Source organism: Nocardia vermiculata NBRC 100427 (assembly GCF_001613265.1).
GTDB lineage: Bacteria > Actinomycetota > Actinomycetes > Mycobacteriales > Mycobacteriaceae > Nocardia > Nocardia vermiculata.
The window spans coordinates 1-115,343 of the sequence record NZ_BDCA01000021.1; the positions used below are offsets into that span (position 1 = coordinate 1).

At 66.6% G+C, this 115,343-nt stretch carries 103 protein-coding genes, 1 tRNA gene, 2 pseudogenes and 1 riboswitch (1 of these 107 running past the window's edge); of the genes and pseudogenes, 57 read left to right on the forward strand and 49 right to left on the reverse strand.

What is annotated here, in order from left to right; translation table 11 throughout:
• Positions 1-904: 904 nt before the first annotated feature.
• Both NV2_RS21115 and NV2_RS30985 read left to right on the forward strand, forming a co-directional pair.
• Positions 905-975 (forward strand) — tRNA-Gly (locus NV2_RS21115).
• 306 nt (positions 976-1,281) lie between these two features.
• On the forward strand, positions 1,282-1,437 hold the full coding sequence (locus NV2_RS30985) for a hypothetical protein (RefSeq protein WP_210749712.1): 156 nt from the start codon (positions 1,282-1,284) through the stop codon (positions 1,435-1,437).
• A gap of 6 nt (positions 1,438-1,443) precedes the next feature.
• On the opposite strand, the gene NV2_RS21125 is transcribed toward NV2_RS30985, so the two are convergent.
• The 5 genes from NV2_RS21125 to NV2_RS21145 form a co-directional block, all read right to left on the reverse strand.
• The gene (locus tag NV2_RS21125) at positions 1,444-2,922 is read right to left on the reverse strand and encodes an FAD-dependent oxidoreductase (RefSeq protein WP_067877188.1); all 1,479 of its coding nucleotides are present in this window, start codon (positions 2,920-2,922) and stop codon (positions 1,444-1,446) included.
• Positions 2,923-3,201: 279 nt separating this feature from the next.
• Complete coding sequence (locus NV2_RS21130) at positions 3,202-4,419, reverse strand: Dyp-type peroxidase (protein ID WP_067877191.1); 1,218 nt, start codon at positions 4,417-4,419, stop codon at positions 3,202-3,204.
• Positions 4,412-4,939 (reverse strand): copper chaperone PCu(A)C, encoded by a 528-nt coding sequence (locus NV2_RS21135; protein WP_084475202.1) that lies wholly within the window; start codon positions 4,937-4,939, stop codon positions 4,412-4,414. Before NV2_RS21135 ends, NV2_RS21130 begins: the two co-directional genes overlap by 8 nt.
• A 285-nt stretch (positions 4,940-5,224) precedes the next feature.
• Positions 5,225-5,743, reverse strand: coding sequence for a hypothetical protein (locus NV2_RS21140; protein ID WP_157103006.1), 519 nt, complete (start codon positions 5,741-5,743; stop codon positions 5,225-5,227).
• A gap of 113 nt (positions 5,744-5,856) precedes the next feature.
• Positions 5,857-6,501: a hypothetical protein gene (locus NV2_RS21145; protein ID WP_067877201.1), complete on the reverse strand. Its 645-nt coding sequence runs from the start codon at positions 6,499-6,501 to the stop codon at positions 5,857-5,859.
• Positions 6,502-6,621: 120 nt separating this feature from the next.
• Between NV2_RS21145 and NV2_RS21150 the strand changes: the two genes are divergently transcribed.
• The gene (locus NV2_RS21150) at positions 6,622-7,239 is read left to right on the forward strand and encodes a TetR/AcrR family transcriptional regulator (RefSeq protein WP_067877203.1); all 618 of its coding nucleotides are present in this window, start codon (positions 6,622-6,624) and stop codon (positions 7,237-7,239) included.
• Between the two features lie 102 nt (positions 7,240-7,341).
• On the forward strand, positions 7,342-7,638 hold the full coding sequence (locus NV2_RS21155) for a hypothetical protein (protein WP_067877206.1): 297 nt from the start codon (positions 7,342-7,344) through the stop codon (positions 7,636-7,638).
• Positions 7,639-7,693: 55 nt separating this feature from the next.
• On the opposite strand, the gene NV2_RS21160 is transcribed toward NV2_RS21155, so the two are convergent.
• The 3 genes from NV2_RS21160 to NV2_RS21170 all read right to left on the reverse strand — a co-directional run bounded on the left by NV2_RS21160 (position 7,694) and on the right by NV2_RS21170 (position 8,878).
• On the reverse strand, positions 7,694-7,990 hold the full coding sequence (locus NV2_RS21160) for a transcriptional regulator (RefSeq protein WP_067877209.1): 297 nt from the start codon (positions 7,988-7,990) through the stop codon (positions 7,694-7,696).
• Positions 7,987-8,451 (reverse strand): hypothetical protein, encoded by a 465-nt coding sequence (locus NV2_RS21165; protein ID WP_067877212.1) that lies wholly within the window; start codon positions 8,449-8,451, stop codon positions 7,987-7,989. The genes NV2_RS21160 and NV2_RS21165 overlap by 4 nt, the downstream gene beginning before the upstream one ends.
• 79 nt (positions 8,452-8,530) lie before the next feature.
• Positions 8,531-8,878, reverse strand: a complete 348-nt coding sequence (locus tag NV2_RS21170; protein WP_245662714.1) for a hypothetical protein — start codon at positions 8,876-8,878, stop codon at positions 8,531-8,533.
• 185 nt (positions 8,879-9,063) lie between these two features.
• Here NV2_RS21170 and NV2_RS21175 point away from each other — a divergent pair, with 185 nt between their 5' ends.
• From NV2_RS21175 to NV2_RS21190, 4 genes are all read left to right on the forward strand, one after another.
• Complete coding sequence (locus NV2_RS21175) at positions 9,064-9,849, forward strand: alpha/beta fold hydrolase (RefSeq protein WP_067877215.1); 786 nt, start codon at positions 9,064-9,066, stop codon at positions 9,847-9,849.
• Positions 9,850-9,884: 35 nt separating this feature from the next.
• Positions 9,885-10,628, forward strand: coding sequence for a crotonase/enoyl-CoA hydratase family protein (locus NV2_RS21180; protein ID WP_067877218.1), 744 nt, complete (start codon positions 9,885-9,887; stop codon positions 10,626-10,628).
• Between the two features lie 187 nt (positions 10,629-10,815).
• Positions 10,816-11,889, forward strand: a complete 1,074-nt coding sequence (locus NV2_RS21185; protein ID WP_373863604.1) for a glycoside hydrolase family 183 protein — start codon at positions 10,816-10,818, stop codon at positions 11,887-11,889.
• A 50-nt stretch (positions 11,890-11,939) separates the two neighbouring features.
• On the forward strand, positions 11,940-12,641 hold the full coding sequence (locus NV2_RS21190; protein ID WP_067877225.1) for an SAM-dependent methyltransferase: 702 nt from the start codon (positions 11,940-11,942) through the stop codon (positions 12,639-12,641).
• Between the two features lie 18 nt (positions 12,642-12,659).
• Here NV2_RS21190 and NV2_RS21195 read toward each other — a convergent pair whose 3' ends face one another.
• The 5 genes from NV2_RS21195 to NV2_RS21215 all read right to left on the reverse strand — a co-directional run bounded on the left by NV2_RS21195 (position 12,660) and on the right by NV2_RS21215 (position 17,464).
• Entirely contained in the window at positions 12,660-13,190 is a 531-nt protein-coding gene (locus tag NV2_RS21195) for a hypothetical protein (protein ID WP_157103008.1), read from the reverse strand.
• A 111-nt stretch (positions 13,191-13,301) separates the two neighbouring features.
• Positions 13,302-13,907, reverse strand: a complete 606-nt coding sequence (locus tag NV2_RS21200) for an alpha/beta hydrolase family protein (protein ID WP_067877231.1) — start codon at positions 13,905-13,907, stop codon at positions 13,302-13,304.
• Between the two features lie 128 nt (positions 13,908-14,035).
• Positions 14,036-14,965 carry a formylglycine-generating enzyme family protein gene (locus NV2_RS21205; RefSeq protein ID WP_281198552.1) on the reverse strand — a complete coding sequence of 310 codons (930 nt, stop codon included), beginning with the start codon at positions 14,963-14,965 and terminating at the stop codon, positions 14,036-14,038.
• 31 nt (positions 14,966-14,996) lie between these two features.
• Positions 14,997-15,926 carry an HAD family hydrolase gene (locus NV2_RS21210; RefSeq protein ID WP_067877234.1) on the reverse strand — a complete coding sequence of 310 codons (930 nt, stop codon included), beginning with the start codon at positions 15,924-15,926 and terminating at the stop codon, positions 14,997-14,999.
• Positions 15,927-15,928: 2 nt separating this feature from the next.
• On the reverse strand, positions 15,929-17,464 hold the full coding sequence (locus NV2_RS21215) for an arylsulfatase (protein ID WP_067877237.1): 1,536 nt from the start codon (positions 17,462-17,464) through the stop codon (positions 15,929-15,931).
• Positions 17,465-17,855: 391 nt separating this feature from the next.
• On the opposite strand from NV2_RS21215, the gene NV2_RS21220 reads away from it, so the two are divergent.
• The 3 genes from NV2_RS21220 (at position 17,856) to gnd (ending at position 22,386) form a co-directional block, all read left to right on the forward strand.
• Positions 17,856-19,691 (forward strand): acyl-CoA dehydrogenase, encoded by a 1,836-nt coding sequence (locus NV2_RS21220; RefSeq protein WP_067877239.1) that lies wholly within the window; start codon positions 17,856-17,858, stop codon positions 19,689-19,691.
• Positions 19,692-19,995: 304 nt separating this feature from the next.
• Positions 19,996-21,078: a glycoside hydrolase family 183 protein gene (locus tag NV2_RS21225; protein WP_067877242.1), complete on the forward strand. Its 1,083-nt coding sequence runs from the start codon at positions 19,996-19,998 to the stop codon at positions 21,076-21,078.
• A gap of 279 nt (positions 21,079-21,357) precedes the next feature.
• Positions 21,358-22,386 carry a phosphogluconate dehydrogenase (NAD(+)-dependent, decarboxylating) gene (gnd, locus tag NV2_RS21230; RefSeq protein WP_067877245.1) on the forward strand — a complete coding sequence of 343 codons (1,029 nt, stop codon included), beginning with the start codon at positions 21,358-21,360 and terminating at the stop codon, positions 22,384-22,386.
• A gap of 175 nt (positions 22,387-22,561) precedes the next feature.
• On the opposite strand, the gene NV2_RS21235 is transcribed toward gnd, so the two are convergent.
• Both NV2_RS21235 and NV2_RS21240 read right to left on the reverse strand, forming a co-directional pair.
• On the reverse strand, positions 22,562-23,890 hold the full coding sequence (locus NV2_RS21235; protein ID WP_067877248.1) for a lipase family protein: 1,329 nt from the start codon (positions 23,888-23,890) through the stop codon (positions 22,562-22,564).
• Between the two features lie 20 nt (positions 23,891-23,910).
• Positions 23,911-25,185, reverse strand: coding sequence for a hypothetical protein (locus NV2_RS21240; protein ID WP_067877250.1), 1,275 nt, complete (start codon positions 25,183-25,185; stop codon positions 23,911-23,913).
• A gap of 328 nt (positions 25,186-25,513) precedes the next feature.
• On the opposite strand from NV2_RS21240, the gene NV2_RS21245 reads away from it, so the two are divergent.
• From NV2_RS21245 to NV2_RS21260, 4 genes are all read left to right on the forward strand, one after another.
• Positions 25,514-25,861 carry a hypothetical protein gene (locus NV2_RS21245; protein WP_067877253.1) on the forward strand — a complete coding sequence of 116 codons (348 nt, stop codon included), beginning with the start codon at positions 25,514-25,516 and terminating at the stop codon, positions 25,859-25,861.
• A gap of 69 nt (positions 25,862-25,930) precedes the next feature.
• Positions 25,931-27,094, forward strand: a complete 1,164-nt coding sequence (locus tag NV2_RS21250; RefSeq protein WP_067877256.1) for a glycoside hydrolase family 3 N-terminal domain-containing protein — start codon at positions 25,931-25,933, stop codon at positions 27,092-27,094.
• A 92-nt stretch (positions 27,095-27,186) separates the two neighbouring features.
• Positions 27,187-27,786, forward strand: coding sequence for a TetR/AcrR family transcriptional regulator (locus NV2_RS21255; protein WP_067877259.1), 600 nt, complete (start codon positions 27,187-27,189; stop codon positions 27,784-27,786).
• Between the two features lie 21 nt (positions 27,787-27,807).
• Positions 27,808-29,055, forward strand: a complete 1,248-nt coding sequence (locus NV2_RS21260) for a DUF5685 family protein (protein WP_067877262.1) — start codon at positions 27,808-27,810, stop codon at positions 29,053-29,055.
• Between the two features lie 226 nt (positions 29,056-29,281).
• On the opposite strand, the gene NV2_RS21265 is transcribed toward NV2_RS21260, so the two are convergent.
• Both NV2_RS21265 and NV2_RS21270 read right to left on the reverse strand, forming a co-directional pair.
• Positions 29,282-30,151: a MaoC family dehydratase gene (locus NV2_RS21265; RefSeq protein ID WP_067877265.1), complete on the reverse strand. Its 870-nt coding sequence runs from the start codon at positions 30,149-30,151 to the stop codon at positions 29,282-29,284.
• A gap of 1 nt (position 30,152) precedes the next feature.
• Positions 30,153-31,523 (reverse strand): 3-oxoacyl-ACP reductase, encoded by a 1,371-nt coding sequence (locus tag NV2_RS21270; RefSeq protein ID WP_067877266.1) that lies wholly within the window; start codon positions 31,521-31,523, stop codon positions 30,153-30,155.
• A 278-nt stretch (positions 31,524-31,801) separates the two neighbouring features.
• Between NV2_RS21270 and NV2_RS21275 the strand changes: the two genes are divergently transcribed.
• The 5 genes and pseudogenes from NV2_RS21275 to NV2_RS21290 all read left to right on the forward strand — a co-directional run.
• Positions 31,802-33,151, forward strand: a complete 1,350-nt coding sequence (locus NV2_RS21275; protein ID WP_067877267.1) for an acetyl-CoA C-acetyltransferase — start codon at positions 31,802-31,804, stop codon at positions 33,149-33,151.
• A 216-nt stretch (positions 33,152-33,367) separates the two neighbouring features.
• Complete coding sequence (locus NV2_RS21280) at positions 33,368-33,865, forward strand: universal stress protein (RefSeq protein ID WP_067877269.1); 498 nt, start codon at positions 33,368-33,370, stop codon at positions 33,863-33,865.
• A gap of 218 nt (positions 33,866-34,083) precedes the next feature.
• Positions 34,084-35,184 carry an isochorismate synthase gene (locus tag NV2_RS21285; RefSeq protein ID WP_067877272.1) on the forward strand — a complete coding sequence of 367 codons (1,101 nt, stop codon included), beginning with the start codon at positions 34,084-34,086 and terminating at the stop codon, positions 35,182-35,184.
• A gap of 94 nt (positions 35,185-35,278) precedes the next feature.
• Positions 35,279-35,449 (forward strand): DUF2613 domain-containing protein, encoded by a 171-nt coding sequence (locus tag NV2_RS30990; RefSeq protein WP_084475206.1) that lies wholly within the window; start codon positions 35,279-35,281, stop codon positions 35,447-35,449.
• Positions 35,450-35,531: 82 nt separating this feature from the next.
• Positions 35,532-39,392: pseudogene (locus NV2_RS21290) on the forward strand (alpha-(1->3)-arabinofuranosyltransferase domain-containing protein); the annotation flags it as partial.
• Positions 39,393-40,194: 802 nt separating this feature from the next.
• On the opposite strand, the gene NV2_RS21295 reads toward NV2_RS21290, so the two are convergent.
• Positions 40,195-41,382, reverse strand: a complete 1,188-nt coding sequence (locus NV2_RS21295; RefSeq protein WP_067877279.1) for an acyltransferase family protein — start codon at positions 41,380-41,382, stop codon at positions 40,195-40,197.
• A 178-nt stretch (positions 41,383-41,560) separates the two neighbouring features.
• Between NV2_RS21295 and pgfA the strand changes: the two genes are divergently transcribed.
• Entirely contained in the window at positions 41,561-42,697 is a 1,137-nt protein-coding gene (pgfA, locus tag NV2_RS21300) for a cell envelope lipid trafficking protein PgfA (protein ID WP_067877282.1), read from the forward strand.
• 108 nt (positions 42,698-42,805) lie between these two features.
• Here pgfA and NV2_RS31885 read toward each other — a convergent pair whose 3' ends face one another.
• Positions 42,806-44,308 carry a hypothetical protein gene (locus tag NV2_RS31885; RefSeq protein ID WP_067877285.1) on the reverse strand — a complete coding sequence of 501 codons (1,503 nt, stop codon included), beginning with the start codon at positions 44,306-44,308 and terminating at the stop codon, positions 42,806-42,808.
• A 62-nt stretch (positions 44,309-44,370) separates the two neighbouring features.
• Between NV2_RS31885 and NV2_RS21310 the strand changes: the two genes are divergently transcribed.
• The 6 genes and pseudogenes from NV2_RS21310 (at position 44,371) to NV2_RS21335 (ending at position 52,199) form a co-directional block, all read left to right on the forward strand.
• Entirely contained in the window at positions 44,371-46,797 is a 2,427-nt protein-coding gene (locus NV2_RS21310; protein WP_084475208.1) for an MmpA family trehalose lipid delivery protein, read from the forward strand.
• 92 nt (positions 46,798-46,889) lie between these two features.
• A riboswitch (cobalamin riboswitch) is annotated at positions 46,890-47,029 on the forward strand.
• A gap of 35 nt (positions 47,030-47,064) precedes the next feature.
• On the forward strand, positions 47,065-47,955 hold the full coding sequence (locus NV2_RS21315) for an ABC transporter substrate-binding protein (protein WP_174550617.1): 891 nt from the start codon (positions 47,065-47,067) through the stop codon (positions 47,953-47,955).
• 23 nt (positions 47,956-47,978) lie between these two features.
• Positions 47,979-48,980 (forward strand): FecCD family ABC transporter permease, encoded by a 1,002-nt coding sequence (locus NV2_RS21320; protein ID WP_373863605.1) that lies wholly within the window; start codon positions 47,979-47,981, stop codon positions 48,978-48,980.
• Complete coding sequence (locus NV2_RS21325) at positions 48,977-49,813, forward strand: ABC transporter ATP-binding protein (protein WP_067877290.1); 837 nt, start codon at positions 48,977-48,979, stop codon at positions 49,811-49,813. The genes NV2_RS21320 and NV2_RS21325 overlap by 4 nt, the downstream gene beginning before the upstream one ends.
• Positions 49,813-50,610, forward strand: a pseudogene (locus NV2_RS21330) (MBL fold metallo-hydrolase); the annotation flags it as partial. The gene NV2_RS21325 and the pseudogene NV2_RS21330, both read left to right, overlap by 1 nt.
• A 140-nt stretch (positions 50,611-50,750) precedes the next feature.
• Positions 50,751-52,199, forward strand: coding sequence for an MFS transporter (locus NV2_RS21335; protein WP_067877293.1), 1,449 nt, complete (start codon positions 50,751-50,753; stop codon positions 52,197-52,199).
• 154 nt (positions 52,200-52,353) lie between these two features.
• On the opposite strand, the gene NV2_RS21340 is transcribed toward NV2_RS21335, so the two are convergent.
• A complete protein-coding gene (locus NV2_RS21340; RefSeq protein ID WP_067877296.1) occupies positions 52,354-52,842 on the reverse strand; it encodes a DUF420 domain-containing protein in 489 nt (162 codons plus the stop codon).
• 178 nt (positions 52,843-53,020) lie between these two features.
• The gene (locus tag NV2_RS21345) at positions 53,021-54,259 is read right to left on the reverse strand and encodes a PucR family transcriptional regulator (RefSeq protein WP_067877299.1); all 1,239 of its coding nucleotides are present in this window, start codon (positions 54,257-54,259) and stop codon (positions 53,021-53,023) included.
• 242 nt (positions 54,260-54,501) lie between these two features.
• Here NV2_RS21345 and NV2_RS21350 point away from each other — a divergent pair, with 242 nt between their 5' ends.
• From NV2_RS21350 to NV2_RS21360, 3 genes are all read left to right on the forward strand, one after another.
• Positions 54,502-54,714, forward strand: coding sequence for a hypothetical protein (locus tag NV2_RS21350; protein WP_067877302.1), 213 nt, complete (start codon positions 54,502-54,504; stop codon positions 54,712-54,714).
• The gene (locus tag NV2_RS21355) at positions 54,711-55,856 is read left to right on the forward strand and encodes a PucR family transcriptional regulator (protein ID WP_067877306.1); all 1,146 of its coding nucleotides are present in this window, start codon (positions 54,711-54,713) and stop codon (positions 55,854-55,856) included. Before NV2_RS21350 ends, NV2_RS21355 begins: the two co-directional genes overlap by 4 nt.
• A 179-nt stretch (positions 55,857-56,035) precedes the next feature.
• Entirely contained in the window at positions 56,036-57,355 is a 1,320-nt protein-coding gene (locus NV2_RS21360; protein WP_067877309.1) for a lipase family protein, read from the forward strand.
• A 74-nt stretch (positions 57,356-57,429) separates the two neighbouring features.
• On the opposite strand, the gene NV2_RS21365 is transcribed toward NV2_RS21360, so the two are convergent.
• The 6 genes from NV2_RS21365 to NV2_RS21385 all read right to left on the reverse strand — a co-directional run bounded on the left by NV2_RS21365 (position 57,430) and on the right by NV2_RS21385 (position 65,830).
• Entirely contained in the window at positions 57,430-60,360 is a 2,931-nt protein-coding gene (locus tag NV2_RS21365) for a type I restriction endonuclease subunit R (protein ID WP_067877312.1), read from the reverse strand.
• Position 60,361: 1 nt separating this feature from the next.
• Positions 60,362-61,483, reverse strand: a complete 1,122-nt coding sequence (locus NV2_RS31000; RefSeq protein WP_084475212.1) for a restriction endonuclease subunit S — start codon at positions 61,481-61,483, stop codon at positions 60,362-60,364.
• A gap of 46 nt (positions 61,484-61,529) precedes the next feature.
• Positions 61,530-63,026, reverse strand: coding sequence for a type I restriction-modification system subunit M (locus tag NV2_RS21370; RefSeq protein WP_067877314.1), 1,497 nt, complete (start codon positions 63,024-63,026; stop codon positions 61,530-61,532).
• The gene (locus tag NV2_RS21375) at positions 63,023-64,531 is read right to left on the reverse strand and encodes a type I restriction-modification system subunit M (RefSeq protein ID WP_067877317.1); all 1,509 of its coding nucleotides are present in this window, start codon (positions 64,529-64,531) and stop codon (positions 63,023-63,025) included. Before NV2_RS21375 ends, NV2_RS21370 begins: the two co-directional genes overlap by 4 nt.
• A gap of 211 nt (positions 64,532-64,742) precedes the next feature.
• On the reverse strand, positions 64,743-64,949 hold the full coding sequence (locus tag NV2_RS21380; protein ID WP_067877487.1) for a DUF397 domain-containing protein: 207 nt from the start codon (positions 64,947-64,949) through the stop codon (positions 64,743-64,745).
• 14 nt (positions 64,950-64,963) lie between these two features.
• A complete protein-coding gene (locus NV2_RS21385; protein WP_067877321.1) occupies positions 64,964-65,830 on the reverse strand; it encodes a helix-turn-helix domain-containing protein in 867 nt (288 codons plus the stop codon).
• Positions 65,831-66,052: 222 nt separating this feature from the next.
• Between NV2_RS21385 and NV2_RS21390 the strand changes: the two genes are divergently transcribed.
• From NV2_RS21390 to NV2_RS21400, 3 genes are read left to right on the forward strand one after another with little or no spacing between them, the layout of a single operon-like run.
• Complete coding sequence (locus NV2_RS21390; protein ID WP_067877323.1) at positions 66,053-66,403, forward strand: hypothetical protein; 351 nt, start codon at positions 66,053-66,055, stop codon at positions 66,401-66,403.
• A gap of 3 nt (positions 66,404-66,406) precedes the next feature.
• On the forward strand, positions 66,407-66,619 hold the full coding sequence (locus tag NV2_RS21395; RefSeq protein WP_067877326.1) for a hypothetical protein: 213 nt from the start codon (positions 66,407-66,409) through the stop codon (positions 66,617-66,619).
• Positions 66,612-66,824: a hypothetical protein gene (locus tag NV2_RS21400; protein ID WP_067877328.1), complete on the forward strand. Its 213-nt coding sequence runs from the start codon at positions 66,612-66,614 to the stop codon at positions 66,822-66,824. The genes NV2_RS21395 and NV2_RS21400 overlap by 8 nt, the downstream gene beginning before the upstream one ends.
• On the opposite strand, the gene NV2_RS21405 is transcribed toward NV2_RS21400, so the two are convergent.
• Positions 66,819-67,220: a hypothetical protein gene (locus NV2_RS21405; protein ID WP_067877330.1), complete on the reverse strand. Its 402-nt coding sequence runs from the start codon at positions 67,218-67,220 to the stop codon at positions 66,819-66,821. The two genes, NV2_RS21400 and NV2_RS21405, sit on opposite strands and share 6 nt — an antisense overlap.
• A gap of 132 nt (positions 67,221-67,352) precedes the next feature.
• On the opposite strand from NV2_RS21405, the gene NV2_RS21410 reads away from it, so the two are divergent.
• The 4 genes from NV2_RS21410 to NV2_RS21425 are packed head-to-tail and all read left to right on the forward strand — an operon-like array spanning position 67,353 to position 70,448.
• Positions 67,353-67,730, forward strand: coding sequence for a hypothetical protein (locus tag NV2_RS21410; protein ID WP_067877333.1), 378 nt, complete (start codon positions 67,353-67,355; stop codon positions 67,728-67,730).
• On the forward strand, positions 67,717-68,361 hold the full coding sequence (locus NV2_RS21415; RefSeq protein WP_168436187.1) for a DUF3558 domain-containing protein: 645 nt from the start codon (positions 67,717-67,719) through the stop codon (positions 68,359-68,361). Before NV2_RS21410 ends, NV2_RS21415 begins: the two co-directional genes overlap by 14 nt.
• Positions 68,361-69,740, forward strand: a complete 1,380-nt coding sequence (locus NV2_RS21420; protein WP_067877338.1) for a hypothetical protein — start codon at positions 68,361-68,363, stop codon at positions 69,738-69,740. Before NV2_RS21415 ends, NV2_RS21420 begins: the two co-directional genes overlap by 1 nt.
• A 3-nt stretch (positions 69,741-69,743) precedes the next feature.
• A complete protein-coding gene (locus tag NV2_RS21425) occupies positions 69,744-70,448 on the forward strand; it encodes an ESX secretion-associated protein EspG (protein ID WP_067877341.1) in 705 nt (234 codons plus the stop codon).
• An 817-nt stretch (positions 70,449-71,265) separates the two neighbouring features.
• Here the strand turns inward: NV2_RS21425 and NV2_RS21430 are convergent.
• Both NV2_RS21430 and NV2_RS21435 read right to left on the reverse strand, forming a co-directional pair.
• The gene (locus tag NV2_RS21430; RefSeq protein WP_157103009.1) at positions 71,266-73,539 is read right to left on the reverse strand and encodes a TPR repeat domain-containing protein; all 2,274 of its coding nucleotides are present in this window, start codon (positions 73,537-73,539) and stop codon (positions 71,266-71,268) included.
• A gap of 3 nt (positions 73,540-73,542) precedes the next feature.
• Positions 73,543-73,860, reverse strand: a complete 318-nt coding sequence (locus NV2_RS21435; RefSeq protein ID WP_067877347.1) for a hypothetical protein — start codon at positions 73,858-73,860, stop codon at positions 73,543-73,545.
• A 193-nt stretch (positions 73,861-74,053) separates the two neighbouring features.
• On the opposite strand from NV2_RS21435, the gene NV2_RS32335 reads away from it, so the two are divergent.
• Positions 74,054-74,539 carry an alpha/beta fold hydrolase gene (locus NV2_RS32335; RefSeq protein ID WP_245662715.1) on the forward strand — a complete coding sequence of 162 codons (486 nt, stop codon included), beginning with the start codon at positions 74,054-74,056 and terminating at the stop codon, positions 74,537-74,539.
• Positions 74,518-74,853: a hypothetical protein gene (locus NV2_RS32340; RefSeq protein WP_245662716.1), complete on the forward strand. Its 336-nt coding sequence runs from the start codon at positions 74,518-74,520 to the stop codon at positions 74,851-74,853. The genes NV2_RS32335 and NV2_RS32340 overlap by 22 nt, the downstream gene beginning before the upstream one ends.
• A gap of 55 nt (positions 74,854-74,908) precedes the next feature.
• On the opposite strand, the gene NV2_RS21445 is transcribed toward NV2_RS32340, so the two are convergent.
• Positions 74,909-75,193: a helix-turn-helix domain-containing protein gene (locus NV2_RS21445; RefSeq protein WP_245662717.1), complete on the reverse strand. Its 285-nt coding sequence runs from the start codon at positions 75,191-75,193 to the stop codon at positions 74,909-74,911.
• A gap of 73 nt (positions 75,194-75,266) precedes the next feature.
• The gene (locus NV2_RS21450; RefSeq protein WP_067877493.1) at positions 75,267-76,454 is read right to left on the reverse strand and encodes a glycosyltransferase family 4 protein; all 1,188 of its coding nucleotides are present in this window, start codon (positions 76,452-76,454) and stop codon (positions 75,267-75,269) included.
• Between the two features lie 336 nt (positions 76,455-76,790).
• On the opposite strand from NV2_RS21450, the gene NV2_RS21455 reads away from it, so the two are divergent.
• On the forward strand, positions 76,791-77,741 hold the full coding sequence (locus NV2_RS21455) for a class I SAM-dependent methyltransferase (RefSeq protein ID WP_084475215.1): 951 nt from the start codon (positions 76,791-76,793) through the stop codon (positions 77,739-77,741).
• A 49-nt stretch (positions 77,742-77,790) separates the two neighbouring features.
• Here the strand turns inward: NV2_RS21455 and NV2_RS21460 are convergent, their stop codons facing one another.
• From NV2_RS21460 to NV2_RS21480, 5 genes are all read right to left on the reverse strand, one after another.
• Positions 77,791-78,075, reverse strand: a complete 285-nt coding sequence (locus tag NV2_RS21460; protein ID WP_067877349.1) for a hypothetical protein — start codon at positions 78,073-78,075, stop codon at positions 77,791-77,793.
• A gap of 185 nt (positions 78,076-78,260) precedes the next feature.
• A complete protein-coding gene (locus NV2_RS21465; protein ID WP_067877352.1) occupies positions 78,261-78,491 on the reverse strand; it encodes a hypothetical protein in 231 nt (76 codons plus the stop codon).
• A 270-nt stretch (positions 78,492-78,761) separates the two neighbouring features.
• Positions 78,762-80,588 (reverse strand): phosphoenolpyruvate carboxykinase (GTP), encoded by a 1,827-nt coding sequence (locus NV2_RS21470; RefSeq protein WP_067877355.1) that lies wholly within the window; start codon positions 80,586-80,588, stop codon positions 78,762-78,764.
• A gap of 287 nt (positions 80,589-80,875) precedes the next feature.
• A complete protein-coding gene (locus tag NV2_RS21475) occupies positions 80,876-82,531 on the reverse strand; it encodes a hypothetical protein (protein ID WP_245662718.1) in 1,656 nt (551 codons plus the stop codon).
• A 187-nt stretch (positions 82,532-82,718) separates the two neighbouring features.
• Positions 82,719-83,855: a hypothetical protein gene (locus tag NV2_RS21480; protein WP_210749715.1), complete on the reverse strand. Its 1,137-nt coding sequence runs from the start codon at positions 83,853-83,855 to the stop codon at positions 82,719-82,721.
• Between the two features lie 173 nt (positions 83,856-84,028).
• On the opposite strand from NV2_RS21480, the gene trmB reads away from it, so the two are divergent.
• Genes trmB through NV2_RS21495 form a run of 3 tightly spaced genes read left to right on the forward strand, consistent with a single transcriptional unit; the run spans position 84,029 to position 89,579 of the window.
• Positions 84,029-84,844, forward strand: a complete 816-nt coding sequence (gene trmB, locus NV2_RS21485; RefSeq protein ID WP_067877503.1) for a tRNA (guanosine(46)-N7)-methyltransferase TrmB — start codon at positions 84,029-84,031, stop codon at positions 84,842-84,844.
• Positions 84,841-85,545, forward strand: a complete 705-nt coding sequence (locus NV2_RS21490) for an NYN domain-containing protein (RefSeq protein WP_157103010.1) — start codon at positions 84,841-84,843, stop codon at positions 85,543-85,545. The genes trmB and NV2_RS21490 overlap by 4 nt, the downstream gene beginning before the upstream one ends.
• Positions 85,545-89,579: an MMPL family transporter gene (locus NV2_RS21495; protein ID WP_157103011.1), complete on the forward strand. Its 4,035-nt coding sequence runs from the start codon at positions 85,545-85,547 to the stop codon at positions 89,577-89,579. Before NV2_RS21490 ends, NV2_RS21495 begins: the two co-directional genes overlap by 1 nt.
• A gap of 86 nt (positions 89,580-89,665) precedes the next feature.
• Here NV2_RS21495 and NV2_RS21500 read toward each other — a convergent pair whose 3' ends face one another.
• The 4 genes from NV2_RS21500 to NV2_RS21515 are packed head-to-tail and all read right to left on the reverse strand — an operon-like array spanning position 89,666 to position 93,461.
• Positions 89,666-90,394, reverse strand: a complete 729-nt coding sequence (locus tag NV2_RS21500; RefSeq protein ID WP_084475235.1) for a DUF1707 SHOCT-like domain-containing protein — start codon at positions 90,392-90,394, stop codon at positions 89,666-89,668.
• Between the two features lie 52 nt (positions 90,395-90,446).
• Positions 90,447-91,115, reverse strand: coding sequence for a response regulator (locus NV2_RS21505; RefSeq protein ID WP_067877361.1), 669 nt, complete (start codon positions 91,113-91,115; stop codon positions 90,447-90,449).
• Entirely contained in the window at positions 91,115-92,287 is a 1,173-nt protein-coding gene (macS, locus tag NV2_RS21510; protein WP_067877364.1) for a MacS family sensor histidine kinase, read from the reverse strand. The genes NV2_RS21505 and macS overlap by 1 nt, the downstream gene beginning before the upstream one ends.
• Before the next feature lies 1 nt (position 92,288).
• The gene (locus NV2_RS21515) at positions 92,289-93,461 is read right to left on the reverse strand and encodes an AI-2E family transporter (RefSeq protein ID WP_067877367.1); all 1,173 of its coding nucleotides are present in this window, start codon (positions 93,459-93,461) and stop codon (positions 92,289-92,291) included.
• A gap of 219 nt (positions 93,462-93,680) precedes the next feature.
• Between NV2_RS21515 and NV2_RS21520 the strand changes: the two genes are divergently transcribed.
• The 3 genes from NV2_RS21520 to NV2_RS21530 all read left to right on the forward strand — a co-directional run bounded on the left by NV2_RS21520 (position 93,681) and on the right by NV2_RS21530 (position 96,825).
• The gene (locus tag NV2_RS21520; protein ID WP_174550618.1) at positions 93,681-95,177 is read left to right on the forward strand and encodes an adenylate/guanylate cyclase domain-containing protein; all 1,497 of its coding nucleotides are present in this window, start codon (positions 93,681-93,683) and stop codon (positions 95,175-95,177) included.
• 5 nt (positions 95,178-95,182) lie between these two features.
• Entirely contained in the window at positions 95,183-96,337 is a 1,155-nt protein-coding gene (locus NV2_RS21525; protein ID WP_084475219.1) for a lysylphosphatidylglycerol synthase transmembrane domain-containing protein, read from the forward strand.
• A gap of 77 nt (positions 96,338-96,414) precedes the next feature.
• Positions 96,415-96,825, forward strand: a complete 411-nt coding sequence (locus NV2_RS21530) for a DUF3054 domain-containing protein (RefSeq protein WP_067877369.1) — start codon at positions 96,415-96,417, stop codon at positions 96,823-96,825.
• A 25-nt stretch (positions 96,826-96,850) separates the two neighbouring features.
• Here NV2_RS21530 and NV2_RS21535 read toward each other — a convergent pair whose 3' ends face one another.
• On the reverse strand, positions 96,851-98,491 hold the full coding sequence (locus NV2_RS21535) for an NTF2-like N-terminal transpeptidase domain-containing protein (protein ID WP_245662719.1): 1,641 nt from the start codon (positions 98,489-98,491) through the stop codon (positions 96,851-96,853).
• 298 nt (positions 98,492-98,789) lie between these two features.
• Between NV2_RS21535 and abmR the strand changes: the two genes are divergently transcribed.
• Together abmR and aroQ are read left to right on the forward strand one after the other, a co-directional pair.
• The gene (gene abmR, locus NV2_RS21540) at positions 98,790-99,371 is read left to right on the forward strand and encodes an ATP-binding transcription factor AbmR (RefSeq protein WP_067877372.1); all 582 of its coding nucleotides are present in this window, start codon (positions 98,790-98,792) and stop codon (positions 99,369-99,371) included.
• A 97-nt stretch (positions 99,372-99,468) separates the two neighbouring features.
• Positions 99,469-99,897, forward strand: a complete 429-nt coding sequence (gene aroQ, locus NV2_RS21545; RefSeq protein WP_067877375.1) for a type II 3-dehydroquinate dehydratase — start codon at positions 99,469-99,471, stop codon at positions 99,895-99,897.
• A 4-nt stretch (positions 99,898-99,901) separates the two neighbouring features.
• On the opposite strand, the gene NV2_RS21550 is transcribed toward aroQ, so the two are convergent.
• Together NV2_RS21550 and NV2_RS21555 are read right to left on the reverse strand one after the other, a co-directional pair.
• The gene (locus NV2_RS21550) at positions 99,902-101,059 is read right to left on the reverse strand and encodes a glycerate kinase (RefSeq protein WP_245662720.1); all 1,158 of its coding nucleotides are present in this window, start codon (positions 101,057-101,059) and stop codon (positions 99,902-99,904) included.
• Positions 101,060-101,129: 70 nt separating this feature from the next.
• Positions 101,130-102,674, reverse strand: a complete 1,545-nt coding sequence (locus NV2_RS21555; RefSeq protein ID WP_245662721.1) for an alpha/beta fold hydrolase — start codon at positions 102,672-102,674, stop codon at positions 101,130-101,132.
• A gap of 161 nt (positions 102,675-102,835) precedes the next feature.
• Between NV2_RS21555 and NV2_RS21560 the strand changes: the two genes are divergently transcribed.
• A complete protein-coding gene (locus NV2_RS21560) occupies positions 102,836-103,165 on the forward strand; it encodes a GNAT family N-acetyltransferase (RefSeq protein ID WP_245662722.1) in 330 nt (109 codons plus the stop codon).
• Positions 103,166-103,294: 129 nt separating this feature from the next.
• Complete coding sequence (locus NV2_RS21565) at positions 103,295-103,909, forward strand: YqgE/AlgH family protein (RefSeq protein WP_373863602.1); 615 nt, start codon at positions 103,295-103,297, stop codon at positions 103,907-103,909.
• A 7-nt stretch (positions 103,910-103,916) separates the two neighbouring features.
• Here NV2_RS21565 and NV2_RS21570 read toward each other — a convergent pair whose 3' ends face one another.
• Positions 103,917-104,393: a hypothetical protein gene (locus tag NV2_RS21570; RefSeq protein ID WP_067877381.1), complete on the reverse strand. Its 477-nt coding sequence runs from the start codon at positions 104,391-104,393 to the stop codon at positions 103,917-103,919.
• A 225-nt stretch (positions 104,394-104,618) separates the two neighbouring features.
• Here NV2_RS21570 and gdhA point away from each other — a divergent pair, with 225 nt between their 5' ends.
• The 5 genes from gdhA (at position 104,619) to NV2_RS21595 (ending at position 108,525) form a co-directional block, all read left to right on the forward strand.
• Positions 104,619-105,968 (forward strand): NADP-specific glutamate dehydrogenase, encoded by a 1,350-nt coding sequence (gene gdhA / locus NV2_RS21575; protein WP_067877384.1) that lies wholly within the window; start codon positions 104,619-104,621, stop codon positions 105,966-105,968.
• A gap of 53 nt (positions 105,969-106,021) precedes the next feature.
• Positions 106,022-106,432: a cupin domain-containing protein gene (locus NV2_RS21580; protein ID WP_067877530.1), complete on the forward strand. Its 411-nt coding sequence runs from the start codon at positions 106,022-106,024 to the stop codon at positions 106,430-106,432.
• 10 nt (positions 106,433-106,442) lie between these two features.
• Positions 106,443-106,778: a YnfA family protein gene (locus NV2_RS21585; protein ID WP_067877387.1), complete on the forward strand. Its 336-nt coding sequence runs from the start codon at positions 106,443-106,445 to the stop codon at positions 106,776-106,778.
• Positions 106,779-106,795: 17 nt separating this feature from the next.
• A complete protein-coding gene (locus tag NV2_RS21590) occupies positions 106,796-107,629 on the forward strand; it encodes an AraC family transcriptional regulator (protein ID WP_067877390.1) in 834 nt (277 codons plus the stop codon).
• 143 nt (positions 107,630-107,772) lie between these two features.
• Positions 107,773-108,525 (forward strand): class I SAM-dependent methyltransferase, encoded by a 753-nt coding sequence (locus NV2_RS21595; RefSeq protein ID WP_067877533.1) that lies wholly within the window; start codon positions 107,773-107,775, stop codon positions 108,523-108,525.
• 15 nt (positions 108,526-108,540) lie between these two features.
• On the opposite strand, the gene NV2_RS21600 is transcribed toward NV2_RS21595, so the two are convergent.
• Genes NV2_RS21600 through NV2_RS31005 form a run of 4 tightly spaced genes read right to left on the reverse strand, consistent with a single transcriptional unit; the run spans position 108,541 to position 111,004 of the window.
• A complete protein-coding gene (locus NV2_RS21600) occupies positions 108,541-109,152 on the reverse strand; it encodes an HAD family hydrolase (RefSeq protein ID WP_067877393.1) in 612 nt (203 codons plus the stop codon).
• 11 nt (positions 109,153-109,163) lie between these two features.
• A complete protein-coding gene (locus tag NV2_RS21605) occupies positions 109,164-109,568 on the reverse strand; it encodes an SdpI family protein (RefSeq protein WP_067877536.1) in 405 nt (134 codons plus the stop codon).
• Positions 109,569-109,619: 51 nt separating this feature from the next.
• Positions 109,620-110,807 (reverse strand): type II toxin-antitoxin system HipA family toxin, encoded by a 1,188-nt coding sequence (locus tag NV2_RS21610; protein ID WP_067877396.1) that lies wholly within the window; start codon positions 110,805-110,807, stop codon positions 109,620-109,622.
• Positions 110,804-111,004 carry a helix-turn-helix domain-containing protein gene (locus NV2_RS31005; RefSeq protein ID WP_084475221.1) on the reverse strand — a complete coding sequence of 67 codons (201 nt, stop codon included), beginning with the start codon at positions 111,002-111,004 and terminating at the stop codon, positions 110,804-110,806. The genes NV2_RS21610 and NV2_RS31005 overlap by 4 nt, the downstream gene beginning before the upstream one ends.
• Before the next feature lie 257 nt (positions 111,005-111,261).
• Here NV2_RS31005 and dprE1 point away from each other — a divergent pair, with 257 nt between their 5' ends.
• Positions 111,262-112,650, forward strand: a complete 1,389-nt coding sequence (gene dprE1, locus NV2_RS21615) for a decaprenylphosphoryl-beta-D-ribose oxidase (protein ID WP_067877399.1) — start codon at positions 111,262-111,264, stop codon at positions 112,648-112,650.
• A gap of 177 nt (positions 112,651-112,827) precedes the next feature.
• On the forward strand, positions 112,828-115,343 hold the 5' portion of the coding sequence (gene leuS / locus NV2_RS21620) for a leucine--tRNA ligase (RefSeq protein ID WP_067877401.1). The gene runs 319 nt beyond the window's last position; the window shows 2,516 of its 2,835 coding nt (coding positions 1-2,516); the start codon lies at positions 112,828-112,830; its stop codon lies off the right edge, out of view.

Consider the following 115,343-nt stretch of genomic DNA (forward strand, 5'->3'; position numbering starts at 1 on the left):
CAGTTTTCTTCGTCCGACCGCGTTGCTTACCGAATACGCTCCACCAGCCGACCTGTGAACAGATTCGGCATGCGGTCCGCTCGGCCATCGACTCCCAGGGCGCGGGCCTCGCCGACCAGGAACCGGTAGCCAAATTCGGGGTCGTCGCGGTGCGCGTCGAACAACGCGTTGGACCGATACGCCTGTGCGAGTTCGGCATCGGTGACCGGGGAGGCGAGCCACCGGTAATAGGGCTGGCGCTGCCGGCCCCAGCACCCGGCACGTCACCGCGACGGGGATTCCGTCAGCGACCAGCTCGCGGACGAGCGGGTAGATCATTCTCCCGGCAGGTTTGGCCTGCGACAGATACGCCACGGCCCGTTTGATTACCTCGTTCTCCTGCTCGAGCAACTTGACCCGGCGCCGCAACGCCCGCACCTCGGCCGACTCATTCGTAGTCATCCCGGGTTTCATTCCGCCGTCGACGTCGGCGTTGCGCATCCACTTCGACACCGTCATCGGGTGCCCCCCCGAAATCGGCCACGATCTCGTCGATCGTCACCCCGGCGTCAAGATTACGGGCGACCCCGCACGACACTGCAGCCGTCCCCTTCGCACAAACACACGCAGTTTCGGTCGCTCCCTCGAGCTCTTTCAGCCCCAGAACCGGCGCTTTCTCGGCGGTCCCACACGCCCTAGACCGTCTGCCGGTTGGGCAAATTTCGGCAAAATCGCACCATCGAACGCCGCCGAAAACCATCGAATGCGACCCAATGCCGTTGAGTGGAACGGAGCCCAACCGGTGGCGGGACTGAGTACAAGGACCTCGATGCCCAGTCATCTCTGCAGGTCAACGCGCGCAACCAGGGAAGTTGTGACCTGCGACCTGTACTCTGCTATCTTCTGTGCAGTGCCTTTGGCATCTGCCGGTGTAGTTTAGTGGTAGAACATCAGCTTCCCAAGCTGAGAGTGCGGGTTCGATTCCCGTCACCGGCTCTCTCCATTGAGACCGTCTGACCAGCAATTCCGTTGGTGGGCGGTCTTCGTCGTTGAGGCCGAGCCCGGAAATCCCCTCAACAGCCCACGCTGCAGCACGAAGTGCAAGCGGTACAGGAACTTTCGGCGTGGCGGCTGGTGCGTCAAGTCATCGACCCCGGCGAAGTCTTCGAGATCCTTTGGTGCGGGTCGTCCGCCCGATTGTCGTGCGCTGTGCCGGTGGACTCGGAGTGTGAGAGTGCGGCGAGAAGCGTCGGCGTCGGCGAGCTTGTCCCCCCGGCCGTCGCCGCAGCGGGTCGGGAAAAGGTGAACCCGCACGCACTGCCGCTCGACGACTTCGCCACCGAGGTCATGCAGCTGCTGTCGGAGAACTCCACCCCACACGAAGTCCTCGTGCAGGGCACCAGTTCGGATCCCACGCCTTTGCGCCGAGTCGGTCACGGAACCGTGACCGACCGGTGAGTCGGGTCAGCTCCTCGCGGCGCTCGCCCCGGCACGGCGTCCGTAGAAGCTGCCGTCGCCGAGGGAGATACCGCTGGCGTAGCCCCAAGCACTCAGACCGGAGGTGCAACGCCCGGCCGCGAACAGGCCGTCGATCGCGGAGCCGTCGACGTGGAGCACCCGCGACTGCAGGTCGGTGCGCAGTCCGCCCAGGGTGAACCCGCCCATCAGGCCGCGCAGGTCGATGCCGGCCACGGGGCTGCCGATCGGCCGAACCCATTCCGACTTCTTGTGCAACAGCGGGTCCTTACCCTCGGCGGCGTGCCTGTTGTACAGGTCGACCGTCGTGGTCAGTGCTCCTTCTGGCAGGCCGATTTCGGCTTCCAGTTCGGCGACGGTCTCGCAGACCCATGTCGGCTGATGCTTGAGGTCGGGTGTCGCGGTGGTCCCGGCCATTCCTTCCTCGTAGGCCTGTTCGTCGATGATCAACAGCACCTGACCGTCGTTGTGCAACAGGCCCAACTGTCCGACGCGCCCGGAGTAGGTGTCCTCGGGGACGAAGCGCTGGCCGCGCTCGTTGACGAGGATGCCCCGGTAGAACAGGTGCGGATCACAGAAGAAGGCGACTTCGGTGGCGTCCATGTGCGCAAGATCGGCGCCGAGTGCCTGAGCCATACGGATCGCCCGCCCGTCGTGCTCTTCGACCGAGGCGGCGGGGCGCCCCAGCAGGCGTGGGGCGAAACGCGCCATCATGTCGTCGTTGTAGGCGAAGCTGCCGGTGGCCAGGACCACGCCGCGGTGTGCGCGCACGGCGACCTGCGTGCCGTAACGGGTAGCGACCAACCCGACGACCCGGCCGTCGTCGTCGATCACCAGACGCTGGGCGCGGATGTCGTACTCGGAGCGCACGCCGAGCGCGGCGGCCGTTTCCGCGAGCGGTTTCATCAACATGTAGCCACCGCCTTGTTCGCCGCTGCGCTTGTTGGACATTTGCGGCACGTGCCCACGCGGGGCCGGTGTGGCGATCTCGTTGAACGGGGCGGCGTTCTCCCCGCCGGAATACATCAGCCCGTCGTCGAAGGGAGGCTCGTAGCCGGGTTCGCCCCAGAACGTCGGCTTGAACGGGACCCCCGCCTCGACAAGCCAGTTGTAGTGGTCGACACTGCCATCGCAGTAGTCGGCGATCTTCTCCTCGTCGGCGCCCGGGCCGAGAGCGGCGACGAGGAAGGCCCGCATATTCTCGGCAGTGTCGTCGAAGCCGCAGGCTTTTTGCAGCGCCGTGCCACCGCCCAGATAGATGAATCCGCCCGCCAGTGCCGCCGCACCTCCCCACCCACCGGCGCGTTCGAGCACAAGCACGTCGGCGCCGGCGCGGGCCGCCTCGATCGATGCAGTCGCTCCGGCCACACCGAATCCGGCGATCACCACATCGGCCTGCAGGTCCCAAGTGTGCACGTCGGTGGCACGCAGCGGGCGAATCGAGTCTCCGGCATCAGCCTTGGTCATGGGAATCCTTTCGACACGGAGCAAATGGCGCCAGGGCGCGTCATTCGCACGACTATTGCCCGGGCGCTGCGCACCGGGCAGCGGGTGTCCCGCAGGACGGGAAAGAAACTCGGGCCGCAGACCTCACTCCGACCCGGCGGTCGGCTGATGACCGGGTGTCGCACCCCTATGTGTCAGCCTGAGCGGATGAGACCCGCAATCCGGTCACGATTCCCGAACCCGGACAGACCCGCTGGGGCCGCGCCCCGGATTTCACCCCGAGGTCGCGGCCCATCTCCCTCAGCTCTCCAATAGTCCGGCACCGATGTAGCCGCCCGACCCCACCCCCGGTGGAACCGCGAAGACCGCGGAGCCTACCGGGGTGGTCCATTCGTTGAGTGCGTCGAAGGTGTCGAGGCGTTGCTGGATGGGCAGGAACTGCTGGTCGATATCGCGTTGGAACGAGACGAACAGCAGGCCCGAATTCGATACCTGGCCGGCTGTCGGCGGGTCGTCGTAGTTGTAGACCCGGCGGAAGATCCGCTCGCCGTCGTGGGTGTGGTGGGCGCGCGCGATATGTGCGCTGGGCGCGATGACCGGGATTCCGTTGCGGTCGGTTGCCGCGAAATCGGGTTCGTCGGTTTCGCGGGTGCCGGTGAGCGGAGCTCCGGTGGCCAGGTTGCGTCCGATCGTGATCTCGCGACCCGGGCGGTCCAGTTCGTCCCAGGTATCCAGTTCAATCTTGATCCGCCGCAGCACCATCGACGTCCCACCCGCCATCCAGCTCTGCTCCGCGCCGTCGTCCCACACCAGGGTGTCGAAGTCCGCGGTGCCGGGGGCCGGGTTCTTCGTGCCGTCGACCTGACCCATCAGGTTGCGCATCGTGGTGCCCGGCTTCTCGGTGCCGCGGGAGCGACGGAAGCCGTGCTGTGTCCAGCGCACCGAAACCAGCGATCGGACGTTCTTCAGCAGGACGCGGACCGCGTGGGCCACCGTGACCGGATCGTCGGCACACACCTGCAAGGCCAGATCGGCTCCGGTCCAGGCCGGCTCGAGGCGGTCGATTCCGAACGCGGGCAACGGTTTCAGCCAGCGCGGAGCCGCCTCGGGGCGGCCGATCGCGCGGAACACGTTCGGTCCGTACCCGATGGTGACACTGAGCCGGGACGGCGACCCGGCGAGCTCGGGTTCGGTATCGGCCAGTGCGGGCCGGCCATCGGTGAGCCTGGCGATATCGGCGGACCAGACCTTCATGATGCCGGTGAACTCGGCCCGTCCCACCTGTGGCAGCAGATCGAGGCCGACGAACACCGCATGCGCCTGCGGCGGCGCGGTCGCGATACCGGCTTGATGCGGCCCATCCCAGGGGACCGTCTCGGCGCCGGTGTGCGGCTCGGTGTCGCCGGCGGAGTAGACGGTGGCGCCGACCCCGGCCACCCCGGCGGCACCGACTGCGACGGCGCCCGAACCGAGCAGCCGCCGCCGGCTGATCGAACCTCGCCGTACCCGCTCAGCCATGATGGGCGGGGGCCGCAGGGCCGGACGGTTCGTAGTTTTCCTGCCCGCCGGCGAAGTCCCGGACCTGAGCGGTGAATGTGGTGGTCGACCCGTCCTCGCATCGGAGTGTGATCTCGGTTTCCGCGCCGGGAGTCAGTGGTGCGGTGAGATCCATGAGCATCAGATGGTCACCACCCGGGGTGAGCTCGTAGCTGCTCCCGGCCGGTATCGCGAAACCGCCCGCCTTCGGCCGCATCACGGTCGAGCCGGTCGACCCCGGCGCCATTTCGTGGAGTTCTGCGCGGCCCGCAGCGGGCGAGGACGCCGCCACCACCCGCGCATCGGTATCGGCGGAGTTCCGGAATTCGGCGAATACGGCCGTCATTCCCGAGTCCGCGGCCTTGACCCATTGTTCGTGCACGACGATCGAATCGGCTTGGCGGCCGGTGGATTCACTGTCGCTCTGTGAGCACGCCCCGGTGCTCAGGGCGGCGAAGGTCAGCGCGGCGGCCAGCGCGCCGCGTCGCATGGAGTTTTTCATGGGGTCGCTTTCGAATGAGATGCCGGAGCGCGACCTGCCGTCGCAGCTTCGGCACTGTGATGGCGAACGCACGGGCCGGACCCGCACGTGGGCATGGATCTGCGCATCGCCGCTCGGTCGGCCGAGGGCGCGCAGCGTTCGACAGGTCGGCGCCGGGTGGGCGACTCGGCCTGGCTTACAGATATCCGCGCACTACCGCAGCCCCGCTCGGCGGCGAGGGCATGCTTCGCTGTCCTCGCCGAGGGCAGAGATGTTCTGCTCGTCGAGGATTGGCGGTGCGGCGGTTCAGGCGATGTTCGGCGGTCCGCGAGTGCCGGTCCCGGAGAGGTCGACCAGTCGAGGTTCGAAGGGGTCTCGCGCCGAGACGGCAGGTGCGTACAGCAGTCGATCCACCGGCAGCTGCACCGGTGGTGGCACCATGCGCCGCAGCGCGGATATCGCTCGGCGCGCGCCGTACTCGGCGCTGCGGATGAGCTGCGCACCGATCACGGTCGCCAGCAGATGCGCGACCAGCATGCTGGTCCCCACCGGCGCAGCATGATGGTGGCTTTCGGCGGCCGCGATCACGAAGTGGCCGAACAGTTGCGCCACCCCGAGTACCGCCATGAGCCACGTCCGCGACAGTGCCCGCGGCTGCACCGCGGCAGCGGTGTAACCGAGTGCCGCGCAGATCACCACCAGCAGCAGGGCACCGGCTTCGGACGGAACCCCGCCCCCGCCGGAGCTGTGCGCCGATGCCGTCACCAGCGCGGACAGGGCGCCCACGGATACGCCACGCAGCACGCGAGTCGTATCCGATGTCATGGGCCGAGCCTAACGTCTACTACATCCGGTAGTTCTCAGTATCATCCCACATGCCGGCAATCACAACAGCCGGATACACCGGCCACTCGACGTTCACATCCCGGCAGGTGCGCTTACCGGCGTATCAGCTCGACACTGCAGGCGACAATCCAGGTGGCCCAGCCGAGCCAGCCGATCAGCCCGACCGGCGCGAGGCGGCTCTTGCCATCCGCGTTGTAAGGAGCAGCCAGCGCTGAAATGAACAGCAGTGCGGCACTGCCGTATCCGAGCCAGACGTGCCAGGTGCTCATGAATGCGTCGCCGGCGACGGTGAAGCCCAGCACCGCAATGGCCAGAAAGGCCTGGTTGAACCCGAACAGCACATTGCTGAAACCCCACAGACCCGCGGTCGACCCCCGGTCGTGCGCGGCAGCGGCCGCCATACCGAAGCGCAACGCCTCCACACACATGAAGGCGACGTTCTGCATGAGAACACCGGCGAACCCCACCAGCGCCCAGGCGGAACTCTCGGATCCGCCGCGCCACAGCGCCGAGAGCAGCCCGGCGGCGAACATTGTCAGGCACAACCATCCGATCGGTGCCGGCACCGAAGGCAGTCGCAACCGTGCGCCGATCGTCGCGAACGAATCGGTCACCGCATCCAGGTCTGCGGCCGCGGCCGGCATCGGCAGCCGCGCCCGCAAATAGATGCCGTTGACGGCGATCGCGGTCAGTACGAACCCGATGCCGGCCACACCGGCCGCGGTGAGCAGGTCCACAGACACACCTTCTTTCCGTGCGTCAAACGGTGCGCTGACGCAGCCTCGGCCGGCGCGATCGCAACATTTTGGTTTTACACTGACTATATTCAATATAGAGACCAGAAAGGCGGCGCGGAAGTGGCGGATCGAGAAGGGCGGCGGCGCTACGACTCGCTGCGACGGGAAACGCAGGCACGGGAAACCCGAGCCGAGATCGCCGACGCCGCTCGCCGGCTTTTCATCACCCGAGGCTGGGCCACCACAACCATGCGTGAGGTGGCCGAGCTGGCCGGAGTATCGACACCCACCGTCTATGCCGCCTACACGAACAAAGCAGGTCTTGCCTGGGCTCTGGTACACGCCGCGGATCTGTCCGCCGACCCACGGCGGATGCTGACCGAGCTGGAGGCATCCCCGCCCGCCGGGCAGCTTGCCGCGATGGCCGGATACGACCGTCGACTGTTCGAACACGCCGGGGACCTGATCACGATCGTCCGTGAGGCCGGCCGGACCGAAGCCGATTTCGCCGACCTTTACCAGCGAGGCCGACAGCTGGCCGACCGCACTCGGATCGAGGTGTTCTCCTCCTGGCCCGCGGGCACCCTGCGCCCGGATGTCCCCACCGCCGTCGATATCTATGCCGCGCTGTGCAACATCGACGTCTACCACACCTTGACCGTGGAGCGTGGCTGGCTGCCCGACCGCGTCGAACGCTGGTGGAGCGCCTCGCTCGCCCGGGAACTACTCGACCACTGAGTGGCGGTGAATCGGCACTCGACCTCCGCATGGTTAGCGCTCTTCGTTCGTGGGCACCCACCCCGGAGCCCATGACCGACTGAAGGCGGAAGGAACGAATACATGCTGATGCTCACCCCCACCGCGCTCGAGGCCGTGCGTACGATCACCGACGCGGACGGGATGCCCGATGGCGCCGGATTGCGGATCACCACTACCGATGGGGCGGAGACGTTGCAGCTCGCCGTGGCCGAGAGCCCGGCGGAGCAGGATCAGATCGTGAATCCGGACGGACCTCGGGTCTTCCTGGACGAGCAGGTCGTCGGATTTCTGGACGACAAGATTCTGGATACGGGACTGGACCCGCAGGGGCAGGGCACCTTCGTCCTGGCGATGCAGGACCCGAACGCCGCACCGTAGGTGAGTCGCCAATTCGGCTCCACCGCAGCCGGATTGGCGACCCCACCGGCGTTCGTCAGCCACCACCCGTGGTGATGATCGCATGCAATGCCGCAACATGGCCGTTGAACGCCTCACGTCCGGCATCGGTGAGCCGGGCCCGCACCTTGCGCCGACTCCCGTCGAGGCGGCGCTCGGTGGTGATGTAAGCGGCGTCCTCCAGCGACGCGAGTTGCTTGGACAGCGCCGAATCGGAGAGACCGAGCTTTTCCTTGAGAAAGGCGAACTCCACCCAGTCGGCCGCGGCCAGTGTCGCCACCAGCGAGAGCCGGGTACTGGGGTGAATGAGTTCGTCGAACCGTGGTGCCGTCATGCGTGGGCCCAGCCCCGCAGCACGCGCAGGATCTCCGGCCCGCCGAATCCCACGATGGCCGCGACGAATACCGCAGCCCAGATGCCGGGATGGTCGGCCCCGTCGGCGCCGAGCGCGAATGCGGCCCCGACGGTGACGGCAACCAGCACGACCAGAATGCCGACCACGAGCGCCGGGATGCGACGGCTCGCGACCGCACCGCTGACCTGCAGCTGGTCAGTGCGCATTCGCCCGCTGAGCAGGCGTCGCGCGAGTGCGGCATGCCCTGCACCGAAGAGCAGGGTCGCAATCGAGATCAGCCACCACGGCCCGTAGGCACCGATGACGCCGAGCACGATCCAGCCGGCTGCCATGGCCCACCAGTAACCGCGCGGCAGACCGACCTCGGCCGCCACCTGCCGTTGGGCACGATCGGCCGCGTCGAGCGCGGCACGAGCCTCGTCCGGAGCAATGTTTTCCATAACGCACCTCCACTTTCCTACCTGGAAAGTAACGGTCCCACTTTCCAGGCAGGAAAGTCAAGAGCTGGGTGCGTCATCCTCACTTCGGAGCGGCCACGCACTCCTTGGCGATCTTCTGGGTCGCGGCACTGACCTTCGCGGTGTCGTCCTTGTTCAACCCGCCCATGGTGCCATCCTCCTTCGGCGTGGAACCGCCCGGCTTGATCATCTTCTGCAGACCGTCCTGGGAAACCCCTTCGTCCACATACAGTTTGGCGGCGCAGTCGGCGAGCTTCGCATCCTTCAGGCCGCTGTCCTGCAGAGCCTTCGACAGGTCGGCCTGGCTCACGGTCGACTGCGAATCCTCGGAGCTGCATGCGCCCAGCAGCGGCAGCGCGATACAGGCAGCGGCGATCAGCGAAATCCTCAACGGTTCCTCAATTCTCATGCGTTTCAGCTACAACAGCTCGCCCGCCGGAGAGACAGGCCGCGAGCCGCGGTGGTGATACTGCCGCATAGTGCGGCGTCGCGACAGTCGGAGGGCAGGAAAGACGCCCTGTTGGCATGATGCCAATGATTGCTAGGGTGTCCCCGTTCTCGTCGGTATCCGACTCGCGGCGCGGGAGTAGCCATATGCTGTTGAACCACCACCGGGCCGGCACCGGTACACCCCTGGTCCTCATTCACGGCGTCGGGAGCCGCTGGCAGGTATGGGAACCGACCTTCGAGGCCCTGACCCCGCACTTCGACGTGATCGCGATCGACCTACCCGGCTTCGGGGAATCCGAGCCGCTGCCGCACACCACGGTCGACACAATCACCGACGCGGTACACGCATTCCTCATCGAACAGGGCATCGACCGCCCCCACCTGGCCGGAAACTCGATGGGCGGGCTGATCGCGCTGAACCTGGCCGCCCGTGGCATCGCTGCATCGGTGACGGCGTTCTCTCCGATCGGCTTCTGGTCCGAGGCCGGACGCATCTGGTGTCAGCAGGCGCTGAGCGGCGGGGCTGCACTGGGAAGGCTGCTACGCCCGCAGCTGCCCGCGATTCTCGGTAGCCCGGCCGGGCGCACCACATTCCTGAGCATCGTGTTCGGCCGACCGTGGGCCGTGAACACCCGGACCGCGCTCGACACCGTCGACGGCGTCCTGAACTCGCCCGGGTTCCGCCCGGCACTGGCCGCCTTCGACCAGGCGCGGCTGCGTGACGGCGGCCGCCTCGGCCGCATCCCGGTCACGATCGCCTGGGGCGACCGCGACATTCTGCTCACCTACCGCAGCCAGAGCCGGCGCGCCCGGCAGTGGCTACCCGCGGCCCGGCACGTCACGCTGCGCGGCAGTGGCCACACCCCCTTCTACGACGACCCGCACGGCTGCGCGAAAACTATCCTCGATCAGGGACCCACCGAACAGTAGATCGACCGCCCGAATCGACCGGCACGGAGTGAGTGATGAGCAACGTATCCCTGACCCTCGACGGTAACCGCGCCTACGTCGAGCTCGACCGGCCCGACAAACACAACGGGCTCACCGTCGAGATGTTGAACGATCTCGTCCGAGTGGCGCGGACCATCGATCGGCGCAGCGAAATTCGCACGGTGATCCTGTCCGGGAACGGCCCCAGTTTCTCGAGCGGCCTGGATATCGCCGCAACCGTGGGCGACCCGCTCACCATTGTGCGCAATTTCCTGCCGCTGCCCTGGCTGGGCACCAATGCGTTCCAGGAGGCGTGCTGGGCCTGGCGGCGACTTCCGCAACCGGTGATCGCAGCGGTGCACGGCCATTGTTTCGGTGGCGGCCTGCAATTGGCGTTGTCCGCCGATTTTCGTTTCGCCACACCGGATGCCGATTTCTCGGTGATGGAGGTGGCACACGGATTGATTCCCGATATGTCCGGTGCGGTGACATTGTCGCGGTTGATCGGTGTGGACAAGGCACTACTGATGACGATGACCGCCGATCCCGTCGACGCCACCTACGCCGAGCGCATCGGCCTCATCACCGAGGTCAGCGACGACCCACGCGCCGACGCGGAGAAACTGGCCGACCGAATCGCCGCCCGTCCCGCCGCGGCGGTGTCGGCAGCCAAGAAATTGTTCGAACGCACCTGGGAGGCCGGACCGCGTCGCACTCTCGGCATCGAGCGGGCTACCCAGATACCGCTGCTGGTCCGCAAGGCGCTCGAACGGCGCTAGGTCCGACAAAGAAATCACACTGAAAAACGGGCATTTACCCGGAAAACGTGGTGGCTAAACCCTGTTTTCATCGATTCGCTGCTAGCATTTTCCCACTTTGCCAGCGACAGCCGATGACGGATGCAGGCATCGGCAATAACGGGAAGGGCCCGAATTGTCCAAGACCGTATCCGTCCTGCTGTCTGCGATAGCAGGTGCCTCGGCTTTACTACTCACCGCGACCGCACCGGCATCGGCCAATCCGAACGCCATCAATCCTATTCCGGTTCTCAACGGTACCAACGGATTACCGAACCTCACCGGCCGCTCGAACGCCGTTTTCCAGGTGACCGGAATGGCCAGTCCCAACGCCACCGCGAACTACAACGTGCTCGGCACCGATCTGGGCATCATGTGGGACAACGGCAAGGGCGAGATGCTCACCGCCTTCGGCGATACCGCCGGTCTCGGACTGCCCAACCTGCTCGCGGGCAGCGTCTGGGCCTGGCGCAGCAACATTCTGGTACGCAGCCACACCCAGGACCCGGCCAACGGCATCTATTTCGACAGCGCCGTCCGCGATATCTTCGGCCAGGCCCGAGACCTGATTCCGAGCCCGAAGATTCCTTTCCTCGAGATCAGCCGCATCCCGACCGCGGGTATCTCGGTCGACGGCGTGCAGTACATGAGCCTGATGTCGGTCAAGAGCTGGGACGACGTGGGACAGTGGACCACCAATTTCTCCGGCCTCGCCGCCTCCGCCGACAACGGCGAAACCTGGGCAGACCTCGATTTCACCCGCCGGCCGAACGAGGGCGGCAATGCGAACTTCCAGATGAACGCCTTCGTGAAGAACGGCGGCTGGGTATACGAGTACGGCACCCCCTCCGGACGCAACCACAATGCATACGTGGCGCGGGTGCGCGAGCACGATATTCAGAACCTCGCCGCATACGAGTACTGGGACGGCGGCGGCTGGCGCAAGAACGATGTGAACGCCGCCCGGCCGATCACCGGCGGGGTCGGCGAGCTGTCGGTGATGTGGAACGACTATCTCGGGCAGTTCGTCATGTTGACCACCGATCCGTGGAATTCGGTGGTGATGCGCCGGGCATCGTCACCGGAAGGACCGTGGAGCGCGCCCGAGGTACTGATCGACACCCGGGAATTGCCGAGCGCCTACGCGCCCGCCATCTTCCCCTATCAGACGGGCCGCGATCTGTATTTCCTCACCACCGTGCACCGCCAGTACAACGTGATTCTCATGCACACCACACTGTGAAATCCCCGATCGGCGGCGACGCCGGCCGGTCACACCCATAGACTTTCCATATGGATGCCGCCGAATGGGATGCACGCTACGCACAGGGCGAACTGGTGTGGGGGGCGCCGCCCAACGCGACGGTCTCCGAACATATTTTCGGCCTGGAGCGTCGGCTCCGGCTGGTGCCCGACGCTCCCGGCGAGGCACCTCCGGAGTTGCCGCGTGCACTGGACCTCGCCTGCGGTGAGGGCCGCAACGCACTATGGCTGGCCACCCATGGCTGGCAGGTCCGGGCGGTCGACTTCTCCCAGGTCGCGATCGACAAGGGGCGCACAGTGGCCTCCCGGCTGTCGCGGTCGGTGCGCACCCGAATCGAATGGCAGTGCGCCGATATCACCGATCTACCCGGCGCCGGAATCGACGGCCCGTTCGAGTTGATTCTGAGCGTCTTCCTGCATCTGCCGCCCGCGCAGCGCCGCACCCTGCTGCTCGATGCCGCCGCACGGCTCAGCCCCGGCGGCACCCTGCTGGTTCTCGGCCACGACACCACCAATCTCACCGACGGCTACGGCGGCCCACCGGACCCCGACATCCTGTTCACGCCCGATGACGTGGTCGCCGATCTGGCTGCCGCCGAACATATCCGGATCGACACGGCACAGCGGGTGTTGCGCGAAACCGAGGGCCGCGATGCCATCGATGCTCTCGTCGTCGCGACAGCGACCGTGCCCGATCTGGAGGAACAGGCGATGACCGTCCCGGACGCATGATCCGGGACGGTCGCGCCGTCACAGTCCGGCGCTGCCGGTGGGTAGCGGCGCCGGGCCGTGAGACTGTGGGGGCTGCGACTGCCGATCCATGGCATGGGGATCTATCTCACACAGGTACCGGCCGAACTGGTCGAGATCACGGCGGTCGCGGTCGCGGAGGTCGTTGAAGTGGTGGCGGCGGTCGTGACCGCACCGATCGCGGCCGAACGTGTCGTAACCGTCCTCGTCGTAACCGTCGTCGTCGTAGCCGAAGCGGTCGTAACCGTCCTTGTCGCGACCGTTCTTGTCGTAGCCGTCCTTGTTGTAGCCCTTGTCGTCGTATCCGTCTTCGTTGTAGCCGTCCTTGTCGTACCCGAACCGGTCGTAACCGTCCTTGTCGCGACCGTCTGCGCCGAAACCGTCCGCACTGCAGGGCGGTACACCGCACTTTTCCGGTGCGGCGGACGCCGTTCCCGCCGCGACGATGCCGCCGAAGCCGACAGCGCCGAAGCCGATGACGACGGCAGCGAGCGCGGAAATGGCCGGACCCGATCGCATCCTTGCCTGCATGAAGTGATCTCCTATCGCAATCCCGACCGGATCCCACGCTAATGGCCACCGAGGTGCTCGCACATCAGGGACTTCCCTGAGATGGGGGAAAAATATTGGGGGCGCGCAATTTCAGTCGGGCTGCGCCCAACGGCGCAACCACGGCTCGGCCGTCGCAGCGATCAGATCGAATCCGCTGCGGAACGAATGCGGCTGCCCCGGAATTATTTTCACCTCGACGGCATCGGCCGCATCCGGAACCCCGAAGGGGTCACGTTCCCCGTTGATCACCACCACGTCCACCGATCCGGACGCGGCCACCAGTTCCGCGCGCCGCGTCTTCTCCGGTTTCCCCGGCGGATGAAGCGGAAAGGAGAGCGCCACAACACCTTTCGCACTCGATTCTACGGCGGTCCGGCAGGCCACCCGAGCCCCGTTGCTGCGCCCGCCCTGAATCAGCGGCACATCCGGAACCTCGTCACGCAGGGCCGCGACGATTTCGAGCCAGGCGGCGTCCTGCTTCGCCGCAGAGCCGGGCGCGCGCCGTCCGGCCACCCGATACGGCTGCACCACCCGCGCGACCACCCCTCCCAGCGCGACCGCACGATCGCGAACAGCCAGCAGATCCCCCGCCTCCACACCGCCGCCGGAACCGTGGGTCAGCAACAGCAGGAACCGCGCGCCCGCACCGGTCTCGATCTCGACCTCGGCGATCCCCGCACTCGTCTCGATCCGCATACCCCCACGGTAGTGGTGTTTTCCGGCCGTCGCTTCGCCCCCGCGGATTCCGACGCCGGCGAGCGACTGTGCGGGCGGCGAAACGATCGGTCGGATGCCGACGGAAACACGCGGTAACGGGCTCGCGGTCAGATATTCGCAGCGGAAGCCGTGACGCAGCGGAAGCCGATATGACTCATCCCGGTGTCGATCATCTGCGGGCGCCGGGCGGCCGGGCGATAGCGGCGGCAGTAGCTGTCGGCGCACAGGAACGAGCCGCCCTTGATCACCTTGCGCGGCACCCGGAACTGCGGTTGACGTGGGTCGTAGCTCTTTTCGACGCCGCCACCGCGGGGATTGTGCGGGGCGCAGCAGCCACCGGCATCCGGATGCCGGGCGGCGTACCAGTCGTCGGTCCACTCCCAGACGTTGCCGGCCGTGTCGAACAGACCGTAGGCGTTGGGCGGGTAGGAGCCCACCGGGCTGGTGTGCCCGAATCCGGCGTCCGGGCGCCACGGGAAATCGCCGTGCCAGTAGTTGGCGAGCGGCCCGGTGTCGTTCGCGTCACCCCAGGTGAATTCGGCTCCCTCCAAGCCGCCGCGGGCGGCGGCCTCCCATTGCGCCTCGGTCGGCAGGTGGCGGCCCCGCCAGTGCGCGTAGGCCGCGGCGTCCTCGTGCGCGATATGGACCACCGGGTGATCGGTGCGCTCGGCGACCGTGGAGCCGGGTCCTTCCGGATGCCGCCAGGACGCCCCCGGAGTCCACCGCCACCACAGGTTCAGGTGGCGCAGATCCACCGGCCCGGACGTGCGCGCGAACACCATCGAGCCCGGTTGCAGGTTCTGCGCCGGCGCACCCGGGAAGTCCGCCGGATCCAGCGGCCGCTCGGCCACCGTGACATATCCGGTCTCGGCGACGAAACGTTCGTATTCGGCATTGGTGACCTGGTGCGCTTCGATGGCGAACGCGTCGACGGTGACGGCATGGGCGGGCCGTTCCTCCGGATAGTGCCGATCCGATCCCATCGTGAAGGTCTGCGCGGGGATCCGCCGCAATGCGGTGGCGAGCGAAATATCCACGGCGCGTCCATCTCCTAGCTCCGAGCCCGGGTCAGCTCGGTTCGGGGGTGAAGATCTCGCGCCAGTCATTCTTCATGCTGACCACCGTCCAGCCGGCGCGACGCGCGTGGTCGAGGGCATCCTCGGCGCCGGCCACGTAGTCGAACTCGCGCTCGGCGTCGTCGTGCAGAATCAACAACCGCAGCGCGGGAACGCCGTCGAGTTCGGAATAGGACAGCATCGGCAGATCACCGTTGGAGTTCCCCACCGAGAGGATCGGCCGGCGGCCGATCCGGCTCCAGATCCGAATGGGTTTCTCCGGACCGTCGTCGAAGAAGTCCATCGCCGACTTGTACAACAGGTCGGTGCGGCCTCCCTGTTCTCGATAGGTGAGTCCCAGCGCGCTGCCGATCACCCGTTCCGGCGGCACCCCGTAGAGCCCGGCGGCGACCGGGCGCATGAAATCCCGGTCACCACCGGAGGCGATATAGGTCGTGAATCCGTTCGACTCCAGATAGCGCAACAGGTCCACCATCGGCGCGAAGCCGCAGTGCCGGTAGGGACGCGACAGGGTCGGATGGTCGGCGGTGCGAAAGAATTCCGCCACCCGGTTGTCGTAATCCTCCACCGAGATCTCGCCGAAGGCGCGAGTTACCGCGCCCATCAACAACTTCAGATCATCGTCGTCACCGCGGTAGTGTTTGACCATCGCGGCGCCGAGCCAGCTCAGATCTTTCTCGTAGGCGGCCTTCCACGGCTGCTGGGAGCGCAGTTCCATTTCCTGACCGGCCATTTCACCCATACGTCGGATCGTGAAATCCAGCTGGATGGGCATCGGCTTCTCACACCACAGCGTGCCGTCGTTGTCGAATACGGCGATGCGGGCTTCCGGTGCCACATAGTCCGGGCCGTCGCGATCGGTGACACGGCCGACGAAATCGACTATCGCCGCCGTTGTCCCGGTGTCGTTCCAGGTATCCATGATCAGTCCCGGGCAAGGAATTCGTGCAGCTTCGCGATCGCGTGGTCGATAGTGAAGCTGGCCGGCTCCTGACGTGGCGGGAATTCCTTGAACGTCTCCAGGAATGCGGTACAGATCGCGGTGCCGTACAGGGCGATGTAGTCGTGGTCCAGGAACCAGTCCCAATAGGTGTTGGAGGTGATGTCGGCCCGTTCGAACGGGTCCGTGCGCAGATTGAACAACTTCGGTACCCGTAGTGCGGTGAACGGCTCGGCCCAGATCCCGAGGGTTCCGGTCTTGCGCTGCTCCATGAAGACGGTCTTCCAGTTCTCGAAACGTATCCCGAGGACATCGCAATCGTCGGAGAAGTAGACCATGCCCCGGCGCGGACTGTGTTCGACTTCCCCGGTCAGATACGGCAACAGGTTGTAGCCGTCGATATGGACACGGAAGTTCCGGTCCCCGGCCGCATACCCGTCCTTCAACTTGTCCACGATGTCCGGCTCACCCGCCGCAGCGAGGAAGGTGGGGAGCCAATCATGGTGCTGCACAATGTCGTTGGACACCTTCCCGGCTGGAATACGGCCTGGCCAGCGGATCACCTCGGGTACCCGGAAGGCGCCTTCCCAGTTGGTGTCCTTCTCGCTCCGGAAGGGCGTTGTCGCGCCGTCCGGCCAGGTGTTGGCGTGCGGCCCGTTGTCGGTGCTGTAGATGACGATCGTGTCCTCGGCGAGCCCGAGTTCGTCCAGAGCATCCAGTACCCGGCCCACGTTGCGGTCGTGGTCGATCATGGTGTCGTGGTAGGGGGACTGCCACACTCCTGCCTGTCCCACGCTGTCCGGTTTGGTGTGCGTGCGCAGATGCATATGGGTGAAGTTCAACCAGACGAAGAACGGCGTATCGGCCTGCTGCCGACCGAGAAAGTCGATGCAGGCATCGGTCACATCGTCGTCGATGGTCTCCATCCGCTTCTTGGTGAGCGGGCCGGTATCCTCGATGCGCTGCTTACCGACACGACCGAATCGCGGGTCTTCGGTGGGGTCGTCCTCGTCGGTCGCCCACGAATGCAGCACTCCGCGCGGAAGTTGCAGGTCGTGCAGGCGCGGATACGTGTCCTTGTGCGGATAGTCCGCGAGCTCGGGTTCCTCCTCCGCATTCAGGTGATACAGGTTGCCGAAGAACTCGTCGAAGCCGCGCACCGTCGGCAGATACTTGTTGAGGTCGCCGAGGTGGTTCTTGCCGAATTGGCCGGTCGAGTAGCCGAGCGGTTTGAGCAGTTCCGCGATGGTCGGATCATCCGGGTCCAGACCGATGGCCACGCCCGGCATCCCCACCTTGCTCATCCCGGTACGGTAGACGCTCTGCCCGGTGATGAACGACGCGCGCCCGGCCGTGCAGCTCTGCTCGCCGTAGGAGTCGGTGAACCGCATCCCTTCGTCGGCGAGCCGGTCGATGTTGGGCGTGCGATAGCCCATCAGGCCGTCGCTGTAGCAGCTGAGATTGGTGATCCCGATGTCGTCGCCCCAGATCACCAGGATGTTCGGCTTCTTCTCCGGCACCGCTGCCTCCCTCGGTTCAGGTGACTACCCTGCGGCAACCCCGCCCGGTCGCCACGGCTTCACCCGCGCGGGGTGAATCGCGCGCGCAGACCTCTCACTGCTGGTCGCAACCTCGGGTGGACACTTTCCCGCTCCCGAGCGCATCCTGACGGTTCTCGGAACGCCTCGAGTCTCGAGCACCGGAGTGGGAGGGAGTGACGCCCGGGAATTCTGTTCATCGCGTCACACAGCCGGTCGGGCGCTTTCCAAGCGCATTACCCATCGGTAATATACGGTGTAAGTTACCCGCGAGTAGAAGGCTGATCCTCGGCTGTCTACCCCGGTGTCGAGACACATGGGCGGGAACGGCACACACCGACCGCACCAACTCAACGGAGAGTGAGTAACAGAGATGGGCCATTACAAGAGCAACGTCCGCGACCTGGAGTTCAACCTCTTCGAGGTGCTCGGCATCGGTTCGGTGCTGGATTCCGGCGCCTACGGTGACCTGGACACCGACACCGTCCGCAACATCATCGACGAGGTACGCCGCCTGGCCGAGGGCCCGGTCGCCGAGTCCTTCGCCGACGCCGACCGCAACCCGCCGGTATTCGACCCCAACACCCACAGCGTCACCATCCCCGAGTCCTTCAAGAAGTCCTTCAAGGCCTACGAAGAGGCGGGCTGGAACAAGGTCGGCCTGAACGAGGAGCTGGGCGGTCTGCCGGCGCCGCGTTCGGTGGTCTGGGCGCTCAACGAGATGATCCTGGGCTCCAACCCGGCCGTCGCGATGTACGCCGCCGGTGGCCCGTTCGGCCAGATCTTCTGGAACAACGCCACCGACGAGCAGAAGAAGTGGGCCGAGACCGCCGTCGAGCGCAACTGGGGCGCCACCATGGTGCTGACCGAGCCGGACGCCGGTTCCGATGTGGGCGCGGGCCGCACCAAGGCCGTGCAGCAGGAGGACGGTTCCTGGCACATCGAGGGCGTCAAGCGCTTCATCACCTCGGGTGACTCGGACGACATGTTCGAGAACATCTTCCACCTGGTGCTGGCTCGCCCCGAGGGCGCCGGACCGGGCACCAAGGGCCTGTCGCTGTTCTTCGTGCCGAAGTTCCACTTCGACTTCGAGACCAACACCATGGGCGAGCGTAACGGCGTCTTCGTCACCAATGTCGAGCACAAGATGGGCCTGAAGGTCTCGGCCACCTGTGAGGTCACCTTCGGTGGCCACGGCGTGCCCGCCAAGGGCTGGCTGGTCGGCGAGGTCCACAACGGCATCGCGCAGATGTTCGACGTGATCGAGAACGCTCGCATGATGGTGGGCACCAAGGCCATCGCGACCCTGTCGACCGGTTACCTGAATGCATTGGACTACGCCAAGCAGCGCGTCCAGGGTGCGGATCTGACCCAGATGACCGACAAGTCGGCGCCGCGCGTCACCATCACCCATCACCCCGATGTGCGCCGTTCGCTGATGACGCAGAAGGCCTACGCCGAGGGCCTGCGCGCCATCTACCTCTACACCGCCGCGCATCAGGACGAGGACATCGCTCAGCTCGTCTCCGGTGCGGACAAGGATCTGGCGTTCCGGGTCAACGATCTGCTACTGCCGATCGTCAAGGGTGTCGGTTCCGAGCGCGCCTACCAGTACCTGACCGATTCGCTGCAGACCTTCGGTGGCTCCGGCTTCCTGCAGGACTACCCGATCGAGCAGTACATCCGCGACGCGAAGATCGACTCGCTCTACGAGGGCACCACCGCCATCCAGGCGCAGGACTTCTTCTTCCGCAAGATCGCCCGCGACCGCGGTGTGGCACTGGGCCACGTGGCCGGCCAGGTGCAGAAGTTCATCGAGTCCGAGGCCGGCAACGGCCGGCTGAAGGCCGAGCGCAAGCTGCTCGCCACCGCGCTCGAGGATGTGCAGGCCATGGCCGCCTCCCTCACCGGCCACCTGATGGGTGCGCAGGAGGACACCAAGGAGCTGTACAAGGTCGGCCTGGGTTCGGTGCGGTTCCTGATGGCCGTCGGTGACCTGCTGATCGGCTGGTCGCTGCTGCGTCAGGCCGAGGTGGCCATCAAGGCGCTCGACGCCGGAGCAACCGGTGCTGATCAGGCCTTCTACAACGGCAAGATCGCGACCGGGCAGTTCTTCGCCCGCAACGTCCTGCCCGAGCTCACCGCGGTGCGTGGCGTACTCGCCAATCTCGACAACGACATCATGGAGCTCGACGAAGCGTCGTTCTGATACTTCGGCAGCCACGTGACAGACAGGCCCCGCCCACCCGCTCGGTGGGCGGGGCCTTTCGCGTGTCGCCGAAAGCGCCGGGAAACCCGGGAAAACACTGCCGCTGATCTCGGCGGACGGGACGCGCCGCACCGGCAGTGAGCGCGCGGCGGCGGTCCGGGTAATAATGACGGGAAACTGGAGTACCCCGGGGGTCTGGTGCACCATGCATCGTCCAGGACAACCGAAGTAGCGATGACCGCACATCGCCGGCCGAGGGCAGGCAGAATACCCTCGGCGCGACTCGAGGAAGGATTTCGACATCATGAGACGACTGCCCGCACTGGCAGGAGCTTGCGCGGCGGTCGCGCTGCTGGCTCTGACCGCATCCCCGGCAGGAGCCGACCCCAACAACATCAACCCGATCCCCGGACTCAACGGGGTCAACGGCCTGCCGCATCTGAACGGCCCTACCCAGCCGGTGTTCCAGGCCACCGGTATGGCCTCGCCGAACCGGACCCAGGACCGCAATGTGCTCGGAACCGACCTGGGCATCATGTGGGATGACGGACACGGCCAGATGATCACCGCCTACGGTGACACCGCCGGTCTGGGGATGCCGAACATCCTGGCCGGCAGCATGTGGGCATGGCGCTCCAACGTGCTGTTCCGTAGCCCGGCAGGCGCCGATCCGGCGGCCGGGGTGAACTACACCAGCTTCGTGGACAATCCGCTGCCCAGCCCGAAGATCCCGGGTATCGAGATCAGCTTCATCCCCACCGCGGGCATCTCGGTCAACGGCGCGCAGTACATGTCGATGATGTCGGTACGCAACTGGGGCCCGGACGGCCATTGGGACACCAACTTCTCGACCATGGCGGTCTCCGGTGACGACGGGCAGACGTGGGCCCAGCTGCCCACCACCCGCCGCGGTAACGAGGGCGGCTTCCAGAACTTCCAGCAGAACGCGTTCCTGAAGTCGAACGGTTACGTCTACAAGTACGGCACCCCCGCCGGGCGCGACAATCCCGGCTTCGTCTCGCGGGTCAAGGAAACCGATATCGCCAATATCGACGCCTACGAGTACTGGGACGGCGGCGCGTGGAAGGCGAAGGACGCGGGCGCGGCCAAGCCGATCGTCGGCGGTGTCGGCGAGCTGTCGGTGCAGTGGAACGACCATCTGGGCCAGTACGTCATGCTGACCACCGATGCGGCCAACTCCGTCGTGATGCGCACCGCGCCCAACCCGGAAGGCCCGTGGAGCCCGTCACGGGTGCTGATCGATACGCGCGAACTGCCGAGCATGTACGCGCCGATGATCTACCCGTATCAGACCGGGAGCGACCTGTACTTCCTGCTCACGATGCACAACCAGTACAACGTGGTGCTCATGCGCACGCCGCTGTAGGTCCCGCGAAGGCCGGAGCACCCGTAGAACACAGACGGCTCCGTGCGGTTGCCGGGTCGGGGGTCTGGCAACTGCACGGAGCCGATCTGATTATCGGCCCCGGCGCTCCGGCGTTACACCGATCCGGTAGCCGGGCCGCAGAAATTTTCCGCCCGGCGGCGCGTGCCGAACGAGGACAATCGAATACGGTGCGGTGCGAGCCGACGAGCACCAGGTCAGCGCCCCGCAGACCCGATAACAGCACACCGGAGCCAGACTCGAGCAAGAGGAAGGTGTCGTATGCAGCTGGGCATGATCGGACTCGGCCGGATGGGTGCCAATATCGTGCGGCGCATCGTCGCGGACGGACATACCGCGGTCGGGTACTCCCGGCACGACGATCAGATCCGGGAGTTCTCCGCCGAACTGGGGGATGCGTTCCAGGGCGCGACCGACTATCCGGCGTTCGTAGCGCTGCTCGAGAAGCCGCGGGTGGTGTGGGTGATGATCCCCGCGGGCGCGACCGGTGCGGTCATCGACGAGGTGGCCGCACTGCTGGAGCCGGGCGACATCATCATCGACGGCGGTAACAGCCGCTATCACGAGGACATCGAGCGCGCCGAGAAGCTGGCGCCCGAGGGCTTGCACTACCTCGACATCGGCACCTCCGGCGGCGTGTGGGGCCGCGAGCGCGGATACTGCCTGATGATCGGCGGCGAGAGCGAGACGGTCGCACATGTCGAACCGCTGCTGAAATCGATCGCCCCCGGTGTGGACGCCGCCGAGCGCACGCCGGGCCGCACCGGCGAACCCGCCCCCGCGGAGCAGGGCTATCTGCACTGCGGTCCGGCTGGGGCCGGACATTTCGTGAAAATGGTGCACAACGGGATCGAATACGGCGCGATGGCCGCCTACGCCGAGGGGATGAATATCCTGCACAAGGCGAATGTCGGCAAGGATTCCGAGGCGACCCATTCGGCCGAGGTCTCGCCGCTGGACAATCCGAAGCACTATCAGTACGACATCGACGTACCGGAGGTGACCGAGGTCTGGCGCCGCGGTTCGGTGGTCGCGTCCTGGCTGCTGGACCTCACCGCGGCCGCCCTGCACGCCGATCCGGAACTGAGCGGTTTCGGCGGTCGCGTCTCGGATTCCGGTGAGGGGCGCTGGACGATCCACGCCGCGATCGACGAAGGGGTACCCGCGCCGGTGTTGTCGGCCGCGCTGTACGAGCGGTTCTCCTCCCGCGGGGAGGCCCTGTATGCCGACAAGGTGCTCTCCGCGATGCGTAAGGGTTTCGGCGGCCACAACGAGCTGCCGGGCAGCTAGTCGCGCCGCCGAAGTCCGCTCAGGTCAGGCTGTCGATCGCACGGCCGACCATATCGAGCACGGCCAACGGCCCGAAGGTCAGCAGATATCCGATACCCCACAGCACAGCCATAGCGGTTCCTTTCCGATCCGCGTTCCGACCCACGATGACCCGTGGGCCGGGATGCGGCGAGGATCAGTCGAATTGCCGGTCCATCCAGTCGATCGTCTGCATCCCGAACAGGTCGGTGCCCCAGCCGTAGAGGTCGGTGAGCATCTTGATCAGGGAGCAATCCGTCGGCTGATAGGTAACATCGGTTCCCTGCGCCCGGTAGGTGTCGGCGAGGTGGCGCGAATCGGCCGCCGGAACCAGCGACATCGGCGAATCGTCCCTGGCGCACGAGGTGATCAGGACCTTCGACTGCGGGGCACCGGACTTGCCTAACTCATTGTCGTCGAACACATGCTGGAAGGCCGGCTCGTCGGCGGGGCTGATGCCGGAATTGAACAGCGTCCGCAGCGGAATGAACGGCATACTGAAGTAGGCGTCCTGACATTGGCCGCGGAATACCTTCGCCACCGCCTGCCCGGCCGGATTCAGCTTCGAATCCAGCTGCATCTCAGGGTATTTCGGTTCCAGACCGACCAACGTAGCGAAGGCGAACCCCGAACCGACCGAACCGTCGGCAACCCGCATGAAATTGCGCTGGTTGACTACCATGCCCTCCAGCACAGTCGATTTCACATTGAGTTCCGGAGCATACGTGGGCTGCAACTCGCTGGAGAAGCCCGCACCGACACCGCCACCCGCGATACCGAACAGGGCCACCTGCGCATTCGGATCCAGCCCGGCCTCACCGAAATTCAGCGCCGCGCGAGTGCCGTCGAGCTGCGTGTGCGCGGCGTACTTACCGGCGAAGACTCCGTGCGGTGCACGATCGGCATCGTTGCCGACATCGGAGATCATCACCGCGTACCCCTTGCCGAACATCAGAGCCAGCGGGCCCAGCGCCGACCAGGAGGCACCGTCGAGCGGGTCGCCGCCGGTCCACTGCGTACTGGGATGGCAGCTCCAGCCGACGCTGTCATTGGCCTCCTGATAGGAGACCACGTGCTTGTCGGCGGCGGGCGTACCATCGCGCGGGATCATCAGGATGCCGGTGCTGACGACGGGTGTCACGCCGTCCAGATCGGTGGTGACGTACATCAGCTTCCAGGCGTCGAGATTCGCCGGCTTCACCCCGGTGAACATGACATCGACCTTCTTGGCCTTCAGCACCGTGCCCGGCTTCTCGGCACCGGTGAGCGGCGGTTCCTGATAGAACGGGTCGTCGGCCCGCAGCGCCTCGAAGGCCTCCTGCGGGCTCGCCGGGGTCGCGCCCTGCAGCGCGCCCACGACGTAACCGTTGAACACTTGATCCAAGGGCGGGGTTTGCGACGGAACCGGTTCGGCGGCAGCGATTCCCGAACTCATACACATCAGTGCCAACGCCGTCGTCACGGCCGCGAATGTGCGCCTACGCATGCGCGCCCTTCCTGTTGTTCTCATCGGTCTGTCATTTCCGTCGCGGCCGGGGTGATTGTCAGTTCCCGTACCGCCGAGCCCAGCAGTTGCGGGATATTCAACAGCGGGCGGTGTGATTCCAACTGCACCTCGTACGGGACCCGCAGCGCGGCTTCCAATGCCGGCCAATTGTTTTCGACCTGCCACCGGTATTTGGGCAGCAGTTCGGTGGTGATGTAGTCCCAGCGATCGTCGAGTACCGACCAATTCCAGCTGGGCAACGGCAGCGTCAGAATCATCGGGCGACCGTCCGCCGCGGTGAACGGGACTCGCACCGGACGGAATTCACGCGGCGGAATCACGCCTGCCACCGACGGCGAACCCGCCGCACCGCTCAGGTAGGTGATCGCCTCGCCGACCGTGCCCTTGTAGCTACGCACCTCGTCCCATTGCGCACCGATGGCCCACTGCTGCTCGCGCCGCAGCAGTACCGCGTTACCAGCCGCGATACGGTCACCATCGCCGGAAGCAACATCGCGCCAGGCTCCCATGATGTCCTCACCGAACAACCCGGCCCGCTCGAATTCGGCCAAGGCCGGCAGCCCACCGGTGACGTAGGCGTCATGCATCGGCATCAGATCCGAGAAGATGTTCTTCTGCATCACCAGGATCATTCCGAGAATCCAGTCCAGGTCCGCGGGCGTGATGCGCGGCGCGGCATCGGCCAGGGCCCGCAGCCCTTCCGGCAGCAACGCGATGGCCTGCGGTCCGGCGGCCTGCTGCACCGCACCGAGAACGACATGCGCGGCATCGGCGATTCCTGGCAGATCGTAGATATTGCCCAGCAACGCGGCATCGAGCAGACCACCGCCGAAGTCGGCGCCGACCTGGCCACCCATTCCGGCCCACTGCAATTCACGATGCGCGAGCTGCAGATCTTCGTAGTACCGATAGGACTTGATCAGATTCTGCCGATTGGCCTCCACCCCGGCGCGCGGATCCCAGCTGCGCAGGTCGATCCCGGCCTTCTCGGTCGCATCGACCAACCAGTACTGATACAGCAGCGCGGCATACCGGTGCGGCGCCACCCCCTCGCTTCTCGCCTCATCGAGCAACCGACCCAATTCGGCATGGTCGTAAGGTAATGCGGGATTCACACCGCCGGGCGATTGAGCAGCATCGCGATTGATCAGAGGCAGGTCGAGATATCGGTCGAGTTCCGGTGTCGCGACCGCCGGGGTGGCGCCCAGGACACCCAATCCGACGACCGCCGCGAGTACCAGTCCCGCGCCGCGCGTGATTGCGCTGATACGCATTCGATTTCAGCCTTTCACTATCGGTTCGACGATGGATCGGCAGATATCTTTCAGCGGTCGGTAGCGAATCGAAATCGGATTTCTCGGGCGTAGCAGAACGCCGGCCGGCCACCTGGTCGGCGAGATATTACCAACGGGCGGCCGGAAAAACTCCGCGCTACTTCGTGTCGCACGACGCGAAATCCAGATTTCCGAACAATGGCGTGCCGGCGCCGATGAAAAGCGCATCGTGCGAACGCGTGCGGCCGCCCGACGCAGCCCACGGATAACAATGGGATACTCGAACGTCCGTTCGACCACATGCGCGCGGGGTATGGTTTACCTTTCAATGGTGTCTGTCAGACGGCTGATCGCCGCCCCCTTGTTCTCCGCTGTGACCGTCGTGGGAGCAGCGGCCTGCACCGTGGAAGGTGCGGGCTCCACCACCGAATGCAAGGTCGAAGGGTGCACGATCACCTTCGACCGCGGTGTCGATGCCAAGGCGAGTGTCCTGGGTGTCGACGCCGAGCTGGTCTCCGTGCAGGGCAATATGGTCACCCTCTCGGTGGCCGGACAGCAGGTCACCGTGCCGGCCGGAGAATCCGGTTCCGCCGACGGTTCCACCGTCACCGTCCGCCAGGTCACTGCCGATCAGGTGGTCGTCGATATCGCCACCGGCATCGAGACCGGAGGCTGACCGTCCGGTCCCTCCGGAGCCTGATCACCGCGGATAGGTTCCGGCGCGGCGAACGACTACGGTCGACCCATGCGCAACCTTGCCGGGATTGTTCTCGCAGTAACCGCGCTCGCGCTCGCGGGCTGCTCCGGTAGTACCGGCACCTCCGCTACGCCCGAGACCAGCGCCACCCCGGGAAGTACTACGCCGGAAGCCACGGCGACCACCGCCGGCAACAGTCAGGACTGTGCGGCGGGCTTCCTGGCACAGTTCACCACCAGGCAGAAGCTGGCGCAGCTGCTCACAGTCGGCGTGCAGGATGCCGCCGATGCGGAACAGGTGGTGCGCGACGAACAGGTCGGCGGCATCTTCATCGGCAGCTGGACGGATCTGTCCATGCTGTCGGGCGATGGACTCGAGCAGGTGAAGGCCGCGGCCCGCACCCCGCTGATGGTGACCACCGACGAGGAGGGCGGCCGGGTTTCCCGGTTGAAGTCGATCATCGGCCCGGCGCCGTCGGCCCGGGTCGCCGCGCAGACCATGACGACCGACGAGTACTACCAGGCGAGCCTGGCGCGCGGTGAAGCGATGAAGCAGCTCGGTATCACCGTCGATTTCGCGCCGGATGTCGATGTCAGCGCAGAACCCGACGACGAGGCGATCGGCGACCGGTCCTACTCCGAGGATCCCGAGGTCGTCAGCCGTTACGCCGGCGCCTACATTCGCGCGATGCACGATGCCGGCCTCGGTGCGGTGATGAAGCATTTCCCCGGCCACGGTCATGGCTCGGGTGATTCACACACCGGGGCGGTGCGTACTCCCCCGCTGGACCAGATGCAGCAGGTGGATCTGGTGCCGTTCCGGGATCTGGTCGGCTCCGGTGCCGCCGTTATGGTGGGACATCTGGACGTTCCCGGTCTGACACAGCCGAATGTTCCGGCGAGTATCAGCCCGGAGGCGATGGCGCTGTTGCGCCAGGGCACCGGCTACAACGCGGCTCCGTACGACGGTCCGATCTTCACCGACGATTTGAGTGGGATGGCGGCGATCACCGAGCGGCTGGGTATCGAGCAGGCCGTCGCCACGGCTCTCGAGGCCGGTGCCGACGACGCGCTCTGGATCAGCACCGACGCGGTGAGCTCGGTGCTCGATCACCTGGAGCAGGAGGTCCGCGACGGCCGGCTGAGTATGGAGCAGGTCGACGCGTCGGTGTTGCGTGTCGCCAAGTTCAAGGGGACCGAACTCCCCTGCTGATCGCGGCCACGGCGACGGTGTGGCAATTCGTTTCCCTGCGGAACTTACCTTCGAGTAAGATAGGGGTTTCGACATGGGCTAGGAGTATGTGCATGGCAGGCGGAACGAAGCGGCTACCACGCGCGGTTCGTGAGCAGCAGATGCTGGACGCCGCGGTCGAGGTCTTCTCCCGTAAGGGATACCACGACACGTCGATGGACGCCATCGCAGCCGAAGCCAAGATCTCCAAGCCGATGCTGTACCTGTACTACGGCTCCAAGGACGAGCTGTTCCGAGCCTGCATCCAGCGGGAGAGCGTGCGCTTCATCGATGCTGTCGCGGTGGCCGGTAATCCCAACCTGACCCCGCACGAGCAGCTGCGCGCCGGCCTCGAGGCATTCCTGTCCTACGTCGACACCAACCGGCTGTCCTGGTCGGTGCTGTACCGGCAGGCCATGGGCCAGCAGCCCTTCGCCTCCGAAATCGAGAACAGCCGGGAGCGGATCATCGAACTGACCGCGACGCTGCTCCAATCCAGCGCCAAATATGCCGAACCCGGAACCGATTTCGACATCGTGGCGGTGGCGGTGATCGGCGCCGGCGAGGCCATCGCCGATCGGATCGCCAGCGGGGAGGTCGATGTGCAGAGCGCGGTCGACCTGCTGGACAACCTGGCCTGGCGCGGTCTGTCTGGTAAAAAGAAGCTCGAATAGTCGAGGTTCTCGGGGGGAAAATTGTTCGGGCTTCTCACGCCGTGCACACATACCGCGGCGAAATACGGGCTGAACGAGGCGGATTGGCGCGCCCACATGTGCGGGCTGTGCCTGGGCCTGCGGGACGGTCATGGACAGCTCGCGCGCACCGCGACCAATACCGATGCCCTCGTGCTGAATGTCCTCACCGAGGTGCAGACCACCACCGCACCCGCCCGCACCACCGCAGCGCCGTGCGCGTTGCGCGGCATGCAGCGCGCCGCGGTGGCGCGGGCCGATTCTCCTGGGGTCCGCCTGGCCGCCACAGCGTCACTGCTACTGGGGGCAGCCAAGATTCGTGACCACATCGACGACGGTGACACCGGGCTGCTCGCTCGCCGGCCGATGGGACATATTTCGCAACGCTGGTACGCGGCCGCGCACGCGAGCGCCGCACGGATCGATCTGGATATCGAGCCGTTACTCGCCGCCCTGGGGCGACAGGCGTATATCGAAAGGGCAGTGTGGAATCGGGCTGTACCGCAACACACCGACCTGGCCGAGCTGACCGCACCGGCCCAACTGTGCGCCGCCGAATTGTTCGCGCACAGTTCGATCCTCGCGGGGCGGCCGGAGCGCGCGGCGGCGCTGCGCGAGGCCGGATGGCATTTCGGCCGGATCGCCCATCTGGCCGATGCGATCGAAGATCTCGACGAGGACCGCCGGCGCGGGCGTTTCAATCCGCTGCTCGCCACCGATACCAGCGCCGACACCGCGTACGAACTACTCCGCGAATCCGACCGCACCATCCGCCGCGCCCTGCACCAGGCCGAACTCGCCCACGCACCGGCGGTCCGCTGGATATTCCTCGACCCGCTCCGCACGGTGCTGCGGAAATTCGGCCGGGCCACAGGCGCCGTGTGCACGACCGGAGCTCACAGTTGCCGATCCGGTCGCGCCGACGAACGAGCACAGCAAGCCCCGTTGCCCCCGCCGCCCGACCAGCTGCCGCACCCCGACGACCCGAACGCCCCCACCGAGGAACCGCCGCAGCCCCCGCCACCCCGGCCACCGAGTTTCTGGGGTGGAATCGCCATCGTCTGCGGGGTGTACTGCACCGGCGCGGCGTGCTGCACCAGCCATCAGCGGCCGTGCACGGGCGAGCAGCGCGAGCCGTGGTGCCGGCGCATGGATTGCGGCGACTGCTGTGACTGCTGCGATTGCAGCTGCGACTGCTGTAGCAACGATTGCTGCGGCTGCGACTGTTGCGGCTGCGATTGCAGCTGTTGACGGGGCAACGGCCGCACACCTTGCCGGCGAACCGGCTTATCGAATCCCCCATGCGATCCGATAAGCCGCCGGGAAGCTGTGCGGCTGTTGTCCACGCCCGCTGCTCAGCGCAGCGTTGCGGTCTGACGAGGGTAGCCCCTGCGCACAACCGGTTGACACCACCACAGCCACATCGTTACCTGGCTCGGGGGCGAGCCAGGACGACAATTCCGTGACGGTCGACTGCTCAGCGCAGCGTTGCGGTCAGATGGGGGTAGCCCTTCTTCGGATGTTTGATCGCCAGATCCCAGCCGTCCGCCACCTGATCGGCATATACGTTGATCGTCGACGGCAGCAGGATCGGCTTACCGAATTTCACCGCGTACGTGGTCTGCGCGGGCACCCGGCCCTCGATGACACCGAGGAGCGCGGCCGCCGACCACATGCCGTGCGCGATCGAGCGCGGGAAACCGAAGGCCTTGGCACTCAGTGCCGACATATGGATCGGGTTGCGGTCGCCGGAGGCCGCGGCATAGCGATGAATCATCGCCTGGTCGACCTTCAGGGTGCGCAGTGGCGGCGGGGGCACCTCGTCCGGCTTGGGAGCCGCCTTGGGCCCGCCCGACAGCGAGGTGCGCTGCTGATGCAGGAAGGTAGCGACCTGCCGCCAGACCAGTTCGCGGCCCACCCGGATCTCGCTGATCGCGTCGACCAGCAGTCCCTTGGGATGTTCGCGCAGGTTCTCCACGTGAACACGGATATCCAGCGGCTCGCTCATCGAAATGTTACGAGTGCGCTCGATCCGGTTCTCGGCATGGACCGCGCCGACGGCCGAGAACGGGAAGTCCCGGGCCACCAGCAGCTGCATCACCAGCGGGAAGGTCAGCACGAACGGATAGGTCAGCGGTAGCGAATCCCCGAAGCGCAGACCGGTCGCGTGGCAGTACGCTGCCAGATGGTCGCCGTCGACCCGGAAACCGTTCAATTCCACTGCGCGGTCCGGTATCTCGGACTTGCGCGCCGAAACCAACGGCAGCGGTACGGCTCCCAGGGCAGCCTTCAGATAGAGGCTGCCCGTCTTGGGCGACTCCTGCAGGTCGTCGGTGCGAGTAGCCACCTCAGGCTCCGATCATGGCCTGGCCGCAGACGCGAACGATGTTGCCGCTCACCGCATTCGACGCCGGGCTGGCGAAGTAGGCGATGGTCTCGGCGACGTCGACGGTCTGGCCGCCCTGCAGCAGCGAGCTGAGCAACCGGCCCGCCTCACGGGTGCCGACCGGGATCGCGGCGGTCATCGCGGTTTCGATGAAGCCGGGTGCGACGGCGTTGATGGTGATGCCCTTCTCGGCCAGCTTCGGCGCCTCGGCGTTCACCATGCCGATGACACCGGCCTTGGACGCACCGTAGTTGGTCTGGCCGCGGTTACCGGCGATACCGGCGATGGAGGACACGTCGATCACGCGACCGCCCTCCTTCAGCGCACCCTTGGCCACCAGACCCTCGGTGATGCGATGCGGAGCGGCGAGGTTCACGTTGAGCACGGAATCCCAGCGACCGGCGTCCATATTGGCGAGCAGCTTGTCGCGGGTGATGCCGGCGTTGTGCACGATGATGTCGATGCCGCCGAAACGCTCGCGGGCGAATTCGGCGATCTTGTCCGCGGCGTCGGGGGCGGTGACGTCGACCGCGAGCGCGGTGCCGCCGACCTTGTTGGCGGTCTGCGACAGCGCCTCACCCGCGGCGGGGATATCGGCGACGATCACCTTGGCACCGTCGCGGGCGAAGACCTCGGCGATCGTGGCGCCGATACCGCGCGCGGCACCGGTGACCACGGCGACCTTGCCGGCCAGCGGCTTCGCCCAGTCGATCGAGGAATCGGCGTTGTCCTGCTTGCCGACGCGGAACACCTGGCCGTCGACGAACGCCGACTTGGCCGAGAGGACGAACCGCAGCGTGGACTCCACACCGGTGGCGGCCGGGGCGGCCTCGGGGTGCAGGTAGACCAGGTTGGCGGTGGCACCGCGGAGCAGTTCCTTACCGACACTGCGGGTGAAGCCCTCCAGGGCGCGCTGCGCGATCTGCGCGTCGACGTCACCGGCCAGTTCCGGGGTGGTACCGACGACCACGACCCGGCCCGAACGCGCGATCGAGCGCATGGCCGGCTGGAAGAACTCGAACAGCTGGGACAGCTCCTCCACGGTGCGGAGGGAGGTGGCGTCGAAGACCAGGGCGCCGAGCTTGGTGCCTTGGCTCGGCGCGTCGGCGAAGGAGTAGTCCGACAGCAGGGTGCGCGCGGCGTCGGCTACGCGGCCCTTACCGCCCAGCAGCACCGGACCGGGCAGCGCCGGCTCACCCGGGACGTAGCGGCGCAGCTTCTCCGGCTGCGGCAGGCCCAATTTGCCGGCCAGGAAGGCGCCGGGGGCGGAGTTGACGAACGAACCGTAGAGGTTGGGAGCGCCTTTACTGGACGAGCTCTTGCTGGCTGCCACTGTTCCTACCTTCTCCTTCTGTCGAATGTGGACGACCGGGATGTGGACGTCTGCCGAATGCCGTTCCCCAGTGCCCCGCGCGTTGTAGCCCACATCTGCGGGGTACGGTGTCGACAATTAACTTACTCCAGAGTAAGTTTAATGTAAACCGATGGAACCGCCAGTTGCGCAGTCGGCAGTTACGCAGTCGGCTGGGGGTACCGACACATCCACCATCCCCGCATCGCGTGATTCCCGGCCACCGACCAGACAAACCCGACGAGACAGTGGAGACTCGAGTGACTACCAAAGCCCGTTCGGCGAAGACCGCATCATCGAGCAGCAGGTCGAGCAAGCAGGCCCGGCCCGTCGCCGTCCTCGGCGGTAACCGGATTCCGTTCGCCCGTTCCGACGGCCGTTACGCCCACGCGTCCAATCAGGACATGTTCACCGCCGCCCTCAACGGCCTGGTCAGCCGCTTCGGCCTGCAGGGCGAACGGCTGGGCATGGTGGTCGGCGGTGCGGTCCTCAAGCGGGTCGGCGAGCACGGCATGATCCGCGAGAGCGTGCTGGGCAGTGAACTGTCCGCCTACACTCCCGCCCACGACCTGCAATTGGCCTGCGGCACCGGCCTGCAGTCGATCGTCACGGTCGGCGACGGTATCGCGCTGGGCCGCATCGACGCGGGTATCGGCGGCGGCACCGACACCACCTCCGACGCCCCGATCGGGGTGAGCGAATCCATGCGCGAGTGGATGCTCGACGCCAACCGCGCGCGCAACAACAAGGACTACGCCAAGCTCGTGGGCCGGCTGCGCCCGAGCATGGTCGGCATCGAGATCCCGCGCAACGCCGAACCCCGCACCGGCCTGTCGATGGGTGACCACGCCGCCATCACCGCCAAGGAATTCGGCGTGGCCCGCGAGGCACAGGACGAGCTGGCCTATCTCTCGCACAAGAATATGGCCGCCGCCTACGACCGCGGTTTCTTCGACGATCTGGTCACCCCGTTCCTCGGCCTGACCCGCGACGACAACCTGCGTCCCAACTCCTCGCTGGAGAAGCTGGCCACCCTGAAGCCGGTCTTCGGTGCCAAGCTGCCCGGTGGGGAGAAGGATCCGGCCGCCACGATGACCGCCGGTAACTCCACCCCGCTCACCGACGGCGCCTCGGCGGTGCTGCTGGGTAGTGAGGAGTGGGCCGCCGAGCGCAACCTGAAGCCGCTGGCCTACCTGGTCGACAGCGAGGTTGCCGCGGTCGACTACGTGTGGGGCCCGGACGGTCTGCTGATGGCGCCGACCTACGCGGTGCCGCGGCTGCTGGCCCGCAACGGCCTGACCCTGCAGGATTTCGACTACTACGAGATCCACGAGGCCTTCGCCTCGGTCGTGCTGGCCACCCTGCAGGCGTGGGAGTCCGATCAGTACTGCAAGGAGCGTCTCGGCCTCGACGGTGCGCTGGGCTCGATCGACCGCTCCAAGCTCAACGTCAACGGATCCTCACTGGCGGCCGGACACCCGTTCGCCGCGACCGGCGGCCGGATCATCGCGCAGACCGCGAAGCAACTGGCGGAGAAGGGGTCCGGTCGTGCGCTGATCTCGATCTGTGCCGCCGGCGGTCAAGGGGTAGTGGCGATCCTGGAACGCTGAATGCTGTAAACGCTTCGGCGAGAACATGTGCCGGCGCCGGTTCACTGCGGTGAACCGGCGCCGTCGGCATCCCGGTGCGGCCCCGGCATGCCCGACCGTGGTTACCGGGCGGGTTCGAAACGGTGAATCCGGCGCGACTTACCGCATCTGCGCAGTTCGCGCGGGTAGCCTCTGGGCATAGGTGCCCGACGGCAGGTGTGAGTCCGGGAGGTCGTCATGACTTGCGATTTGATGCTCATCGCGTACGACGGTTCCGAGAATGCGAAGCGGGCGGTGGAATACGCCGGGCGGTTCCTGTCCGCGCCCAGGGCGGTGATCCTGACCGCGTGGGAGCCGATGGTGCGCCAGGCCGCTCGGCTTTCCGGACTGTCCGGAGTGATGCAGCCGGAGTGGATGCCGGACGACGACATCGAGGATGTCGCCTATGTCGACGCCAAGCAGATCAACAGTGAGGGTGTGCGGCTGGCCAAATTGGCGGGCTTGAACGCGGAGCCGCGCACGGCCGAATGCACGTCCACGATCTGGAACGCGATCGTGGACGTGGCCGACGAGTTGAACGTCGACATCGTCGTCGCCGGTACTCGCGGTGCCACCGGCATCCGGGCGCTGCTGCACTCCAGCGTGGCCGAGGCAGTACTCAAGCACTGCCATCGGCCGATCCTGCTGGTCCCGCCGGGTAAGGCACCCGCACCGGCGCCGAGCGATCTGGCCTGAGGCACCGGAGGGTCCGTCTGCCCGGCTGTTGCCGATCCGCACGGGTCGCGGAAGAGCCACTGTCGACCCCACGACCTGCGGCCGGCCCCTGCAGCCCTGCGGCCGGACCGCTCCGAGGCCTGCCGGGCACCCACGTTCGTAAGTGCGCTCGAACACAGTGAGATGTGCGTCGCTCGTCCCGCCGTAGCCGTGCGGCCCGGGACTAGGGTCGGAGAATTATGGACGGTTTTCTGCTCGCACAGCCCGGGGGCGTGGTCCGCACTGCCGGGACCCGGCGCGCCTTCGACGACACGCGGCAGGCAGCGACATCCGTGCGTACCGGCGACGTCGATCTGATCGTCGGAGCGCTGCCGTTCGATCCGAGCGAACCCGCCGCCCTCTGTGTACCCGAACAAGCCCAGCACACCGCGGGACCGTGGCGGCCGGCGGCGCTGCCGCCGCTCCCGGAGATCCGGGTGATCGCCGAAATACCGAGCCCCGCCGAACATGTCGCCCGGGTGGCGAAGCTGGTGGAACAGCTCTCCGACGCGGCGCAGCCGTTGCGGAAGGTGGTCGCGGCGCGCTCGGTGATCGCGGAGGCGCAACAACCGCTGGAACCGGAGACCGCCGCGGCCCACCTGCTGGTCCGGCATCAGCGGGCCAACGTCTTCGCGGTGGACCTGTCCCCCGCCGGGCGCACCGGCGCGACATTGGTGGGCGCCACTCCCGAGGTACTGGTCGCCCGGCACGGCGATACCGTCACCCTGCGTCCACTGGCCGGCACGCTCCCCCGCCACCCGGATCCGGCGGTCGATGTCGATCGGTCGCGAGAGTTGCTGTCCAGCACCAAGAATCGCGCCGAGCACGCATTCGTCATCGAATGGATCCGGGAGCAACTCGCCCCGGTCTGCGCGGATCTGAGGATTCCGGACGCGCCCGAACTGGTCAGCACTTCGGAGGTCTGGCATCTGGCCACACCGGTGACGGGCCGCCTGCGCGACCCCGCCACCACCGCCCTCGATCTGGCGTTACTCCTGCATCCCACTCCGGCCGTCTGTGGCACCCCCACCGATCTGGCCCTGCGCACCATCACCGACACCGAGGAGCCGCGCGGCTTCTACGGAGGTGCGGTCGGCTGGTGCGATGCGCGCGGCGACGGTGAATGGGTCGTGGCGATCCGCTGCGCCGAGGTGTCCGCCGACGGATGCACCGTGCACGCCTACGGCGGCGGTGGCATCGTCGCGGCCTCCGACCCGCGCACCGAACTGGACGAGACCACGGCCAAGTTGCGTACTCTGTTGCACGGGCTGGCCTGCACCGTCCCTGAACGGATGCACTGACGGCCGGGCGCCCGACCGTCCTGCGTGGCGACCGGATCCCGCCCATGTTGTAGGTTGGCTCGCAAGACGCCTGTGTCGATGTTGGGAGTACGCGATGAAGTTTGCCGTCCCGGGGGTTGCGAGCGCCGTCGGTGGAGCACTGCTCGGCGTGATCGCGGTTTTCATTGTCGTGACGGCGACAGCGCAGAACTCACGACCCGAGGTCGACCGCAGTGGGGACGCCGCGTCGTCGCTGCTGAACAACGTTGAGTACGGCGCTCGCTGAGGCCGGCTCCACCGCTGCCCGATCCGCCGATCTCCCCTCCTCGGCCACCGCACCACTCGGCCGGCGCTGGTTCGCCGGCACCGTGCTCGTCGCCTTCGCGCTGACCTTTCTGCAGGCGCCCGGCCTGACCGTCGCCGACACCAAATACGATCTCGCCGAGAATCCGGTGGGGTTTCTGGCGCGCGCCGCCCATCTGTGGAGCAGTCAGGCACCGATGGGCCAGGTGCAGAACCAGGCGTACGGCTACTTCTTCCCGCACGGCGCATTCTTCTCGCTGGGGCATGTCCTGGGCATACCCGCCTGGATGACGCAGCGGATCTGGTGGGCGCTGCTGATCCTGGCCGGATTCTGGGGCGTGATCCGGCTGTGCGAGGTGCTGGGCATCGGCTCCCGCGGTTCGCGGGTCATCGCGGCAGCCGCCTTCGCGCTGTCGCCGCGGGTACTGACCACGCTCGGCTCGATCTCCTCGGAAACGCTGCCGATGATGCTGGCGCCCTGGGTGCTGCTCGCCCCGGCCGCGCTCGGCGCCGTCGGCATGCCCGGTGCCCCGGCGGCGCGATCGGGGCTGCGGCGATTACTCCCCCGGCGCCCGACCGCCGAATCACTGTCGCGGCGCGGCGCCACCTCCCCTGCGGCCAGCGCTCTGGCGCTGGCACTGATGGGGTCGGTGAACGCGATCGCCACGGTCGCCGCCTTCCTTCCGGCCGCCGTGTGGTGGGCGTCCTACCGGCCCAACCGCGCCTGGTGGCGGTTCACGCTCCGGTGGACCCCGCTGCTGATCCTGGCCGTGTTCTGGTGGGCGGTGCCGCTGCTGGTGCTGGGGAAGGTCAGCCCGCCGTTCCTCGACTACATCGAATCCTCCGGTGTCACCACCCAGTGGGCGTCGCTGGGGGAGGTGCTGCGCGGCACCGACAGCTGGACGCCGTTCGTATCGCCCGAGCGGATCGCGGGCGCGGTGCTGGTGACCCAGCCTGCGGCGGTGCTGGCCACCGGTGCGCTCGCCGCCGCCGGTCTCGCGGGGCTGGCCCTGCGTTCCATGCCGGCTCGGGGCCGGTTCACCTTCGTGCTGTTCGTCGGCCTGGCCGGCATCTGCGCCGGATACGTCGGTGAACTGGGCGGACCGTTCGCCGAGTCGGTGCGGATCTTCCTCGATGCCGGTGGCGCGCCGCTGCGCAATGTGCACAAGCTCGAACCACTGATCCGGCTGCCGCTGATCGTCGGGCTGGCCCACCTGTTGCGCCGGGTACCACTTCCGGCATCGGTACCGATGCCGGCCTGGCGGCATGCCTTCGCCCATCCCGAACGCGATCGGATGGTCGCCGTGTCGGCACTGCTGCTGGCAGCGCTCACCCTGTCGACCTCACTGGCCTGGACCGGAAAGCTCGCCCCGCGCGGCGCCTACGACGAGGTGCCCGGGTACTGGCAGCAGACCGCGGACTGGTTGGCCGAGCACGCCTCCGACACACGTGCACTGGTGGTACCGGGGGCACCGTTCGGCAGCCAGATCTGGGGCCTGACCCGAGACGAACCGCTCCAGGCGCTGGCGAGCACCCCGTGGGCGGTACGCGACTCGGTACCACTGACTCCGCCGGGCGCGATCCGCGCGATGGACTCGGTGCAGCGGCTCATCGCCGACGGCCGGCCCTCGACCGGACTGGCGCCGACACTGATCGATCAGGGCATCGGGGTGCTGGTACTGCGCAACGATCTCGACCCCGACACCTCCCGCTCCACTCGGCCGATGCTCGCGCATCAGGCGATCGAGTCGTCGCCGGGCATCACCAAGGTCGCCGAATTCGGCAATCCGATCGAGGTCGGGCACGGTGACGGATTGGTTGCCGACGGCGATCTGCGGCCCACGTATCCGGCGGTCGAGATCTACCGGGTCGGCGGGGACCCCCGTGGCGATCCGGCCGACATTCGCAGTGGTCCCGGTGCTCCCGAGAGTTTTCCGGGCGCGCATACGGTGCCGTTGCAGTCGGTGCCGGTGGTGCAGGGCGGGCCCGAAGTGCTGGAACGCCTGCGGCGCAACCCGTCCGAGGCGGACGGCCCGGCCCTGCTGGCCGCCGATGCCGCCCGGGCCGGACTCACCCCGGCCTCGGCGACGATCACCGATACGCCGATGGACCGGGAATCCGATTTCGGCCGGGTCGACAACCACAATTCGGCGCTGCGCGCACCGAGCGATGCCCGCCGCACCCACAATCTGGTGCCCGATTACCCGGTTCCCGGGGCGGATCTGGTCGAAGGGCAGTGGTCCGGTGCCACCGTCACGGCCTCCAGCTCGGCCGCCGACGCCACCCAGCTCGGTGGTGCGGCCCCCGGCAGTTCGACGGCCGCGGCGTTCGACGGCGATCCGAGTACCGCATGGTTGAGCACCAGTGCCGAACAGGCTGTCGGGCAATGGCTTCGGCTCGATCTCGACCATCCGATCAGGGCGGGTGCGTTGCGCGTCACCACCAGCCCCGCCGCGATCGGCGACCCGGTGAAGTGGATCGAGGTGCGCACGGCCAACGGGACCGTCGCCTCCCGGATCTCCGAACCCGGTGAGCCGGTGTCGGTGTCACTGCCGCCCGGAAAAACCGATTGGCTGAGTATCACCGCGACGCGAACCCGGAACGGTACCGGCGGTGGGCAATTCGGTGTCGGCGAGGTGAACCTGTTCGACTATTCCGATCGCAGCGCGCCCGTCCAGGTGGATATCCGGCATCGCACGGTGCTACCACCGGCGCCGGCCGCGACACCGGTACGCGGCTGGGATCTGGGACAGGAGTTCCCCGGGCGCAGCGGCTGTTTCGACGCCCCCGACCGGGTGCGGTGCAGTAAGGGACTGTCCTTGCCGGCAGAGGAGCCCGGCACCTTCGAGCGCACCCTCGACGTACCGGATCCGAGCACCGTCGCGCCGCAACTCACCGTCCGTACCCGGCAGGGCCCGGCACTGGAGGGTCTGTTGACCGATCCGCTGCGGCCGGTCGCCCGTGGCAAGGCCGATGTCGGCGATCTGCGCGGTTCGGCCTTCGCGGCGACCGACGGTAATCCGCGGACCAGCTGGATCGCGCCCGAGGAGGCGGTGCGTAACCGCAGCGGGGACAAGCCGACAGTCACGATTCAGCTTCCCCGTCCGGAACTGGTGACCGGGCTCGAGGTGACGCCGCCGATGGGCGCACTGCCCGCCCGCCCCACCTCGCTCGCGGTGAATCTCGGTGACGGCCCGCAGATCCGCGAGATTCCGCCCGCACCGAAGGACCGCGATCCGGAAGCCTCCGCACCTCCGGACTCCGAAAGCCGCGGCACCGAATCCGCACCCACCACCACGCCGTCGCCCGACGCTCCGGCTCCGGAACCGACGTCGACCGACCGGCCCGCACCGATGTCCGCACCACCGACGCCGGTCCGCGTGGCACTGCACCCTCGGGTCACCGATCACATCGAGGTCAGTATCAATACTTGGAAGACGGTATTGGACCGCACCGCACTGGGTCTCACCCAGCAGCAGCCTCCCGGTCTCGCCGAGGTCTCGGTGCTGGGACCCGACTATCCGCCCCCGGCTCCCGGCGACCGGATGGTGACGGTGGATTGCGCGCACGGCCCGACGGTCGCGGTCGCCGGCCGGGTCCTGCATACGACAGTGACCTCCACCGCGGACGAATTACTCACCAGTGCACCGGTTTCCGCCACCATCTGCGATCCGAGCGCGACGGTCCCCCCGGACGGATCGGGAGTCGACCCGACAGCACCCGTCGATCTGCCCGCGGGCTCGGTCGATGTCACCGTCACCCCGACCGAGATGTTCTCCGTCGACCGATTGCGGTTGGACAACACGGCTTTCGCATCACCGCCGGATTCGGCGAGTGTTTCCGCACCGGAGGGTGACCGCCTGCTGGTGCTGCCACTCAGTACCAATGTCGGCTGGGAAGCGCATACCGGCGACGGGCACGAGCTCGCACCGGTCGTGGTCGACGGCTGGAAACAGGGCTGGGTCGTACCGGCCGATGCGCACGGACCCGTGACGGTCGAATTCCCCATCGACCGCTGGTACCGCCTCGCCATCTTCGGGGGTCTGCTGCTGCTGATTCCCCTGCTCCTACTGGCCGTACCGCTTCCGGCCCGGCTGCGAGAATTGTTCCGGCGCACGCGAAACCGACAGCCCGCGACAGACATCGGTCGCGCCGCCGCACCGGCGGACACCACCGGCCCGGACCCGACGGCTGGTGACGGCACCGAGACCGCGCCACGCGGCGGATCGGATCGACTCCACGACGAGCGGCGGCACGACACCGCGTCCGGTCACGACATAGCCCCGCTGTCGACAGTGGCCGGTACAGCGACTGCTTCCGCCGATCCGCCCCCGGTCACCTGGAACAACTGGTGGCTCGGCGGGATCGGGGTCGCGCTGGCCGCATTCGTGATCGCCGGCCCGATCGGGCTGCTCTGTGCCGCAGCGGGTCTGGTTGCGATCCGCGTGGTGCCGCGGGGACCGATCGTGTTCGCCGCACTGGCCGGGGCCGCCGCGATCGCCGCGGAGGCCGCGCTGTCCACCGGGCCCTGGCGTTCCGGGCACGTCTATATGGGCGGATCGCTGTGGACACAGTTTCCGGCACTGGTCGCGGTGATCGCGGTCGGTATCGCGGCACTGCCGGCACGTGCGCTCATCCGGATCCGGTGGCCACGGTCACGGTCGACGGATCGGCCACCCCCGAGCGATCCGGAGTGACGGCCGGTGCGCAGCCCGGGGCAGTCGGGGTTCAGCCGAAGCGGCGTTTGACCCAGCGCCGCACCGGTTCCTCGATCAGTGCGTAGCTCGCGGCGGCCAGTGGCACCGTGAACGCGACCGTCAGCGCCAGCACATGAACGAACCCACCGTTGAACGGGATGAATCCGAAGATGGGGAACATCATCGACAGCACCACCAGGTGCCAGATGAAAATTCCGTAGGACCAGCGGCCGATCGTCAGGGCGAGGCGGCTCTGCAGCAGGCGATGCCGTGCGGTGCCCAGCACCAGGGGCGCCAGCAGTCCGAAGCCGATCACCGCACCCAGGCCCATCTTGCCCGCGTACTGCCACGCCTGCCCGCGGGTGAGCCCTGCCGGCCCGGCGAGATCGGTGGCCGACAGCACGAACGCCACCGCCGCCAGCGACCACATCAGCCGCCGGCTGCCGAGCCACCGCTGCCAGCCCGGGACATCGGAGCGCGCCAACAGGGTCTCGGCCAGTTCGGCCAGCACCATGCCCGCCGCGAACCACGGCAGATATCCGGGCAGCCAGTTGTCGGAGTGGATCGCATTCGGGGTCGGGACGGGCAGGAAATTCCAGCCCAGGCACAGCAATCCGAACGCCGCCACGGTGCCCACCCGCCACCGGGCCGCCTGCCCGCGCATCCGGACCAGGCACCAGGCGAGCAAGGGCAGCAGCAGATAGAACGCCACCTCCACCGACAGGCTCCACATCTGGGTGAGCCCGTCGGTCAGGGTCAGCGGCACGAAGACCTGGATCAGCAGCAGATTCGCGCCCCACACCCGCAGCCCGGCCGAATGTGCCGCCGACGGCAGCAGTATCAGCGCCGCGAACACCACGACCCAATAGGCGGGCAGGATGCGAGCGGCGCGATGCAACAGATAGCGCCCCGCCCGGGGCGCAGTGCCGAGCCCGCGGGCCGCGGCGGCGTGCGGGCGCCACAGCAGAAATCCGGACAGGCCGAAGAAGACTGCGACGGCCATATCGAATCGCCCCCACACCCGCCCCAGCACGGGTGAGCCGGTGGCCCCGGTCTGAAACGCCACATGCGTCAGCACCACGCCGAGCGCGGCGAGACCGCGCAGACCCTCCAGCGCCGGAACGAATCTGCGGGTGCCGGGTACGGCGGCCGAATCGGCCCGCGCGGGAACCTCCGGCGCTTCGGTGCCGGTTTTCGCGGTCTGGGACGTGGCGGTCATCGAATCAAGTGTGCCCTCGCAGCGGGCCGTACAGCCTCATCGGGGTGTTTTGGCCCTCAGCTCGGCAACTCGAGGGACCTGGCTGTTAGTGTCGGGGCTCACGAGTGCTCGAAGTGTGACCGCACCCGGTCCTGCCGCGCACCCGGACGAAGCTTGTTCGACGACGAGGAGAGTTTGCATGGCACTCAGTGCCGGTACCAAGAGGACGGTGGCCTGCCTGCTCGTGGGACTCGGTGCGCTGCTGATCGTCGCAGCGATACTGATTCCAACATACGGTGTGAGTCAGCTGGGCAAAACTCCCCTCGACCTCGAGATCACGACGATCGCCAAGAACAAGCAGGGTGCGCCGAGTGAAGTGCTGGACGCCTCGTCACTCGCCGAGGGTGACGGCCCGCCCAAGGTCGACAAGGATGTCAACCTGCTGTCGCAGCGATTCCTCACCGTCGAAGAGCCCTCGGACAAGACGAATATGACCGTCCAGGCCGGCGTGACGCTGCGCAATACCGACAAGAGCGGCGACACCGGACTGCTGTCCGCGACGATCGACCGCGTCACCATCAACCGCAAGACCGGCGAGCCGATCCACGACGACCCGAACGGTTCCATCGCCGTCACCGTCGACGACAAGGGCAACAGCGTCGCCGACGATGTGCAGCACACCGGACTGCAGTACCGGTTCCCGATCGGCACCGAAAAAGTCACCTACCCGTACTTCGACACCAATGCGCGCAAGTCGTTCGATATGAACTTCGTGGACGAGACCGAGATCGGTGATCTGAAGGTCTACCACTTCCAGCAGCAGGTGCCGCCGACCGATCTGGCGAAGGTGAGCGCCGGTGCGAGCAACCGCCTGACCTTCCCCGCCGCCAAGTGGGGTGTCGAGGGCGAGGGCGACATCAGCATGGACCGGTACTACACCAACACTCGCGACGTGTGGGTGGAGCCCAAGACCGGCACCATCGTCAACGGCTCCGAGCAGCTGCACATGTACTACGCGCGGGCGGCCGACAAGCCGGAGGTCACCGCGATCAACACCACCCTGGTCTTCGACCCCGACACGGTACGGTCGCAGTCCGACGAGGCCCGCAAGTACATGGACGAGCTGTCGCTGTACGGCCGTACCCTGCCGATCATCCTCGGTGTGCTGGGCGCGATCTCGCTGATCGCCGGCCTGGTGCTGGGCCTGATGGGCGGCGGTGACGGTTCCTCGAAGCCGGGCCGCCTGGTGAAGAAGCCGACCCCGAAGCCCGCGGGCGGAAGTGACAGCTTCTCCGAGGCACCAACCCAGCAGATCGACATCAGCAAGAACCTGTAAGGCACAAGTTCGACGACGAGTGGCGCTTCGGGGCTTCCCCCGGGGCGCCACTCGTGTTTCCGGCGAAGTGTTCCGGGTCCGGCGGATCACGCCGCAGGTCGAAGGTAACTACCCGGAACTGCGGCCGACGGCCGGGACCCGCCGCGCCGTGCGGAGCACCAGCAGGACGAGCACGGTCGTGACGACGGCGGCGGTCGTGGTGGCGACCGTGATCAGGACCGGCAGGCTGCGCACGAACGGCAGAGTCACGGCCAGTTCGACGGCGAGACCCACCCAGATGACAGTGGCGAGGGCGGTACGGTCCGCGGCGAGAGCCGACAGCAGCGCGCCCTGCAGCAGTGCGAGCAGCGCGCCCTCGAGGGCGAACAACCACAGCCATTGCTGGATCGGCGCGTAGTCGGCGCCGGCGAGCACCGGGGCCAGCGGCGACAGCACCGCCGCACCCAGCACCGCCAGCAGCCCGATACCGCCGAGCACCGCGAGCGCCGACCGCAGCGCACGCGCCGAATGCTGCGGCTGGGCCATTTGCGGATACAGCACCATGCCCACGGCCTGTGGGAACCAGAAAGCGATCTTGGTGGCGATGGCGCCGAGGGCGTACAGGCTCGCGCGGTCCTCGTCGAGGACGATGCGCGCGACGATCAGGTCGACCGACGACAGTGCCATCAGCGCGGCCTGCACCTGCGCCGCCCGCAGCACCGCGGTAACGGTCGCGGCGCGGGGTACGGAATCGGGAGACGCAGCGCGAACCACCTCGTCCGGAACCTCGCTGCGCGCCGCGGCACCCGGAAACTCAGCGCCGGGCGCGTCAGCCGGGACTGCGCTGCGGATCGCGTCGGCTGGGGCTTCGGTGCGCGTCGCTTCGCCGGCCCCCGCGGTCGTTTCGCGTCTGCTCGCACCTGCGCGGACAGCCCGCCGCCTGCGAACACCTGCCCCGGTGACGGTGCCGTCTCGCGCACCGTCCGCCCCCGTGGTCCCGGGGCCCGGCCCGGGGGGTTTGGCAGCGGCAAGCGGCGCCGGCGTCCCACCGATCGGCCCGGACAGGGTAATTCGATGGGCGGCACCGGCGGCGACGAGCAGCCCCAGCGCACCGGCCCACAGTGCGGTGGCGGCGCTCCCGCCCGCGGCCAGGGCGATCACCGCCGGCGTCACCCGCAGCACCCCGACACCACCGAGCACAATCGCCAATCTGCGGAAGTGGTTCTCCCCCTGCAGGATCCCCTGTTCACCGGAGAGCAGCACCAGAATCGGCGCCGCCATCAGCGCGCCGGCCGCGGCGAGCGAGCCCAGATGCAGAATCAACGAAACGATCGGCACCAGCACCACCGCCAGCACCGCGACAATGCCCGCACAGTGCCGTGTCAGCCTGCGCACCGTCGCGAGCTGCGCGCCGCGGACGAGCTCCCGCGCCACCACGTTCTGCAATGCCAGCGCCGGGACCGCGGCCAGCAACTGCACCGCCAGCAGGCTCGCGAATTCGCTGTAGCCCGAAACCCCGAGCCACCGTCCGGCCAGTAGCTGCAGCAGGTACCCGGCGACGTTCGCGGTCATGGCCCCCGCCGTCACCAGGGTCATATCCGCGACCACGGGGAGACGGCGCAGCGCAGGCATCCCGCCATGGTCCCATCCGATCGGCCCCGATCCCACCCGGGACCGCTGACCGGGGCGGCTCGATGACCCCTGCGTCGCCCAGCGAGCCGACGGCCCGGCAGATCGTCGTCGACCGCCGCACCGCCCGGGTTGCGGTCCGCCCGGTCGTCGCGGCCCGGTACGCGCTCCGCCATCGTTTCTCCGGGCAGCAGGTGCGGGCCCGTCCAGGTCGCCGCACCACCGCCGTAGGGTGGGTCACCGTGACCGGGGCGCGAGACGACAGCGATACCACCGGCGCGTCACCGGACTCGGAGAGCGGGGTGCGACCGGGAACGAGCGACGCGCCGGAAAACGCCTCGCCGCACGGCCAGGACCGAACCGCCGCAGTCGAACCCGGTGCCGCCCCGGCGCCGAGGCCGACAAGATCACTGAATCGTGGGCATGTGCCCGGCAAGAGTGATCAGGATTCCTCAGCACCCGTTCCACCGCTGTCCGGGCAAGGGCGGGAGAGGCTCACGGCGGGGGCGAGCACAGGGTGGGCCTGGGTTCCGGTTCTCTACAGCCTCGTGCTCTCTCTGCTCGTCCTGGGTCCACTGCTCGGGTCCGGCTATCTCCTGTTGCGCGATGCGGTCAGTACGCCGCGGTCGTATGCGACCGATGCCGCGCTGGGGCTGGGTGATGCTGCGCCGCGCGCGGTGCCGCAGGACGTATTGCTGGCCGCGCTGACCCACGTGGTCGACGGCGGCGTCGTGGTGAAGGCGATCCTGGTGCTTGCGCTGACGGCCGCCGGATGGGGTGCGGCCCGGCTCGCCCGCGCGCTGCTCGGTGTCTCACTCGCACCGCAGCTGGTGGCCGCGACGATCGCGATCTGGAATCCGTACGTCGGTGAGCGGTTGTTGCAGGGGCATTGGAGTCTGCTCGCCGGCTATGCGGCGCTGCCGTGGACGGTGCTCGCGGCTCAGCGGCTGCGGATAGGTGCACGGCGCGCACCTGCGGATCGGAACACCGCAACCGATGCAGCGGGCACGAGTTCGCCGCCAACGGGCGCGGGCGCACCGACCGACTCGCCTCCCGCGAAGCTGCCCGCTACCGCAACGGGCGCGAATTCGACGGCCACACGCTCGGTCGTGGCCTCTTCGGCGAGTGCGGCTCGCACTGCCCGACCGTGGCTGATCCTCGGCGGCGTCCTCGCCGCGGCCGGGCTGACACCGACGGGTTCGCTGCTGGCCGGGCTGATCGCGGTCCTGGTGGTGGGGCGCCGCAACCTACTCGGCACGGTCGGGGTGTGGATCCTCAGCGCCAGTCCGTGGCTGGTGGCCACCGCACTGTCCGGTGGTGCGGCCGAAGCCTCCGATCCGGCCGGCGTCGCCGCATTCTCGGCGCGAGCCGAGCCCGGTCTCGCAACACTGGGAAGTCTCGCCGGCCTGGGCGGCATCTGGAACAGTGCCGCGGTGCCGGGGTCGCGGACGACGCTGTTCGCGGTGCTGTCCACCGCTGTGTTGCTGGTGATCGTGCTGTGCGGGATCAGGGCGGTAGGTGCGGCGGGCGACCCGGCTACTCGCCGCACCCGGCGGGTACTGCTGATACTCGCCGGGGTGGCCATCGTGCTGCCCGCTCTCGGCGCAACCGCATGGGGCATCTCCACCGGCGAATTCCTGATGGAACAGCTTCCCGGCGCCGGACTGCTGCGTGACACCCAGAAGTACGTTGCGCTGGCCATGCCGGCCTTCGCCGTATGCGGTGCGGCGGGTTGCCGGGCACTGGCCACGATCCGCCGCGATCGGCGGGAGACACCGCACCCGCCCTCCGGCGATGCGACCGAACCGTTCCGCGACTCGCCCGAGCCGGCCGAGCGCGAAACGTCCGACGGCCCGCCCGGGCGGCAAGCCCTGATAGCGGCCGGATTCATGGCCGCACTGCTGCTCACCCTGCCCGATCTGGCGTGGGGGGTCGGTGGTGCGCTGCGGCCGGTGCACTATCCCGCGGGCTGGGAACGCGTCGCGGAGAAGGTGAACGGCCCCGGCGACGTCGCGGTACTGCCTGCCGGAATGTTTCGCGTATTCCCTTACAGCGGAAGGGTTCCGGTGCTCGACCCGGCACCGCGCATGCTGCGTTCCGATGTGCTGCAGACCGGCGTGCTGCCGGTCCGCGGTCAGGTCGTCGAGGGTGAGGGTGCGCGGGCGCAGCAGGTGGAGAACCTGCTGTTGCGCGGTGCGGACCCCGACGAACTTGCCGCGCAGGGCGTCGGCTGGCTGTTGCTCGAGCGTCGCACACCCGGCGCACTGGGTGATTCGGAAAGAACTGTGGCGCAACTGATCCCGGTGCACTCGGATGACGACCTGTCCCTTTATCGAATTCCGCATGCCCGAGAGGTGGCGAAGGCATCGACCGCGGATCGCGCGATGGCTCTCGCCGCACATGCGCTCTGGGCGCTGATGATCGCCGCCGGCATCGGGGCCACATTCAGCGGAGCAGGTCGCGACCGGCTCCGGCACCCGGCTGCGCGGTAGACCCGGGCGGCAGCCCCTCGTGCACCGCGCCGGGATCGCTCGTCGCCCGCGCGGAGTACCGGAGTCGCGTCGCCGGACGGTTGCCGAGGTGAACTACGCTGCGCATATCCGGCCGAACCCGGCCGGGAACCGCGTCGTGACGGTGAAGCCGGTGTGAATCCGGCACTGTCCCGCAACTGTGAGTCCGGCCTGCGCGCCGGTCAGTCAGGTCGGCCGGCGCCGCGGGAGGCGTACTTGTCCTCGGACGAAGGACGGTATGGACGGAGGATGGTCGTGCCACTCACTTCCCTCCGGCGGCTCGTCACCGCCGGATTCGGATCACTCGTACTGTTCGCCACCGCGTGCAGCGCCTCCGACCCGGCCCCTGCGCACAGCGGCGACCCGGCCTCCCGATCCATCATCTCGCTGAGTCCCACCACCACCGAGATGCTGTACGCGATCGGCGCGGGCGACCAGGTGGTCGCGGTCGACGACCGATCCGACTACCCGGCCGGTGCCCCCGTGACCGACCTGTCCGGCTACACCCCCAATGTCGAGGCCATCCTCGGCTACGACGCCGACCTGGTCGTCACCAACGCCGATACCGGCGATCTGGTCTCGGGCCTGAAGAAGGCCGGCGTCGAGACGATGATCTTGCCCGCCGCGCGCACCCTCGACGACACCTACACCCAGATCGAGCAACTCGGCGCCGCGACCGGACACGTCGGCGATGCCGCGGAACTCGTCGCACGAATGCGCACCGAGATCGGCGACATCGTGGCGTCGGTGCCGCACCGCGACACCCCGCTGCGTTACTACCACGAGCTCGACAACACGTACTACACCGTCACCGATGACACCTTCCTCGGCAGCATCTACTCGATGTTCGGTCTGACCTCGATCGCCACCGGCGGCAACGGCTATCCACAGCTGTCGGCGGAATACATTCTGCAGCAGAATCCCGACCTGATCTTCGTGGCCGATCGGCAGTGCTGCGGTGTCACGGCGGAGACCATCGCGCAGCGGGCCGGCTGGAACGAACTGACCGCCGTCCGCGACGGCCGGGTATATCCGCTCGACGAGGACATCGCCAGCCGATGGGGCCCGCGCGTGGTGGACCTGGTGCGTGAGATCGCCCGGATCGTCACCGAGACGCCGGCCACCCGGCCTACTCGTTGACCGCGTCCACGCGGCGACGCACCCTGGTCGTAGCCGGTGCGGTGCTGATCCTGCTGGGTGCCGTGCTGGTGGGTCTGCTGGTCGGGCCGGCCGGGCTCACGCCGCGCGGTGTCCTGCTCGATATGGCCGATCGGCTGCCGTTCATCGATGTCGCGTCCGGTCTGAGCACGCGACAGCGGGCGATCCTGTGGGACATTCGGATGCCGCGGGTGGTGCTCGGAGTGCTGGTGGGCGCGATGCTCGCCGTAGCCGGCGCGGCCTATCAGGGTGTTTTCCGGAATCCGCTCGCCGACCCGTATCTGCTCGGTGTCTCCAGCGGTGCGGGGCTGGGCGCTACCCTCGCGATCGTCGCCGGCGGTGCCGCCGGATTCACCGGTGTGCCGGTCGCGGCGTTCGTGGGCGGACTGCTCGCCGTCGCGGCGACCTACCTGCTCGGGCGCACGGTCGGCGGGGTCCGCTCGGAGGTGGTCGTCATCCTGGCCGGGGTCGCGGTGGCGGCATTCGCGAACGCGGTCCAGACCTTCTTCATGCAGTTGCACGACGACACGTTGCGTCAGGTGTATTCGTGGATGCTGGGGCGGCTTTCCACCGACGGCTGGTCCGAGGTGCTGGTGGTACTGCCGTATGTGGTGGTCAGTGTCGTGCTCATCGCGCTGCACCGGCGCACCCTCGATGTGATGGCGGTCGGTGATGTGGAGGCGGCGAGCTTGGGGATCAATCCGGCGCGGGTGCGGTTGCTGCTGGTGTGTGTCGCGACGCTCGGCACCGCGGCCGTGGTCGCGGCGGCCGGGTTGATCGGTTTCGTCGGCATCGTCGTCCCGCACGCCGTGCGGTTGCTCGCCGGGCCCGCCCACCGCGTGCTGTTGCCGCTGTCGCTGATCACGGGTGCGGCGTTCCTGGTCCTCGCCGACGTGGTGGCCCGGACCGTGATGGCGCCGGGTGAACTGCCGATCGGTGTGGTGACCGCGGCCGTCGGTGCGCCGTTCTTCCTGCTCGTGTTGCGGCGTAGCCGAGGTGTGGCATGACCCGCGACGGTACGGCGGTGTGCTGCACGGGAGTCGGCGCCGAGCGCGGTGGTGTCGCGGTGCTGCACGACGTGGAGTTGGAGATCGCGGCGGGGGCGTGGGTGTCTCTGGTCGGGCCGAACGGTTCCGGTAAGACAACCCTGTTGCATGCGCTCGCCGGTCTGGTGCCTGCAACCGGGGAGGTCCGGGTGGGCGGAGTGAGGCCTGGTCACGCCGCCCGCCGCGCCACAGCCCGCGCGGTCGCGTTGATGCCACAGCGGCCGGTGGTGCCCGAAGGGGTGACCGTGGGCGAACTCGTCCACCTCGGTCGCACCCCGCACATCCCCCGATTCGGCAGCGAAACCCCGCATGATCGCGAGATCGTGGACCGGGTCATCGCGCGCCTGGAACTGGAGGAATTCGTCCGCCGGTCCGCCACCGAACTGTCGGGCGGCGAATTGCAGCGGGTCGTGCTGGCGCGGGCGCTGGCGCAGCAGCCGGCGGTGTTGCTGCTCGACGAACCCACCAGCGCACTCGACATCGGCCATCAGCAGCAGGTGCTCGATCTGGTGGATTCACTGCGCGTCGAGGAAGGACTGACGGTGGTGGCCGCCATGCACGATCTGACCTCGGCGGCCCAGTACGGCGAACGGCTGGTGCTGCTCGACCACGGCCGGATCGTCGCCGACGGGCCACCTGATGCGGTGCTGACCGTCTCGCGCATCGCCGCGGTCTACGGCGCGCGGGTGGAGGTGCTCGCTCGCCGCGACGGTCACGCCGTCCTGCCGTTGCGAGCCGGTACCTCTTCCGGGAGAGCGCCTTTCGAATCCGGGCCGGGCCGAACGGAGACCTGATGGAGATCGTGCTACTCGGCACCGGCGCGGCGGATGGCTGGCCGTCGCCGTTCTGTCGCTGCGAATCCTGTTGCGATGCCACCACATCCGGGCAGATTCGCGGTCAGACCGCCGCCCTGGTCGACGATGTCCTGATGCTCGACTGCGGTCCGGAAGCGCCTCGTGCCGCGCTACGGCTGGGCCGCACCCTCGCCGATGTCCGCCACATCCTGCTCACCCACGCCCACCCCGATCATCTCGGCCCGCAGGCGCTGCTGTTCCGGTCCTGGGTCGATGCCGGTCACGAACTCGAGGTCATCGGGCCCGTCGATGCGCTGGACGCCTGCCGGCCCTGGGTCGGTCCAGGTGACCCGGTCCGCTTCACTGCCGTCCGCGCCGGCGACCGGATCTCGGCCGGTCCCTATCACGTCACCGTGCTGCCCGCCCGTCATCAGGTGTTCCGCGCGGGCGACGCCGTCCTCTACGACATCGCCGCCGCGGACGGCGCCCGCCTGCTGTGGGCGTGCGATACCGGACCGTGGCCGCACGCCTGGTTCGAGGCGGTGCGTGGCGCTACCTACGACGCGGTATTTCTGGAGGAAACCTTCGGTGACCGCTCCGAACTGTCCGACGAGCATCTCGGCCTGCCCGAATTCGCCGAGTTGCTGGACGGGTTGCGGGAGGTTTCGGCCGTGACCGACGAGACCGATGTGGTCGCGGTGCATCTGGGCCACCACAACCCGCCGAACGCCGAGCTGGAACGGAGGTTGGCCGGGTACGGCGCCCGTGCCGGTCGCGACGGTGAGGTGGTCGAGATGAGCAGGTCTCGCGGCGAGAACAGTGCGTCGAACGGCCAGACGAGCGCCGCCGCACCGAGCATAGCGGGCCGCAAATGTGACGCAACTCACGTCCGTTTTGTCCGATTACCGGGGTCGCGGGAATCGTCATAATCCACCGCATGAGTCCAACTCGAGACGAGAAACAACAAATAGACGACGGCAAAAATGCTGGTTCGTGGCGTGAACTCCGGGAGTACGCCGGCGCCGCGATCGTGCTCGCCGGCGGTGTTCTGGTCGGCGCGGTCAATATCTACGTGGCCGCCAGCCTGCTACCGAGCGCCGTCGCGGACATCGGAGGCGAACGGCTTTACGCGTGGAATATGACCGCATTCCTGGTCGCTCAGGTCGTCGCGACGATGCTGGTCGGCTGGTTGTTGTCACGGCGCGGCGCGGTCGGCGCGTACTTGGCCGGATTCGGCGTGTTCGCTGCCGGGTCGGTGGTGTGCGCGGCGAGCCCGACCATGGTTGTGCTGCTGGCCGGGCGCGGCCTACAGGGGTTCGGCGCGGGCCTGTTGATCGGGCTGGGTTTCGCGGTGATCCAGGCCGCGCTGCCACAACGATTGTGGGCGCGCGGTAGCGCATTGATCTCGGCGATGTACGGCGTGGGCAACTTCGCAGGTCCGGCGTTGGGTGGGTTCTTCGCCCAGTTCTCTTCGTGGCGAATCGCTTTCGTGGTGCTGGCGATCGTTGCCATCGGTATCGCGGTCATCGTGCCCCGGGTACTGCCGAATACTGCCGCGGGCGCGACCGATCCGATTCCGCTCCGCTCCTTGCTGGTGGTTCTCGCGGCGATCACCACGGTAGCCGTGGCCGGGATCCTGACGAACCGGGTCGCGATGGCGGTGTTGATCGGCGCGGCCGTCGTGCTGGTCGTGGTCTTCCTGGCGGCGGAACGCCGGGCCGCGATCCGGGTCCTTCCGCTGCCGACCTATCGTCCCGGTTCGCCGCTGCGCTGGGTGTATCTGACGATTGCTTGCCTGGCCGCGGGCACCTCGGTAGAGATCTTCTTGCCGCTGTTCGTGCAGCGCATGGGCGGGCTCCCGCCGGTCGCCGCCGGATTCTTCGGCGCCGCCCTGTCGCTCGGCTGGGCCGGCAGCCAGATCCTCAGCTCCTCGGCACAGCGGCAGCGGACGATCCGGATGCTGCAGGTCGGCGGCCCGGTGCTGCTGGGTGCGGGGCTGCTCGTCCTCGCACTGGTGCAGCGGCAACAGGCACCCACACTGCTCATGGTCGCGGGCTGGCTGCCGCTGCTGCTGTTCGCCGGCGCGGGTATCGGCATCGCCATGCCGCACCTGTCGGTGGCCGCCATGACCAGCGGCACCGACGCCGACGAGGGCCGCAAGGCAGCCGCCGCGATCGCGACGGTGCTGACGATGTCCACCGCATTCGGCGCGGCGATCGCCGGTCTGCTGGTGAATCTGGGCGCACCGGAGCTGATCGACTCCGCCCGCTGGCTCCTGCTCGGATTCGCCGCCATCGCGGCAGCAGGCGCGATCACCGCGCTGCGTATCGCGGCCGCGCATCGATCGGCCGGGCACGTCGCCGAGGAGAAGACCCCGGCTGTTTAGCGTTCCTGTCGATGGAGCCGTGCCGGCGACAGCAGGTCGTCGGCACGGCCCGGCGTACCGTTCCAGGAAAGTCGTACTGTGCCGCAAACGGTCACGAGTAGCCGCGGATCTCACGGACCGCCGCGGTGTCCCAGTAGAACGGCGTCATGTTCGGTCAGAAGACGAAAGCCAAGGCATAGAAGATCCAACCGGTCACAGCGGTGGCGACCAGATCGACAGCGGCGACGCGGGCCCACGGCAGGTGCCAGGAGCTGTGCTTTCCGGGCCGGATGGGATTTCCGAACCCACGGACGGCTCGGATGAGGACGATCGGCCACAGCAGCAACGTGGTAATCGCGAAGAACAGATGTATGACGAGCGAGGTCCACACCGCGGCCGATACGTGACCCCCGACTTCGGCTGCCGCTCGGTCTTGCCATCCATTGATCCGAATGTCGAGTTCGAAAATGAAAACCGCAGCGAGCAGCGCAATCCCGAGCGGGATCTGCACCCACTTGTGTAGAGCGAAGCGGCGGCGGTACTTGACCTGATAAACGCTCCAGCTCAGCGCCACAACGACAATCACCATGATCAGGATGAGCAGGTCGAGCATGAGCGAGGCTCGAGTGCCGAGGAATCCGTCGATACCCGAAAAATCGTTCACATCAAGCCTTTCGAATGCGCAGAACACCGCCGATCACCCATGTTGGCCGCCCGGTCGACGATCCACATCGTCTGTGAACATGAGTTTCAGCCTCGAAGGATGGTGCGAGACTTACAACTTTCGATGGCCGCGAGTGTGCTCGAGATCCGGGCGTGCTGTTCCGACCTGGTTTGCTTCCCTAGGCCTCTGGTGGTCCGGCGGGTGAGTAGAGGCGATGGATCGTGAGGGCGGCGGCGAGCAGGCGGGAGTTGTTCGGTTCACCGGGGTCGATGCCGGTGAGGTCGCCGATTCTTCGTAGCCGGTAGCTTAGGGTGTTGGGATGGACGTGTAGATGTGCCGAGGCGCTTTTGCGGTCGGCACCGAAACGCAGGTGCGCTTCGAGTGCTTCGAGTAGATGCGGTGCCTCCAGCAGCGGCACGATGCGGGCCGCGAGCCGGTCGCGGGCCGCGCCGGGGCGGGTGAGCTGGTATTCGAGCAGCAGGTCATCGAGGTGATACAGGCCAGGGTTCCGGCCCAGGGTGCGTGCGAGGGTGGCGAGTTCGGTGACCTCGGCCGCGGCGCCGGGTAGCTGCGCACGTGGCACCGCGACCGATTCGGCGAGATATATTCCCGCGCCCAGCTTCTCGGCGAGTTCCGCGCTCAGGGCGGTGGTGCGCAGTGTATGCCCGGGGTCGGAGTGTACCGGGAGCAACGCGAGTCCGGTGGAACCGTCGAAGGAGACCAGCGCGGTACCGTTGCTGAGTGCGTCCAGGGTGCGGTGCAGGATCCGGATCCGGCGCCGTGCCAGCAGGTCCGTGGCCGTGGTGCTCGGGTCTTCGGGTCGGGCGTGGATGGCCAGCACGGTGTAGGAGTCGACCAGCGGCTCGTCGGCGCGGGCGGCGAGCGCTTCGGCAGGCCGCCCGTGCAGCAGGGCGGAGCACAGTTCGCGGCGGGCCTCGCGGTCGGCGTTGTGGATGGACTGCCCGACCTCGGTGTAGGTCTCGGTCACGGTGATGGTGATGTTCTTGAGCAGGTCGAGCAGCCCGGCCCCGATGGCCACCAGTTGATCGATCTCCTCGGGCGTGGCGAGGGAGGCGGCCTCGGCGAGCACCGACTGGGCCGAGCCGTACATGGCCTCGATCAGGAGCGCCAATGGAAAGCGATCTTCGGCGTGACGTTCGGCGACCGGGGCCACGAAGTCGATGACCTCGGCACGAGTCAGCGTGCGGCCCTCGCTGATCGCTTGCAGGACCGCGCGTCCGCAGGCGTAGATGGCGGGCAGTACCTCGGGGCGGAAATGGCCGTCGGGCAGATCCGCCGCCGGCGGTGTGGCCCCCAGCCCATCGGCGAGTATCCGTTCAGCGATCTGCGGCCATCGGGGCAGCAGGCGGGTGAGCAACGGGGCGTCGGTGGTGGACAGCGGTCGAGCGGAGGTCATACAGCGATTGTGGCCCGCGACATCGACAAGGGACACCCCGACGAACGATCAGCGAAAAGGTTTGTCTCCATCCACAAGAACCTGTTGCAGTAGTTCGTTCGTGCGTGCAGTGACACCATCCGGTCCCCGGTACAGACTCGCTGTATCGCGAAAGCGCACCGGCCTACATCGCATGTCCGCCGGATATGCGGCGAACCACATGGCCTGGTGCGCAGCCGCGAGGAGTGGATGGGAAGTACAGAATGTCGAATATTCAGCAGGCGGTCGGCTCATCGTCCTACGCCACCCTCGACGCGGGCGGCGACACGGTGCCGGGGGGCGAACACACCGCGGTGGCCTCACGCTGGGACGAGGTCACCAACCCCTACTACGGGGCGTTCCTGCGCACGGGCGCCGGTGCACGGCGGGTGTGCGCGTTCGGCCCGTGGCTGATCGACGGTCGCGGCACACTATGACCACGAGTATGGCCGCGGCCCATTCGTGCGCGGCCGCGCAGACCGAGAACATCGTGCGCCAGCTGCTCGAGCGGATTCCCCGTCACGGCGGGCCGGGGAATCTGCTGCGTGCGGAGATCAGCAGTGTCGTGGCCGGATGCCTGGACTTGGTCACCGACGAGGCGATGGCCCCGAGCGTCGGGATGGAACGCATCCATCGCGCGGCGGCGCGGTGGGCCGGTGTCGGGGTGCCGATCGAGACCGTGCACCGGCTCGTGCGCGAAGGCTTCCGACTCCACCTGGACACCTACCTCGGCGATCGGCAATGGTCGCCGCTGCGGCGCAACGAGATCGATCGGCTGATGGGGGCACAGAACGCGGTGAACGTAACCGTGGCCAGAGCGTATCTGGAAGTCGTACCGCGCACCGGCGCCGCGCGCCAACAGCATGAAGCGGCCCGCGCACTGCTCGGTGGCCGCCGTCCCGACCGGGTCGCGCTGGAATACGGTATGCCCCTCACACAGTGCTATACCGTTCTGGCGGTCGCGGCCACCAACGCACGCGGTGCCCGGGCGATGGGCACGTTGCAGGACTTGCTCGCGGGGCAGTGCGGTCACCCCGTGCCGGCCTTGCTCAGCGGGCTCGGCGGCACAATCGTGGTACCGGGCACGATCGCGGACGCCGAGGAAGATCTGCGCACGCTCCTCACTCGAATGCCGATGACCGCGTCGGCGGTCCGGACCGACTCCGCGGCGATCCCCGCCGCCGCGGAGACCGCGCACGAACTGCTCGATGTGGTCCGCAGGGTTTATGGCAGACCCGGGCTCTACCCGTTCGAGGATCTGGTTGTGGAATACCAGCTCACTCGGCCGGCCCCGGCCCGCGACAGCCTGGTCGGGCTGCTGGACCCGATCGCCGAGTACCCGGAACTCCTGCAGACTCTGCGCGTGCACATCAGCACGGAGCTCAACCGCAGGCTCACCGCACGCACCCTGCACATCCACGTGAACACCGTGGACTACCGGCTACGACGGATCGGCTCTCTGGTCGGGCTGGATGCCACTCGCGCGGCCGGGCTGTGGCGCTTGCGTGCGGGCATGATCGCGCGCAGCTACCTCGACGGCACGGTGATCGAATCACGACCCGCCGACGGGATGCGGTAGCGCTTCCTGTCGGCGCCCTACGCTGCGGGTGCCAACTTTATGGCGACCTAATTGTGTTGCTAGACAATTCTTTTCAACCGCAGCCCTTGTCAGGTTGGGGATGTGCATGCGGCCGTTGGGCCGACTGTCCCCGCTGCCGTCCGCGCCCGGAAAACGTGGCGCGCGAAAGGACCACCAGAATGAGCTCACCCCGCGTCTGCGAGGCTGCGCCCCCAACGCTCACCGACGAGCCCGCCGCCCGGGCTATCCGCCCGGAAAACGACACGTTCTACTGTCCACCTGCGGATTTCGCGACCCGACCGCCGGGCGCGATCCTGCGCACACGCGTCACCGAGATCGCCTTGTTCGGGCTGATCCCGCAGCGGTTGTCGGCCTGGCAATTGCTCTACCGCACCAGCGATCTGCACGCAGTCCCCGAGGTCGCCGTCACCACGGTGCTGCTACCGGCCGACGCCGCGGCCACTGCACGCCCGCTGGTGTCGTTTCAATGCGCGATCGACGGTGTCGGTTCGAACTGTTTCCCCTCCTACTCCCTACGCCGGGGCGCGCGAGCGCTCGGGGCGATTCCGCAACTGGAATTACCGGTCATCGCCGAAGCGCTGGCCCGAGGCTGGGCTGTCTCGATCCCCGATCACGGAGGTATGGGTGGACATTTCGGGGTGGCGCGCGAACCCGGCTATCGCGCCCTCGACGCCGCCCGCGCCGCACTGGCCTTCGAACCACTGGGCCTGACACCCACCACCGAGGTCGGCCTCTGGGGCTATTCCGGCGGAGGGCTGGCAACCGCGTGGGCGGCAGAAGTCGCCGCGGACTACGCACCCGAACTCAATATCGTCGGCGCCGTCGCGGGCTCGCCCGTCGGTGACCCCGAGGCTACCTTCGTCCGGCTCAACGGCTCCCTGCTGTCCGGGTTCTCTACGGTCTGCGTCGCGGCATTGCAGCGCGCCTACCCAGAACTCGAGCAACTACTGGCCGTACACGCCAAGCCCGAATTCCACACCTTGCTCGCCGACGCCGCCTCACGCACCACCTTGGCATTGTTGTCACGGTCCGCGGGCAAAAACCTGGACCGTTACAGCGAGTCCAGCTTCGTCGACCTGCTGGACCTGCCCGAGATGCGCGCCGTCTTGGACGACATCCGCCCCGGGGTGCACGCACCTTCGATGCCGGTCCTGATCATTCAAGGCGTCAATGACGAACTGATCGCCGTCCGAGATGTGGACCGCCACGTCGAACGGTACCGGCGCGCCGGCGCACACGTGCATTACGTCCGCGATCGCCTGAGTATGCACCTCGCCTTGCTCTATCTCGGCACCCCGATGACCATGTCTTGGCTGGCCGATCGATTCGCGGGCAACCCCTTGCCACCCAGTACCACCACAACGGTGTGGTCACTCACCTGGCGCGGGTGCCATGTCCTGGACCACCTACGATTCGCCGCACTGTTCGTCCGGATGCTGTGCCGCAGGCCCATTGTCCAACGTCGAAAGGAGGAGTAAACGCTCTCTGGACGGGTTGGCGGACTCGTCGGATCTATCGCCGCCGAGCAACAGCGCCGGCAGCGGATGCACGCTCAGTAATACTCCCGCACGTACCCCAGCGCCTTTTCGAACACATCGTTATCTCGAATCTTGAACTGGACGTAGAGCGTTCGGCGTAGCGCCTGGCGTACCTCCTGATCACCGCGAATGGTGTCCTGCCAACCGTCGAAGCGCACACCCCGCACCACTTCGTCGATGCGGGCCACCACGTTGCCGACGATGATGGGCGTCTGTTCGGTTTCCAGCGCTTCGAACAGTTCGGTCAGGGCGGCCTGGCCTTGCTGTTCGCGGGGGATCTGCTCGGTGGTCTTCTCGGCGGCAACGGTGTCGCGGGCCAGTTCCAGGAGCTCGCGTAGGAAGTCGAGGCTGGATTGCTGTATACCGGCGTATTTTTCGCGGAGCGCGTTGAGGCGTTGGCCGAGTTCGACGAATATCGGGTTGTTGAGGTGGCGCGCGATTCGGGCGGTGATCTGCTGTTCGATTTCCTCGTGCGAGATGTCGCTGCGTCGGCCCAGCATGAGGTCTTCGATGGTTTGGGCGTCGAGCACGATCTTCTCGGTGCTCTGCGGGATCTCCACTTGCACGTGCTCGTTGATCAGGTCGACGGTTTTTGCTCCGAGCGCGTGCCAGACCAGTCGGCCGGTGATGTCGGAGGGCCGCACCGATTCGTATACGTCGGTCAGCCAGCGGTAGTCGTCGCGAAACGGGGTCAATATCGGGTCGGGGCTCAGCGCCTCCCATAGTTGGGATACGACGCTGTAGGCACGGCCGAAGGCATCTTTGCTCTCGTCGTCGGCGATCGCGGATTGGGCTTGCACGAGCCCTTCGTAGCCGCCGACGGTCCGGTCGACACCGGGAAAGAAGGCCAGTGCGGTGGCCATGGCGGGCGCGAGTTCGTCCTTCAGCTGTTCGATGTTCGAGATGACTTGCCGCACCGATTTCTCGTCGAATGCCAGCGAGTTGGCGACATCGTCGAAGATGCCGAGGTAGTCCACGATCAGCCCGTGCGTCTTGTGCGGCGGATACACCCGGTTGGTGCGGGTGATGGCCTGCAGCAGGGTGTGTTCCTGCAGCGGCCGGTCCAGGTATTGGCAATACAGGATGGGGGCGTCGAACCCGGTGAGCAGCTTCGCGGTGACGATGATGATCTTCAGTGGATCCTTGGGGTCGTTGAACCGCGCGAGGATCTGTTCCAACTCGTCGGCGTTGGGCGACCACTGTGCCCAATCCTTGGAGTCGGCACGTGTTTTCGACATCACGATGGTCGAGGCGTCGGCGCCGAGGTACTTGTCCAGTTCGGCCTTGTAAGCTACGCAGCATGCCTTGTCGTAGGCGACGACCTGCGCCTTGAACCCGGATGGTTCGACCTTCGTGCGGAAATGTTCGGCGATGTCGGCGGCGATCTTCGCGATCCGGGACGGGGTTTTGATCAGCACCTCGATCGAGGCGGCCTTCTGCGAGAGGGTGATCTTCTCGTTCTCCGACAGTCCCCGATCGGCGACCAGTTCGTCGAAGGCGGTGTCGATGGCTTCCTGGTCGATGTGGATCTGCGACAGCCGCGGTTCGAAATGCAGTGGCAGCGTGGCCCCGTCACGGATGGAGTCGTGAAACGAGTAGCGCGACAGGTAGCCGCCTTCGTCCTCGGCCGACCCGAACCACATGAACGTATTGCGGTCGCGCTTGTTGATCGGCGTGCCGGTGAGGCCGAACAGGAATGCGTTCGGCAGTGCCTCACGCATCCGCTGCCCGTAGTCGCCTTCCTGTGTTCGGTGTGCCTCGTCGACCATGACGATGATGTTGTCGCGGGCATCGAGCACTCCGGGTGCCTCGCCGAACTTCTGCACGGTGGTGATGATGATTCGCCGTGCGCCGACACTGAGCATGCTCTGCAGTCCGGCGCGGGTGTCCGCCGGTTCGAGTCCCGGTACGTCGGCGGCGTTGAAGGTGCCGGTGATCTGGGTGTCGAGGTCGATGCGGTCGACCACGATCAGGATGGTCGGATTGGTCAACGCCGCCATCGCCCGCAGTTTCAGCGCGGTGAACACCATCAGCAGCGATTTGCCGGAACCCTGGAAATGCCAGATCAGACCTTGTTTGATGGTGCCACGCAGCACTCGCTCGACGATGAGGTTGGTGGCCTGGAACTGCTGGAACCGGGCAATGATTTTGATCTTGCGGTGTTGCTTGTCGGTCGCGTAGATGGTGAAGAACCGCAGAAAGTCCAGCACCGCAGCAGGTTTCAGGACGCCTTCGACGGCCTCCCGCACCGCGGTCAACCCGAACTTCGCCGGCGCGTCCTCGTCGGTGGTCTCTTCCCGCCACGGCCCCCACAACTCGACCGGCATCCCGACCGTGCCGTAATGAAAGTCTTTGCCCTCGGTAGCGAAAGAGAACACGTTGGGGACGAAAAACTGCGGCACGGTTTGTTCGTAGTCGTGATGGATCTGCGCGGCGGCGTCGATCCAGGTGTAGGCCGAACGGGTCGGCGATTTCGCCTCACCGACCACCAACGGAAACCCGTTGCACCACAACACCACATCGAACCGCTTCTCGACCCGCCCCTGCCGGAACGTGACCTCGGTCGACACGGCCCACTGATTCGCCGAATCATCGTCGAGATGATCGAAGTCGATCAACCGAACCGTCGTATGCTCCCCGTTCGGCCCGAACGGCATCGACTTCTGCCCGGTCAACCACGCCATGAACTGCTCATTGGCGACCACCGGATGCTTACTGTCCCGCGCCGAGATCAGTATCGCCCGCAACTGATGCAACACCTGCTCGGCCTCGGAGTCGCCGACCTCGGGGTTCAGGTTGATCAGGGCTTCTTTGACGCGGCTTTCGAGGAGTACCTGATCGGTGCGGCGGGGGAGTTCGGAACCGGGGACGGGCTGGACGTCGGTCGATTTCACAATATCGCGAACGAAATCGCGGACAGTGTTGGCTTCGTTGAACTGGGCCATACTATTCTCCGAAAATCTTACTGAGAAGCGTTGTCTTGAGAGAATCGAGAGATGCAATCTCATCCTCGGCGGACCCAGCAGCGAGTTTAAATTTTTCGAGCTCGTCGAGAACTTTTCGCTGTCGATTTAATGGTGGTGCCGGGAATTGAAACCGACTAAGCGATCTTCTGTTGATCTTCACCATGCTAGTGGCACTTCCTGCCGCAGTTCGTCGCATGTGCTTCCGTCCGTGAGTGCTGCTCAACACTGCCGCCGCGAACTCCGGAAGGATATGCAACTCCAGCGACAACCGCATCATGGTGTCGGGAAAAGAGACATCGTCGCGTACTTCTGAGAATATGCCGACACGTCCCACCAAATCGATGGTATTCGCTCGGGATATCAACAGGTCGCCCGGTCGCAGCGTCGCACCTCGGGTCTTCGACGTGTCCACCACGTTCTTGAGGTTTCCGCGACGATAACCTTCCGGCCCAAGCGCTGCAAGGGAAAGTACGTATCGCCCGGTATGCTCATCGACTGGCCTGGCAGACCAGCCGCTCTCAGGAGAACAAGCCCACACTTCCTCGAATGGGATGACGTAAGTTCCGAGGCGGTAAACTTCTTCATCGGTCCACTTGGTTCGAGCCACCGAGAGGCACGCTAGTGTTGTTGCCGCTGCTTGTCGGTTGGTTTCTACAGCCCACAACAAATCAGCAATCCGCTTCTGCTCATCCAACGGCGGCAGATCGAACTCGTACCGTGCCAGTTCTCCCCAATTCAAATATGGATTGACAGAACCGCGAGAGTTTGAGACCGCGTAGGCGTGGAATACTTCGGCCGACATGACAAATGGGAGAAACTCTTGTAGGAGGACGTTCGGGTCTTTTGTCTCCAGGACAAAGGTCTTCTCCCCGGTGATGCCGACGAAATCCGGCACCGCTACCTTTCGGAGGTAGGTCCGGCGTGAGACGTACAGTACGTGTCCCGGCTTGAATCGCTTGTAGAACATCGGTCCGATCGGATCGCGGCCGATCACACCCCAGTCCGTGATCGCAAGGTTGTTACTCGGAATATGCTCACCAGCGAGAAAGCGTTCCAGCCCAGACGTTTCGGGGTCGACCCGGTCGGTAACGTGCCGGACCACCTCGCCCAGCGCAACGCGCTTCCACTGCGTTTATCGAGTTGCAGTGTCACGCTGAGATCTCCGATCGAAGCAAGGACAGGACGTCGGCGATGGTCCGGTCGGACTGATCGGCCGCAGATCGCCATCTCTCGAGGCTTTCGGAGATATCCGCTCGTGGGGCAGACGCGTTCCGGTTCGGCGCGGCAACGTAGCGCGCGATCTCCAGACTCCCCCCGTTGGCAGTGATCTGCTCTACCGTCGCGACCGCAGCGAAATCACTCTGGTCTGTGAAGGTGCGGTACGCGTTGAGAATTTTCTGCTGGTGCGCATCATCGAGCTGGGACTGACCCATCACTCGCGAAACCTCATCCACAGCGTTGATGAACAGGACCTTGTTCCGGCGGTCCGGCGGCTTGCTCGTCCGGAGCACCACCACCGCAGCCGGCATCGGCGAGTTGTAGAACAAGCCTTCGCCGAGTCCGAGAACACATTCCACGAGATCGGATTCGACGAGACTCTGACGCATCACAGACTCGTCGCGGCGGAACAAGACCCCATGTGGGAACAGAATTGCCGCACGACCGGTTTCGGGATCAAGGCTCGCTGCGATGTGCTGGAAGAACGCGTAGTCTGCGCGGCCCTGCGGCGGCACTCCCCAGAGTTTCCGCCCGTAAGGGTCTTTCGCGAACGCTGCCCGATTCCACGCTTTGATCGAGTACGGCGGATTGGCGAGGATGACGTCGAAGGTCTGCAGCTTGCCGGCTCCGTCGTGAAAAGCAGGCTGCGACAGCGTGTCTCCGTGGGCGATGTGTCCGTCCGTCACCCCGTGCAGAAACAGGTTCATGCGGGCGATGGCGGAGGTGCCGTAGTTGAGTTCCTGGCCGTACAGGCGCAGGTTGCGCCACTCGTCGCCCTGGCGTTTGACCTCGGCGACGGTGGAGATGAGCATGCCACCGGTGCCGCAGGTCGGGTCGTAGACCGATTCGCCGGGGCGTGGTTGCAGCATCATTGTCATCAGGTGGACCAGGGTGCGGTTGGTGTAGAACTCTTGGGCGGTGTGTCCGGAATCGTCGGCGAATTTTTTGATCAGGTATTCGTAGCCGTTGCCCAGTTCGTCTTCGGGCAGGTTGGCGATGGTCAGGGTGCGGGTGGAGAAGTGTTCGATCAGGTCCGCGAGGGTGGAGTCGGGGAGCAGGTTCTTGTTGCCCCAATCGCCGTCGCCGAAAACGCCGGGCAGGGTGTCGGGGTTGGCCGATTCGATCGAGCGCATGGCGTGCAGGATGGTGGCACCGATATTGCTTGTGACGGAACGGATATCGTTCCAGTGGCAGCCGTCGGGGATGGCGAATCGGTGGTTCTCGGGCAGGTCGGCGAGGTCTTCGTCACCGTAGATCCGCGCGGCGGCGGCGTGTTCCTCGTCGTACACGTCGGAGATGCGTTTCAGGAACACCAGCGGGAAAATGTACTGCTTGTAATCGCCGGCGTCGATGAGTCCGCGCAGGACGATGGCGGCGCCCCACAGGTAGGACTCCAGCTCGCGCTGGCTGATCCGTGTCGTGCTCATGCCTCGGCCCCCAATCCCCACTTCGCCAATTCGGCTTCCAGGGCGGCGCGCGTGCGCGCGGCGTTCGCCTGGGCTGCTTCCAGGTTCGCCAGCGCGTCGGCCAGCGTTACAGTCTCGTCGGTGTCGGCCGGTGTCACATACAGCGGGATGTTCAGGTTGTAGCCGTTGGTGGCGATCTCCTCGAGTTCGACGACCCGTGCGAAACCGTCCACATCGCAATATGTTTCATACGCCTCGAGCAGTTTCCGCGCGTGTTCGGGCTCGAGGGTGTTCTGGTTGCGCCCGCGCTTGAACAAGGACTCGCCGTTGATGAACAGCACCCGCCCCTGCTCTTCCGGGGTCTTTCCGCGTCGCAGAATCAACACGCAGGCGGCGAGACCGGTGCCGTAGAACAGGTTCGGCGCCAGACCGATCACCGCGTCCACCGCATCGGAGTCGAGAATGTGGGTGCGGATCTTCGCTTCGGCTCCCTGTCGGAACAACGCGCCCTGCGGTAGGACCACCGCGACCCGCCCGTCGTGCGGATCGGCGGAGGTGAGCATGTGCTGCACCCACGCCCAGTCGGCGTATCCTTTCGGCGGCACGCCGCCGAGTTCGTGCCGGCCCCACTTGTCGGTAGCCCACGCCCCTTCGCCCCAGTTCTTGAGTGAGAACGGCGGATTGGCTACTACACAATCGAATTGGGCCAGGTGGTTGCCGCTGAAGAATCCCGGCTCACGCAGGGTGTCTTCCCGGATGATGGTGAAATCCTCGATACCGTGCAGCAGCAGGTTCATCCGCGCGATCGCCGAGGTGGTCAGTACCTTCTCCTGGCCGTAGAGCTTGCCCCACAGCGTCTTCGGGCTGCCACCCGCGGCTTTCACGTGCTCGATGACCTCGATCAGCATGCCACCGGTGCCGCAGGCCGGGTCGTAGACCGTCTCGCCCTCTACCGGGTCGAGGATGTTGATCAGCAGCGCCACCACCGAGCGCGGTGTGTAGTACTCGCCGGCCTTCTTGTTCGACTGGTCGGCGAAGCGTTTGATCAGGTACTCGTAGGCGTTGCCGAACACATCCGGCGCCACCGCCGCATTGGACAGGGTTTTGGTGGAGAAGTGCTCGATCAGATCGGCCAGTTTGCGGTCGGGCAGTTTGTCCTTGTTGGTCCAGTTGGCGCTGCCGAAGATGCCGTAGAGCGTCTCCGGGTTCGCCTTCTCGATCTCCCGGAACGCCGTCTGCAAGGCGTTGCCGATATTCGCGGTGTGGGCACGCACGTCGTCCCACAGACTTCCGTCCGGAAGGGAGAACCGGTGGTTCTCGGCGAACGCCGCGAACTCGTGGTCGCCGCCGGACTCCGCCAGCGCCTCGTCGAACTCCTCCAGATACACATCGCTGATCCGTTTGAAGAACATCAGCGGGAAGATGTATGCCTTGAAGTCGGCCTGGTCGATACTGCCGCGTAGCAGGTCGGCGGCACGGCCGAGGTACTGTTCCAGCTCGGACAGGGATATGCGGGCGGTGGTCACAGCGCTCCTTCGCAATGGTCGGTGACCATTGTGTGCCCCCGGTCCGACAGGTTCGCTCGCAGGTCCTACGCGGCCCCCGATCAGCCCCTACCGCTGCGCGACGCGCCGACTCCGGGAGCGCGACAACGAGCAGGACGCCGGACGCGGCCCCGAAGCACGGGTGCGTAGGGGCGCTACGCCTGCGAACGCGGGCGGGTAGGGGCGCTACCCCCTACGAGCGTGGGAACCGGCCGTCTCGCACACCGCCGGCGAAGGCATCCCATTCGCCGGGGGTGAAGACGAGGGCGGGGCCGGTGGGGTTCTTGGAGTCGCGGACTCCGACCATGCCGCCGTCGAGGAAAGCGACCTCGACGCAATCCTTGGTGGCATCGCTCTTGGTGCTCTTGAACCACTTGGCTCCGGATAGGTCAACGTTCATCTGCACAACTCCCTTTACCGCCTGCTGCGAAGCAGGTCCCTACTCGCTTGAGCGTCCAGTGCGGCCGCCTGGATGGCCTCGTAGGCTCGATCGTACCGACGTATGTCGGCTTCCTTCTCCAGATAAATGTCACCCGCAAGGCCAGGAATGAACACCACCGGCGGCTCGATGGCGTTGCCCTTGTTGTCTTTTCCGAAGTCCAGAATCGTGAAGACCCCGGTGATCGAGCAGCGTGGGAGTGCTCCCGCGAACGGCAAAACTCGCAGCGTCACGTTCGGCTGCGTGCTGAGATCGGCCAGGTGACGACGCTGAGCGTCCATGACCCGGCTCCCACCCACCATCCGGTGCAGCACAGTCTCATGCAGGATGACGTTCAGTTGCGCCGGCCGACTCTTCCGTCTGATCAACACCTGGCGTTGCATGCGCAGTCGCACCCGTCGTTCGATATCGGCATCCGACTCGTCCGGCAGACCCGATTTGATGACCGCGCGAGCGTAATCGGCGGTCTGGAGCAGCCCCGGAACCAGCTCGATCTGGTAGGTCTTCAGACTACGGGCAGCTACCTCGAGCCCCATGTACACGTCGAAATTCTCGGGAATCAGGTCGCCGTATTCGTGGTACCAGGACTTCACCTTGGCCTGCTGCGCCAAACCGAGCAGCGCCGCGGAGGTAGTGTCATCGGCGTCGTAGATGCGGCACAGGGCTTCCACATCGAGAACCCGAATACGCTCCGCCGAACCCTTTTCGAGCCGTTGTAACGTGCTCGAGCCCCGCTCGACCAACGTCGCGGCCTCAGCGATCGTCATCCCGGACGCGAACCGCAGCTCGCGCAGGTAGCGGCCGAGCTGCCGCCGGGGCACTGTCGATTCGAACTTGGGCATCGGTCCACCTCTTTGGGTTTCGGTCGCGCAGTGGCTGGATTCGGAGCGATGTGCCGGTGAGCATCGGCATGGGGGTCCCTGGTTGATTGTGCGACAAGCCATGGACCAGGCGCTGGGGAATGGGGCAATTTCTTTTGGGCAGTTCGTAAACGCTTGTCCCCCAGCATCGGACGGTGTGTTCTGAACCGCGCCCAAGCCGGCCACACAAGGAGATCGAACCCTATGCGCCCTCCACCGATCGCGGATACTTTCGTTTCCACGTCGGGCATCTGCGAACACTCGGTAATCGACCTCGCTCACGCGTTGATGCAGGTACATCGCGACTGTCGCGTCCAGCACTGCGCGTGGAAACAGGTCGCCTACCGCACGCTGGTGCACTACCGGCGACTGCAACCGCCACGCTGGAGCCCGCGCGAACGCGCACATCTACGAGGCGTCGAATTCCCGGTTAGCGCAGCGGATTACAGCACCTTTACGCACAACGAGGTACCGGTTGCGACCTTCGAGCAGGTACTCGCCGGCCTGAACGAACTCGCGAACGACGCGCGCCACCACGACAGATCCGACCGGTGAGCGATGGCAGCCCACTCCTACACCTGGCCGGACCAGTGGAGCTGTACCCGCCCGAACCAGCCCTTCACCCTCGACGACGCGCACACCTGGATGCAGCTCCATCGCAAACACGATTGCCCCCGCAAGCAGGCAGCCTTCGCCGCCCTCGTCGCCGCCGGTCGCATCCAGCCCGACTCCAGCCGCCGAAACCCCCTATGGAGTAGCCACGATGACTGATCCCACTGCGAAGCACGCTCCCGCAGAACATGATCCGGATCTCGATCGAATCCGCGCGCTCACCACACGCGCCGAACGTGCCGGATACGTTCTCGTCCGCAGCGCCCTCCCGCGCTACGAATGGAAACTGCTGGACAACGAATACCGCGAGGACATTTTCTCCTCCACCGACCTCGAGCGAATCGAGCAGTGGCTCGAGTCATGAACCGTTTCGGTCGGCGTGCTCGCGAAGCTCGGCCCGCAGTTCCTCGATCTGCTCGACCTCCGCCATCGCCTGGCCGTGCGCGCCCTGCGCATACGCGACCAGGGCGAGCATCGCGGACTCGAGCGGATCACCCTCGGGACCCAATTTCGCCAGCCGAGAAGCCATCAAACCGGCGAGACCCACCATATTCAGCCCCTCGGGCCGTGCCACGGGCAAAGCGTTCCACCAGATACCGGCGGTACTCGCGGCCAGCTCCGCCGACGCATCGGCGAAACGCCGCCAGATCTCGGCATAGGCATCGATGTATTCCTCGGGCGTCGCGGGAAGGCGAAGGTCCTGGTCTCCCTGGTTGTCGTCGGAACAGGACTCGATCGAATTCTGGGGGCCGTCCGGCATGGTGTCACGGTAGCAACGACAGCGGAGGGCGGCCCGGGGTCGTGTTAGCCTGACGGCACGTCCAACGCTGTCTGAGGGGGAATCTCATGGCTGATGTGATGACGGGTTGTGTCCCGTTCGGCGGGAGCCATCATGGCATTGGGTAGAGAAGCAGCGGCCGAGCTGTGGGACGCCGCCTCCGGGGGACGATTCAAACTCGATCCCGAGGCGGCTCGCGAGGTCGCGGGACATTACGAGTGGTTCGCTGAGGAGATGGGCGAGCGTCGGCAGGACGTGGAGCGTTTGCAACGCCTCGGTGGGTTCGGCGGCTTCGATTCAGCGCAGCATTTACAGCGCGGATTTGAGAACAAGGCTCGCCAGGCGTTCGATGCTTACAAAGCGGCCGAGGAATCCGCGCACCGTATGGCGGCGGCGATATACCAGGCAGCCGGGTTGATCGACGAGGTGGAGGCATCGAATGCGGCGGCGATCGAAGCAGCGAATCGGACCATGCCCGATGCGAAGCCGTAGCGCGCTGCCTCGAATTCCCGTGTTTGCCGCCGGTCTGGCACTGGTGTGTTCGGTCTCGGCGTGCGGCAACAACAGCTCTACCCCCGAGGCCGCCAGTCAACCGACCACGGCCACAGCTACGACTACAACGACATCAACGCCACCAACGTTGACCGCCTCCAAGTTGCAGCCGCCATCACAGGACAACGAATACGCCGAATCGTCCGGCAGGCCGAAGGTCGTCTTCGACCCGTGCACGTGGGTTCCGGACTCCGCGGTCAGCTCGCTCGGATTGGACCCGTCGACGAGAGAACGTGGCAACGACATGGTTGCCGAATACACGTTCCTTACTTGTGATGTGAGCAATCAGGACGAGTCGCTCCAGCTGGATTCCGGCAATGTCACGCTGGACGAGGTGCGAAAAAAGTACGCAGGCCGAACCCAGGATATGTCCATCAACGGTCGCAACGCGGTGCTCACCCCGAACAAGACCGCCTCCGACGATTGCTCGATCGACATGGAAACCAAAGCCGGCTACTTCGGCGTCACGGTCATCGTCTCGACACCGGGTGGCCTCAAAGGTATGAAGCCCTGCGACAACATCGTCCACATCGCGGAAACCCTCGAGCCCTACATCGGTGAGGGCAACTGATGGGTCCGCAGCCTGGCAGTACCCCGCCGATCATCGGCCTCACCGAGGCCGCAGCCGCGGGTGATATCTCGCTGGACCCCTCGCTCGTCCCGAAAGCCGATGCGGCGAAGTTCTATCAGAGCTCAGCCGCCGAAGCGGCCGCGGTGGCCGGAAACGCCGACCACGATGCCGATTACATCCCCGACGGGGTGATGGAATTCTTCCGGGGCATGCGTCACCAGGAAATTCTCGACGGCGTCGCGACCATGCTGCCCGGTGTCATGCACACCACCGCGCAGACCTGGAAGAAGATCGCCGACGCCACCTTGTTCAACACCATGGGCCTGAATGCCAAGGTGCGCAAAAGCATTGCGGGAGGCTGGGACGGTGCGGCCGCCGATGCCGTCACGGCGGCGACGACCCGGTTCACCAATCAGATGTCGGAAATGCACAATGTCACCCAGAGTGTGATGGGGCGGATCGAGGCCGTGGCCTACGGCGCCGACGTGGTGACCAAACAGGTGCCACCGATCCCGCCGGTGCAACCCGTACCCGCGGTGCCCGGGGCGGAGAGTCCGAAGGATGCCGTCGCCGGAGTCACGGCGTCCTCATCGGAAGAGCAGACCGCGCAGTGGGCAATGGTCAACCATTACGTGCCGACCTATCGAGCTGCGGGCCAGCAGGTTCCGATGTTCGTGCCACCCACGGCTCCCGACGACGAAGGCGGTGACAATCCACCGGGCGTCGTGGGCCGGGTGCCCGGCGGTACCGGAGGACCGGTCGACGGTCCGGGTACCGACAACCAGTCCGGCCCCGAAGACCACAGCGACACCGCCGACCAGAACAGCGGCGATGACCAGCAAGCCGGAACCGATCCGGCCTCGACTGACGCGGCTTCGAACCAAACCTCACCAGCCGCGAACACCCAGCGGCCCACCTCCACGACCGCGGCCGGGCTCGATCCGACGGCAACAACGCCCGCCGACGTAAATACCTCGGCCACGGGCACAGGACCTGGCGGAATGCCCGGATACAGCCGGACCGGCGGTCCGGGCAGCACCCGCGGTCCGGGTAGCAACGGCGGCCCGAGCGGCCCCGGTGGTCCGGGCCGCAGTGTGCCTGGTGTGCCGGGTGCCGGAAACCCTGTCGCCAACCCCGGCTTCCTCGGACGCCCGGCGGCGGCAGCGGGCACGTCGGGACTGCCCGGCATGGGCATGCCGGGCGCTCGAGGTAAAGGCGAAGAAGACAAGGAACGCAAGGGCGATCCCGATCTGCTCGTGCACGAGCGCAACAAGATCGACCTCATCGGCGACCCGACTCCGGCAGTGCCGCCGGTATTCGGTGCCGACCCGCACGACGCTACGCCCGAACGGCGAAAGCAGACCGAGAGCGACTGGTAACGCATGAAGTGGGAGTTCACCCAGGCGGAGTTCATGTTCGCCTGGGATCGGCTCGGACTCGACCGTTTCCCGGCACCACTGGCCGTCCGCCCGGAAGCCGGCTCGCAAGCCGAATGGGACGCACTGGAACAGCAACTGCGCCTGCGCTTTACGGTAGTCGAAGATCCCGACCTGCTACCGGTGCTGCGGACAGCGGCAGACCCCGACACCTCCCTGGTCATGGTCGGCTTCCGCAAGAAGCCGGTGCGCGCCTACGGTGCCGTTACCGCCAACATCGGCGTCAGCGTGGTCCAGCGGCCCGGACCCGACCCGGAAACCGGCGGAAACATCGTCGTCGAAGTCGGCAACCGTGACCATGTCGCTCGTGTCTTCGCGGCGGTCGCCGGCAAACAACCCCCGGGAAACACGAAGTCACTGGTCGAGAACTGGGAGCGCGTGCAAGTCTCCGGTCCGGTGAAGACCCTGCTCCGCGACCAGCCCACAACTGCCGACCGCATCCGCACACTCCTGTCAGCCCCACGAACAGGCCACGGCCACATCGAAATCCGCACCGACCGCCACAGCGAACGCCCGTTCCCACCGCGCTACATCAGCTGGTTCGACATCGACGGCGACGGCCGCTACACCTACACCCGCCGCTACGGCGACTTCCACATCGACCCGTGCGCCGCACTCGACCGCACTATTGGACGACTCGTCGAGGGTTGACCGTAGGCGGTGGTCGTCACACCTGCCCGGCCGACCGCCACATAGCGCACGAAGCCACTACCGTCGATCCTGTATCAGCGCCGAGACCAGCGCATAACTGGGATGGCCACGAGGAGGCTGGATAATGCAGCAGCCCTGTGCGCTCGGAAGTAGTTTGCTCACGCGGGGCCGGGCCAACCTGGGAAAGGGCGGGCTGACTCCTTGGCGCCTTTGGACTCATATGTCAGCTCTTCATACGGCTCCATGAATTTCTGACACGCTTCGTCGTCGGAGCTCGGAGGATTCTCGGGCGTGGTCCACACTGTTGCGTACCAACCGCCGAAGACATCCCCATCGGGTCGCGGAGATTCTCCGAATACCCCCTCTGGTGGCGGAGCCCCCTCACGGACGTAGTCCAGCTCCATCGGCAGCATTCCACGGCAAATGACAGCACTGGCAGGACCGCTGCTTCCGGGATGGGACATCTTCAGAATCTTGAAGTACCTTGTAACAGTCGGGTTGACCCTGGGAGGCCAAGAATCCTTCAGGTTGAAACCGACCCTATCCGCCTCCCTGAAGCCAGGGTATATGGCGGCTACCTTTCCCGTGTTGGAAAATGCAGCGACCGACTCCGTGAATGCTCTTACGAAAGTGGCATCGGGACTTCTCAGATCTTCGATCGGGTCGATCCAACGAAACGTCGAGTTGACCTCAGGAGGTGGGGCGAAGGCCGAAGTGGTCGAATGCTCCGAGGAATCATTTCCGTCAGAGGTGCAACCCGTGACCACCATTGCACCACATAACACCACACCGATTATTCCGGTACCACCCGCGACCTTCATCGTGGCGCACCGATCGTACCGCCCGGATCGCCACCAGAGCCACTGGTGGTTGGATCATCGCGTCCATCTCTGAAGTACGCACCGAAGTTCTTGAGTCCGGGGTCGTCTATGGCTCCGAACATGTTCAAGAACTGGTTTGAATTGTTCTTCGCATCCGACCAACTCAGCAGCAGGTTCGGGTAGGGGCCTTGAGCTCCTGGCGGACGGGTGTCGAAGCTGGAGATAATCTCTGGATGAATTTGCGAGTACCCAGACGCCAAGCAATATTCACGACGGAGAGTGTCCGGCTGCGTCAACCCCGTGATGTCCTTTTTGAGCTTACCGGCAAGCTCGTCGTCTGGTTGCGGATTTGTGGGGTCGCCGGGCACGTCTAAAACATCAACTTTGAACCAGCTGTTTCCGCTGCTGAGTAGAGCCGGGACCATCGTTTCACTGACCCCCGGGAGTGCCCCGACGAGCGTGGTGACGGTATCTGAAGCTGCAGCCTTGTGGTTGTAGTCCTGCGTGTATTCCCATTTATTTTGCTCGTCGAGATGTTTGAGCTGATTTTGAAAACCATCGCTCATCGCCTGGGAAATCTGTCCCGATCGCTGACCGAGCGAGGGCGCCTGGTCCGGATTCATTCCTGCCTGGTAAGCCAGGTAATCATTCCACTGCGAGCCGGCGGCATTGATCGTTTTCGCGGCGACAGGATCGGAATCCAGAACGTCGAACAATTTCGTCAGGTCACCGACTTGGTCAAAACTTCCTGCAGTGTGGTTGACCAGCATGCTGTCCGGAGCATTCACGAAATTGCCGAGGTACGGCGTCATCGATTCCGCAAGTGCCTGGGTAACTCCGGGATTCACCTTCCCCAGCGACTCGCCCCCGTGCCCCGGTAGGTTCAATGCGAGGTGGTCGCTGTCGGCGACCAGCCGGCGAGCGAGGGCATCGGCGGTGTGGCCGGCGTTGGCGGCTACCTTGGGGTCCGGGTCGTCTGCGGCATCGTCGATCCAGTTGAAGAGCTTTTCCGCGCCGTGCTCGTCATCGCCCCAGTCATGCGTGAGGACCGACATGAAATGGTCGTCGGTATCGTAGTGGCCGACAGAGTTGACGGTCGCCTGCATGCCGTCGCCGGTGATGAAGTCCGATACCGCGTGATGGTCGCGGCTCGCTGTGTAGAGCATCTTGTCGGCCACGCTGCCGAGACCGTCCAGCTCGCCGAAATTCCGGTGATCATCGATCTTGACGATCTCCGCGGCCTGCTTGAGCAATCCTCGATCCAAGTCCGACCCCGAGGCCAGGGCCGGCTCACCGCGATTGATGATGTGGGTCAGCGAGGTGAAGCCTCGCTTGTCGACCCACGGCCCGCCCCTCGACTGGTGGTAGGGGGTTTCGACCAGTAGATCGCGGACTCGGTCGGGAAGTTGTTGCATGCCCCCGCGATTCCCGCCGTCGGCATGGACCTGCGGGTTGGAGACGATCTGCATCGCGTCGGCCATCGCGGCCTGAACCTTGGCTCCGTCGCCGTCGGGCATCCGTGACCCCAGACCCTCGATCTGGTCCATGGTCATACCGTCTTGACCGCGCATCAACGCTTGCAGGTATTGGAACTGTTCGGCAGGCATATCGACCTGCTCGCCCCGCTGCAACGCGGCAAGTTGTTCCGGTGACAGCTGCGTCGCCAACTCGAGCCGAGCGACCTGCTCCGGGGTGGCTGTCCCGTCTTCGAAGTCACGCAAATCGTCTTTCGCCGAATCGGCGCTCATGTCCGAGTATGCGTGCGGGTTACACAACGTGGCGGCGACCGGTGCCATCGCACTGATTTCGGTCACGGCTGCCGCGATGATCGGGCCGAGTCGCGCATCTTCGCTATCCAGATGAGAGGCAAGGCCTTTCAGTTTGATCGCATTGTTCTGGGCCTCGTTCTCGTCGGCCTCGGCTGCGGCGTGGACCGTCCAGTCGTCGTCCACCCGGAACTGCCCAGCGGCTTCCAGCGACCGAACCGTGTTCTGCGCGTCCGTGACCGTCACCTGCAGCCCGAACACTGACCGGCAAGCCTCCGCGAGCTGAAAATAGGCCGAACCGACCTTCCGCATCTGCTGCTTCTCATCTTCGGCGCGGTCGGTCGCCGCGCCATACGCTTGCCCGGACCATTCCAAGTCGTAGATGGTCCGGTGCATCTTGTCGGCCATGGTGTCGATAGCCGTGGTGATTTTGTCGGCGTCAGTTGCGATATCAGCGAACGGCTGCAGGTTCCATCCCATGACTTGAGACTTCGTGACAGTCATCGGCTACTCCCCTGCCGTATTGAGGTCGCCGATATCGCGCAGCCCCTCCGCCAACTCCACATCGGTACCGCGAAAGTGCTCCGCGGTGTTGTACAACAGGCCACCGATGCCCTCGAACCGAGACGTCAACACCGCTTTGGCCTGCGTACTCGCGGCATTCGCGCCCTCCAGAGCCTTTGTGATCGCCGAGCCTTGCATGGCCGAGGTGCCCCGGTTCGCCGCCAGACGCGGGACCTGCTCGGTATCGTTCACTTGCTCGGCCAAATCGCTCATAATCCGCGCCGCGTTTCCCAGCGACGTCGGATCGATCTTGAATGTCACGCCCCACCCCTATCGAACCGAATACCCTTGCAGCCCTGCACGTCAGGTCAGATGCGCAAGCCGACATCACGATAGCATCGCGCCCTCCGCGTACAGGGGCTGCGGCGGCTCCGATCCATCCCGGTATTTGCCCTGTCAGCCGGCGTCAGCCTGGTGTCAGAGCGGTGTCAGCCCCGGCGGCGACAGTATTCACATGAACACCGCAGCGAACAACGCGACCAGCAATTCGACCGCCTCGGCATGGACCGGCATGGTGCCCGTCGACGACACCGCCCTGTATGTGAGCGACAGCGGCGGCACCGGGATCCCGGTCGTCTACCTCAACGGCGCCTACGCCGACCACAAACACTGGCGGAAGGTGATCGCCGAACTCGGCCCCGGCCTGCGACACATCACGTTCGACGAGCGGGCGCGCGGCAAGTCCCAGCAGGCCGGCGACTATTCCTTCGAGGCCTGCCTGCGCGATATCGACGCCGTACTCGCCGCCCGCGGGGTGGACCGCGCGATTCTCGTCGGCTGGTCCTACGGTGGGGTGCTGGCCTGGCACTGGGCCGACCGCAATCCTGATCGTGTTGCCGGCGTGGTGACCGTCGATTCCGCCCCTACGGTCTCACCGGACCCGAGGGAGCCGAACGTATCCGGAAACTGTTCCACCGCATGCGGTTCCTGTTGCCGCTGACCCGCCCGTTCGGGATGGCCGCGCGAATGAGTGCCGCTCAGCATGCCGAGGTCAACATCGAACTCAACGAGATCGCCGCCGCCAGTGGTCCGATCCTGGAACGTCTGCGGCGCCCGGTGCGGTTCGTCGTGGCCGCCGGCAACAGCCTCGGTAGCGAGGACGGAGAGATGGAAAAGCTACGGGCCTCACTCGACGCGGTTTTCGCGCACAATCCGAACACCGTCCTCAGCGCCAAGGTTTCCAGTAACCACTCCAAGATCCTGAGCAAGGACTTCCGTGCCATCGCCGACACGGTCCGCCAGATCTCGGCCTGAGCCCGGAAGACATCGCGGAAACGATGCCGGCCGCGGAGTCTTTCCAGTAAGACATTCAGTGTAGGGCGAGGGAGTCGTCTCCGAATTCCGCGACGATGCGCAATCTCCCGCCCATGGCCGCGATGTACGTCTCCAATGTGCCCAGTTCCGTGTGCGCGATATCCCCACGCTCGATACGAGACACCCGAGTCTGAGTAACACCCATCTCCTCGGCGATCTCGGCTTGCGTTCCAGCCTGCGACCGGCGTACCTGAGCGAGTCGGTAGGCGCGTTGCGCGTCCTCTTCGCGCTGTCGCGCCGCCGCCAGCTTGGCGGGGTTCAGCTCCGCCGCTGCGCGCACTTCCTTCCAATCTACTTGCTGGTAGCGACAGAGAGGTACGCGAGCATACAGCGCAGCGCCGGTTGGCGAGCGTCTATCCTCGCTCCGACTCCTTCGACTGGCGAGTGCCGAGTAGCCCGCCCACGAAACGCCCGGAGGCTGCTGCGGCCAGTACTGCCCCCACGCCGGCCCCGGTCTGCTCCCAGGAGAACTCTCCTGCCCGCGCACGAGCCTTCTCCCCCATGACAATTCGGCCCTCGGTATCGGCGAGGAGATCACCGGCCGTTGCAGTGAGTTGGGCCGTGTCGTCGACCAGGACTCCGGTCACCCCGTCGACGATGGAATCGGTCAATCCGCGGGAGCTGCGGTAGCCGATGGTGGGGACGCCGTGCTGGGCTGCTTCGATTACTGCCAGGCCCCAGCCTTCCTTGCGGGAGGGAAGGACCTGAACCCAAGCGCGGGAAAGCAATTCATGTTTGCGGGGTTCGTCGACGTAGCCGTGGAAAACTACCGCATCGGCGATACCCAGTTGATGCGCATAGGTTTTCAGGTTTTCCGACCACCACCCGTCACCGATCACGTCCAATCGGATGCCGGGGATACGGGAGCGCAGGCCGGCTACCGCCTCGAGGGCGTCTTCGATCTGCTTGTGTGGGACCAGGCGGGACAGCACCACGATGCTCGGATGCGGGGTGCGGGTGGATTCGCTGCCGGTGGGAGATTCGGCGGGGACGGGTTCGGCGCCGTTGCGGACCACCGCGATCCTTTCGCGATCCACGCCGAGGGTTGCCAGTTCTTCCGCGGACGGCAGCGAGACCGTCAGGTACTGGTCGTTGCGGTGCACGCGCGGGGACAGCCAGGATTCGATCCACCAGCCGATCCGGCCGACCAGGCGGCCCGCGACCGGCCACTGCTCGCGGTGGCCGTGGTGTACCAGCACCACGGAGGGCGCCCCGGTGACCGCGCGAGCGAAGAAGGGGATGCCGTTCTGGGTGTCGACGACCGCGTCCGGACGCAGACCGCGCAGCGGGCCGAAGCCCAGCCGCCCGGCGACGATGGCGGCGAGAGCGCGCGGATAGACGCTGTAGCGGCCACCTGCCCGGCTGATGTCGATGCCGTCGACATGCTCACGTCGGGCCGCACCGCGGTAGCGCGCGGTCCGCAGCGTCACCTTCACCCCGTGCGCGGCGAGCTGGGCGCCGACCTGCTCCAGGTACCGTTCGCTGCCGCCGCCCTGCGGATGCCCGGTATCGCGCCAGCACAGCAGCAGAACCTCGCGAATGCCGGCGTTCGAGCCCTCGGGGACGACGTCGGTGTGCTGCTCGAGAGTGGCGAGGAACGGGTCTGCCGGCGCGAGCGATCCGGCGGGGGTCCGGTCGTCGTGAGCCTGCCGCACGAGGATCCCGGGAGCTGCCCTCAGGGCGTCGAGCGCGACAGCCGAGGGCGCGGGCCCGGCGTCCGCACGCGCGTCGACCTGCGCAATCGCGCCTGGTTCGCGGGGGCCGGCTTCGGGCACAACTTCTCCAGATCGTTCGCGGCGAATGACAGCAGCGCGCTCCACCCTAGCGGCCGTGCGCACGTTCGAGTCGCTACGGTACCTGCGTAAACTGGTCCGGCCATGCTTCGACCCGATCCCACCGGACAGCGTCCTCGCTTCGCGCGCCGGGCCACCCCCTGTATCGCGCCGCAGTCGACAGCGCAGTCGTCCCCGCCTGCCACGCCCCGCGCACCCCTGCGCCTCGCCACCCGGGCAGTCCCGCGTTCGACTCGCCCAGCAGCCCGTTTCGCGCGCCGAGCGACCCTGCGCCGCTCGCTGCGGCTGCTCACCAGCTTCCGCTTCGAGCAGACCGATCCGGGCCGGTTCTACGGCGGCATCGCCAGCGACACCGCCGACCTGATCGCCGATTTCTACCGTGACCTCACCGGCCGCGACCTCACCGGGACGACAGTGGTCGACGTGGGTGGTGGACCGGGCTACTTCGCCGAGGAGTTCGCCGCAGCCGGCGCACGGTACATCCCGATCGAACCGGACCCCGCCGAGATGCACGCCGCGGGCCTCACCGTGGCGGGCGCGGTGCGCGGTTCCGGAATGGCGCTTCCGATCCGCGACGATGCGGTGGATATCTGCCTGTCGTCGAATGTGGCCGAGCATGTGCCCCGTCCCTGGCTGATGGCCGACGAGATGCTGCGCGTCACCAAGCCGGGCGGGCTGATGGTGCTGTCCTACACCGTGTGGCTGGGGCCGTTCGGCGGTCACGAAACCGGTCCCTGGCACTACCTGGGCGGCGAGTTCGCGGCGCGTCGGTATCTCCGCCGCACCGGCCGTCCACCGAAGAACCGCTTCGGGAGCTCTCTGTTCGCGGTGACCGCCGCCGACGGGCTGCGCTGGGCCCGGAGGACGGGTGCGGGCCCCGCACGCATCCTGGCCACATTTCCGCGCTACCACCCGCGCTGGGCCTGGTGGGTGACCCGGATTCCGTTCCTCCGCGAACTACTGGTCAGCAATCTGGTGATCGTCGCGAGCAAACCCGGCGGCGCTGTGCCGGACGCCGGTAGCACCGCACGCTAGGCCGGCGGGGCATCCGAGGGGTGGCGGCTGTGCGAGATGCGGGTCGGCGCTACTCCAGCAGGCCGCGGCGGCGACTGCGCCGAGCCGGCTCGCGCCAGGGCGGCTCCTGCATGGCCAGGCCGACCGTCTCCATCGGGGTCAGACCGACACTGCTGGCCAGTGAGCTCACTGTTGCCACCACCTCGGCCGCCTGGAGCGCGGCTGTCGCCTGCTCGAGTGTCAAGGTCCGGCCGGGTAGGAACGACACCACCCAGCCACCGGTACCGACGGACCTCGCTTGATGTGGGGTCTGATCACTGGTCATCAGCGATCGATCGACCACTTGCACCGCCATGATTTCGGACTCCCCTGCGATTGCATTTGTAAAATCGTCCGAAGCAAAGTTTGCCCTATACATGCGCTGCGTGGGGGCAAAACGCAATAGTGCGTTCTACGAAAAACCAACCGAGAGGTAGGGTTTCACGCTTTTGTCGGAATGCGAGAGTCGGAGATGTCCTCGATGTGAAGCGTGCCCCGAAATCAGTTGTCCACCGCCGTAACCCGCAGTACCGGCTGCGGATCATCGCGCAGGCGCGGCGTCGCACGGTCGATATCGACCTGCCAGCCGGAAGGGAGTACCGCCTGCAACCGGGCCGCCGCGCGATGCAGCGGGGTACTGGTTTCACCGGGCGCAGCGACCGCTGCCGGATCCACCAGGCCCGCATCAGCTAACACCGAGACATCGACAGCATCGAAATCCAGTTCGGTCATGCCCACACCTACCTCCCAGATAGCCCCGACCGGGCGGTCAGACTCACGGAAACCACAAGCACTAGCAGGCATCAGTTCAGCCGATTGGTTAATTACCCGCAACCACGGACAGTCAACCATGCAAGGCAGAACACACCAAGAATAGGACAAGCGCGCCATTTCGTGCGACCAACTTCCGAAGAACGGTAGAAACGACGAACCGCCCGCACCATCGCAAAGATGATGCGGGCGGTACAGTTTCGCCGCTACCGGGCAGACGAATCCGGCCGGTCAGCCCAAACGCTGCTTCAGGGCCTCGAATTCGTCACGCACACCGGAGGGCAGCTTGTCCCCGACGAACTCGAACCACTCCTCGATCAGCGGAATCTCCCGGCGCCACTCGTCCAGGTCGACCTTCAGCGAGGCATCGACATCGGCCGGATCCACGTCCAGGCCCTCGAGGTCGAGCTGGGCCGCGGTGGGCACATTGCCGACAGCGGTGGACTCGGCGCCGGCCTTGCCCTCGATACGGTTGACGATCCACTCCAGCACGCGGGAGTTCTCACCGAATCCGGGCCACAGGAAGCGGCCGTCCTCGCCACGACGGAACCAGTTGACGTAGAAGATCTTCGGCAACTTGGTGGCATCGGCGTTCTTGCCGAGGTTCACCCAGTGGTTCATGTAGTCACCGACGTGATAGCCCATGAACGGCAGCATCGCCATCGGGTCGCGGCGCACATTGCCGACCTTGCCCTCGGCGGCAGCGGTCTGCTCCGAGGACATGGTGGCGCCCATGAACACGCCGTGCTGCCAGTCGAAGGACTCGGTCACCAGCGGGATCGTGGTCTTGCGGCGGCCACCGAACAGGATCGCCGAAATCGGCACGCCCTGCGGGTCGTCCCATTCGGGAGCCAGCGTGGGGCACTGCGACATCGGCGTGCAGTAACGAGAGTTCGGGTGCGCGGCAAGAGTTTCGGTCTCGCGCAGGTACCAGTCGTTACCCTTCCAGTCGATCAGGTGATCGGGCTCGCCCTCGAGGCCCTCCCACCAGACGTCCTTGTCGTCGGTCAGCGCGACGTTGGTGTAGACGGTGTTGCCCGCCTCCAGGGTCTGCATGGCGTTCGGATTCGAGCTGTGGTTGGTGCCGGGGGCGACACCGAAGAAACCGAACTCCGGGTTCACCGCGTACAGGCGGCCGTCCTCGCCGAAACGCATCCAGGCGATGTCGTCGCCCAGAGTCTCCGCACGCCAGCCCGGCACGGTCGGCTGCAGCATCGCCAGGTTGGTCTTGCCGCAGGCGCTCGGGAACGCGGCGGCGACGTAGTAGTTCTTGTTCTCCGGCGAGATCAGCTTCAGGATCAGCATGTGCTCGGCCAGCCAGCCCTCGTCGTGGGCCATCGCCGAGGCGATACGCAGCGAGTAGCACTTCTTGCCCAGCAGCGCGTTGCCGCCGTAACCGGAACCGTAGGACCAGATCTCACGGTCCTCGGGGAAGTGGGTGATGTACTTGGTGTCGTTGCACGGCCAGGGAACGTCAGCGACATCCCCAGTTAGCGGCGCGCCCACCGAATGCAGCGCCTTCACGAACGGGCGGTCGGTGCCCAGCTTCTCCAGCGCGGCCTTACCCATGCGGGTCATCACGCGCATCGACACGACGACGTACTCGGAGTCGGTGATCTCCACGCCCAGCTTCGGGTCGTCGGCACCGAGCGGGCCCATGCAGAAGGGCACCACGTACATGGTGCGGCCCTGCATGCTGCCGCGGTACAGCGGCGTCATGGTGGCCCGCATCTCGGCGGGGTCCATCCAGTTGTTGGTCGGCCCGGCGTCGGCCTCGGTGTGTGAACAGATGAAAGTGCGCGACTCCACGCGCGCCACATCGGAAGGATCCGAGAGCGCCAGGAACGAGTTGGGCTTCTTCGCCTCGTTGAGCTTCTGGAAGGTACCGGCCTCCACCAGCTGGGTGGTCAGGCGATCCCATTCCTCGTCGGAGCCGTCGGCCCAGACGACCCGTGACGGCTCAGTGAGCTCTGCGACCTCCTGAACCCACGCGAGCAGTCCCGCATGCTCGGTCGGTGCGGTGCCATCGTGAAGACCAGGAATGGTCGCTGAGGTCATGAAAACTCTCCTGATATGTGCGGCGGGGTGGGCAGGCTGCACGAGACAGCTCACAACACCAGGAAGGCCGCCGGTGGCGGTGGACGTCCGACCCGGCTCGCCGACGAGCACACCCCGGCGTGGGCGGCGTACGCGAACGAGACGGACACCCTGATTCCTTAAGTAAGAGGTTAACGCCATGTGACCGTCGGTACGGAATGGGGTTGCTCACTCGGGACCGGGTCGAAACCTTCCCGCTCGAGCGGGCAGTCGACCGCGCGGTGCGGGCAAACGCCGACCGGTTCGTTTCAGTGGTTCCCCACCGCATCCAGCAGCGCCAGATCACGCTCACAGGCGGCCAGCTGTGCGGGCCGTTCGGAGGCCGTGCGGCGCAATTGCCCCTCCAGCTCGGCGACCCGGCGGTCGGCCGCCACCATGCGCGCGGTACTGGCCCGCACCACCAGCTCGGTCAGCTCGGACTCCGCTTCCACCAGCGCGGTCGCCACTCGCTGCTCCAGCTGCGCTTTCACCCCGACCAGCACGTCGGTGACCCATTGCCGCAGATGTGCCAGGTCGGCCAGGCGCCCGCGGGAGTGCACCACCCACCAGGCGACACCCGCACCGAGCGCCAGGGTGATCGGCACGGTCGCGATATCGAGCGCCGGCACCAGCGACAACGGCGCAACGATCAGACGCCCGAGGCCGAAACCCGCTGATGCACCGAGCGCGATCATCAGCCGATCCTCCACACCACGAGGACGACGGTCCGGATCGGGCCCGACCGCCGGGGCCGGATCGTTCGACGCACCCAGCATCGGACCCGCCATCGGCCCACCCGCGGGGTCGGCAACCGGACCACCGGTCCCGGCGACCACCCCGTCGGCAACCGCCGCAGCACCGGTCGCACCGCCCACCGGCGCTGCCGTCTCGGTTGCGGGTCCGGCCGCTGCCGCGATCTGGCGGGCCAGCTCGGTGAGCCGATGCCGCACCACCCCGTCGAGTTCGGCCGTCGCCTGATTCACCGCCAGCTGCAAGCGTTCGGGATATCCGCCCACCCGGCGACGATCCAGGTGGTCCAGATCGGCGCGGGTGGCGGCGTTCAGCGTCCGCATCCGGGCACCGGTTTCGTGCATCAGATCCACCCGGGCCAATTGCAGACGATTGCGCAACGCCGCCAGCGACTGCGCCCGGCCGCCGTCCCGCCCGGCCAGCGCCGCGGCGCGCTCGGCCCGCAATTGCGCGACCGCTGTCCCCGAACGCAACGACTCGATCTGTCCCACCACCCGGGCGCGGGTATCGGCCAGGACCCGGGCGGTGACGGCCGCGATCCGGTCCGCCCCACCACCGATGCCGACCGCCACGCTCAGCTCCCGATGCAGAGCGGCCAGTCCGGACCGGTCGAGCAACGCGGCATCCTGTGCGGTCCGCGCGGCCGCCGCCAACCGCGGTGATACCGGCACGATCTCGGGCTCGGCCCCCAGCACCCGAGCGAGCAGGACGGTATCCCGGTCCACTACCTCACGCCACCCCGGATGAGCTTGAAAGCCGTTCAGCGCGAACAGTATCCGAGTCCCGGCCGCGTGCAGACGAGCCACCGGGCCGACCAGTGCGGCACCGATCACGGCACCCGGATCCAGCAGCACCAGCGCCACCGCCGGACCGGCTCCCGGTGCGAAATCCGGGGCGTCGACCAGCAGCGCGGGATCGCTGATCGTATCGGCGAGCAGTACCCGAGGTTCGAAACGCGCCAGCTCGGTGCGCAGCAGCGTGGTATTGGCGTCGTCCGAGCCGACCAGCATCACCAGCGCCCGCTCCGCCGGGGACGGCTCCGGTAGCGACGGGCCGGGAGCCGGTACCGACCGCAGCAGCGCAGCCCCCTGCGGATTCCATCGATCCACCACGGCACGCAACTCCGGGCTCGGCTGCGCGGCTCCGTCGACACTCTGTGGGTCGGGCCCTGCCACGCGCTGCCCGACGCCTTCAGCACTCGGCTGTACGGCCCCTTCCCTCCGCTGCCGGCCGACGCCTTCAGCACTCGGCCCGCCGGCACCTTCGATGCGCTGCCGGTCGGTCCCTTCAGCCCGGGGCCGGCCGCCGTCTGCAGTGCTCAGCTGCCCGGGTCCTGCAGCCGTCTGCTCGGGCCGCCCGCTCTCACAGTCCGGCACTGCTCAGCCGCTCCCACAGCCGCATATATCCGTTGTGCAGCCGGATCGCGGCGCGGCGCGCAGCAGCCGGCATATCGCCGGCGGCTACGGCTCGCCAGCGCTGGGCTCGGATCAGCGCATCGTCGGCGTCCGACGGCCTGGGGTCGGGATATCCGGCCGCCAGATGGCGCACCTGGGGCTGGGCCAGGCCCGCCAGCAACGCGATCCACAGTGCTTCGTCCCCGGCGAGGTAGTCCTCGATCAGATCGCGGGCGCGGGCGGCGGTGGCACCCTGCGGAACCGCCCGCGCGGCGATGCGGGACAGCTCGTCGACGAGCATCCCGCCACGCAGTGCCACGAGTTGTTCGTAGCGCCGGTGCAGTCCGGTGTGCACCGGATCGATCCCACTCGCGGCATGCAGCACCTGCAGCAGTTGCTGCGCACTCATCCCGGGTTCGCCGTGCAGCGCGGCCACGGCGCAACTCGCCCCGTGCAGCCCCCAGCGCTGCAAGACGGCCTCCCGCTCGGCGACGTCCGGCCCGGCCGATCGATCGACGAACAGTTCGGCGGACAGAGTGAGTTCAGGACCGCTGCCGGCGTGCCGGCGCAGCGTGCGCAGATCGTCGTCGCCCGGAGTGCCGGCGCGGGTGTGCATCGCCAGTTCGGCCGCCATCGGCGACACCTGCATCCCGAGCCCGTGGGAGGCCTGATCGGCGGCTGCCACCGCATCGCTCCAGCGCGACCCCACCGCATCGGCTTTGTTGAGTACGACCATGGTGGTCTCGGGGTTCAGGGTTTCCAGTACCCGACGGTCGGCTGCCTGCAGGGCGCCGGCCAGGACATAGACGACGAGATCGGCATCCAGGATCGGGTCCGGCACACCGGGTTGGTCGATCGCCTCGGTCTCCTCGGCCGCCATCAGGGCGAGCGCCCGCAGCAAGGTTGTCTTACCGGCGCCCGCCCGGCCCGTGACCTGGATTCGCAGCGGCCGGCGAAACGCGGCGACGGCGGCGGAGATCTGATCGGCGATGTGCGGGTCGGCCGCCACTCGCACCGTGGAGACGAGTTGTTCGAGACTCGGCACCGGCCCGCCGGGCTCGTGCACGAACCCCGGTGCGGTGCTGGTTGCGGTAGCTCTCGGCACAGGTGATACCCCCTTCCGGCGCAAAATTCTGTCAGAAGCGGACCCGCTTGTGGGCATCGACCGTGCAATTCGAGCCGCTGGGGCCGCCGCGACCGGCACGATCGGCATTGCGCCGACCGGGATTTCGGCGGTAGGCGCCCTCGATGCCGGTCCTGATCATCGGATACTGGACAATGGAGCGCGTGAATCACACCGCCGGAAGCGACGGGGCCGGAGGCGGCAGCCCGCGTAACGACGCAGGCTCCCCCGGATCGCACATCGAGGCACCCGAGCGTGAACCTTCTCGTCTCTACCCCCGGGTAACCAGCTTCCGGTCCCGCCGCGGCGCGTTGACCGCGACTCAGCAGCAATCCTGGGAGCGGATGTGGCCGCAGATCGGGCGTGAGGTGGGCGACGAACCGCTCGATGCCGCCGCCTGGTTCGGGCGTACCGCACCGCTGATCGTCGAGATCGGCTGCGGCACCGGCACCGCGACCGCCGCGATGGCCCAGGCCGAACCCGATTTCGACCTGATCGGCATCGAGGTCTACAAGCCGGGCCTGGCCCAGCTCGTGCAGCGGATCGAGCGGGAGCGGATCGCCAATATCCGACTGCTGCGCGGTGATGCCGTGGACGTCCTCGAACATATGATTGCCGAGAATTCACTCGACGGCGTTCGGGTCTTCTTCCCGGATCCGTGGCCGAAGGCGCGCCATCACAAACGCCGGCTGCTGCAACCGGCCACGATGACCCTGATCGCCAGTCGCCTGCGTCCCGGCGGCATTCTGCACGTGGCCACCGACCACGCCGGCTACGCGGAGCACATCGCCGAGGTCGGCGCGGGAGAACCGCAGCTGGTGGGCCTCAACGAGGCGACCGGCGGTGATCGGGCACACCCCGCGACCGAGACGGTGATCGGTCTCGAACGTCCGGTGACCAAATTCGAGAGCAAGGCACATCGGGCCGGGAGCGCGATCACCGAATTCATTTGGGGGAAGATCGAGATATGAGTCCCAGGGAGATAACCCAGGCGGTCGACGAGGTTGCCGGAACCGCGATCGGCGAGGCCACCGGCGTGCGGCGGGTCCTGCTGGTGTGGGATGCCCCGAATCTCGACATGGGCCTGGGCGCCATCCTCGGCGGGCGTCCCACCGCGGCCTACCGGCCCCGCTTCGATGCGCTCGGCCGCTGGCTGCTGGCCCGTAGCGCGGAACTGTCCGCCGGTAGTAATCAGCGCATCGAACCCGAAGCCACCGTCTTCACCAATATCGCACCCGGCACCGCCGATGTGGTGCGACCGTGGGTGGAGGCGCTGCGCAACGTCGGCTACGCGGTTTTCGCGAAGCCGAAGATCGACGAAGATTCCGACGTCGACGACGACATGCTGGCACATATCGGGCAACGCCGCGGTGGCGGCGGTCTGGCCGGCCTCATGGTCGCCTCCGCGGACGGACAGGCCTTCCGCGAGCCACTCGAGGAAATCGCCGCGGCCGGAGTACCGGTTCAGGTGCTCGGATTCCGCGAGCATGCGAGTTGGGCCGTTACGTCCGATATCCTCGATTTCGTCGACCTCGAGGACATCCCGGGTGTGTTCCGTGAACCGCTGCCCCGGGTCAGCCTCGACTCGCTGCCCGACGAGGGAGCCTGGCTGCAGCCCTTCCGGCCGCTGTCCGCGCTGCTCACCTCCCGCCCCGCTCAAGGAGTCGCTTAGTGTTCACCCGCTGGGGCGAGCTGGTCTACAAACTTCGCTACACCGTGCTGGGTGTAGCAGTTGCCGCACTACTCGGCCTCGGGGCCTATGGATTCGGCCTGGAAAACCACCTGAGCTCCAGCGGCTGGTTCGATCCGGGAGCCGAGTCCTCGGAAGCCGCCGTCATCAAGGATCAGGTCTACGGCCGCGACCACATGTCCGATGTGATCGCGCTCTACACGGCCCCCGAGGGCAAGACCATCGACGATCCGGAATTCGGCCGCAAGATCACCGAGAGTCTCAACAGTCTGCCCAAGAAGTATCCGGACCAGATCACTCGCATCAACCTCGCCTACTGGCCGACGGAGACCGGCGACTGGAGTGCGTCGACCACCGGTAGTAAAGACAAGAAGCACGCCTTCGCGACGATCGCCATCAAGGGTGACAACGACACCGAGATGGTGAACAACTTCCGCAAGGTGAAGGACGTCTTCTCCATACCGGGGGTAGAGGTGCAGGTGGCCGGCATGCAGCCGGTCTCGGGCACGCTCAACGACACCATCGCCTCCGACCAGAAGCGGATGGAGATGCTGGCCATCCCGGCGGTCGGGATCCTGCTGTTCTTCATCTTCGGCGGCGTGGTGGCCGCGGCACTGCCGCTCATCGTCGGCGGTCTGACCGTGCTCGGCGCCAACGGCATCGTCATGGGCGTCACACACTTCACCGAGGTGAACTCGTTCGTCGGCGCCGTGGTGTCGATGATCGGCCTCGGCCTGGCCATCGACTACGGCCTGTTCATAGTCAGTAGATTCCGCGAGGAATTGGCCGAGGGGTATACGACGCGCCAAGCGGTGCGCCGCGCGGTGCAGACGGCCGGTCGCACGGTGGTCTTCTCGGCGACCATGATCATCGCGGCAAGTGCCGGCATGCTGATCTTCCCGCAGGGCTTCCTGAAATCGGTCGCCTACGGCACCATCGCGACCGTCTTGCTGGCGGCGCTGGCCTCGCTGACCGTCCTGCCCGCCATGCTGGCGATTCTCGGGCCCCGAGTGGACGCGCTCGGCTTCAAGCGGTTCCGCAAGACCAAAACGGCCGAAGAGGTCGAAAACGGCTTCTGGGGCCGCACCACGCAGTGGGTGATGAAGCATCCGCTGAAGGTGGCGGTGCCGCTGTGCATCGTGTTGTTGCTGCTGATCATTCCGGTGAAGAACCTGCAGTTCGGCGGTATCAGCGAAACCTATCTGCCGCCGGACAACCCGACGCGTGTGGCACAGGAGACCTTCGACGAGATCTTCCCGCTGCGCCAGACCGACCCGGTGCAGTTGGTCATCATCACCAACCACACCAGCGCGATCAACGGGCTGCTCGACGAGGCCAGCAAGGCACCGGGCCTGGAGAAGGAATTCGGGTCGCCGGGCATTCCCCCCAACAACGCCAACGTCTGGGTCTCCGAGACCACGCTGACGCCCGACGCCGATATCGAGGACACCCTCGGCTATCTGCGCTCGATCCCGGTTCCCGACGATGTGGAACTGCTGGTCGGCGGGCAGCCGGTGCTCATGCAGGACAGCATCGATTCACTGATGGATCGCATGCCGCTGATGATCTTCCTGGTCGTGCTGGTCACCACCCTGCTGATGTTCTTGACCTTCGGGTCATTGGTGCTGCCGATCAAGGCGGCGCTGATGAGCGCCCTCGGTCTCGGCTCCACTCTGGGCATCCTGACCTGGATTTTCATCGACGGTCATGGTGCGGGACTCCTGAATTTCACCCCGCAACCGATCATGTCGCCGGTGCTGGTGCTGATCATGGCGATCATCTACGGCCTGTCCACCGACTACGAGGTCTTCCTGCTGTCTCGCATGGTGGAAGCGCGCTCCCAGGGCGCCAGTACGACCGAGGCGGTACGCACCGGCACCGCGCAGACGGGACGCATCATCACCGCGGCGGCGCTGATCCTGCTGGTCGTAGTGGGCGCGTTCGCCTTCTCCGATCTGGTGATGATGCAGTACATCGCCTACGGCATGATGGCGGCGCTGTTCATCGACGCGACCGTGCTGCGCATGCTGCTGGTCCCCGCGACCATGAAGCTGCTGGGTGACGACTGCTGGTGGGCACCGGCCTGGATGAAGCGCATCCAGCAGCGCATCGGCCTCAGTGAACCGACGCTCGACGACGAACGACCGGGGAACGGCGAGGTCGTCGACCTGGTCAAAACCACGCCGGTGACCGATCCGGTCACCATGCAGCTGCCACAACTGCCCGACAACGGCAAGTCGGCGCGCAAGCCGCGCCGACTGCGGTTCATGCGGGCCGATCCGGAAGCACCGACGACAGAACTGCGACGCATCGATCCGGATGCGGGCGCGCCCGGCCGGGCTGTCTCGCCCGGCGCTTCGGGTGGGACCACCCCGGAGACCGGGGCTGCCGCAGGTGCGACAGGGACTGCAGCGTCGGATGCTTCCGCAGCAGGTACGGCCGGGGCTCCTGCCGCGGGACCGACTGCCGCGGGCGCGGCAGCAGCTGCCGGGGCCGCAGGTGCCGCCGCAGTGGGTGCCGCTGCGGTCCGTCGGGCGAACCAGTCGCCCGACGCCGAGCAGGACCCCGCAGCGAACACCTCCGACGCCGCGACCAGCAGCGATTCGGATTCCGGCGAGGAGGCCAAGCCCTCGAAGCGAAAGGTGTTCGCCTTCCGTCGACCGCGCACCGTCTCAGATGCGCCGAAGGCCGATCCGGGCAGTGCACAGCCCGGCAGCACCCCGGACAACCCCTCGGATTCCACCCCCGGAGGCGGCAGTGCGGACCCATCCGCATCCTCGGCACCGCCGAGCACCTCCGCCACTCCGTCCGCCTCGGGCGCCGCACCGCAAACCCCGGGCACACGCTCCGACCGCGTACTGCCCCCGCCGGCCACCCGACGCCCGGAGGATTCCGGTGCGGCGAGTGGAGTGATCGGCGCGCCCGGCCCCGTCGATCCGGCCCGGGACGCACCCGAAGCTTTCGGCGGCGCCGGAAGCAGCGGTGTGATCGGCGCACCCGGCCCGCACACCGGGACGGGCCCGAACGAAGTCCCGCCGCACCCCGGAGTGGTCGGCCGCCCGGAAAGCAAAGGCCGTCCCGACACCACCGGAACGCAGGAAAGCACGGGCGGATCCGGTGTCCCCGGGAGTCCGCAGGGTGGCGGCCGTCCCGAAGCGACGGGACCAGGCCGGCCCAGCGCGCCGTCCGACGCATCGCGGCCTCCGGCACCGCCGTCCGATGGTGCGGTAGGAACCTTCGATGCGTTCGGTAATGCACCCGGAGCTCCCGAGGCCGCAGGGCCCTCGGCGCCTTCCGCCCCCTCGGGGGCCAGGAGCATCGCGAATCCGCAACCGCCGCAACGGCCGTCGGCTCCACCCACGGTGTCCATGCCGAACGCCGGCACCCCGCCCGAGCAGGAGCGGGTGCGGCCGCCCCAGGTGGTGCGCCCCGGCATGCCGCCGCGTACGGTTCCCGCACCCGATCCGGCCGACCCGACCCCGCCGACCGCTCCGGTGGGCACCACACCGCGGATGCTGCCACCGCAGCCCTCGAACCCACCGCAACCACCGAAGCTTCCTCCGCACCCGTCGGTTCGCGCCCAGCTGTACCGCCCGGACGCACCGCCGTATCACCCCGGTGAACCCGCGGCGGGCGAGCCGGGCCGGCCGCAGGGCCCACAGCCCGATGCCCCACCGCAGGGTGGTGCGATGCGTGCGGAGTCCGCTCCGCCTCCGGCTGCGGAACCACCGCGCCGGGTTCCGCGGCCTGCGCCGGCAGCCGAACAACCCACGCAGGCAAACGAACCCGTCGTCGACAGCACGGCCGTCACGCCCCCCCAGGGCGTCGAAGACGTGGCGCAGACCCCAGCGGAGGGGCCCGTCGACAACCGCGACAACATCGAAGAGTGGATGGCGAACCTGCGTTCGTCGCGCCGCCGCCCCGACGGCGACACCGCGGACGAGGACCCGAAGAACCGCAACAGCGGCCGCACGGTCAGCGTCAACGAACTACTGCGCCGCCAGAACAAGGACTAGAAACCGGAACAAGGACCGGAAACGCATTTCGGCCCGTCGGCAGTTTCGCCGGCGGGCCGAAGTGTTGTCGTTGCAGCAGCACCTGCTCAGAAGCCCGACATCAGCTTCTTCCACTGCACCCCGAACGGATGCTTGGCGGTGATCGAGCCGAAACGGCACCGACCGTGCACCACGAGGTGGAGCGGGCCCATGGGAGCGCCCGCGCGAACCTTGTTGTTGGTGCTGGATCCGATCAGCTCCACTCCGTTGAGATCGACCGTCGCCTCCGCAGGCAGGATCAGCGTGAGTGAACTACAGAAGTCGTCGACCGTGATCTCCACGACCTGAGTCGACATCACGGCCTCGGTGAAATCGAGCGACACACTCGACATCAGGCTGTTGACGTGCAGTGACGGCGGTACCTGCCACACGCCTTTCCGGGTGATTCCGGAGAACCGGCCGCGCAGGTTGCCGACTTCGCCGGAGCCTTCCATCCGTCCCCAGCCCTGCGCGTACCGAGCGCCCATCTGCTGGGCTCGGTCGGGCGGGATCGGGCTGTGCTGCTGCTGCCGCGGACCCTCCTGACCAGCGAGTTTGATACCCGGCAGGTCGATCAGCACGGCATTGAGTTCACCGCGGGTCTTGGCCGCCAGCGCGGTATCCATTCGCTCGCTGAACTCGCCCAGCGACAGCATGCCCAGGCCGACGGCCCGCTGCAGCAGTGCACCGACATGTTCGCGTTCGGTATCCGACACCCGCAGGTCCCGGTCGCCCACGGCGCCCCCGGGCGCCCGGTCGGATCCCGAACCGGGTGCGGAAACAGTCTCACCACCCATGTCATCGAGGTTACCGACGAGCGGGCCCCCACACATCAGGGCAATCCCTGATCTATTCCAGCCCCTGTTCGATCGCGTAGCGCGTCAGTTCGACACGATTGCCGAGTTGAAGCTTACGCAACGTGGCCTGGACGTGGTTCTCCACCGTGCGATGGCTGACACCGAGCCGGGTAGCGATTCGTTTGGCGGACAAGCCCTTCGCCACCAGTCGTAAGACCTCGGTTTCCCGTTCGGTGAGGGTGGGTTTTTCGGTGTCCGGCTCGGCGGGGGCACCCGCGATGCGGCGGAATTCCCCCAGGACCACACCGGCCAGTCCAGGAGTGAAGACCGGCTGGCCCGCGGCCGTGGCGCGAACCGCGTCGATCAGTTCCGCTGCCGAGGCGCTCTTGACCAGGTAGCCGGTCGCCCCCGCCTTGATCGCTTCGAGCACATCGCCGCGTTCATCGGAGGCCGACAGCACCAAGACCCGGCTGTGTGGGGACACGCGCAGTACCTCGGCGGTGGCCTGCGCACCGTTGCCGTCGGGGAGCTGCATATCCATCAGCACCACCGCCGGGCACACGGCGGCGGCGCGGCGTCCGGCCGCGCCCACGCTGTCCGCGGTGGCGACGACCTCGAAACCGGCCTCCTGCAGGTCACGGGAGACCCCGTCCCGCCACATCGGGTGATCGTCCACGACCATGACCGAAATCTCGTGCTCGACAGTATCTTTCGACGACATCACCGTTTCCCCTCGTTCGGAACCCGGAATTCCCATTCGGTACCGTCGGTGGCATCCAGTAGTTCTGCGGTACCGCCGAGTGCCTCGATCCGCCCCACGATCGACTGGGTCACCCCCATCCGCCCCTCCGCGGCCGCCCGCGCCAAGCGGTCGGGCGCGATACCCGGGCCGTCGTCGCGCACACTCACCACCACCATGTCCCCCAGATCTTCCAGCAGCACATACGTTTCGGCGCCGGTTCCGGCATGACGCGCGGTATTCGACAGCGCCGCGGCGACCGCAGCCGCGATCTCACTGCCCGTCCAGCCTCCCACGCGCACCGGCTCCCCGGGCGCGGAAACGGAAACCGACGGCGCGGTGAATGCGTTGAGCAGCGAGCGGAGATCCACACTGGACCCGAGCGAGGCGGCGACAGCACTGCTGCCCTGCTCGGAGATCAGCATTCGCAGCGCGACCTCCTGCTCACCGGCGCGGCGCGCCAGATCCGCAGTGGGCCCGCCTATCTCGCTTCCACGCCGGGTGATATAGCTGAGTACTTGCAGGACGCCGTCGTGCACCTCACGTGCCAGCCGTTCCCGTTCGGCCGCCGCAGCGGTCAATCGCAATGCCTGTTCCAGCTTGGTCTGTGCGCGGCGAGCCGTTCCGGCGGCCAGGCCGATCGCCAGGCCCACCGAAACGAGCACCGGCGCAGTCGCATCCGACCACAGATCCAGTTCCCACTGCTCCCGCACGACGATGCTCACGATCGAGACGAGCACACCCGATGCCACCCCGCCGAGCGCACCCCATTCGATCGCCGCGGACATCACCGCGTTCGCCACCCACAGCGTGGTCGGCAACGTCTGGTGCCCGTGATACCAGGAGTAGTCGGCGACCAGCCGGGTCGCGGCCATCAACGCGACGGCCACCACCAGGTCACCGAGTACTACCGCTCGGCGCCCCCGCCCGGTGAGCGACCATCGCGACAACCACACCGCCGACACCACCGACCAGACCGCCAGCACCGCGATCAACGCCCAGCTCAATGCCTGCTGCCGGTAGGACGACACCGACACGAACTGCTGACCGACCGCATACAGCATGGTGACCAGGCGAAATACCTGTGCAGCCCGCCACAATGGTGCGGTCGCGGCAGCACCGGATTCGGCAGCACTCGCCGCGACCGCCGCCATCTCAGCTCCCGGTCACGGGCCCCGGCGCGGGATCGGGGCGGTCCGGCTCGGCATGATAAAACGGTTCTCCCGGTTCCCCGGTGTTGAGATCCTGATACAGCTCTTCGGTGCTGTCGGACAGCAGCGAACGGATCGCGGTATTCATCACCGCGACGAACGGCACCGCCAGCAGACCGCCGGCGATACCGGCCAGCACCACGCCCGCCGTGATCGCCAGCACCACCGCCAGCGGATGGATCCGCACCGCACGTCCCAGCAGCAGTGGTTGCAGCACATGGCTTTCCAGCTGCATCACCGCCACCGTGACACCGAGCACGATCAAGGCGGTGACGAATCCCTTGGTCATCAGGGCGAGGAAGACGGCGACGAAACCCGCCAGCAGCGAACCGATGATCGGGATGAATGCGCCGAGGAATACCAGCGAAGCCAGCGGAAGCGCGAGCGGCACACTGAGAATCGCGAGCCCGGCGCCGATGCCGATGGCGTCCACGGCGGCCACCACCACGGTGGCGCGCACGAAACCGACCAGGCTGCCGAAACCCAGATGCCCTGCGGTGCGCACCCGTTCCCGCTGTGGTGTCGGTACGATCCGGGTCACGAATTCCCAGATCTGCTCACCGCCGTAGAGGAAGAAGATCAGGATGAACATCGTGAGGAAGGCACCGGTCACGAATTCGCCGATCGCGGCGGCGGTGGTGAGCGCGCCGTTGGTCAGTGAATCCTGATTGGCTTCGATCGTTTTGATGATCGTATTGCCGCCGTTACGGATCTGTTCATCGCTCAAATGCAGGGGACCATTGATCAGCCAGTCCTGCACGGTGTGAATACTGGTCTTGAATTCGTCGGTCAGCTGCGGCACACCCGAGACGAACTGCTCGACGACGAAGGTGAGGACTCCCGCCAGCAACCCGATCGAACCGACCAGCGCGACCAGCACCCCGAGTCCGCGTGGGATTCCCAACCGCTGCAGCAGATCCACCAGCGGCGACAGCAGCGCGGCGCCGAGCAGCGCGATCGCCACCGGTATGACGACCGTGGTCAGCTTGTGCGCCAGATACGCCACCGCCAGTACTGCGACCAGAATGATCAACAGCCGCCAGCACCACTCGGCTCCCTGACGCACCAGTGGATGGACGGAATCGGCAGCGGTGCGTTCCCTGGCCCGAGACGCCACCGCCCGGCTGCCCGATGCCTGCGACCCGGCGCCGCCCGAGGCGGTACCGGGCGGATTTCCGGAACTACTGCTGTCCCCACTCACGCCGCGAGCCTATCGGCCGCCGGTCCCGCGAGCACGTGTTCACGTGCCCACTCCCCGAGAGCGTCGCGATCCACAGGACCCGCAACCGCTAGATTGGTGGACGTGTCAGCGCCTTTGGAAGCGGTCAAACAGACCATGCGAACGCGCTGGCCGCTGTATTTGGCATCGATGCTGGCGGCCAATGCCTTCGGTGCGATTCTGGTGTGGGCGTTCATTCAGTACGGGCTGCCCGCCCCGGAGGGCACTCCGAGTGGGATTCGTCGCACCGGCCTGCTGCTGCCCGCGCTGGTCTTCGTGATCGGCGGATTGTTGAGTGTGACGGCCTCGGCGCTGATGCTGCGTCCGGTGATGCGCTGGCAGGTGCGTGGCGGCCCGCCCAGCAGGCAGGAACAGATGGCGGCGCTGCATGCGCCGTTGCGGCAGTGTTTCGTCCATCTGGCGCTGTGGCTGGTGGGCGGTGCGGTACTGGCGGCGCGGATCATCGTGGAGACCCCGGAGCTGGCCGGCGCGGTGATCATCACCGAATGTATGGCCGCGACCATCGTGTTCGGTTTCACCTACATGCTGGGTGAGCGAATCCTGCGCCCGGTCGCCGCGCACGCACTGACCACCGGAACCTTCGATCACACCCTCACCGCCGGTGTCGGCACCCGAATGGCGATGACCTGGGGTATGGGCACCTTCGCGCCGACCATCGCGATCGTGCTGCTGTGCGTCACCCAGATCACCTCCCAGGTGCATTTCTCGGCGCAGTCGCTGGCCGTGGCGATTCTGCTGCTCTGCGGTGTGGTGATCATGCAGGCGCTGGCGCTGTCGATGCTGACCGGCTCGAGTATCTCCGATCCGGTGCGTCAGCTCTCCCGGGCGATCGACCGGGTGCAGAGCGGCGCGCACGACGTCCAGGTGGAAGTGTTCGACGGCAGTGAGATCGGTCTGCTGCAGGTCGGATTCAACCGGATGATGGAGGAGGCGGCACAACGCCGCGAGCTGCAGGAACTGTTCGGTCAGCACGTCGGCGAGGAAGTCGCGCGTCGCGCCCTGGAGTACGGCACCGAACTGGGCGGTGAGACCCGGTTCGTGGCGGTGCTGTTCGTCGACATGGTCGGCTCCACCGCCACCGCCGCCGAGCGCCCGCCGACCGAGGTCGTCAGCCTGCTCAACGAATTCTTCCGGGTCGTGGTGGATGTGGTGGACCGGCACAACGGCCTGATCAACAAGTTCGTCGGCGATGCGGCGCTGGCTATTTTCGGCGCGCCGTTGGACCGGCCCGATGCCCCGACCGCGGCGCTGGCGGCCGCCCGGGATCTGCGCGAGGCATTGCGTGAGGTGCCGGGCCTCGATATCGGCATCGGGGTGTCGGCCGGCCTCGCGGTCGCCGGCAATATCGGCGCCGCCAACCGTTTCGAATACACCGTGATCGGCGATCCGGTGAACGAGGCCTCGCGGCTGACGGAACTGTCCAAGGAACATGCCGGCCGGGTCCTCGCGTCGGGCAGTGCCCTGTATTTCGCCGACGAGGACGAACAGAGCGAATGGATCACCGGTGACGAGGTGCAATTGCGCGGCCGCCGCCGCAAGACCAGATTGGCGTGGCCGAAGACCGCACCTTCGGGGCCGGTCACATTAGGCTGAACAACGTGACGGCCCATGCTGACCCCGCCGGCGACCCGGCGCGGCCCGCGTCGCGCAGATTCCGCTGGTTGAAATGGATTCTCGGTATCGCCCTTTCGGCATTGCTGATCGCCGAGGGTATCTACCTGTGGCCGCGACTGCACGATTCCTGGAGCGATCTCACCGAAATCCACTGGGGTTGGGTCGCACTGTGCATCGGAATGCAGGCGCTGTCGATGAGCGGATTCGGCCGGATCCAGAAACAGCTGCTGCATGCGGGCGGTGTGGACGTCTCCCAGCGCGCCTCCGTATCGGTCGTCTACGGCTCGACCGCGATGGCAGTGACGCTGCCGGCCGGACAGGTGTTCTCCACCGCCTTCACCTACCGGCAGACCCGCCGCTGGGGCGCGAGCCCGGTGGTCGCGTCCTGGCAGTTGATGATCTCGGGCGTGGTGGCCACGGCGGGCATGCTGCTGCTCGGTGTGGGTGGCGCGCTGTTGGTGGGCAATCGGGTGGGCCCGTGGAAGCTGGCACTGACACTGGTCGCGGTGGTGGCACTGGTGGGGGCCGGCAGATACATCTCCGGCAATCCCGGCGCACTGAAAGCACTGATCAAGCGCGCGGTACGACTGTTCAACCGGATACGTCGCCACCCGGAGGACGCCGGGATGGCGCGGGTGGACGAGGCACTGAGCCAGCTGGAATCGGTGGATCTGGGCCGCCGCGATACGGCGTGGGTGGTGTTCTGGGCGATCGTGCACCGGCTCGGCGACGTCGCCTGCCTGGGCGCCGCCTGCTACGCGGTCGGTGCGGATCCGCGGTGGGCCGGGCTGCTCATCGCCTTCAGTGTCGGCAAGGCCGTCGGCACCATTCCGTTCGCACCCGGCGGCATCGTCTACGTGGACGCGACTCTCATCTACAGCCTCACGGTGGCCGCTTCCCTCCCGGCCGCACAGGCGGTGGCCGCCGCGTTCGTGTATCGCATGGTGAGTTTCATCCTGGTCGCGATCGTCGGCTGGATCGTCTTCGCGTTCCGCTTCCGCAATACGCACGCCGGTGACGCCCAGTTCGAGCAGGAGTTCGAGCAGCGTTCGGCCTTGCTGGGCGAGCCGCGCGGTGCGGAGGGTCGCGCGGCACCCGACGACAAGACCGGCCGGGCCGACCCGGAAGCCGACGCCTAGCGGCGATCGGCGAACAGTGTCGCGCGGCACCCGTCCCGGCGACCGGAGCGCGGTCCGCCATCACTACCCTGGCGCTCGTGAAGAAATGGCTGCCGCTGCTGATCGACGTCGTGCTGGTGATCGTGTTCTGCGCGATCGGCCGGCGCAGCCACGACGAGGCCGTGGCGGCGGGTCTGCTGCGGACGGTGTGGCCGTTCGCGGTGGGATTGTTGATCGGCTGGGTGATTGCTCCGGCCGTCGCGGGCCGCGGACGGTGGGCCACCGCGGTGGCCCGGTTCGACGGAAGCGCGCTGTGGCCGACCGGCCCGATCGTCTGGTTGTCGACCTTGATCGGCGGCATGCTGCTGCGGGTGGTCAGCGGGCAAGGCACCGCGGGCAGCTTCGTCATCGTCGCGGCGACGGTGCTCGCAGTATTCCTGCTCGGCTGGCGCGCAGTGTGGATGCTGATCGGCCGACGCATTCAGGTCAGCGACGTATCTGCGAATTGATCCGTTTCCGCGGCGAATTCCGGCGCTATTTATCGTCGTCCGGAGTCGCGAGCGATTTCAGCATCACCGCCGCCAGCCGCGAAGTCGCATTCCCGGCATCGATATCCTTGATGTGAACGGCAAACGCGAGATCACCGGCACTGGCAAGCAGCCAGCCGTCGTCTCCCGCCGAAGCGGTGAACGCGGTGACACCGGCATAGTGGCTCACCGGCGCCTCCTGCGGTGCGGCCGTGGCATCACGCAGCATGGCACGCAATTTCTCCACCGCTGCGCTGGGCAGCGGCTCGATATCGGCATCGGTGGTACCGGGCCGGCCGATCTCGATCATCGGCGCGGGAACCGAGCCGCGGGAAATCGCGGCCGCGGCCAGAGCCATTCCGTACGGGCTGGCCAGAATCGGGTCCTTGGTTCCCTGACGCACCTTGTCGACGCCGCGGCCACTGATCGGCAGCTTGCCGGTGGTGGCCTCCAGGCCGGGCACGTCGAACCCGATCCCGACGCCCAGCATCGCCGCAGCCTCGGCCGTGTCGTTCACCGAAACATCCTGCGGCGCTTTCTTCTTCACAATGGAAGCAACGGCCTTGAACAGGTCCGCGGTACCTCCCACCGGATAGGAAGCGGTGAACGCCGGGGTGCCCTCGGTCTGCGCGTAGTTGTTCTGGGCCGCGGCGAGGATCGCACCGGTCGAGGGCTGGATCGCCACGACGGATGCGGCGGTACCCACACTCACGACCGCGTCCTCCGCGGCGCGCTGCAACTTCTGATCCATGGTCGAAGCGATATCCGGCCCGGGCGGGCCCTGGAACCCGGCCAGCTGCGTGACCAGCGTGCCGTCGGGCTCGAACAGCTGCACTCCCCAGCCGGCGTGTTCGTCGAGGTTGTCCTGCCAGACGTTTTCCAGCGCGTCGGTCAACGGTGACCACACCCGGCGGTCCTGGACGATGAGCTTGGGCTGCTTCTCCATGACCACACCGGGCACAGCCGCCATCTTCGGTTCGAGAATGGCGAAATCGCCCTCCCGCAGACTCACCGCGGTAACCGGCTTACCTCCCGATTTCGCCAGGTCGTCGCGCAGCGATCGGCCCGTGATCACCGGTGCCACCGGCGCGATGGCATCGGCCAGCGCATCGGTCGAGGCGACCGGGTCCGGCATCTTGGCCGGGTCCAGCTTGATCACATTGATGACCTGCTCGGACAGCAGCGGACGGCCGTCCTTGTCGTTGACCTTCGGCGCCGGTTTCGCATCGGTACGCACCAGTTTCACCGTGCGCTTGTTGTCGAGTTGCGGCATCACGACCGCCGGATCCCAGGAGATCTTCCAACCGGTGCTCAGTTTGCGCAGATTGCCTTGCAGGTCGTAATTCCAGTCCTTACCCGGACCGAAGTTCCAGTGCGCCTTGAGGTTGAACATGGCCGTGTCGCCGTCCAGATCGATGAACTGAACCAGCTTGTAATCCGGCTTACCGGGGTCGAGACCGTCGAACATCGACTTCAGAACGCTCTCCGCACCCGCGGGGTAGGAGGTGAGTTCCGCGGCGCCCGAAGCATCGCGATCATCCATTAGCTGGGTGAAATGCTCGACGATGGCTTTGGGATCACTCGGTGCCCGATTGAAATCGCACGACCCCATCACTATCGCCAGGGCAGCAATCGCCGCTAGTGCCACTGCGCCCCGTACGCGAAAGCGGCGGGATCCCCACACATCCATGTCGCCCACTCTTCACTCTTGTCACTCCAGCAACAAGGCCAACGGTACCCGAAAAACTGGACCGCGATGCCACGTTGGCCCCGACCGCATTCTCCATGCTCAGCGACCACAATAGTGCCCGATCACGAACATTCGTGACACCTGGCCGCGGAAATGCGCGCCGTTCCCGATCCGCTGACAGCGAAACCCCCATCCCGTATAACGGCGTAATCTTGTAATCATAGTTACACAGACACATCGTCAGTGAGGAATCGTCATGAGACACGGACGCGGATTCGGACGTCCCGGAGGCTGGCAACAGGCCGATCTCCCCGATGCGGCGGACGCTGCAGACTGGTTCGCCGGAAGATTGCCGAGCGACTGGTTCAGTGGCCCGGCGGCCATCGAAATCGACCGCGACGAGATCGTGGTGATCGGAGAACTGGCGCTACCCGACAGTGCATCGGAGGGAGCCTCGGGCGAGTCCGGCTCACCCCCGTCCCGAGCCACTGTCGACGGATTGGTCGCGCGGTTCCGCGAGGCGACCCGCCCGGCCCGCATGCAGATCGCCCAGGAGGCGCAGGCCCGCTACGGACGCCATGTCGCCTGGGGCGTGTCGGCGAACGGGGAACGAACCCTGTTCACCCACCTGTCGGTCCCGGTGATGACACGCTTGCGCCAACCCGAGCGCAAGGTACTGGACACCCTGGTCGACGCCGGCGTGGCCCGCTCACGCGCCGACGCGCTGGCCTGGACGGTGAAATTGGCCGGTAAACACGCCGAGGAGTGGCTCGAGGAACTGCGCTCGGCGATGCGCACCGTGGAAGACCTACGCGCCGAGGGTCCCCGCGGCCTGTGAGTGAGAGGGCGAACCGGTTGGCGGGCCGAGCGAGCCCGCTGCCGAGTGGGGTGAGTCGGATGCTCGTGCTTCGGATGCCCGCGTAGGCTCTTCGGACATGGCACCGATTCTCGTGCTCAACGGCCCGAATCTGAATATGCTCGGCACCCGCCAGCCCGAGGTCTACGGCTCCGACACGCTCGACGACGTGGTCGAGCTGTGCCGGAACACCGCGTCCCGTTTCGACCGGGAGCTCACCACTTTCCAGTCGAATTCCGAAGGCGCGCTCATCGATCGAATTCACGCGGCTCGTGGTGTGGAGGGCGGGATCGTTATCAATCCCGGTGGGCTCACCCACACCTCGGTCGCACTGCGCGATGCCCTGGTGATTCCGGAAGTGCCGATCGTGGAAGTTCACATCTCGAATGTGCACGCCCGCGAGGAATTCCGGCATCACTCCTACATCTCCCCGATCGCCACGGCAGTCATCGCGGGAATGGGGATTCAGGGTTATGCGGCTGCCGTCGAATTCCTCTGCACACGGTGAGGGTCTACGGCAGGAAGTCGGACGCGATGCGGGCGCCCAGCTCCTCGAGTAGGGCGGCAGCGCCCGCGATCGACCGAGCGCGGTCCGGCTCCAGATCGGTGAGTGCATAGCAGCGGGTGAAGCCGGCCGCGGCGAGCTGCGCCTCGCTCAGGGTGCAACTTCCTGCGACGGCGACCACCTCGGCCCCGGCCACCCGCGCGGCCGCCGCCACCCCTGCCGGGGCCTTGCCGCGCAGAGTCTGGTCGTCGAGGGCGCCTTCCCCGGTGACGACGAGGTCTCCTGCCTGCACCCGGCCGGTGAAATCGATGAGCTCGAGGATTACCTCGATGCCCGAACGAGACTGTGCTCCGAGTATCGCCATCGCCCCGAATCCGGTTCCCCCCGCGGCGCCCGCACCCGGAACGAGCGCAAAGTCCTGTGACTGCCGGCTGCTATTATCCGCGCTGCCGGCGACAACGTTCGACCAATTGTTCAGCGCTGCTTCGAGTTCCACACACTGCTCGGGTCCGGCTCCCTTCTGCGGGGCGAACACCGCGACCGCACCGTGCGGGCCGAGCAGCGGACTGTCCACATCACCGGCGAGTACGAACGTCGTTGCGGCCACCGCAGGATGCAGACCACCGTATTCGATCGTCCGCGCCTGCACGAGTGGTGCTGCACCCCTGGGTAATTCGTTTCCGTTCCGGTCGAGTATGCGTAGTCCCAGTGCCTGCAGCATCCCCGCACCCCCATCGGAGGAGGCGCTGCCGCCGACACCCAGCACGATGGTGCGGAACCCCCGGTCCAGCGCGTCGCGGATCACCAGGCCCAGGCCATAGGTACTGGCATACATCGGATCAGGTTCTGCACCAGGTAGTTTCGAGTACCCGACCACCTCGGCCAGCTCGATGATCGCAGTCTCGTCCCGGACGGCGTAGGTCGCCGTGCCGGGCATATCGGTCGGCCCGACCGCATCGACCCACACCGGTTCCCACCCGGCCGCCACGAACGCGGCGACGGTACCGTCCCCGCCGTCGGCCACCGGCAACCGGCGCACCGGCACGTCGGGAGCCGCCCGGGCGAATCCGGCGGCCAGGGCCGCGGCCACCTCGGGCGCGGTCAGCGACCCCTTGAACTTGTCCGGCGCCAGCACCACCTGCCGAGACTTACGACCCACCGTCACCCTGACCTCGTTTCGCCGAGATACACCTGCGGTTATCGATCACCGTACTGGGTGGGCGGCATCCGGGTACTCACGGCATCGGCGCCTGATCCACGTGGTCGATGTGTACCGCGCCGCTGCGCAGATATTCCAGCACCGCGGCGTCGAGCGGTACGTTGCCACGACCGAAGGTGCCGTGGTCACCACCGTCGACGGTGACGAGGTGCCCGTGCAGTGCCTGCGCCGTGGCCGGCCCGCCCGGATACGCGGTGGCGGCGTCGTGGCGGCTCTGCAGTATCAGCGGCGCCGTCCGCAACCCGTCACCGGCGATCGGCACCGGAGTGGTTACCGGGTCCCAACCAGCACAGGCCAACCCGCTGCGGATCAGTTCGGCACGAGCATCCAGGGCATTACCGCCGGAGGCGACGATCGCGGCCGCCTGGCCCATCGCCGCCATCCGCGGCGGTACGGCGTTCTCGTTACAGGTGACCGCACCGAATACGGCCTGCCCGGTCGGGTCCGTGGTCGCGGCCTCCGCGATCGCCCGCAACTGCGCTACCTCCCCAGGATGTGTGTTCGCCTCGGCCATGGCGCGCGCCAGGCTTGGCCAGAAGCCGCGGGTGTAGGCCGCGACCGTGGTCGCCGCGACCATCGGCACCTGCGCCGACATTCCACCGGACAGCAAGCTGCGCACCAGGTTCTGCGCCTGGAAGAGTTCTTCGGCACCGGCGTTCATACCGTCGCGGGCGACGGCCGCCAGCGGCTCCGGCAGGGTGCGTGGCAGGTCGGCGGCGGAGACGGGTGGCGGCGTCAGGTTGGCGTACCAGCCGCCACCTTGCGCGGCCACCAGGCGGACCCAGGTCTGATAGACCTGCAATTGCGAATCGCCCAGGTGATAGTCGGCGTCGTGCTGAGCGATCCAGCCGAACATATCGTCCAGACGCTGCTTTCCCGCGATCTGCTGCTGGGCGAACTGTTCGGTCCACACCCAGTGCGGATTCACCGCGGAATCGAGGACCAGCTTGTCGATGCGCTGCGGGAACAACGAGGCATACACGGCGCCGAGATAGGTTCCGTAGGAGATCCCCAGGAAGTCGATCCGGTCCAGCCCCAGCGCGGCCCGCACGGCATCCATATCGCGCGCGGTGTTCTCGGTGGTGATGGTCTCCAGATAACCGGGCTGCGCCGCATCGCACGCCTGCTGCACCGACTCACGGGCCTGATCATCGGCCGCGATCTGGGCACCACAGCTCAAGGGGGTCGACCAGCGCAGGCCGCGGGGTTGGACCGCCACCAGATCGTAGTGCCGGTGCAGCTCGGGGGGCAGGTGTTCCAGCGTCGCGCCCCAGTAGTCGAGGGCATCGGCACCCGGCCCGCCCGGGTTCGCGAAGATCGTGCCGCGGCGTTCGCCGGTGGCGCGAATCCTGCTGACCGTCACGTCGATTCGGGGACTGTCGGCGCCGGTATGCCCCTCGGCATAATCCCTCGGTACCGATACGACCATGCATCGGGCGAGCGAGCCGGCGGCAACGGCACCGTCCGGACAGGTCTCGAACCCGGCAGCGGAGGCGGCCGGGGCCGGAAGGGTCGCGGTGATCGCGGTCGCCAGCACCGCGGCGGCAGTGGCACGCACCATCGCCGATCCGGTTGTCCGCGACCTCGCCCGCCCGAGCCTGTGCATTCTCAGCATTCTCATCAGCTTCGGCGCGGGCGACAACTCGAACACACGGGGCGACACGGCGAAATTCTGCGAGCCAACCCCCAGCTCCGCTGATCGTTTCCCTCTAGGCTCAGCAGATGACGCAGGGCCCGCAGCTGACAACCGAGATTCGCGACAACACTTCGCTCGACCGTTTCGAACTGTACGTCGGCGGTTCGTTGGCGGGGGTGGCCGAATATCAGGACACCGCCTCTCAACGCGCCTTCGTTCACACCGAGATCTATCCACGATTCGAGGGACAGGGGCTCGGACGCCGCCTGGTACAAGGGGCGCTGGATCGCACCACGGAGCAGGGTTTCGAAATTCTGCCGCTGTGCCCGATGGTGCTTCACTTCATCGAATCCCGGCCGCAGTATCTGGCTCTGGTTCCCTATTGGGCCCGCGAACGCTTCGAACTGCCCCGATAAGCGTCCACGGCCGGGGCACCGGGCGCCGAACGGTGACACCGGGCCGGGCCGGAGAATGTTCTCCTGTTCACTGGAATCACGTCCGGTTAAATCCAGCGCGCGGATGTCGACGGTGCGATGATGGCAGGCGTGGCACGCGCAGAGGAATATGGCGACCGCCCCAGACGTGAACCGCGGGACGAAGAACTCGTGGTGCGGCCCGGCACTCTATTGGTTTCGGCAACAGAGCTGGTCGAACCCACTTTCCGGCGCACCGTCATCTATATCGTCGAACACAACGACGCCGGCAGTCTCGGCGTGGTGTTGAACCGGCCGAGTGAGACCGCGGTGCAGGATGTGCTGCCGCGCTGGGCCGATCTGGCGGCCCGGCCGCGCACGCTCTACGTGGGCGGACCGGTGAAGCGGGATTCCGCACTGTGCCTGACCACGGTCCGCGTCGGTGTTCCGATCGAGGGCACACCGGGCCTGCGCCGGGTGGACGGCCGGGTGGCGCTGTTGGATCTGGATTCCGATCCGGAGGTACTCGGTCCGATGGTGGAGGGCGTTCGCATCTTCGCCGGATACGCCGGATGGACCTTCGGTCAACTGGAAAGCGAACTCGAGCGCGGAGACTGGATCGTGTTGTCCGCACTGCCGTCGGATCCGCTGGCCGAGCGCAGCGACCTGTGGGCTCGGGTGCTGCGCCGTCAGCCACTTCCGCTGTCGTTGCTGGCCACGCACCCCATCGAAGTGGAACGCAACTGACGGCCGGTCAGAGCAGGATCAGCGTGACACACAGGGCGGTGAGCGCGACGGCCTGCAGGCCGACCCGGAATCCGAGAATGCTGTCCCACTTGTCCTGCAGCGCGCGGGCGTTGTCGGGGATGATCCCGGTCATGGCGGCCTGCGTCTGCACGGTGTTGATCGGTTTCGCTACGGTGACGTAGAACGCGAGCCAGCTCGCCAGCGCCACGAGCGCGACGCCTGCCGCCACCGCCGCGCCGATCTGTCCGGCGACGGCCGCGAGGACGATCGCGAGCATGGTTGTTATCACACCGCCGACTCCCGCGAACGGCATCCGGCGGTCGCCGTAGTAGTGCCCCCAGCCCGCGGATCTGGTGACTGTGGCGTCGTCGAGCTTGCGATACACCGATCGGGTAATCAGTGCGCAACTGAAGTCGGTTCCGTACACGATGCCGTTGGCGAGAATAGCCAAAACGGCCAGGACCTGGGCGGATGTGGTGAGCATGATGACAACCCCTCGCGATACCTAGCAACGCTAGCTTGTATAGCGAGCATATCTATCGCGTCGAAGAATGTCTAGCATCGCTAGTCAACCGAGCGTTATAACCACCTCGATTCCGGCGGTCACAAGGCGGTGATTCGCCGGGCGCAGGCACATCTCACAGGGTTGAGTTCTCGGCGGTGAGGACGTAGGAGTTAACTAGTCAGGCGACCGGAAGGAGCGCAATCGATGCCCGCGCTGGACGAGAAACTGCAGGACATCTACACCGAGGTACTGGAGCGTAACCCCGGAGAATCCGAATTCCACCAGGCAGTTCGCGAGGTGCTCGACAGCCTCGGGCCGGTCGTAGCAAAGCATCCGCAATACCTCGACGCCGCCGTGATCCGGCGACTGTGCGAACCAGAACGCCAGATCATCTTCCGGGTGCCGTGGGTCGACGATGCGGGCAACGTGCAGATCAACCGCGGCTTCCGGGTCGAGTTCAACTCGGCCCTCGGACCGTACAAGGGCGGACTGCGTTTCCACCCCTCGGTCTATCTGGGCATCGTGAAGTTCCTCGGATTCGAGCAGATCTTCAAGAACTCCCTCACCGGTATGCCGATCGGCGGCGGTAAGGGCGGATCGGATTTCGACCCCAAGGGCCGCTCGGACGCCGAGATCATGCGGTTCTGCCAGTCGTTCATGACCGAGCTGTACCGCCATATCGGCGAGTACACCGACGTGCCCGCCGGTGATATCGGCGTGGGCGGCCGCGAGATCGGCTACCTGTTCGGCCAGTACAAGCGCATCACCAACCGCTACGAATCCGGGGTGCTCACCGGCAAGGGACTGAGCTGGGGCGGTTCGCAGGTCCGCCCCGAGGCGACCGGATACGGCACCGTGTTCTTCGCCGAGCAGATGCTCGAGCAGCGCAACGAGAGCTTCGACGGTAAGCGCGTCGTGATCTCCGGTTCCGGCAATGTCGCGATCTACGCGGTGGAGAAGGTCCACCAGCTGGGCGGCACCGTGGTCGCGGTCTCGGACTCCTCCGGCCACATCATCGACGACAAGGGCATCGACCTCGCGCTGCTCAAGGAGATCAAGAACGATCGCCGCGGACGGATCAGCGAATACGCCGAGGCCAAGGGCGGCTCGGTGCAGTTCTCCGAAGCCGGATCGATCTGGCAGGTGCCCTGCGATATCGCCCTGCCGTGCGCCACCCAGAACGAACTCAACGGCGCAGACGCCCGCACGCTGATCAAGAACGGCTGCACGATCGTCGCCGAGGGCGCCAACATGCCCTGCACCCCCGATGCCGCACACCTGTTCACCAAGGCGAACCTCGCCTTCGCCCCCGGCAAGGCCGCCAATGCCGGTGGGGTCGCCACCAGCGCACTCGAGATGCAGCAGAACGCCTCTCGCGACTCGTGGACCTTCGAGCACACCGAAGCGCGACTGGAAGCGATCATGCGCAATATCCATCATCGCTGCTTGGAAACCGCCGAGGAGTACGGTGCGCCCGGCGACTATGTAGCCGGTGCCAACATCGCCGGATTCACTCAGGTCGCCGACGCAATGCTCGCGCTGGGAATCGTGTAGCAGTTACGTCGCGGACGTGCCGGCAGGTCACCGGATCCGGGATGATCGACGGTATGGCTGTACCACGACCAGGACTGCCGCAGTTTCGTCCCAATCCGGCCCCCGCGGTCGGTACCCGCAGCCGGATACTGCTCCGTTTCCGGCTGGCCGGACGGGAGTTCATCGTGCGGCAGACCGTGGTCGACCCCGGCGGGGACAGCGGCTGGCATTTCCACGACGGGATGCTGCTGGTGCTGGTCACCGGCAGCGCACTGTCGCACCCCGGCCTGGACTGTGTGCCCGTGACCTACCGGCCCGGGCGGATCTTCCGCGAACCCGCGGGACCCGAGCACGCGCACACGGCACGAAATCGCACTCGAAAACCGCTGCGCCTCACCGTGTTGTACGTGCTTCCGGCGGGCAGTCCACTCTCGCGTCCGGCCACCCCTCCGGCCTGCGACAACGACCGGACGGCCATTCAATAGGCTGCCCTGCGTGACCGTTGTTCGCTCGATCGTGCTGTTCGTCCTGGCCGCCGTCGCCGAGATCGGCGGCGCCTGGCTGGTGTGGCAGGGCGTGCGCGAGCAGCGCGGCTGGGCCTGGATGGGCGCCGGCGTCATCGCACTCGGCATCTACGGTTTCGTCGCAACCCTGCAACCGGACGCGAACTTCGGCCGCATCCTCGCCGCCTACGGTGGCGTGTTCGTTGCGGGCTCGCTGTTGTGGGCGGTCGTCTTCGACGAGTTCCGGCCGGATCGCTGGGACCTCACCGGTGCCGCACTGTGTCTGCTCGGGGTCGCGGTCATCATGTACGCACCACGCGGGAGCTGACCTCGTACCATGGCGGTATGCCCGTCGAGCAGGTGCGGATCGCCGGGGCTGTGATGGATGTCGCGGTCCCCGACCGGGTGTGCGCGGGAGTCTCGATGGCCGGATTCCGGGGCCGGACAACCGATACCGTCGAACTACAGGTGGTCCCCTATCCTGCCTGCACCATATTCGTGGACCTCGGCGACGCACTGCTCACCGACGACAGCAACGGCGCACGCCGCCGGGGCAGCGTTGTCGTCGGTCTCGCATCCGGTCCGGTACACGGGACCGGGCACGATATCGATGTACTGCAGGTGCGGCTGTCCCCCGCTCTCGCCCACGCGGTACTCGGCCCCGGAACCGAGACCAGCGGCGCGATCGTCTCCCTCGACGAGCTGTGGGGTCGCGACGCCACGCACCTGCACGAACAGCTACGTGCCGCCGCAAGCTGGGAGGAACGGTTCGCGATCGTGCATCGTGCGCTCGGAAGGCGCTGCGCCGCCGGCCGCCCGGTCGAGCGGGAGATCGCCTTCGCCTGGTCCCGGATGGCGGATACCGGTGGGCAGCTACGGATCGAACAGCTGGCCGACGAACTGGGCTGGAGCCGGCAACGACTGTGGTCCCGGTTCCGGTCGCAGGTCGGCATCACCCCCAAGCATGCGGCACGGTTGATCCGCTTCGATCACGCGGCGCATCGGCTGGCCGCCGGGCACAGCGCCGCGACAGTGGCAGCCGACAGCGGGTTCGTCGACCAATCGCATCTGCACCACGACGCGATGGCCTTCACCGGGATGACCACCTCCGGGGTCGCCGACGCGCAGTGGCTGGTGGTCGATCCGATCGCCTGGCCCACCCGGATGGCGAAGATCTGAGGCCCGCAACATTTTTCCAAGACCCGACCGGCGCTCCGGGCCGATACTGACGAGACGAGCGCGGCACCACACCGCGCGTGGCCGGGCGGTATCGGCGCCCTCTCTACCCTTGCGAGGTTTCGATGGTCGAGTTGAACACCCACATCCCGGACCGCCGCGGTGATTACGGGATCGACGGTGATTTCCGGGTGGTCTCGGCGCGTGGTCAGGCCGCGATCATCGCTGTGATCCTCGTGGTGCTCCTCGCGGTCACCGTCGGCGCCGCGGTAGCCGGCCTGCTCATCGTCGCCGTCGTCGCCGCACTGGCGGCGCTGGTGCTGGCGCTGTCGGTTGCCTCGTACCTGTGGACGACCCGGGTCGGGAAGTTTCAGGTGTGGGCGGAGATCCTCGCCGATCTGGAACTGCGCGGCGACGAGCGCGTACTCGATCTGGGTTGCGGGCGCGGCGCGGTACTACTGATGGCGGCACAGTTGCTCCCACAGGGACGGGCGGTCGGCATCGATCTGTGGCGCGCCGACCAGACCGGCAACGGTCCGGAGGTCACCCGGCGCAACGCCGAGCGTGAGGGAGTAGCCGGCCGGGTCGAGGTGCTGACCGGAGATGTGACGCGACTTCCCTTCGACGACAACACATTCGATGTCGTGGTCAGCAGCCTCGTGTTGCACAACATCGACTCCGCGAGCGACCGGCAGACCGCGGTCGACGAGGCCGTGCGCACGTTGCGGCCCGGTGGACGTCTGGTCATCGCGGACCTGCTCGCCACCGGCACGTATCGCGACCGACTGCAGGCATTGGGGATCTCGGACGCGCGACAGCGCAATCTGGGGTGGCGGATGTGGTGGCTGGGACCGCTGATGCCGACTCGGCTCGTCACCGCCACCAAACCGCCGGCCTGACTCGCTGTCGGTGGTTCAGTCGTGCCACCGGTCGAGCCAGGCCGGGAATTCCGTCAGGTCGGCGAGGACGACATCCGCACCGGCGGCCCGGAGCTCGTCCGGCCGACACGGCCCGGTAGGCACGCCGACCGCGTACGCCCGCGCGGTGCACGCGCCCCGCATATCGCCGATGTGGTCACCCACGTACACCCCCGCCCCGTACTCCCGCAGCGCCTCGGCCTTCTGCTCCGCCCAGAGATCACCGATCACGGCGTCGACGGGGATGTCGAGGTGAGTGAGGTGAAGTTTCGCGTTCGGCTCGTACTTGCCGGTGACCACGATCGAACGCCCACCGTGCGCACGGACCGCAGCGGTCGCCTCCCGGGCACCCGGCAGTTCGATCGTGCCGGTGATCGCGAATTCCGGGTACATCTCCCGATACCGATCGGCCAACGCGGGCACGTCGGCGGCTGGGAACCAGTGCGCGAGCTCGTGCTCGAGGGGTGGCCCGAGGCGGGAGACGGCCAGCTCCGCATCGATCGGAACGCCTGTTTCCGCGGCCAGTTCCTCGTAGCAGGCTCGAATGCCGGGGCGGGAATCGACCAATGTCATATCGAGGTCGAAACCGACCGTGAACGGACCGGACATACCGACAGCGCTCAGTTGGCGGGCTGGCAGGCGTCGCGCAGCGAGCAGGACCCGCAGGAACTCCCGCACCCACCGGTCTCGGCCGGCACCAGATCAGCGATCGCCTCATTCGCCGCATTGACCCCGGCACCGAGCGTGAACAGCGCCAGAACCAGCGCCACCACGGTCGCGATCACACCGACCCACACACCCGCGACCAGCACGATCGCCCCGGCAGCAGCCAACAGCACCCCGGCCCCGACCGAGGTCGGCCCGGCCACCCGATTGGCCACCCGGTAGGTCTCCTCGGTCCGAACCGCATCCTCGGTATGCACACCGAAGTACCGATTGGGAGGCAACGTGCCGGTCAGCCCCAGAACCCCGGTGACAACGGCAACGGCCGCCAGCAGAAACAGGATGAGCGCGACCACGAACACGCTGAACACGGTACCCGGACACCGATCAACATTCCCTCCCGGCCCACTGGCTCACCCCAACAGTTCCTCCCGGCGCCGCCGAAGCTCCCGCTCGACTCGGTGCAACGGCGAACCACGGAAAGGCAGCGTCCCCCACTCGATGGCGGCGGCCGCCTGCACAGCCAATGCACGTGCTTTCGCCGCAGCACGCGGACGCAGCCCGATCGTCTCTTCGAATTGATCCCAATCACGTGAACGAAGTTTGCGAGTCCTACCGTTGATCGGCAGCGCCATCGAGTCGTCGCCGTAGATGAGGGTGCAAGGAATGTCATAGATAGGCGCCACCGACCAGATGCCGTCGAGGCCACGGAGAATCCCGACATTCTTCCCGTGAAGATCACCGTTACCGGTCAACCAGGCGAACAAAAACTGCAAATGTAGATTGCGTATCGCAATCATGGGAGCGGCGGTCACCGAGGCAAGTGCCGCGACCGCCGATTCTGCCTCGACGCCGTACTTGCTGGCGGGCGGTAGGTCCATCACCTGCGTTGCATCCTCGAAGGCGAGACGCTGCCAACGTTCGCGCGAACGGACACGGTCGAACCGACGAACCAACAGGCCGGTTGAGCCACCTCGGTCTTCGACCAACTCCCCCTCCGACACGGACAACCCGAGGCCACGACCCGCCCGGAGATGAGCAGCCTCGTTCTCCACCAGGTACGGGTACTCCTCCTGGGAAAGTTTGAGAATGAACTGACCGGACGAGGCCGACAACGGCACACTGATCATGGAAGCGCTCGCCTTGCGCTGCACGCCAGGGATCGCGTGCGTATCGATGGACTCCACGAACGTTTCGAAGTCGAGTTCGGCGACGGGCCCTTGGACCAGCGCCGGAGGATCGACGAGCGTGGTTCCTTGCGGAACAACCTGAACATCGCCCGGAACATCAGCGCCGACGGCAAGCAGTAGCGAAAGCTCATCGTTTGCGCTGGTCTTCACGGCTCGGCGCAGCACAGTCAGCCGGTGCCCCTCGGGTAACAACCCCTCGAAAAATGGCGGGACCGAACCTGCGGCGCTCGAGATCGGCACAGATCGCACTGGGAGCGTGGTCGCAATCGCCTCCCCGTTGTCGCTGATGTACTTGTCCAGGTATCGAAATTCCAGGCCCCCGTGAGCAGTACGCGACAGAGTCGCCGCTTTGCGACCGGATTTGTAAACATCCGCCACCGAGACCCGGCGCACACTCTCCAGGTCGGTCACGGTTCAACCCTCAGTACCAGGCCGAGCACACGCGCGACTTCCGCCACAGTTCCTATTCCAGTCGATCCCGTGCCATGTTCGATATCTCGCACGGTACGTGTCGACGTACCGGCAAGATCTGCGAGCTGCTCCTGGGTGAGCCGGTACTGCTTTCGAACCGTACGAATTGTGCGAGCGAGATCCAACAACGATTCCATGAGCGCTCCAAATCGGCAACATTCTGCCTATCGGCCCGTTGTCGGTCCGATATTACGCCCCCGAGTGGCTAATCGGCAATATCCTGCCGATTGCAGCAGCAAGTAACGCATGCGGGGTCAGATCCGGCAATACCGGCAGCATACTGCCGATCGATGGGGTAAACCCCGCTCCATCGACACAGCTGTCGGTCCAGCGGAACTCCGCCCGTTTCCGCGATAGCGGGCCGAACCATGATTCTGGCGCTATCGTCGGCTCAGTGCATGCCACTACTGGGGGAACCCTCCTCGATCGACGAGCACTGAGCGGCTGGAGCCGCACTGCACCTACCGTTGCGCAAGTCCTGCGCACCCAGGATCTCGACGCCATCGCGAAGGCCGTCCGGGAATCCGGGCCGCGCGGCGTCATCGCTCGCGGACTCGGGCGCAGCTATGGCGATCCGGCGCAGAACGGTGGCGGCCTCGTCGTCGAGATGACCGCGCTGGACCGCATCCACACCATCGATCCGGACAGTCGAACAGTGGATGTCGATGCCGGTGTCAGCCTGGATGCGCTGATGCGTGCAGTACTGCCCCACGGGCTGTGGGTGCCCGTCCTGCCGGGAACCCGGCAGGTCACCGTAGGCGGAGCGATCGCGTCCGATATCCACGGCAAGAATCACCACTCGCAGGGCAGCTTCGGCAATCACGTCCTGTCGATTGACCTGCTCACCGTCGATGGCACCATTCGTGCGCTGACACCGGAGGACGAACTCTTCTGGGCCACTGTGGGTGGTATGGGCCTCACCGGCATCGTTGTGCGGGCCCGGATCCGGATGAAACGCACCGAAACCGCGTACTTCATGGTCGACTGCGAACGCACCCGCAACCTCGCCGAGACCATGGAACTGCTGACCGGCGGGTCGGATGAGGGCTACGAATATTCGGTGGCCGTACCGGACACGATCAGCACCGGCTCCGCGCTGGGCCGAGCAGGGTTCAGTCGCGGAAATCTCGCCACGGTCGACCAGCTACCGGCGAAATTGCGGCGCGATCCGCTGCACTTCTCCGCACCGCAACTGCTGACTGTGCCCGACATCTTCCCCAACGGCATGGTCAACGGGTTCACCACTCGTATCGGCGGTGAACTCACCTACCGGATCTTCGGTCGACCGGGTCGCGGCATGGTCCAGAACATCACTCAGTTTCTGCATCCGCTCGATGTGCTGGGTGAATGGAACCGTGCGTACGGCCGTCGCGGCTTCCTGCAGTACCAGTTCTCCATGCCGTTCGGCGCCGAAGGCCGGCTGGCCGAGGCGGTACGCACGATTGCGCACTCCGGGCACCGTTCTTTCCTGAACGTGTTCAAGAGAATGGGCCCCGGCAACCAAGCACCGCTGTCGTGGCCGCATCCGGGGTTCATGCTGAGCCTGGACTTTCCGATCGCGCCCGGTGTGCACCACTTCTGCACCGAGCTCGACCAGCAAGTTCTCGCCGCAGGCGGGCGTCTGTATTTCGCCAAGGAGTCGCGGACCACACCGGAGATGGTTCGAGCCATGTATCCGCGGTTGGACGAGTGGCGGCGCATTCGTGACGGTGTCGATCCGGAGGGGGTGTTCGTCTCCGATCTGGCTCGGCGACTGCATCTGCTCGACGACGCAGCGGACTAGGGGGCCGGTGCGCGAACCTGCAAGCGGACCCCTTTTTGGGCTCTGACGTGGGCACGCTCTACCCTGAGGGGCGACGTTGTCCACAGACGTTCACCAGGGGAACTCGGCGACACAGAAGGCAGGATCGTGCAGGAGACTCGTGCAACCGATACAGCGACCGGTCGGAGCGACGGGTCCGTGAGCAGCCTGCCCGAGGATGCGCCGGCGCACCGGTACAACGCCGAGCTGGCGGGTGTACTGGAGGGCAAGTGGCAGCGGCTGTGGGAGGAGCGCGGAAGCTTCCACGCACCGAATCCGGTCGGGCCGCTGGCCGGTGCGACGCCGGCGGACAAGCTGTTCATCCAGGACATGTTCCCGTATCCGTCGGGGGCGGGACTGCACGTCGGGCATCCGCTCGGGTACATCGCTACCGACGTGTTCGCCCGGTATCACCGGATGCACGGACGCAATGTGCTGCACGCGCTGGGGTATGACGCTTTCGGACTGCCCGCCGAGCAGTATGCGGTGCAGACCGGTGCGCATCCGCGGGTGACCACCGAAGCCAATATCGCGACGATGCAGCGGCAGCTGGATCGGCTGGGGCTGGGCCACGACCGGCGGCGCTCGTTCGCCACCACAGATCCCGAGTTCTACAAGTGGACGCAGTGGATCTTCCTGCGTATCTACAACGCCTGGTACGACCCGGCCGCGAACAAGGCTCGCCCGATCGCCGAACTGGTGGCCGCATTCGAAGCCGGGGACCGCCGCACCGACGACGGACGCGCGTGGGCCGAGCTGAGCCCCACCGAACAGGGCGAGGTGCTGGACTCGTATCGCCTGGTGTACCAGTCGGATTCGATGGTCAACTGGTGTCCGGGCCTGGGCACCGTGCTGGCCAACGAAGAGGTTACCGCCGATGGGCGCAGTGAGCGCGGCAACTTCCCGGTGTTCCGTAAGCGCCTGCGGCAGTGGATGATGCGCATCACCGCCTATTCCGATCGCTTGGTCGACGACCTGGAGCTGCTGGACTGGCCGGACAATGTGAAAGCCATGCAGCGCAACTGGATCGGCCGATCCCGCGGCGCGCAGGTCTCCTTCGCCGCCGACGGCGAGACCATCGAGGTCTTCACCACCCGGCCGGACACCCTGTTCGGCGCGACGTACGTGGTGCTGGCTCCCGAACACGAACTGGTCGACCGGCTGGTCGCCGCGCAGTGGCCCGAGAATGTCGACCAGCGCTGGACCTTCGAATCCGCGACTCCGGCCGAAGCCGTTGCCGCCTACCGTAAGTCGATCGCCGCGAAATCGGATCTGGAGCGCCAGGAGAACAAGGAGAAGACCGGCGTCTTCCTGGGCACCTATGCCACCAACCCGGTCGACGGCGCACAGGTGCCGATCTTCATCGCCGATTACGTGCTGTCCGGTTACGGGACCGGAGCGATCATGGCTGTCCCCGGCCACGATCACCGGGACTGGGAGTTCGCCACCGCGTTCAGCCTGCCGATCAGGGAAGTGATCGCCGGCGGCGATATCTCGGATGCCGCGTATTCCGGTGAGGGCACGCTGGTCAACTCCGACTACCTGAACGGTCTCGACATCGACGCCGCGAAGGCCACCGTCATCGAGCGACTGGAGGCGGACGGCCACGGCAAGGGCACCGTCCAATACAAACTGCGGGATTGGCTGTTCGCCCGGCAGCGGTACTGGGGCGAGCCCTTCCCGATCGTGTACGACGAGCAGGGCCGCGCGCATCCGCTGCCGGAATCCATGCTGCCGGTGGAACTTCCGGAAGTGCAGGATTTCGCGCCGGTGACCTTCGACCCCGACGACGCCGGCTCGGAACCGTCGCCGCCACTGGCCAAGGCCACCGAGTGGGTGAATGTCGAACTGGATCTGGGTGACGGACCCAAGACCTATCGCCGCGACACCAACGTGATGCCGCAGTGGGCCGGTAGCTCCTGGTATCAGCTGCGCTACGCCGATCCGACCAATTCCGAGGCGTTCTGCGCGCCCGAGAACGAGCGGTACTGGCTGGGCCCGCGCCCGGCCGAGCACGGTGCGAACGATCCGGGCGGTGTCGATCTGTACATCGGCGGCGTGGAGCACGCGGTGCTGCATCTGCTGTACGCACGGTTCTGGCAGAAGGTGCTGTTCGATCTGGGTGAGGTATCGAGCCCGGAACCGTATCGGCGGCTGTTCAATCAGGGCTACATCCAGGGCTATGCCTACACCGACGAGCGCGGCACCTATATTCCGGCCGCGGAGGTGATCGAACGCGACGGGAAGTTCTTCTGGACTGACACCGCCGGTGTGGAGATCGAGGTCTTCCAGGAGTACGGCAAGATCGGTAAGTCGCTGAAGAACGCGGTCTCCCCCGACGAGATGTACGACCTGTACGGCGCGGATACCTTCCGCCTGTACGAGATGGCGATGGGCCCGCTGGACACCTCACGTCCGTGGGCGACCAAGGATGTCGTGGGTGCGCACCGCTTCCTGCAGCGCGTATGGCGACTGGTGGTCGACGAGGAGACCGGCGCCGTGCGCGCCACCGACGGGAGCGCGGCCGATGCCACACTTCGACTGCTGCACAAGACGATCGACGGTGTGGACGCTGATTACGCCGCGCTGCGTGACAACACCGCGGGCGCGAAACTGATCGAGCTGACCAACCATCTGACCAAGCAGTATCCGCAGGGTGCACCGCGCACCGTGGT

Excerpts from the sequence above, each read along its gene's own strand:
- NV2_RS21125 (WP_067877188.1), bottom strand. The coding sequence starts at position 2,922 with ATGACCAAGGCTGATGCCGGAGACTCGATTCGCCCGCTGCGTGCCACC.
- NV2_RS21130 (WP_067877191.1), bottom strand. The coding sequence starts at position 4,419 with ATGGCTGAGCGGGTACGGCGAGGTTCGATCAGCCGGCGGCGGCTGCTC.
- NV2_RS21135 (WP_084475202.1), bottom strand. The coding sequence starts at position 4,939 with ATGAAAAACTCCATGCGACGCGGCGCGCTGGCCGCCGCGCTGACCTTC.
- NV2_RS21140 (WP_157103006.1), bottom strand. The coding sequence starts at position 5,743 with ATGACATCGGATACGACTCGCGTGCTGCGTGGCGTATCCGTGGGCGCC.
- NV2_RS21155 (WP_067877206.1), top strand. The coding sequence starts at position 7,342 with ATGCTGATGCTCACCCCCACCGCGCTCGAGGCCGTGCGTACGATCACC.
- NV2_RS21160 (WP_067877209.1), bottom strand. The coding sequence starts at position 7,990 with ATGACGGCACCACGGTTCGACGAACTCATTCACCCCAGTACCCGGCTC.
- NV2_RS21165 (WP_067877212.1), bottom strand. The coding sequence starts at position 8,451 with ATGGAAAACATTGCTCCGGACGAGGCTCGTGCCGCGCTCGACGCGGCC.
- NV2_RS21170 (WP_245662714.1), bottom strand. The coding sequence starts at position 8,878 with ATGAGAATTGAGGAACCGTTGAGGATTTCGCTGATCGCCGCTGCCTGT.
- NV2_RS21175 (WP_067877215.1), top strand. The coding sequence starts at position 9,064 with ATGCTGTTGAACCACCACCGGGCCGGCACCGGTACACCCCTGGTCCTC.
- NV2_RS21180 (WP_067877218.1), top strand. The coding sequence starts at position 9,885 with ATGAGCAACGTATCCCTGACCCTCGACGGTAACCGCGCCTACGTCGAG.
- NV2_RS21190 (WP_067877225.1), top strand. The coding sequence starts at position 11,940 with ATGGATGCCGCCGAATGGGATGCACGCTACGCACAGGGCGAACTGGTG.
- NV2_RS21195 (WP_157103008.1), bottom strand. The coding sequence starts at position 13,190 with ATGCAGGCAAGGATGCGATCGGGTCCGGCCATTTCCGCGCTCGCTGCC.
- NV2_RS21200 (WP_067877231.1), bottom strand. The coding sequence starts at position 13,907 with ATGCGGATCGAGACGAGTGCGGGGATCGCCGAGGTCGAGATCGAGACC.
- NV2_RS21210 (WP_067877234.1), bottom strand. The coding sequence starts at position 15,926 with ATGGATACCTGGAACGACACCGGGACAACGGCGGCGATAGTCGATTTC.
- NV2_RS21220 (WP_067877239.1), top strand. The coding sequence starts at position 17,856 with ATGGGCCATTACAAGAGCAACGTCCGCGACCTGGAGTTCAACCTCTTC.
- NV2_RS21225 (WP_067877242.1), top strand. The coding sequence starts at position 19,996 with ATGAGACGACTGCCCGCACTGGCAGGAGCTTGCGCGGCGGTCGCGCTG.
- gnd (WP_067877245.1), top strand. The coding sequence starts at position 21,358 with ATGCAGCTGGGCATGATCGGACTCGGCCGGATGGGTGCCAATATCGTG.
- NV2_RS21235 (WP_067877248.1), bottom strand. The coding sequence starts at position 23,890 with ATGCGTAGGCGCACATTCGCGGCCGTGACGACGGCGTTGGCACTGATG.
- NV2_RS21240 (WP_067877250.1), bottom strand. The coding sequence starts at position 25,185 with ATGCGTATCAGCGCAATCACGCGCGGCGCGGGACTGGTACTCGCGGCG.
- NV2_RS21245 (WP_067877253.1), top strand. The coding sequence starts at position 25,514 with ATGGTGTCTGTCAGACGGCTGATCGCCGCCCCCTTGTTCTCCGCTGTG.
- NV2_RS21250 (WP_067877256.1), top strand. The coding sequence starts at position 25,931 with ATGCGCAACCTTGCCGGGATTGTTCTCGCAGTAACCGCGCTCGCGCTC.
- NV2_RS21255 (WP_067877259.1), top strand. The coding sequence starts at position 27,187 with ATGGCAGGCGGAACGAAGCGGCTACCACGCGCGGTTCGTGAGCAGCAG.
- NV2_RS21280 (WP_067877269.1), top strand. The coding sequence starts at position 33,368 with ATGACTTGCGATTTGATGCTCATCGCGTACGACGGTTCCGAGAATGCG.
- NV2_RS21285 (WP_067877272.1), top strand. The coding sequence starts at position 34,084 with ATGGACGGTTTTCTGCTCGCACAGCCCGGGGGCGTGGTCCGCACTGCC.
- NV2_RS30990 (WP_084475206.1), top strand. The coding sequence starts at position 35,279 with ATGAAGTTTGCCGTCCCGGGGGTTGCGAGCGCCGTCGGTGGAGCACTG.
- NV2_RS21295 (WP_067877279.1), bottom strand. The coding sequence starts at position 41,382 with ATGACCGCCACGTCCCAGACCGCGAAAACCGGCACCGAAGCGCCGGAG.
- pgfA (WP_067877282.1), top strand. The coding sequence starts at position 41,561 with ATGGCACTCAGTGCCGGTACCAAGAGGACGGTGGCCTGCCTGCTCGTG.
- NV2_RS31885 (WP_067877285.1), bottom strand. The coding sequence starts at position 44,308 with ATGCCTGCGCTGCGCCGTCTCCCCGTGGTCGCGGATATGACCCTGGTG.
- NV2_RS21310 (WP_084475208.1), top strand. The coding sequence starts at position 44,371 with ATGACCCCTGCGTCGCCCAGCGAGCCGACGGCCCGGCAGATCGTCGTC.
- NV2_RS21315 (WP_174550617.1), top strand. The coding sequence starts at position 47,065 with ATGGTCGTGCCACTCACTTCCCTCCGGCGGCTCGTCACCGCCGGATTC.
- NV2_RS21325 (WP_067877290.1), top strand. The coding sequence starts at position 48,977 with ATGACCCGCGACGGTACGGCGGTGTGCTGCACGGGAGTCGGCGCCGAG.
- NV2_RS21335 (WP_067877293.1), top strand. The coding sequence starts at position 50,751 with ATGAGTCCAACTCGAGACGAGAAACAACAAATAGACGACGGCAAAAAT.
- NV2_RS21345 (WP_067877299.1), bottom strand. The coding sequence starts at position 54,259 with ATGACCTCCGCTCGACCGCTGTCCACCACCGACGCCCCGTTGCTCACC.
- NV2_RS21350 (WP_067877302.1), top strand. The coding sequence starts at position 54,502 with ATGTCGAATATTCAGCAGGCGGTCGGCTCATCGTCCTACGCCACCCTC.
- NV2_RS21355 (WP_067877306.1), top strand. The coding sequence starts at position 54,711 with ATGACCACGAGTATGGCCGCGGCCCATTCGTGCGCGGCCGCGCAGACC.
- NV2_RS21360 (WP_067877309.1), top strand. The coding sequence starts at position 56,036 with ATGAGCTCACCCCGCGTCTGCGAGGCTGCGCCCCCAACGCTCACCGAC.
- NV2_RS21365 (WP_067877312.1), bottom strand. The coding sequence starts at position 60,360 with ATGGCCCAGTTCAACGAAGCCAACACTGTCCGCGATTTCGTTCGCGAT.
- NV2_RS21370 (WP_067877314.1), bottom strand. The coding sequence starts at position 63,026 with ATGAGCACGACACGGATCAGCCAGCGCGAGCTGGAGTCCTACCTGTGG.
- NV2_RS21380 (WP_067877487.1), bottom strand. The coding sequence starts at position 64,949 with ATGAACGTTGACCTATCCGGAGCCAAGTGGTTCAAGAGCACCAAGAGC.
- NV2_RS21385 (WP_067877321.1), bottom strand. The coding sequence starts at position 65,830 with ATGCCCAAGTTCGAATCGACAGTGCCCCGGCGGCAGCTCGGCCGCTAC.
- NV2_RS21390 (WP_067877323.1), top strand. The coding sequence starts at position 66,053 with ATGCGCCCTCCACCGATCGCGGATACTTTCGTTTCCACGTCGGGCATC.
- NV2_RS21395 (WP_067877326.1), top strand. The coding sequence starts at position 66,407 with ATGGCAGCCCACTCCTACACCTGGCCGGACCAGTGGAGCTGTACCCGC.
- NV2_RS21400 (WP_067877328.1), top strand. The coding sequence starts at position 66,612 with ATGACTGATCCCACTGCGAAGCACGCTCCCGCAGAACATGATCCGGAT.
- NV2_RS21405 (WP_067877330.1), bottom strand. The coding sequence starts at position 67,220 with ATGCCGGACGGCCCCCAGAATTCGATCGAGTCCTGTTCCGACGACAAC.
- NV2_RS21410 (WP_067877333.1), top strand. The coding sequence starts at position 67,353 with ATGGCATTGGGTAGAGAAGCAGCGGCCGAGCTGTGGGACGCCGCCTCC.
- NV2_RS21415 (WP_168436187.1), top strand. The coding sequence starts at position 67,717 with ATGCGAAGCCGTAGCGCGCTGCCTCGAATTCCCGTGTTTGCCGCCGGT.
- NV2_RS21420 (WP_067877338.1), top strand. The coding sequence starts at position 68,361 with ATGGGTCCGCAGCCTGGCAGTACCCCGCCGATCATCGGCCTCACCGAG.
- NV2_RS21425 (WP_067877341.1), top strand. The coding sequence starts at position 69,744 with ATGAAGTGGGAGTTCACCCAGGCGGAGTTCATGTTCGCCTGGGATCGG.
- NV2_RS21430 (WP_157103009.1), bottom strand. The coding sequence starts at position 73,539 with ATGACTGTCACGAAGTCTCAAGTCATGGGATGGAACCTGCAGCCGTTC.
- NV2_RS32335 (WP_245662715.1), top strand. The coding sequence starts at position 74,054 with ATGAACACCGCAGCGAACAACGCGACCAGCAATTCGACCGCCTCGGCA.
- NV2_RS32340 (WP_245662716.1), top strand. The coding sequence starts at position 74,518 with ATGCGGTTCCTGTTGCCGCTGACCCGCCCGTTCGGGATGGCCGCGCGA.
- NV2_RS21455 (WP_084475215.1), top strand. The coding sequence starts at position 76,791 with ATGCTTCGACCCGATCCCACCGGACAGCGTCCTCGCTTCGCGCGCCGG.
- NV2_RS21460 (WP_067877349.1), bottom strand. The coding sequence starts at position 78,075 with ATGGCGGTGCAAGTGGTCGATCGATCGCTGATGACCAGTGATCAGACC.
- NV2_RS21465 (WP_067877352.1), bottom strand. The coding sequence starts at position 78,491 with ATGACCGAACTGGATTTCGATGCTGTCGATGTCTCGGTGTTAGCTGAT.
- NV2_RS21470 (WP_067877355.1), bottom strand. The coding sequence starts at position 80,588 with ATGACCTCAGCGACCATTCCTGGTCTTCACGATGGCACCGCACCGACC.
- trmB (WP_067877503.1), top strand. The coding sequence starts at position 84,029 with ATGGAGCGCGTGAATCACACCGCCGGAAGCGACGGGGCCGGAGGCGGC.
- NV2_RS21490 (WP_157103010.1), top strand. The coding sequence starts at position 84,841 with ATGAGTCCCAGGGAGATAACCCAGGCGGTCGACGAGGTTGCCGGAACC.
- NV2_RS21500 (WP_084475235.1), bottom strand. The coding sequence starts at position 90,394 with ATGGGTGGTGAGACTGTTTCCGCACCCGGTTCGGGATCCGACCGGGCG.
- NV2_RS21505 (WP_067877361.1), bottom strand. The coding sequence starts at position 91,115 with ATGTCGTCGAAAGATACTGTCGAGCACGAGATTTCGGTCATGGTCGTG.
- macS (WP_067877364.1), bottom strand. The coding sequence starts at position 92,287 with ATGGCGGCGGTCGCGGCGAGTGCTGCCGAATCCGGTGCTGCCGCGACC.
- NV2_RS21520 (WP_174550618.1), top strand. The coding sequence starts at position 93,681 with ATGCGAACGCGCTGGCCGCTGTATTTGGCATCGATGCTGGCGGCCAAT.
- abmR (WP_067877372.1), top strand. The coding sequence starts at position 98,790 with ATGAGACACGGACGCGGATTCGGACGTCCCGGAGGCTGGCAACAGGCC.
- aroQ (WP_067877375.1), top strand. The coding sequence starts at position 99,469 with ATGGCACCGATTCTCGTGCTCAACGGCCCGAATCTGAATATGCTCGGC.
- NV2_RS21555 (WP_245662721.1), bottom strand. The coding sequence starts at position 102,674 with ATGGTGCGTGCCACTGCCGCCGCGGTGCTGGCGACCGCGATCACCGCG.
- NV2_RS21560 (WP_245662722.1), top strand. The coding sequence starts at position 102,836 with ATGACGCAGGGCCCGCAGCTGACAACCGAGATTCGCGACAACACTTCG.
- NV2_RS21570 (WP_067877381.1), bottom strand. The coding sequence starts at position 104,393 with ATGCTCACCACATCCGCCCAGGTCCTGGCCGTTTTGGCTATTCTCGCC.
- gdhA (WP_067877384.1), top strand. The coding sequence starts at position 104,619 with ATGCCCGCGCTGGACGAGAAACTGCAGGACATCTACACCGAGGTACTG.
- NV2_RS21580 (WP_067877530.1), top strand. The coding sequence starts at position 106,022 with ATGGCTGTACCACGACCAGGACTGCCGCAGTTTCGTCCCAATCCGGCC.
- NV2_RS21590 (WP_067877390.1), top strand. The coding sequence starts at position 106,796 with ATGCCCGTCGAGCAGGTGCGGATCGCCGGGGCTGTGATGGATGTCGCG.
- NV2_RS21600 (WP_067877393.1), bottom strand. The coding sequence starts at position 109,152 with ATGTCCGGTCCGTTCACGGTCGGTTTCGACCTCGATATGACATTGGTC.
- NV2_RS31005 (WP_084475221.1), bottom strand. The coding sequence starts at position 111,004 with ATGGAATCGTTGTTGGATCTCGCTCGCACAATTCGTACGGTTCGAAAG.